At 32.4% G+C, this 115,343-nt stretch carries 117 protein-coding genes (2 of these 117 running past the window's edge); 62 read left to right on the top strand and 55 right to left on the bottom strand.

Features of this window, described 5'->3' with window-relative positions; all coding sequences use genetic code 11:
• Together Q0828_RS01460 and Q0828_RS01455 are read left to right on the top strand one after the other, a co-directional pair.
• Nucleotides 1-315, top strand: partial view of a histidine kinase gene (locus Q0828_RS01460; RefSeq protein ID WP_298417075.1) — the 3' portion only. 798 nt of this gene lie to the left of the window's left edge; 315 of the gene's 1,113 nt are visible here — the last part of the coding sequence; its start codon lies off the left edge, out of view; the stop codon is at nucleotides 313-315.
• An 86-nt stretch (nucleotides 316-401) separates the two neighbouring features.
• Nucleotides 402-1,154, top strand: a complete 753-nt coding sequence (locus tag Q0828_RS01455) for a LytTR family DNA-binding domain-containing protein (RefSeq protein WP_298417073.1) — start codon at nucleotides 402-404, stop codon at nucleotides 1,152-1,154.
• 67 nt (nucleotides 1,155-1,221) lie between these two features.
• Here Q0828_RS01455 and Q0828_RS01450 read toward each other — a convergent pair whose 3' ends face one another.
• The 5 genes from Q0828_RS01450 to ahcY all read right to left on the bottom strand — a co-directional run bounded on the left by Q0828_RS01450 (nucleotide 1,222) and on the right by ahcY (nucleotide 5,151).
• Nucleotides 1,222-1,431 carry a hypothetical protein gene (locus tag Q0828_RS01450; RefSeq protein WP_298417070.1) on the bottom strand — a complete coding sequence of 70 codons (210 nt, stop codon included), beginning with the start codon at nucleotides 1,429-1,431 and terminating at the stop codon, nucleotides 1,222-1,224.
• A gap of 30 nt (nucleotides 1,432-1,461) precedes the next feature.
• A complete protein-coding gene (locus Q0828_RS01445) occupies nucleotides 1,462-1,620 on the bottom strand; it encodes a hypothetical protein (RefSeq protein ID WP_298417069.1) in 159 nt (52 codons plus the stop codon).
• 118 nt (nucleotides 1,621-1,738) lie between these two features.
• The gene (locus Q0828_RS01440; RefSeq protein ID WP_298417067.1) at nucleotides 1,739-1,933 is read right to left on the bottom strand and encodes a hypothetical protein; all 195 of its coding nucleotides are present in this window, start codon (nucleotides 1,931-1,933) and stop codon (nucleotides 1,739-1,741) included.
• A 77-nt stretch (nucleotides 1,934-2,010) separates the two neighbouring features.
• A complete protein-coding gene (locus tag Q0828_RS01435) occupies nucleotides 2,011-3,696 on the bottom strand; it encodes a helix-turn-helix domain-containing protein (protein WP_298417065.1) in 1,686 nt (561 codons plus the stop codon).
• A 138-nt stretch (nucleotides 3,697-3,834) separates the two neighbouring features.
• A complete protein-coding gene (gene ahcY, locus Q0828_RS01430) occupies nucleotides 3,835-5,151 on the bottom strand; it encodes an adenosylhomocysteinase (protein WP_298417063.1) in 1,317 nt (438 codons plus the stop codon).
• 136 nt (nucleotides 5,152-5,287) lie between these two features.
• Here ahcY and Q0828_RS01425 point away from each other — a divergent pair, with 136 nt between their 5' ends.
• Genes Q0828_RS01425 through Q0828_RS01400 form a run of 6 tightly spaced genes read left to right on the top strand, consistent with a single transcriptional unit; the run spans nucleotide 5,288 to nucleotide 9,722 of the window.
• Complete coding sequence (locus Q0828_RS01425; protein ID WP_298417061.1) at nucleotides 5,288-5,926, top strand: 4'-phosphopantetheinyl transferase superfamily protein; 639 nt, start codon at nucleotides 5,288-5,290, stop codon at nucleotides 5,924-5,926.
• 16 nt (nucleotides 5,927-5,942) lie between these two features.
• Nucleotides 5,943-6,662 carry a geranylgeranylglyceryl/heptaprenylglyceryl phosphate synthase gene (locus Q0828_RS01420; RefSeq protein WP_298417059.1) on the top strand — a complete coding sequence of 240 codons (720 nt, stop codon included), beginning with the start codon at nucleotides 5,943-5,945 and terminating at the stop codon, nucleotides 6,660-6,662.
• A 55-nt stretch (nucleotides 6,663-6,717) separates the two neighbouring features.
• On the top strand, nucleotides 6,718-6,978 hold the full coding sequence (locus Q0828_RS01415) for a YkoF family thiamine/hydroxymethylpyrimidine-binding protein (protein WP_298417057.1): 261 nt from the start codon (nucleotides 6,718-6,720) through the stop codon (nucleotides 6,976-6,978).
• On the top strand, nucleotides 6,962-7,666 hold the full coding sequence (gene pnuC / locus Q0828_RS01410; protein ID WP_298417054.1) for a nicotinamide riboside transporter PnuC: 705 nt from the start codon (nucleotides 6,962-6,964) through the stop codon (nucleotides 7,664-7,666). The genes Q0828_RS01415 and pnuC overlap by 17 nt, the downstream gene beginning before the upstream one ends.
• Complete coding sequence (locus tag Q0828_RS01405) at nucleotides 7,621-8,178, top strand: ATP-binding protein (RefSeq protein WP_298417052.1); 558 nt, start codon at nucleotides 7,621-7,623, stop codon at nucleotides 8,176-8,178. Before pnuC ends, Q0828_RS01405 begins: the two co-directional genes overlap by 46 nt.
• Complete coding sequence (locus tag Q0828_RS01400) at nucleotides 8,175-9,722, top strand: DUF4301 family protein (protein ID WP_298417050.1); 1,548 nt, start codon at nucleotides 8,175-8,177, stop codon at nucleotides 9,720-9,722. The genes Q0828_RS01405 and Q0828_RS01400 overlap by 4 nt, the downstream gene beginning before the upstream one ends.
• A gap of 81 nt (nucleotides 9,723-9,803) precedes the next feature.
• Here Q0828_RS01400 and Q0828_RS01395 read toward each other — a convergent pair whose 3' ends face one another.
• Entirely contained in the window at nucleotides 9,804-10,001 is a 198-nt protein-coding gene (locus Q0828_RS01395; protein WP_298417049.1) for a hypothetical protein, read from the bottom strand.
• A 203-nt stretch (nucleotides 10,002-10,204) separates the two neighbouring features.
• Complete coding sequence (locus tag Q0828_RS01390; protein ID WP_298417048.1) at nucleotides 10,205-10,447, bottom strand: hypothetical protein; 243 nt, start codon at nucleotides 10,445-10,447, stop codon at nucleotides 10,205-10,207.
• 411 nt (nucleotides 10,448-10,858) lie between these two features.
• Between Q0828_RS01390 and Q0828_RS01385 the strand changes: the two genes are divergently transcribed.
• A complete protein-coding gene (locus Q0828_RS01385; protein ID WP_298417046.1) occupies nucleotides 10,859-13,246 on the top strand; it encodes a TonB-dependent receptor in 2,388 nt (795 codons plus the stop codon).
• Nucleotides 13,247-13,338: 92 nt separating this feature from the next.
• Here Q0828_RS01385 and Q0828_RS01380 read toward each other — a convergent pair whose 3' ends face one another.
• On the bottom strand, nucleotides 13,339-13,782 hold the full coding sequence (locus Q0828_RS01380) for a hypothetical protein (RefSeq protein WP_298417044.1): 444 nt from the start codon (nucleotides 13,780-13,782) through the stop codon (nucleotides 13,339-13,341).
• 279 nt (nucleotides 13,783-14,061) lie between these two features.
• On the opposite strand from Q0828_RS01380, the gene greA reads away from it, so the two are divergent.
• A complete protein-coding gene (gene greA / locus Q0828_RS01375; protein ID WP_298417042.1) occupies nucleotides 14,062-14,538 on the top strand; it encodes a transcription elongation factor GreA in 477 nt (158 codons plus the stop codon).
• A gap of 111 nt (nucleotides 14,539-14,649) precedes the next feature.
• The gene (locus Q0828_RS01370) at nucleotides 14,650-15,039 is read left to right on the top strand and encodes an HIT family protein (protein ID WP_298417039.1); all 390 of its coding nucleotides are present in this window, start codon (nucleotides 14,650-14,652) and stop codon (nucleotides 15,037-15,039) included.
• Between the two features lie 122 nt (nucleotides 15,040-15,161).
• On the opposite strand, the gene Q0828_RS01365 is transcribed toward Q0828_RS01370, so the two are convergent.
• Nucleotides 15,162-16,340 carry a HAMP domain-containing sensor histidine kinase gene (locus tag Q0828_RS01365; RefSeq protein WP_298417038.1) on the bottom strand — a complete coding sequence of 393 codons (1,179 nt, stop codon included), beginning with the start codon at nucleotides 16,338-16,340 and terminating at the stop codon, nucleotides 15,162-15,164.
• A 399-nt stretch (nucleotides 16,341-16,739) separates the two neighbouring features.
• Between Q0828_RS01365 and Q0828_RS01360 the strand changes: the two genes are divergently transcribed.
• On the top strand, nucleotides 16,740-17,600 hold the full coding sequence (locus tag Q0828_RS01360) for a flavin reductase family protein (protein ID WP_298417037.1): 861 nt from the start codon (nucleotides 16,740-16,742) through the stop codon (nucleotides 17,598-17,600).
• 5 nt (nucleotides 17,601-17,605) lie between these two features.
• Nucleotides 17,606-17,983: a DUF3127 domain-containing protein gene (locus Q0828_RS01355; RefSeq protein ID WP_298417035.1), complete on the top strand. Its 378-nt coding sequence runs from the start codon at nucleotides 17,606-17,608 to the stop codon at nucleotides 17,981-17,983.
• Between the two features lie 53 nt (nucleotides 17,984-18,036).
• On the opposite strand, the gene Q0828_RS01350 is transcribed toward Q0828_RS01355, so the two are convergent.
• Nucleotides 18,037-19,515 carry a S41 family peptidase gene (locus Q0828_RS01350; RefSeq protein WP_298417033.1) on the bottom strand — a complete coding sequence of 493 codons (1,479 nt, stop codon included), beginning with the start codon at nucleotides 19,513-19,515 and terminating at the stop codon, nucleotides 18,037-18,039.
• Between the two features lie 269 nt (nucleotides 19,516-19,784).
• Between Q0828_RS01350 and Q0828_RS01345 the strand changes: the two genes are divergently transcribed.
• Nucleotides 19,785-21,161, top strand: coding sequence for a TIGR00366 family protein (locus Q0828_RS01345; protein WP_298417031.1), 1,377 nt, complete (start codon nucleotides 19,785-19,787; stop codon nucleotides 21,159-21,161).
• Nucleotides 21,162-21,351: 190 nt separating this feature from the next.
• The gene (aat, locus tag Q0828_RS01340; protein WP_298417029.1) at nucleotides 21,352-21,993 is read left to right on the top strand and encodes a leucyl/phenylalanyl-tRNA--protein transferase; all 642 of its coding nucleotides are present in this window, start codon (nucleotides 21,352-21,354) and stop codon (nucleotides 21,991-21,993) included.
• A gap of 100 nt (nucleotides 21,994-22,093) precedes the next feature.
• On the opposite strand, the gene Q0828_RS01335 is transcribed toward aat, so the two are convergent.
• Genes Q0828_RS01335 through Q0828_RS01325 form a run of 3 tightly spaced genes read right to left on the bottom strand, consistent with a single transcriptional unit; the run spans nucleotide 22,094 to nucleotide 23,923 of the window.
• Entirely contained in the window at nucleotides 22,094-22,780 is a 687-nt protein-coding gene (locus tag Q0828_RS01335) for a DUF2490 domain-containing protein (protein ID WP_298417027.1), read from the bottom strand.
• Entirely contained in the window at nucleotides 22,761-23,345 is a 585-nt protein-coding gene (locus Q0828_RS01330; protein ID WP_298417025.1) for a hypothetical protein, read from the bottom strand. The genes Q0828_RS01335 and Q0828_RS01330 overlap by 20 nt, the downstream gene beginning before the upstream one ends.
• Nucleotides 23,342-23,923 (bottom strand): DNA-3-methyladenine glycosylase I, encoded by a 582-nt coding sequence (locus Q0828_RS01325; protein ID WP_298417023.1) that lies wholly within the window; start codon nucleotides 23,921-23,923, stop codon nucleotides 23,342-23,344. Before Q0828_RS01325 ends, Q0828_RS01330 begins: the two co-directional genes overlap by 4 nt.
• Nucleotides 23,924-24,080: 157 nt before the next feature.
• Between Q0828_RS01325 and Q0828_RS01320 the strand changes: the two genes are divergently transcribed.
• On the top strand, nucleotides 24,081-24,692 hold the full coding sequence (locus Q0828_RS01320; RefSeq protein WP_298417022.1) for a thioredoxin family protein: 612 nt from the start codon (nucleotides 24,081-24,083) through the stop codon (nucleotides 24,690-24,692).
• 130 nt (nucleotides 24,693-24,822) lie between these two features.
• Here the strand turns inward: Q0828_RS01320 and truB are convergent, their stop codons facing one another.
• The 6 genes from truB to Q0828_RS01290 all read right to left on the bottom strand — a co-directional run bounded on the left by truB (nucleotide 24,823) and on the right by Q0828_RS01290 (nucleotide 28,938).
• Nucleotides 24,823-25,527: a tRNA pseudouridine(55) synthase TruB gene (gene truB / locus Q0828_RS01315; RefSeq protein ID WP_298417020.1), complete on the bottom strand. Its 705-nt coding sequence runs from the start codon at nucleotides 25,525-25,527 to the stop codon at nucleotides 24,823-24,825.
• Complete coding sequence (locus tag Q0828_RS01310) at nucleotides 25,528-26,325, bottom strand: undecaprenyl-diphosphate phosphatase (RefSeq protein WP_298417019.1); 798 nt, start codon at nucleotides 26,323-26,325, stop codon at nucleotides 25,528-25,530. It abuts the gene before it with no gap.
• Nucleotides 26,326-26,328: 3 nt separating this feature from the next.
• The gene (locus Q0828_RS01305) at nucleotides 26,329-26,610 is read right to left on the bottom strand and encodes a DUF3098 domain-containing protein (RefSeq protein WP_298417018.1); all 282 of its coding nucleotides are present in this window, start codon (nucleotides 26,608-26,610) and stop codon (nucleotides 26,329-26,331) included.
• Between the two features lie 53 nt (nucleotides 26,611-26,663).
• Nucleotides 26,664-27,023: a hypothetical protein gene (locus Q0828_RS01300; protein WP_298417016.1), complete on the bottom strand. Its 360-nt coding sequence runs from the start codon at nucleotides 27,021-27,023 to the stop codon at nucleotides 26,664-26,666.
• A gap of 360 nt (nucleotides 27,024-27,383) precedes the next feature.
• Complete coding sequence (locus Q0828_RS01295) at nucleotides 27,384-28,262, bottom strand: permease-like cell division protein FtsX (protein WP_298417014.1); 879 nt, start codon at nucleotides 28,260-28,262, stop codon at nucleotides 27,384-27,386.
• Nucleotides 28,263-28,443: 181 nt separating this feature from the next.
• Nucleotides 28,444-28,938 carry a hypothetical protein gene (locus Q0828_RS01290; RefSeq protein ID WP_298417012.1) on the bottom strand — a complete coding sequence of 165 codons (495 nt, stop codon included), beginning with the start codon at nucleotides 28,936-28,938 and terminating at the stop codon, nucleotides 28,444-28,446.
• Nucleotides 28,939-29,117: 179 nt separating this feature from the next.
• Here Q0828_RS01290 and Q0828_RS01285 point away from each other — a divergent pair, with 179 nt between their 5' ends.
• From Q0828_RS01285 to Q0828_RS01265, 5 genes are all read left to right on the top strand, one after another.
• Entirely contained in the window at nucleotides 29,118-32,036 is a 2,919-nt protein-coding gene (locus tag Q0828_RS01285; protein WP_298417011.1) for a class I tRNA ligase family protein, read from the top strand.
• Nucleotides 32,037-32,179: 143 nt separating this feature from the next.
• A complete protein-coding gene (locus Q0828_RS01280; protein ID WP_298417010.1) occupies nucleotides 32,180-32,686 on the top strand; it encodes a hypothetical protein in 507 nt (168 codons plus the stop codon).
• Between the two features lie 9 nt (nucleotides 32,687-32,695).
• Nucleotides 32,696-32,920 (top strand): helix-turn-helix transcriptional regulator, encoded by a 225-nt coding sequence (locus Q0828_RS01275; RefSeq protein ID WP_298417008.1) that lies wholly within the window; start codon nucleotides 32,696-32,698, stop codon nucleotides 32,918-32,920.
• Nucleotides 32,917-34,572 carry a DNA mismatch repair protein MutS gene (locus tag Q0828_RS01270; RefSeq protein WP_298417006.1) on the top strand — a complete coding sequence of 552 codons (1,656 nt, stop codon included), beginning with the start codon at nucleotides 32,917-32,919 and terminating at the stop codon, nucleotides 34,570-34,572. Before Q0828_RS01275 ends, Q0828_RS01270 begins: the two co-directional genes overlap by 4 nt.
• Nucleotides 34,573-34,754: 182 nt before the next feature.
• A complete protein-coding gene (locus Q0828_RS01265) occupies nucleotides 34,755-35,450 on the top strand; it encodes a zinc metallopeptidase (RefSeq protein ID WP_298417004.1) in 696 nt (231 codons plus the stop codon).
• 127 nt (nucleotides 35,451-35,577) lie between these two features.
• Here Q0828_RS01265 and Q0828_RS01260 read toward each other — a convergent pair whose 3' ends face one another.
• Nucleotides 35,578-36,048 carry an Lrp/AsnC ligand binding domain-containing protein gene (locus Q0828_RS01260; protein ID WP_298417002.1) on the bottom strand — a complete coding sequence of 157 codons (471 nt, stop codon included), beginning with the start codon at nucleotides 36,046-36,048 and terminating at the stop codon, nucleotides 35,578-35,580.
• A 227-nt stretch (nucleotides 36,049-36,275) separates the two neighbouring features.
• A complete protein-coding gene (locus tag Q0828_RS01255) occupies nucleotides 36,276-37,640 on the bottom strand; it encodes a saccharopine dehydrogenase C-terminal domain-containing protein (RefSeq protein WP_298417001.1) in 1,365 nt (454 codons plus the stop codon).
• An 89-nt stretch (nucleotides 37,641-37,729) separates the two neighbouring features.
• On the opposite strand from Q0828_RS01255, the gene Q0828_RS01250 reads away from it, so the two are divergent.
• Together Q0828_RS01250 and pckA are read left to right on the top strand one after the other, a co-directional pair.
• Entirely contained in the window at nucleotides 37,730-38,128 is a 399-nt protein-coding gene (locus tag Q0828_RS01250) for a DUF423 domain-containing protein (protein ID WP_298417000.1), read from the top strand.
• Nucleotides 38,129-38,196: 68 nt separating this feature from the next.
• On the top strand, nucleotides 38,197-39,795 hold the full coding sequence (gene pckA, locus Q0828_RS01245; RefSeq protein WP_298416999.1) for a phosphoenolpyruvate carboxykinase (ATP): 1,599 nt from the start codon (nucleotides 38,197-38,199) through the stop codon (nucleotides 39,793-39,795).
• Between the two features lie 193 nt (nucleotides 39,796-39,988).
• On the opposite strand, the gene Q0828_RS01240 is transcribed toward pckA, so the two are convergent.
• Nucleotides 39,989-40,735: a uroporphyrinogen-III synthase gene (locus Q0828_RS01240; protein ID WP_298416998.1), complete on the bottom strand. Its 747-nt coding sequence runs from the start codon at nucleotides 40,733-40,735 to the stop codon at nucleotides 39,989-39,991.
• A 24-nt stretch (nucleotides 40,736-40,759) separates the two neighbouring features.
• A complete protein-coding gene (locus tag Q0828_RS24500) occupies nucleotides 40,760-41,419 on the bottom strand; it encodes a DUF4271 domain-containing protein (protein WP_366523558.1) in 660 nt (219 codons plus the stop codon).
• Between the two features lie 110 nt (nucleotides 41,420-41,529).
• Here Q0828_RS24500 and Q0828_RS01235 point away from each other — a divergent pair, with 110 nt between their 5' ends.
• From Q0828_RS01235 to Q0828_RS01225, 3 genes are read left to right on the top strand one after another with little or no spacing between them, the layout of a single operon-like run.
• Nucleotides 41,530-42,264 carry a polyprenol monophosphomannose synthase gene (locus tag Q0828_RS01235; protein ID WP_298416997.1) on the top strand — a complete coding sequence of 245 codons (735 nt, stop codon included), beginning with the start codon at nucleotides 41,530-41,532 and terminating at the stop codon, nucleotides 42,262-42,264.
• Entirely contained in the window at nucleotides 42,257-43,591 is a 1,335-nt protein-coding gene (locus tag Q0828_RS01230) for a dihydroorotase (RefSeq protein WP_298416996.1), read from the top strand. The genes Q0828_RS01235 and Q0828_RS01230 overlap by 8 nt, the downstream gene beginning before the upstream one ends.
• Nucleotides 43,588-44,049: a DUF4296 domain-containing protein gene (locus tag Q0828_RS01225; RefSeq protein ID WP_298416995.1), complete on the top strand. Its 462-nt coding sequence runs from the start codon at nucleotides 43,588-43,590 to the stop codon at nucleotides 44,047-44,049. The genes Q0828_RS01230 and Q0828_RS01225 overlap by 4 nt, the downstream gene beginning before the upstream one ends.
• Before the next feature lie 10 nt (nucleotides 44,050-44,059).
• Here Q0828_RS01225 and Q0828_RS01220 read toward each other — a convergent pair whose 3' ends face one another.
• Nucleotides 44,060-45,658 (bottom strand): hypothetical protein, encoded by a 1,599-nt coding sequence (locus Q0828_RS01220; protein WP_298416994.1) that lies wholly within the window; start codon nucleotides 45,656-45,658, stop codon nucleotides 44,060-44,062.
• Nucleotides 45,659-45,744: 86 nt separating this feature from the next.
• Nucleotides 45,745-46,749, bottom strand: coding sequence for an NAD-dependent epimerase/dehydratase family protein (locus Q0828_RS01215; RefSeq protein ID WP_298416992.1), 1,005 nt, complete (start codon nucleotides 46,747-46,749; stop codon nucleotides 45,745-45,747).
• 65 nt (nucleotides 46,750-46,814) lie between these two features.
• Here Q0828_RS01215 and tyrS point away from each other — a divergent pair, with 65 nt between their 5' ends.
• Complete coding sequence (gene tyrS, locus Q0828_RS01210; RefSeq protein ID WP_298416990.1) at nucleotides 46,815-48,113, top strand: tyrosine--tRNA ligase; 1,299 nt, start codon at nucleotides 46,815-46,817, stop codon at nucleotides 48,111-48,113.
• A gap of 138 nt (nucleotides 48,114-48,251) precedes the next feature.
• On the opposite strand, the gene Q0828_RS01205 is transcribed toward tyrS, so the two are convergent.
• From Q0828_RS01205 to Q0828_RS01185, 5 genes are all read right to left on the bottom strand, one after another.
• On the bottom strand, nucleotides 48,252-49,868 hold the full coding sequence (locus Q0828_RS01205; protein ID WP_298416988.1) for a glutamate synthase-related protein: 1,617 nt from the start codon (nucleotides 49,866-49,868) through the stop codon (nucleotides 48,252-48,254).
• 111 nt (nucleotides 49,869-49,979) lie between these two features.
• On the bottom strand, nucleotides 49,980-50,957 hold the full coding sequence (locus Q0828_RS01200; RefSeq protein ID WP_298416986.1) for an acyl transferase: 978 nt from the start codon (nucleotides 50,955-50,957) through the stop codon (nucleotides 49,980-49,982).
• Nucleotides 50,958-51,051: 94 nt separating this feature from the next.
• Nucleotides 51,052-52,686, bottom strand: coding sequence for a T9SS type A sorting domain-containing protein (locus Q0828_RS01195; RefSeq protein WP_298416984.1), 1,635 nt, complete (start codon nucleotides 52,684-52,686; stop codon nucleotides 51,052-51,054).
• A 195-nt stretch (nucleotides 52,687-52,881) separates the two neighbouring features.
• Complete coding sequence (locus tag Q0828_RS01190; RefSeq protein WP_298416982.1) at nucleotides 52,882-54,078, bottom strand: multidrug transporter; 1,197 nt, start codon at nucleotides 54,076-54,078, stop codon at nucleotides 52,882-52,884.
• A gap of 44 nt (nucleotides 54,079-54,122) precedes the next feature.
• A complete protein-coding gene (locus Q0828_RS01185) occupies nucleotides 54,123-56,960 on the bottom strand; it encodes a TonB-dependent receptor (RefSeq protein ID WP_298416980.1) in 2,838 nt (945 codons plus the stop codon).
• Between the two features lie 224 nt (nucleotides 56,961-57,184).
• Here Q0828_RS01185 and Q0828_RS01180 point away from each other — a divergent pair, with 224 nt between their 5' ends.
• Both Q0828_RS01180 and Q0828_RS01175 read left to right on the top strand, forming a co-directional pair.
• Nucleotides 57,185-57,868: a response regulator transcription factor gene (locus Q0828_RS01180; RefSeq protein ID WP_298416978.1), complete on the top strand. Its 684-nt coding sequence runs from the start codon at nucleotides 57,185-57,187 to the stop codon at nucleotides 57,866-57,868.
• Nucleotides 57,869-57,871: 3 nt separating this feature from the next.
• On the top strand, nucleotides 57,872-58,915 hold the full coding sequence (locus Q0828_RS01175) for an ATP-binding protein (RefSeq protein ID WP_298416976.1): 1,044 nt from the start codon (nucleotides 57,872-57,874) through the stop codon (nucleotides 58,913-58,915).
• Here Q0828_RS01175 and Q0828_RS01170 read toward each other — a convergent pair.
• Entirely contained in the window at nucleotides 58,889-59,950 is a 1,062-nt protein-coding gene (locus tag Q0828_RS01170) for a glycosyltransferase (protein ID WP_298416975.1), read from the bottom strand. The genes Q0828_RS01175 and Q0828_RS01170 overlap by 27 nt on opposite strands.
• Nucleotides 59,951-60,021: 71 nt before the next feature.
• On the opposite strand from Q0828_RS01170, the gene trmB reads away from it, so the two are divergent.
• Genes trmB through Q0828_RS01155 form a run of 3 tightly spaced genes read left to right on the top strand, consistent with a single transcriptional unit; the run spans nucleotide 60,022 to nucleotide 61,670 of the window.
• On the top strand, nucleotides 60,022-60,696 hold the full coding sequence (gene trmB, locus Q0828_RS01165; RefSeq protein ID WP_298416973.1) for a tRNA (guanosine(46)-N7)-methyltransferase TrmB: 675 nt from the start codon (nucleotides 60,022-60,024) through the stop codon (nucleotides 60,694-60,696).
• On the top strand, nucleotides 60,696-61,328 hold the full coding sequence (locus Q0828_RS01160) for a lysine transporter LysE (RefSeq protein ID WP_298416972.1): 633 nt from the start codon (nucleotides 60,696-60,698) through the stop codon (nucleotides 61,326-61,328). Before trmB ends, Q0828_RS01160 begins: the two co-directional genes overlap by 1 nt.
• A 9-nt stretch (nucleotides 61,329-61,337) precedes the next feature.
• Nucleotides 61,338-61,670 carry an MGMT family protein gene (locus tag Q0828_RS01155; RefSeq protein ID WP_298416971.1) on the top strand — a complete coding sequence of 111 codons (333 nt, stop codon included), beginning with the start codon at nucleotides 61,338-61,340 and terminating at the stop codon, nucleotides 61,668-61,670.
• A 74-nt stretch (nucleotides 61,671-61,744) separates the two neighbouring features.
• Here the strand turns inward: Q0828_RS01155 and Q0828_RS01150 are convergent, their stop codons facing one another.
• From Q0828_RS01150 to Q0828_RS01125, 6 genes are all read right to left on the bottom strand, one after another.
• On the bottom strand, nucleotides 61,745-62,002 hold the full coding sequence (locus tag Q0828_RS01150; protein ID WP_298416969.1) for a hypothetical protein: 258 nt from the start codon (nucleotides 62,000-62,002) through the stop codon (nucleotides 61,745-61,747).
• Between the two features lie 132 nt (nucleotides 62,003-62,134).
• Nucleotides 62,135-62,395 carry a hypothetical protein gene (locus Q0828_RS01145; RefSeq protein WP_298416968.1) on the bottom strand — a complete coding sequence of 87 codons (261 nt, stop codon included), beginning with the start codon at nucleotides 62,393-62,395 and terminating at the stop codon, nucleotides 62,135-62,137.
• Between the two features lie 139 nt (nucleotides 62,396-62,534).
• Entirely contained in the window at nucleotides 62,535-62,804 is a 270-nt protein-coding gene (locus tag Q0828_RS01140; RefSeq protein WP_298416966.1) for a hypothetical protein, read from the bottom strand.
• A gap of 165 nt (nucleotides 62,805-62,969) precedes the next feature.
• Nucleotides 62,970-63,224 carry a hypothetical protein gene (locus tag Q0828_RS01135; protein WP_298416964.1) on the bottom strand — a complete coding sequence of 85 codons (255 nt, stop codon included), beginning with the start codon at nucleotides 63,222-63,224 and terminating at the stop codon, nucleotides 62,970-62,972.
• A gap of 92 nt (nucleotides 63,225-63,316) precedes the next feature.
• Nucleotides 63,317-65,059: a helix-turn-helix domain-containing protein gene (locus Q0828_RS01130; protein WP_298416962.1), complete on the bottom strand. Its 1,743-nt coding sequence runs from the start codon at nucleotides 65,057-65,059 to the stop codon at nucleotides 63,317-63,319.
• 102 nt (nucleotides 65,060-65,161) lie between these two features.
• Nucleotides 65,162-66,934 (bottom strand): tetratricopeptide repeat protein, encoded by a 1,773-nt coding sequence (locus tag Q0828_RS01125; RefSeq protein ID WP_298416961.1) that lies wholly within the window; start codon nucleotides 66,932-66,934, stop codon nucleotides 65,162-65,164.
• Between the two features lie 291 nt (nucleotides 66,935-67,225).
• Between Q0828_RS01125 and Q0828_RS01120 the strand changes: the two genes are divergently transcribed.
• The 4 genes from Q0828_RS01120 to Q0828_RS01105 all read left to right on the top strand — a co-directional run bounded on the left by Q0828_RS01120 (nucleotide 67,226) and on the right by Q0828_RS01105 (nucleotide 70,310).
• The gene (locus Q0828_RS01120) at nucleotides 67,226-68,353 is read left to right on the top strand and encodes an Mrp/NBP35 family ATP-binding protein (RefSeq protein WP_298416960.1); all 1,128 of its coding nucleotides are present in this window, start codon (nucleotides 67,226-67,228) and stop codon (nucleotides 68,351-68,353) included.
• A 19-nt stretch (nucleotides 68,354-68,372) separates the two neighbouring features.
• Nucleotides 68,373-68,612, top strand: coding sequence for a NifU family protein (locus Q0828_RS01115; protein WP_298416959.1), 240 nt, complete (start codon nucleotides 68,373-68,375; stop codon nucleotides 68,610-68,612).
• Between the two features lie 68 nt (nucleotides 68,613-68,680).
• Entirely contained in the window at nucleotides 68,681-69,736 is a 1,056-nt protein-coding gene (locus Q0828_RS01110) for an NAD(P)/FAD-dependent oxidoreductase (RefSeq protein WP_298416958.1), read from the top strand.
• Nucleotides 69,737-69,974: 238 nt separating this feature from the next.
• Complete coding sequence (locus Q0828_RS01105; RefSeq protein ID WP_298416956.1) at nucleotides 69,975-70,310, top strand: 2Fe-2S iron-sulfur cluster-binding protein; 336 nt, start codon at nucleotides 69,975-69,977, stop codon at nucleotides 70,308-70,310.
• On the opposite strand, the gene Q0828_RS01100 is transcribed toward Q0828_RS01105, so the two are convergent.
• Nucleotides 70,307-70,843, bottom strand: a complete 537-nt coding sequence (locus tag Q0828_RS01100; RefSeq protein WP_298416954.1) for a hypothetical protein — start codon at nucleotides 70,841-70,843, stop codon at nucleotides 70,307-70,309. The two genes, Q0828_RS01105 and Q0828_RS01100, sit on opposite strands and share 4 nt — an antisense overlap.
• Nucleotides 70,836-71,078 (bottom strand): helix-turn-helix transcriptional regulator, encoded by a 243-nt coding sequence (locus Q0828_RS01095; protein ID WP_298416952.1) that lies wholly within the window; start codon nucleotides 71,076-71,078, stop codon nucleotides 70,836-70,838. The genes Q0828_RS01100 and Q0828_RS01095 overlap by 8 nt, the downstream gene beginning before the upstream one ends.
• Before the next feature lie 60 nt (nucleotides 71,079-71,138).
• Here Q0828_RS01095 and Q0828_RS01090 point away from each other — a divergent pair, with 60 nt between their 5' ends.
• Nucleotides 71,139-71,324, top strand: a complete 186-nt coding sequence (locus Q0828_RS01090) for a SymE family type I addiction module toxin (protein ID WP_298416950.1) — start codon at nucleotides 71,139-71,141, stop codon at nucleotides 71,322-71,324.
• 215 nt (nucleotides 71,325-71,539) lie between these two features.
• On the opposite strand, the gene Q0828_RS01085 is transcribed toward Q0828_RS01090, so the two are convergent.
• Nucleotides 71,540-71,941 carry a hypothetical protein gene (locus tag Q0828_RS01085; RefSeq protein ID WP_298416948.1) on the bottom strand — a complete coding sequence of 134 codons (402 nt, stop codon included), beginning with the start codon at nucleotides 71,939-71,941 and terminating at the stop codon, nucleotides 71,540-71,542.
• A 117-nt stretch (nucleotides 71,942-72,058) separates the two neighbouring features.
• Nucleotides 72,059-72,955, bottom strand: a complete 897-nt coding sequence (locus tag Q0828_RS01080) for a metallophosphoesterase (protein ID WP_298416946.1) — start codon at nucleotides 72,953-72,955, stop codon at nucleotides 72,059-72,061.
• A gap of 186 nt (nucleotides 72,956-73,141) precedes the next feature.
• Between Q0828_RS01080 and Q0828_RS01075 the strand changes: the two genes are divergently transcribed.
• Nucleotides 73,142-73,351 (top strand): hypothetical protein, encoded by a 210-nt coding sequence (locus Q0828_RS01075; protein ID WP_298416944.1) that lies wholly within the window; start codon nucleotides 73,142-73,144, stop codon nucleotides 73,349-73,351.
• Between the two features lie 244 nt (nucleotides 73,352-73,595).
• Nucleotides 73,596-75,971, top strand: a complete 2,376-nt coding sequence (locus Q0828_RS01070; RefSeq protein WP_298416942.1) for a GAF domain-containing protein — start codon at nucleotides 73,596-73,598, stop codon at nucleotides 75,969-75,971.
• Nucleotides 75,972-75,985: 14 nt separating this feature from the next.
• On the opposite strand, the gene Q0828_RS01065 is transcribed toward Q0828_RS01070, so the two are convergent.
• A complete protein-coding gene (locus Q0828_RS01065; RefSeq protein ID WP_298416941.1) occupies nucleotides 75,986-77,227 on the bottom strand; it encodes a Pycsar system effector family protein in 1,242 nt (413 codons plus the stop codon).
• Between the two features lie 303 nt (nucleotides 77,228-77,530).
• Between Q0828_RS01065 and Q0828_RS01060 the strand changes: the two genes are divergently transcribed.
• From Q0828_RS01060 to Q0828_RS01030, 7 genes are all read left to right on the top strand, one after another.
• Complete coding sequence (locus tag Q0828_RS01060; RefSeq protein ID WP_298416939.1) at nucleotides 77,531-77,788, top strand: glutaredoxin family protein; 258 nt, start codon at nucleotides 77,531-77,533, stop codon at nucleotides 77,786-77,788.
• Nucleotides 77,785-78,039, top strand: a complete 255-nt coding sequence (locus Q0828_RS01055) for a peptide methionine sulfoxide reductase (protein ID WP_298416937.1) — start codon at nucleotides 77,785-77,787, stop codon at nucleotides 78,037-78,039. Before Q0828_RS01060 ends, Q0828_RS01055 begins: the two co-directional genes overlap by 4 nt.
• Nucleotides 78,040-78,086: 47 nt before the next feature.
• Nucleotides 78,087-81,776, top strand: a complete 3,690-nt coding sequence (locus Q0828_RS01050; RefSeq protein WP_298416935.1) for a metallophosphoesterase — start codon at nucleotides 78,087-78,089, stop codon at nucleotides 81,774-81,776.
• 22 nt (nucleotides 81,777-81,798) lie between these two features.
• The gene (locus Q0828_RS01045; RefSeq protein WP_298416933.1) at nucleotides 81,799-82,515 is read left to right on the top strand and encodes a DUF6090 family protein; all 717 of its coding nucleotides are present in this window, start codon (nucleotides 81,799-81,801) and stop codon (nucleotides 82,513-82,515) included.
• Between the two features lie 148 nt (nucleotides 82,516-82,663).
• Nucleotides 82,664-84,073 (top strand): alpha/beta fold hydrolase, encoded by a 1,410-nt coding sequence (locus Q0828_RS01040; protein ID WP_298416931.1) that lies wholly within the window; start codon nucleotides 82,664-82,666, stop codon nucleotides 84,071-84,073.
• Between the two features lie 88 nt (nucleotides 84,074-84,161).
• Entirely contained in the window at nucleotides 84,162-85,223 is a 1,062-nt protein-coding gene (locus Q0828_RS01035) for a histidine kinase (RefSeq protein WP_298416930.1), read from the top strand.
• A gap of 3 nt (nucleotides 85,224-85,226) precedes the next feature.
• On the top strand, nucleotides 85,227-85,949 hold the full coding sequence (locus Q0828_RS01030) for a LytTR family DNA-binding domain-containing protein (protein ID WP_298416928.1): 723 nt from the start codon (nucleotides 85,227-85,229) through the stop codon (nucleotides 85,947-85,949).
• A gap of 73 nt (nucleotides 85,950-86,022) precedes the next feature.
• On the opposite strand, the gene rluF is transcribed toward Q0828_RS01030, so the two are convergent.
• From rluF to Q0828_RS01015, 3 genes are all read right to left on the bottom strand, one after another.
• Nucleotides 86,023-86,757, bottom strand: a complete 735-nt coding sequence (rluF, locus tag Q0828_RS01025) for a 23S rRNA pseudouridine(2604) synthase RluF (RefSeq protein ID WP_298416926.1) — start codon at nucleotides 86,755-86,757, stop codon at nucleotides 86,023-86,025.
• A gap of 176 nt (nucleotides 86,758-86,933) precedes the next feature.
• On the bottom strand, nucleotides 86,934-87,572 hold the full coding sequence (locus Q0828_RS01020) for a glycoside hydrolase family 25 protein (RefSeq protein WP_298416925.1): 639 nt from the start codon (nucleotides 87,570-87,572) through the stop codon (nucleotides 86,934-86,936).
• A 64-nt stretch (nucleotides 87,573-87,636) separates the two neighbouring features.
• Nucleotides 87,637-88,494: a hypothetical protein gene (locus Q0828_RS01015; protein ID WP_298416923.1), complete on the bottom strand. Its 858-nt coding sequence runs from the start codon at nucleotides 88,492-88,494 to the stop codon at nucleotides 87,637-87,639.
• Between the two features lie 165 nt (nucleotides 88,495-88,659).
• Here Q0828_RS01015 and Q0828_RS01010 point away from each other — a divergent pair, with 165 nt between their 5' ends.
• From Q0828_RS01010 to Q0828_RS00985, 6 genes are all read left to right on the top strand, one after another.
• Complete coding sequence (locus tag Q0828_RS01010) at nucleotides 88,660-89,871, top strand: NAD(P)/FAD-dependent oxidoreductase (RefSeq protein WP_298416921.1); 1,212 nt, start codon at nucleotides 88,660-88,662, stop codon at nucleotides 89,869-89,871.
• Nucleotides 89,872-90,006: 135 nt separating this feature from the next.
• Nucleotides 90,007-91,089, top strand: coding sequence for a diphosphomevalonate decarboxylase (locus tag Q0828_RS01005; protein WP_298416919.1), 1,083 nt, complete (start codon nucleotides 90,007-90,009; stop codon nucleotides 91,087-91,089).
• 36 nt (nucleotides 91,090-91,125) lie between these two features.
• Nucleotides 91,126-92,055 (top strand): mevalonate kinase, encoded by a 930-nt coding sequence (locus Q0828_RS01000; RefSeq protein WP_298416918.1) that lies wholly within the window; start codon nucleotides 91,126-91,128, stop codon nucleotides 92,053-92,055.
• A gap of 13 nt (nucleotides 92,056-92,068) precedes the next feature.
• Entirely contained in the window at nucleotides 92,069-92,983 is a 915-nt protein-coding gene (locus Q0828_RS00995) for a geranylgeranylglycerol-phosphate geranylgeranyltransferase (RefSeq protein ID WP_298416917.1), read from the top strand.
• Nucleotides 92,984-93,075: 92 nt separating this feature from the next.
• Entirely contained in the window at nucleotides 93,076-94,032 is a 957-nt protein-coding gene (locus tag Q0828_RS00990) for a carbon-nitrogen hydrolase family protein (RefSeq protein WP_298416915.1), read from the top strand.
• 118 nt (nucleotides 94,033-94,150) lie between these two features.
• Complete coding sequence (locus Q0828_RS00985) at nucleotides 94,151-95,050, top strand: pseudouridine synthase (RefSeq protein ID WP_298416913.1); 900 nt, start codon at nucleotides 94,151-94,153, stop codon at nucleotides 95,048-95,050.
• A 37-nt stretch (nucleotides 95,051-95,087) separates the two neighbouring features.
• On the opposite strand, the gene Q0828_RS00980 is transcribed toward Q0828_RS00985, so the two are convergent.
• On the bottom strand, nucleotides 95,088-95,852 hold the full coding sequence (locus tag Q0828_RS00980; RefSeq protein ID WP_298416912.1) for a hypothetical protein: 765 nt from the start codon (nucleotides 95,850-95,852) through the stop codon (nucleotides 95,088-95,090).
• 387 nt (nucleotides 95,853-96,239) lie between these two features.
• Between Q0828_RS00980 and Q0828_RS00975 the strand changes: the two genes are divergently transcribed.
• From Q0828_RS00975 to Q0828_RS00965, 3 genes are read left to right on the top strand one after another with little or no spacing between them, the layout of a single operon-like run.
• Nucleotides 96,240-96,413, top strand: coding sequence for a hypothetical protein (locus tag Q0828_RS00975; protein WP_298416911.1), 174 nt, complete (start codon nucleotides 96,240-96,242; stop codon nucleotides 96,411-96,413).
• Nucleotides 96,414-96,444: 31 nt separating this feature from the next.
• Nucleotides 96,445-98,397, top strand: coding sequence for an ATP-binding protein (locus Q0828_RS00970; protein ID WP_298416909.1), 1,953 nt, complete (start codon nucleotides 96,445-96,447; stop codon nucleotides 98,395-98,397).
• A gap of 6 nt (nucleotides 98,398-98,403) precedes the next feature.
• Nucleotides 98,404-99,069 carry a response regulator gene (locus Q0828_RS00965; RefSeq protein ID WP_298416908.1) on the top strand — a complete coding sequence of 222 codons (666 nt, stop codon included), beginning with the start codon at nucleotides 98,404-98,406 and terminating at the stop codon, nucleotides 99,067-99,069.
• A gap of 90 nt (nucleotides 99,070-99,159) precedes the next feature.
• On the opposite strand, the gene Q0828_RS00960 is transcribed toward Q0828_RS00965, so the two are convergent.
• Nucleotides 99,160-99,885 carry a hypothetical protein gene (locus Q0828_RS00960; protein WP_298416906.1) on the bottom strand — a complete coding sequence of 242 codons (726 nt, stop codon included), beginning with the start codon at nucleotides 99,883-99,885 and terminating at the stop codon, nucleotides 99,160-99,162.
• A gap of 218 nt (nucleotides 99,886-100,103) precedes the next feature.
• Here Q0828_RS00960 and Q0828_RS00955 point away from each other — a divergent pair, with 218 nt between their 5' ends.
• Complete coding sequence (locus tag Q0828_RS00955; protein WP_298416904.1) at nucleotides 100,104-100,283, top strand: hypothetical protein; 180 nt, start codon at nucleotides 100,104-100,106, stop codon at nucleotides 100,281-100,283.
• Here the strand turns inward: Q0828_RS00955 and Q0828_RS00950 are convergent.
• From Q0828_RS00950 to Q0828_RS00925, 6 genes are all read right to left on the bottom strand, one after another.
• Nucleotides 100,280-101,689, bottom strand: a complete 1,410-nt coding sequence (locus Q0828_RS00950; RefSeq protein ID WP_298416903.1) for a mannosyltransferase — start codon at nucleotides 101,687-101,689, stop codon at nucleotides 100,280-100,282. The two genes, Q0828_RS00955 and Q0828_RS00950, sit on opposite strands and share 4 nt — an antisense overlap.
• A complete protein-coding gene (locus tag Q0828_RS00945) occupies nucleotides 101,686-103,191 on the bottom strand; it encodes a cellulose synthase family protein (RefSeq protein WP_298416902.1) in 1,506 nt (501 codons plus the stop codon). The genes Q0828_RS00950 and Q0828_RS00945 overlap by 4 nt, the downstream gene beginning before the upstream one ends.
• Nucleotides 103,192-103,878, bottom strand: a complete 687-nt coding sequence (locus tag Q0828_RS00940) for a glycosyltransferase family 2 protein (RefSeq protein ID WP_298416901.1) — start codon at nucleotides 103,876-103,878, stop codon at nucleotides 103,192-103,194.
• A 91-nt stretch (nucleotides 103,879-103,969) separates the two neighbouring features.
• The gene (locus Q0828_RS00935) at nucleotides 103,970-104,446 is read right to left on the bottom strand and encodes a hypothetical protein (protein ID WP_298416900.1); all 477 of its coding nucleotides are present in this window, start codon (nucleotides 104,444-104,446) and stop codon (nucleotides 103,970-103,972) included.
• A 94-nt stretch (nucleotides 104,447-104,540) separates the two neighbouring features.
• The gene (locus Q0828_RS00930; protein ID WP_298416899.1) at nucleotides 104,541-106,394 is read right to left on the bottom strand and encodes a 4Fe-4S dicluster domain-containing protein; all 1,854 of its coding nucleotides are present in this window, start codon (nucleotides 106,392-106,394) and stop codon (nucleotides 104,541-104,543) included.
• Between the two features lie 24 nt (nucleotides 106,395-106,418).
• Nucleotides 106,419-107,765, bottom strand: coding sequence for an FAD/NAD(P)-binding oxidoreductase (locus tag Q0828_RS00925; RefSeq protein WP_298416897.1), 1,347 nt, complete (start codon nucleotides 107,763-107,765; stop codon nucleotides 106,419-106,421).
• A gap of 279 nt (nucleotides 107,766-108,044) precedes the next feature.
• On the opposite strand from Q0828_RS00925, the gene Q0828_RS00920 reads away from it, so the two are divergent.
• From Q0828_RS00920 to Q0828_RS00895, 6 genes are all read left to right on the top strand, one after another.
• On the top strand, nucleotides 108,045-108,764 hold the full coding sequence (locus Q0828_RS00920) for a DUF547 domain-containing protein (protein WP_298416895.1): 720 nt from the start codon (nucleotides 108,045-108,047) through the stop codon (nucleotides 108,762-108,764).
• Nucleotides 108,765-108,826: 62 nt separating this feature from the next.
• Complete coding sequence (locus tag Q0828_RS00915) at nucleotides 108,827-109,750, top strand: hypothetical protein (protein ID WP_298416893.1); 924 nt, start codon at nucleotides 108,827-108,829, stop codon at nucleotides 109,748-109,750.
• Between the two features lie 36 nt (nucleotides 109,751-109,786).
• Nucleotides 109,787-110,791, top strand: coding sequence for a glycoside hydrolase (locus Q0828_RS00910; protein ID WP_298416892.1), 1,005 nt, complete (start codon nucleotides 109,787-109,789; stop codon nucleotides 110,789-110,791).
• Between the two features lie 10 nt (nucleotides 110,792-110,801).
• Nucleotides 110,802-111,557, top strand: coding sequence for a hypothetical protein (locus tag Q0828_RS00905; protein ID WP_298416891.1), 756 nt, complete (start codon nucleotides 110,802-110,804; stop codon nucleotides 111,555-111,557).
• 14 nt (nucleotides 111,558-111,571) lie between these two features.
• Nucleotides 111,572-112,336 (top strand): hypothetical protein, encoded by a 765-nt coding sequence (locus Q0828_RS00900; RefSeq protein WP_298416890.1) that lies wholly within the window; start codon nucleotides 111,572-111,574, stop codon nucleotides 112,334-112,336.
• A 2-nt stretch (nucleotides 112,337-112,338) separates the two neighbouring features.
• On the top strand, nucleotides 112,339-113,601 hold the full coding sequence (locus tag Q0828_RS00895) for an outer membrane protein assembly factor (RefSeq protein WP_298416889.1): 1,263 nt from the start codon (nucleotides 112,339-112,341) through the stop codon (nucleotides 113,599-113,601).
• Nucleotides 113,602-113,678: 77 nt separating this feature from the next.
• Here Q0828_RS00895 and Q0828_RS00890 read toward each other — a convergent pair whose 3' ends face one another.
• Complete coding sequence (locus tag Q0828_RS00890; RefSeq protein WP_298416887.1) at nucleotides 113,679-114,608, bottom strand: T9SS type A sorting domain-containing protein; 930 nt, start codon at nucleotides 114,606-114,608, stop codon at nucleotides 113,679-113,681.
• A gap of 133 nt (nucleotides 114,609-114,741) precedes the next feature.
• Nucleotides 114,742-115,343: the 3' portion of an NAD-dependent epimerase/dehydratase family protein gene (locus Q0828_RS00885; protein ID WP_298416886.1), read on the bottom strand. It continues 400 nt past the right edge of the window; the window shows 602 of its 1,002 coding nt (coding positions 401-1,002); its start codon lies off the right edge, out of view; it ends in the stop codon at nucleotides 114,742-114,744.

Raw genomic sequence — 115,343 nt, 5'->3', positions numbered from 1 at the left:
ATTCCAACCTTATCAATTCAGATGTTAGTGGAAAATGCTTTGAAGCATAATTACTATTCAAAAGAACAACCTATTACGATTGATATTTTCACAAAAGATAATACATTAATTGTTCAAAATAATATGCGGAAGCGTTTGGATTCGCAAGCATCAACACAATTAGGATTGGTAAATATTAAAAAAAGATATGCGTTTTACACAAAAACCAAAGTATTGATAGAAGAAAGCGAAACACAATTTAAAGTAAAAATGCCATTATTGTCAAGTGATTTGATTAGCGAACAAAAAGAAAGCACAGAAACTGTAAGCGTATGAAATAAACCATAATTATTAGTTGATACTTGTTAAAATGGCTACTGGTGAATTCCATCTGACTAAATTCATAAAATAAAAACAAATAAATGAAAGCGTTAATTATAGAAGATGAAGATATAGCTTCAAGGCGATTGCGAAATTTGATTGAAGAATTGGCGCCCGATTGTGAAATTTTGGCGCAACTTTCTTCTGTAGAAAGCGGCCATAAATGGTTTAAAAAAAATGATTTGCCCGATTTAATTTTTTTAGATATTCAATTAAACGATGGATATGGTTTTGATATTATAGATCGATTAGAAAAACATCCGCCAATTATTTTTACAACTGCATATAATGAATATGCTATTAGAGGTTTTAAGTATAATGGATTGGATTATTTATTGAAACCTATTGACAAAGCCGAACTCAAAAAAGCATTAAATAAATATACCGAAACGATAGACAATCGCCAGCAAAACACAACCGATATTGATACGTTGCGTCATTTATTCAAAAAAGAATACAAACGTCGTTTTATGGTAAAAGTGGGCAATCAGTTTAAAACCTATAAGGTGGAAGATATTGCTTATTTTATGGCAGATGAAGGTGTCATTTTTTTATATACAAACAATGGACAAAAATGTCCAATAGAATATACCATTGATCAATTGGAAGAAATTTTAGATCCAATTCACTTCTTTAGAATCAACAGGAAATATATGGTTTCAGTAAACGCAGTTCAGGAAATTCATAGTTATTTCAACAGTCGATTGTTGTTAAAATTACATCCTTCACAAGAAGAACAAATCATTGTTTCACGCGAACGTACTACCAATTTTAAAAAGTGGTTAGATATGTGAAATTTGAACCATTATCAAAATATGCACTTTGATAATGGCTCTATATAAAATCACAAAGAATTATATACTAATGATCGCATACACGAACAGTGTTTTCGCAACCTACCGTAAAGCAATCCCACCAAGTTGCAGGAACAGGACAGTCTGTATAACATGTGTTATAATACTTATTGGTTAACTCACAAGTACGTCCAGAAACACCACCAATTACAGTGTTCGTTTCTAAGTTAGATATGTTTTTTTTGTTTAAACTAAGTTTAATTTTAGATTTTTTCATGATTGTAAAAGTTTATTATTATTAATTTTCTTAACATCCGACATTAGACCATCTTTTGTCAGCACTCGGAGCCCAACATGCACAATCTGTATGCGGTAAGGAAATCCATCCTAATCCACCTTTCAATTTATTTAAGTTAGAAACTACTGTTTTGTGTAATTTGGTTTTTGTTACGTTCTTTTTTTTCATAATTGTTAAAGTTTACATTAATTAATACCATGAAATTAGAATGTAATTTTACCGTAAACAATTTATGTAAACTTCGTTTTATAAAATGGAGGTCTCGTTTTATGAGTTAAAATTATTCTCAAATATCATCTGCAGCATTGTTTGCTTTCAAGCTGTCAGGACGTGTAGTTAGTGTATGTAAGCATAATGGATACTTAGTACAGCAAGCAGATTCTTCGCTTAAAATTAGCTTTCCTCCGTTGATAGAATTTAGATTTGCGACATTCGTTTTTGTAAACTTTAGAGAAACTGACGTTAATTTCTTTTTTTTCATGATCGATATTTTTTATAATAGATTTCTTTCGAAGATAGAAAATACAAAGGGTTGAAAGAAAAACAGCTACGTTCATTTTATGAAATAGCGGCTAGGTTTTTTATAAAAAATGAAGGATAAATCCCTGTTTGTTTCTTGAATGCTCTTGAAAATGCACCTTCACTTTTAAAACCTAATTCTTTAGCAATAGCTTTGACGCTATATGAACGTAAAACTTTGTCATTTTTCAATCTATGCAATACATAATTGATGCGTAATGCAGTGATGTAATTTTTAAAAGAGACACCTTTTTGTTCATTCACAACTTGTGATAAATAGGTTGTATTTGTGTTTAATTTTTTTGCAACAGAAACTAAACTTGTATTTGGCTTTAGAAACGAGTTCGATTTTTCTAGTTTCTCAAGACCTTCCAATATTTTTGAAATCTTTTTGTCTGAAATCTGATATTTATTCGTTGACTCTATAGCAATTGTTGAAGTTTCCTTTTCTGCAAGCTGTTTTAATAGTTCATCAAATTTTCTCTTGTTAGAACGTTGTTGTTGTTTGTAAGCTAAAAATAAGCTAATTAGCGCCACCAATAAACCTATAGATATGAACAGTAATGAAGTGTTTTGCCTTTCTTTTTGGTTCGATGTAAGTTGTAAGGTAGAAATTTTATCTTCAAGTGTTTTTTTATCGTATTTCTTTAAAATAGTATATCGGATTGTTTCTTGAATGGTGTCAGTATATGAAAATTCATGCGCCAAGCGATAGTTTTCCAATGCTTTTTCTGTATCGCCAATTTGTTCATAACTATTTGCTAATAAAGAAAGAACTTCTCTGAATTTAAAATCGTCAAAATCAATTTCTTTTTGCAATACTTTTATAGCTTCAAAGGATTGTATTGCTTCCAAAAACATTTCTTTTTCGTAGTACGATTTCCCGCGAAAGCGGTATATAGGATATAAACTTCGTTTTTTACCTAATAAAGTAACTAAGCTGTCTGCTTGTTGTAAAACGGCTAATGCCTCATCATATTCCTTTCTTTTATAATCTACAATTCCTTTTAATGAAAAATAATAACTCAATGCATCGGTGTCGTCTGTTTCAACACTAATTTTTTTGAGTTCTGGTAAATAATTAGCAGCTGCATTTACATCAAAATAAGTATATGCAGAGCAAAGCCCAATTAATGTATTTAGATAGAGTGTATGATAATTTTTCTTTTCTAATATTGGTGTGATAATCTCTTTATTTTTTAAAAATAATTCTGTTGCTCCTTGATGATCGTTAATAGTGTTTTTGATCATGCCAATACTGTGATTTGAATAAATTTGATAACGTATGTTTTTTGTTTTTCGAGCTAAAGAATCTAATTTCAAATAATACACAATAGCATCATTGTATTTTCCGAAAGTGAAATAGGTTTTTCCTTTATGGCTCAATGCTTTTGTTAACAATGAATCGTTTTTCTGATGCGTTGCATACGCTATACAATAATCAATGTATTGTAGAGAAGCGTCCATATTGCCAAAATAATTTTCGGAAGAAGCTTTTAATAAAAATGCCAGATGTTTTTCCAATTCATTATCTTCTTTTTTTGCTTTTGAAAGTAATGCTTCAGCATAAATTTTTGCAGATTTAGGATTGGTATACTCTAAGTTTTTATACTGTTTTTTTAAAGTTATATACGATTTTTGAAGTAAAGAGTCGTGTTCTTGCGCAATAACACTACTAAAAAAACATAGAATAAATAAGCAAGAAAGGTGGCAGCGGAAATTCATGAGGTATAACAAATTTTAAGAATAAAAAGCTCTACTCAACAGTTACTTAAATAAAATTTCTGTTACCCAAGATAATAAAAAAGAAAACCCTTTGTCATGTGACAAAGGGTTTCTATAAGAATATTTTAAATTCAGATTTTAGTATCTGTAGTATTCTGGCTTGAAAGGTCCTTCAACCGTTACACCAATGTACTCAGCTTGTTCAGTAGAAAGTTCTTCTAACTCAACTCCAATTTTAGCTAAGTGTAAGCGTGCTACTTTTTCATCTAAGTGTTTAGGTAACATGTATACTTCATTTTTATAATTGTCAGCATGTTTCCAAAGCTCGATTTGAGCTAATGTTTGGTTTGTAAATGAGTTACTCATTACAAAACTTGGATGACCAGTTGCACAACCTAAGTTTACTAAACGTCCTTCAGCTAATAAGATGATGTCTTTTCCGTTTACAGTATACTTATCAACTTGTGGTTTAATCTCTACTTTCGTGTTTCCATGGTTGTCATTTAACCAAGCAACAGCGATTTCGTTATCAAAGTGTCCAATATTACAAACAATCGTTTTGTCTTTCATAGCTTCAAAATGCTTTCCAGTAACGATATCTTTGTTTCCAGTTGTCGTAATTACAATATCAGCTTTACTAACAACATTTTCTAATTTTTTTACTTCAAAACCGTCCATTGCAGCTTGTAAAGCACAAATTGGATCAATTTCAGTAACTGTTACGATACTTCCGGCACCTTTAAAAGAAGCCGCAGTTCCTTTTCCAACATCTCCATATCCACAAACAACAACTCTTTTTCCTGCTAACATTACGTCAGTTGCACGACGAATAGCATCAACAGCACTTTCTCTACATCCGTATTTGTTATCAAATTTAGATTTCGTTACAGAGTCATTAATGTTGATAGCTGGCATTGGTAATGTACCATTCTTCATTCTTTCGTATAATCTGTGAACTCCTGTAGTAGTTTCTTCAGATAATCCATTGATTCCGTCAACTAATTCTGGGTAACGATCTAAAACCATATTTGTTAAATCTCCACCATCATCTAAAATCATGTTTAATGGTTTGCGATCTTCTCCAAAAAATAAAGTTTGCTCAATACACCAGTCAAACTCTTCTTCGTTCATTCCTTTCCAAGCATATACTGGAATTCCAGCATCAGCTATAGCAGCAGCAGCTTGATCTTGTGTTGAGAAAATGTTACAAGAACTCCAAGTAACTTCTGCTCCAAGTGCTTTTAAAGTTTCGATTAAAACTGCTGTTTGAATTGTCATGTGTAAACATCCTGCAATTCTAGCACCTTTTAATGGCTGTTCGTCTTTATATTCTTCACGAAGACTCATTAATCCTGGCATTTCTGCTTCGGCTAACTCAATCTCTTTTCTTCCCCATGCTGCCAAAGAAATATCTTTAACTTTATACGCTACGTAAGGAACTGATTTTGTGCTCATACTTTTTCTTTTTTTATAATTTGAATAAATATGGGTTGTAACCCAAAATATTTTTAAATTCGCTCTATAACTTTATAATGCTTTCTATGCGTTAAAAGTTTGCGAGTGCAAAGGTACTAAATAACTTTTTAATATAATGGCTCTTTACAAAACTATAACAGTAAATAAACATACTAAAGTGCTGATTTGGAAGATAGAAGAGTCTTTTGAAGAATTAAATAAGACTGTTACATTAACAAATCATTGTCAAGAACGACTTAATGGAATGCGTTCTGAAATTCATCAACGTGGATTTCTAAGTGTACGCCATTTATTAGCTGAGTTTGGATATACAGATTTTGATTTATATTATGACGAAACAGGAAAGCCACATTTAAAAGATGGAAAACATATTTCTATCACACATTCGTTTCAATTTTCGGCAATTATTGTAAGTGATACAATTCCTGTGGGAATTGATATTGAAAAACAACGCGATAAAATTTTACGTATCGCACATAAATTCACGCCATTACAAGAATATAATACCATAGCCAATCATGAAGCGTTGGTGCGTAAAGTAACGATTGTTTGGGGCGGAAAAGAATCGATTTACAAAGTATTTGCAGAAAAAGGACTAAGCTTTTTAAAGCATATAGATATTGATGATTTCGCTATGGAAGCTTCCCAAACAAAAGGAAAAGTGTATTATGGAAAAGAAACAGCAACCTATTCACTAGATTTTTTAGAATTTGAAGGATTTACCTGTGTATACGCTTTAGAAGAAAATCGTTAAACCGAACGTATTGAAAATGATCTACAACGAAATGCTTCAAGCAAAAAAAGACAAGCAAAAATTAGTAGCTGTCTTAATTGATCCTGATAAAATTGAAATTTCACATATTCCTGAATTCTTCATAAAAGTTCACAAATCGATCATTACACATGTATTTGTTGGTGGAAGTACGGATGAAGGAAAAAAGATAGAAACAGTCACAAAAACAATCAAGCAACATACACATTTGCCTGTATTGATTTTCCCAGGAAGTCATGAACAAATAACAGCAGCAGCAGACGGAATCTTATTTTTGTCATTACTATCTGGACGAAATCCTGAATATTTAATCGAACAACAAATTCTATCAGTTTCAAAACTAATAGATTCTAAGTTAGAAATCATTCCAACGGGTTATATTTTAATAGATGGCGGTGTAGAAACAGCTGTACAACGTGTGAGTAAAACAAAACCAATTTCACAAGAAGAAAAAACAGTAATTTTGCATACAACATTGGCTGGAGAATTTTCTGGAAAAAAACTCATTTATTTAGAAGCTGGAAGTGGCGCTAAAAAAATGGTCAAGCCAGAAATTATAAAACAAGTAGCAAAAAAACTACAAATTCCACTCATCGTTGGTGGTGGAATCCGATCAAAAACACAACTAAATGAAGCTTTCCAAGCTGGTGCAGATTTGGTTGTCATTGGAACTGCTTTTGAAGAAAATGAAGCCTTTTTATTAGAACTGAAAAAATAAATAACAAAAAGAGGTCTGAGGCACTCGAAGACCAATAAAAGAGTAAGTCAAAAAAATGAACATATCAGTAGAATTAACCTTAACACCTTTACAAGATGATTTTGAAACACCTATTATCAATTTCATCAAAAAACTCAGAGCTTCTGAATATACCGTGTTGGAAAATCCATTAAGTACACAAATCTATGGAGATTACGACGGTATTATGAAATTATTGACTTCCGAAGTAAAAATGGCATTTGAAAAGGAAAACAACATTCTACTGACGATGAAAATTGTAAAATCTGACAGAAGTAATTATGAGCCAACTTTTTGATTTTTTACTAGAGCCATATAGAGAAGCTACTTGGTTTGCTATTTTTTTAGAATTTTCTGCAGCAGTTTTTGGAATTGCAAGTGTCTGGTTTGCCAAAAAAGAAAAAATTTGGGTATATCCAACAGGAATTATTAGTACGCTTATTTACATATATATATGCTATGAATTTGTATTGTATGGAGATATGATTATCAATGTATATTACTCTATTATGAGTGTTTATGGTTGGTATATGTGGACACGAATTCGAGAAGATGTTAAGCTTGAAGTTTCACGAACTAATTTCTGGGAGAAGATAAAAACCATGCTCATCTTTATGTTTACAGCGGTTTTCACCTATGTAATTTATGTACAATACGATGTTATTGACAAACATTTAGATGTACAAGAAACTATTGATTTAGTCTTTTCAAGTTTTGGTTCCTTAGCAGAAATAAAAAAGATAACACCATATCTCGATACATTTACAACTGGTATTTTCTTTGCAGGAATGTGGTTAATGGCAAATAAAAAGATAGAAAACTGGATGTTTTGGATTTTTGGAAACATCATTTCAGTTCCACTATATTTTGTAAAAGGACTTGGGTTTACGGCAATACAATTCACAATTTTCTTAATTTTAGCCATCTTTGGATACATCGCATGGAGAAAAACCTTGAAAAACAAAGCAAAAGAAGCTTCAAAATAGTTGTTTTTGGGCCTGAATCTACAGGGAAAACAACGCTGGCAAAGCAACTTTCAGCACATTACAATGCTTCGTATGTGCCTGAATATGCGCGAATCTACGCGGAAGCGAAACATAAAAAAGGAGAAAAACTAACCGCAAAAGATGTGATGCCTATTGCGGAAGGACAGTTGCAATTGGAAAAGGTAGCTGCGCAAAACCGTTTGTTAATTTGTGATACGGATATCCTAGAAACGATTACATATGCTCGTATTTATTATCCTGAATATGATCTTAAAAACTTAGAAAAATATGTGTCAAAAAACACTGCCGATTTCTATTTTTTAACCTATATTGATGTGCCTTGGAAAGCTGATGGGATTCGAGATTTACCAAACGAACGAGAACGTGCATTTTCAGAATTTCAAGCAACCTTAAAAATATATAACCAACCACATATATTGCTCATGGGGAATCCTACAAATCGACTTAACCAAGCCATTACAGCAATAGACAAATTATTAGCAAACCATTGAAATTTTCAGACAAACATAGCAGGCAAATTGAAGAAAAAGGGTTAACCTTAACACAAGTTGAAGAACAACTAGACAAGTTTGATAGAAAGATTCCATATACAGATATCACTGAACATGCAAGTATTGATAGAGGAATTACAAAGCTTGATAAAGCTGCTGAAATAAAATATATAGACACTTACGAAAAAGAACATCATGCACTAGAAGTGCTCAAATTTACACCAGCTTCTGGAGCAGCCACACGTATGTTCAAATTTCTATACAAATTCTTAGATAATTACAATCCTAAAAAAGATTCGATAAACTCTTATGTAAATAAAGAAAGAGAGCCTGATGTTCGATTATTCTTTATAGGATTTGAAAAATTGCCTTTTTTCGATGATGTATTGAAATTTATGAATAAAACAGAAATTGATCGCATCAAAGATTCTGATGCATTCAATTATGAGTTTGTTCGTACATTATTAGCAGAAAAAGGACTGAATTATGGGAATTATCCAAAAGGATTGTTGCCTTTCCATAGATATAAGAATCATTTGTCAACGCCTTTTCAAGAGCATTTATTTGAAGCAGCTAGTTATGCTTGTCAGAATGGGAAATCAAAACTTCATTTTACCATATCAAAACAACATTACAATAAATTTATCCAAAAAGAACAAGAAATAATACATCATATTGAAGAAAAAACGAATTGTAAATTTGAAATTTCATATTCCTATCAATCTGAAAAAACAGATACGATTGCGGTTGATCTGAAAAATAGAGCAATTTTAGATTCCAATGGAAATCTAGTATTTCGCCCTGGTGGACACGGTGCTTTGATAGAAAACTTAAATGCAATTGATGCAGACTTAATTTTTATAAAGAATATAGACAATGTTGTTGTGAATACTTACGCAGAAGAGATTTCGCGTAATAAAAAAATCTTGGGAGGAAAACTCATTGAGTTGCAACAAAAAGCATTCAAGTTTATGGAAATGCTACATAATGGTGTTTCTGATGAAGAACTCAATACTGTTCTACACTTTCTTTTTGAAGAGTTAAATGTACAGATAAGCGAGGAATTTGAGAAATTTTCTAGAAAATATCAAATAGAATATCTCATAGAAAAACTAAACAAACCAATTCGCGTATGTGGAATGGTGAAAAATGAAGGTGAACCCGGCGGTGGACCATTTTGGGTAAAACATGAAAATGGTTCGGTTTCGTTACAAATTGTAGAATCTGCACAGATTGATAAAAAGAACGATTACCATCAAAGTATCTTAAAAAAATCAACACATTTCAATCCTGTTGATATTGTTTGTGGTGTAAAAGATTATCAAGGAAACAAATACGATCTAACACAGTTTGTTGATAAAAAATCATATTTCGTTGCTTCAAAATCGAAAAGTGGTAAGAAAATAAAAGCCTTAGAACTACCTGGCTTGTGGAATGGAGCTATGGCGTTTTGGAATACAGTTTTTGTAGAAGTTCCGTTGGTCACATTCAATCCTGTAAAAACTATCAACGATTTACTAAAACCTACACATCAAATAAAGTAGTTTTTATTTCTACGTAAGTGAAAATGTAATACCGAGAACAACTTAGACCAATAATCGTTCTCGATATTAACATGTTACAATTTAAACAGTACAAGGACTTCCGTCAGGATTTTGTCCGTTTCCAATAGTATGCCCACAACGGTGATATGCCGTAACTTCACATAAAGGAAATGTTACACAAAAAGTAGTTGCTCCTCCAATGATTGCATTTTCATTTGCAAGCTTTGAAATTTTTGCCGTTTTTAAAGACAATTTCTTGCCTAAATTCTGTTTTTTCATAATAATGATTTTAAAATGTTAAAGCATAAATGAACTACATTTAAATAGATTATAAAAAACATATAAACCGTAATTCGATAATTAGAGGACAAAAATTGAACTGTTTATCTAGTCCATTCCAACAAAAAAACGTACTCTAAAAAATGAAGCTGTTGCATCAAATTTTAATGTACGTTTTAATTTGTTTACGGTACTTTTTTAGATTAAAACTTACATGGAGTTCCGTCAGGATTTTGTCCATTTCCAATTGTATGTGTACAATATAGAGCTTCGGTTAATTTAATAGGTTCCGTTACTGTTTGACACGTATTTACATTAGAAATAATACATGGATTCTCTGTGAATCTTACGGCAGCCGTTCCTCCAAAAATTGCATTCACATTTGATAAATTAGAAATTCGAGTAGTTTTTAATGATAGTTTCTTGTGAAAATTTAGTTTTCTCATAATTAAAAGTATTTTGGTTATATACTAAAAATACTGATTTTCAGGATATAAAAATGTTAAAAAGAAATATTTACTTACGGTATGTGCGTAATTTCACTAAAGTTATATTTGAGATAAAAGAATCAATAAATGTGTAATAATTGTTAAAAAAAACAATGTAGAATTCAAAAAACTGAATTACTTTTGCGGCATCTCAAAGGGGTGCAATTTGAATTATATTCAAAACGCTGAGATTATACCCAATGAACCTGGGCAGGTAATGCTGCCAAGGGAGGAACTGAACTTTGAAAATGTGAAAACATATAAAAAGGGTTAGTATGCCGACAGTCATAGTCTGTCAATTTTTTAATCATTATTATTTTAATCAAAGAATAATTACCCCTTTTATTCGTCGCTAAATTTATAGTACGAATGAAAAACTTATTCGCTTTTTTATGCCTTTTTGTACTCTCAGTCAGTATACAGGCGCAGAATTTTACATTATCAGGAACCATTTCAGATGAATCAGGGCAAGTATTGCCAGGTGCTACTGTATTGGTAAAAGGAACAACCAATGGTACCGTTTCTGATGTTGAAGGAAAGTATGCTTTAAAGCTTTCCAATGGAACATACACAATAGTAGTAAGTATGCTTTCCAAACCTATTGAAAAAACAGTGACAATTACAAAAGACACTGTTTTAAACTTTACTCTTGGTGCAGAAAATGAAGCTTTAGACGCTGTATTAATTTCTGCAGTTCGTGTAAATGCCGATTCTCCAATTACCTATTCCAACTTGGAAAAAGAGGAAATTGAAAAACGAAATCTTGGACAAGACATTCCAGTTTTAATGAACTTTATGCCTTCTGTGGTAACAACTACAGATGCTGGAGCAGGAGTTGGGTACACAGGTATTCGTGTGCGTGGTAGTGATGCTACACGTGTAAATGTAACAATTAATGGAATTCCGTTTAATGATGCAGAAAGTCAAGGAACCTTTTGGGTTAATTTACCAGACATGGCTTCATCTACGGAGAGTATTCAGTTGCAACGAGGAGTTGGAACATCTACAAACGGATCTGGAGCTTTTGGAGCAAGTTTAAGTTTATTAACGGATGCAACCTCTGAAAAAGCAAATGGAGAAATTTCAAATACATTTGGAAGCTTCAATACAAGAAAACACACCGTAAAATTTAGTACAGGAAAGCTAAATGAAAATTTCGAATTAGCAGGTCGTTTATCTAAAATTAAATCTGACGGATACATTGATCGAGCAAGTTCTGACTTAAGCTCATACTTTTTACAAGCTTCATTTGTAGATGAAAACACGTTGATAAAAGCATTGGCTTTTGGAGGACATGAAATTACATACCAAGCTTGGAACGGAATTGATGAAACAACATTACGTGAAAACAGAACTTTCAACCCTTCTGGTCAATACACAGATGAGAATGGTAATGTACGTTTCCATGACAATGAAGTAGATAACTACAGACAAGATCATTACCAATTTCACTGGAATCAAAAACTTTCAGATAGTTGGACAACAAATTTGGGTTTGAACTACACGCGAGGAAGAGGTTTCTTTGAGCAATACAAAGAAGACGAACCTTTTGATGAATATGGTTTTGAAGAAATTGTAATCAATGGAACTACTATTAATGAAACTGATTTAATTCGTAGACGTTGGTTAGACAATGATTTCTATGTAGTAAATGCAAATGCAAATTACAAAAAAGGAAATCTTGATATGGATTTTGGAGCATTCTTAGGAATCTATGATGGTGATCATTTTGGAGAAGTAATCTGGGCACGTTTTGCTAGCGATAGTGAAATTAGAGATCGTTACTATGATGGAAATGCAAAGAAAAATGAACTAAGTTTCTTCACAAAAGCAACAATTCGCTTAAATGATAAAGTAAGTTTATTTGGTGATTTGCAATTGCGTACAATAAGCTATAAAACAACAGGAGTTAACTCGGATTTAGATCTGTTCAATATTGATGAAGATTTTACATTCTTCAATCCGAAAGCAGGGATTAACTATAAAGTCAATGCAAACAATAGTTTATATTTCTCGTATGCAAGAGCAAACAGAGAGCCAAACCGAAGCGATTTTGAAAACAACAATAATGTAAAACCAGAACAACTAGATGATTTTGAATTAGGTTGGCGTTGGAAAGGTGAAAACTTTACGGTAAATACAAACGCATACTACATGTTATACAATGATCAATTGGTATTAACAGGTGCGTTGGATGATACAGGAACGCCTTTGCGTACCAATAGCGGTAAAAGTTACCGTTTAGGTTTGGAAATTGATGCTTCTATAAAATTAAGTGAAGAATTCACTGTACGTCCAAATGTAGCAATTAGTACAAATAAAAATAAAGACTTTGTAACATCAAAAGATGGAGGTTTGGTAAGCTTAGGAAATACAAATATTTCTTTCTCACCTGATTTTGTAGCAGGAAATATTTTCACTTATACACCATCTGAAAGCTTTCAAGTTTCCTTGTTATCTAAATTTGTAGGAGAACAATACATGGGTAATATTGACTCAGATGTATCAAAATTAGATAGTTATTTCATCAATGATTTAAACCTTACATATGAAATCAAGGTAAATAAAATCTTTGAATCGATTACATTTTCTGGTTTAATCAATAATGTTTTTGGTGTAGAATATGTATCAAATGGATATTTCTTTACATTCGATGATACTTGGTCAAACCCAGGAACAACTACAACTATTGAAGGAGCTGGGTTTTATCCACAAGCTACTAGAAACTTCTTGTTAGGAATGACATTAAAATTCTAACAATAAATCTACCATAGTATAAAAAAAAGCGACTTCAAAAGAGTCGCTTTTTTAATACTATTGTCTCGTACTGAAGCCTCAATACTATTTCTCTAATTATTTGAAATTGTCAATACGTCACCAGATTTAGAAATACGATAATTAATCATTGGATAATTTTCGCCACCTTCTATCGGATTCAATAATTGCCCGTTTGCTAAACTATATTCGTAATCTTCACAAGAACATTTAGCCAAAACACCTTCAATAGACATTTGTGAGCAGTTGTTCGGAATATGATTAGGACAACTTGCTTCCCAAGCTAAAAACTGATCTCCGGATAAGTTAAATACAAAAAAACCACGAACACCACCACCATTTCCAATAAAAGCAGAACCTCCAGCAAAACGTAAATTATCATACAAAGGAAATCCTAAATCAATTTGAAATTGAACCAAAGCATTAGGTATGTATGGATTATTATTCATTCCACCATCATCAGAGTTGCATGAAAATAATATTACAACTGTACAACATAAAATCAAGAAACGTTTCATCTATTTATATTAAATTATATTTTTAATTAAGTCGTTTAAAAATCCAAAAATTAGCATTTGCATTCTTATTTTTATACAATATTAAGCGAGTATAAAATTTACGTCTCGCAAGTTACATAAAATCATTTTTTAAAAATCACATTCACGACCACTTTAAATATTTTCTTATATTTGTATAACAAATCCCGTAATTAATGGGATTTTTTTGCGTTATAAAATCCATGTTAGTGAATATATTACGCAAAACAGATCTATGAATAGATAGAAAACGAAGAAATTATGAGTAAAGTATCTTATTATACACCAGAAGGACTAAAAAAGTTAAGAGACGAATTAGATCATTTAAAAAATGTTGAAAGATTAAAAGCTTCACAAGCTATTGCTGAAGCAAGAGATAAAGGGGATTTAAGTGAAAATGCAGAATATGATGCCGCCAAAGAAGCGCAAGGATTATTAGAGATGCGTATTTCAAAAATGGAAACGGTACTATCAACGGCAAGAATCATTGATGAAAGTCAATTAGATACATCTAAGGTGTTAGTGCTTTCTACGGTACGCATGAAAAATACAACTAATGGAATGGAAGTAAGCTATACGTTAGTTGCAGAAAGTGAAGCTAACTTAGCCGCGGGGAAAATTTCAGTAACGTCTCCAATAGGAAAAGGCTTGCTGGGGAAATCTGTTGGTGAAATTGCTGAGGTAAAAGTGCCAAACGGAACCATGAACTTTGAAGTACTAGAAATTACCAGAGGTTAGTCGTAAATCAAAATACAATCATAAAAAATCCTTTTTCACATGTTAAAAAAGGATTTTTTTGTATTTATACAAAGAACTTTTTTATCTTAGAACCACATAAAATTACTGCCCATGCCTTCGATCTTCACTAAAATAATCAACGGAGAAATTCCATCATACAAAATCACAGAAGATGAAAACTATTTTGCGTTTTTAGATATCAATCCAAATAGTGTTGGACATACATTGTGTATTCCAAAACAGGAAGTTGATAAAATCTTTGATTTGCCAGAAGAAACATATATGGGATTAATGCGTTTTTCGCGAAAAGTTGCAATTGCTATAGAAAAATCAATTCCATGTCAACGTGTTGGTATGACTGTAATTGGACTAGAAGTTCCTCATACTCATGTGCATTTAATTCCATTGCAGAATATGCAAAGTATGGATTTTAGAAATAGTCAGAAATTAACTCCTGAAGAATTTCAAGAAGTCGCTGATAAAATTAGAGCTGCATTGTAACTTCGGCACCGCTCAGTTTACAAGTTTTGCATATTTATTTTTAAGGTTCGATGAAAAAGATTGAGGTAGTTCATATTAGAATATCTATGAAAAGTGTATAATTTGTAGTTTTAAACATCAAACTACACAACTGTTTTCAACGAAATTTGCATGGTAGTTCCTTTTCCTAGCTCTGATTTTAGCACTTTCACTTTACCATTATGATAATTCTCAACAATACGCTTTGCTAGTGATAAACCTAATCCCCAACCGCGTTTTTTACTCGTAAATCCTGGCTGGAAAACCTTTTTGAAATTTCGTTTCGGAATCCCTTTTCCGTTATCAGTAATTAGAATCTTTACATATGTATCTGCAGGAATAATTTCTAATTTTAGATCACCTTTTCCTTTCATTGCATCTATGGCATTTTTAACCATATTTTCAATCGTCCAGCTATATAATTGTGCATTAATTTCACTATAAATAGGAGTCTCAGGAGCTTCTATTGTAAAGTTAATAAGCTTAGAAGAGCGTGTTAGTAAATAATTATAGGAGTCTTTAGTTTCTTGTACAATATCCAAACGTTTCAAAGTTGGAATAGAACCAATCTTAGAAAAGCGCTCTGTAATTGTTTGTAGACGATCAATATCTTTCTCAATCTCCATGATATATTCAGGATCGACATTTTCGGTCTTCAAAATTTCGGTCCAACCAACTAATGAGGATAATGGAGTTCCAATTTGATGGGCGGTTTCTTTTGCCATTCCTGCCCATAACTTGTTCTGTTCAGAAGCTTTTGTAGCACTAAAAAAGAAATACGCAACAGCCGCAAACAACAAAATAATTAGCAGTAAAGCTAGTGGATAATATTTGAGTTTGTTCAGTGTTTCTGAGTTTCCGTAGTAAACAGTTCCTGTTTGGATATATTTTTTCAAACCTTTATCATAATACTTAAGAATGATAGGTTGATTCTCTTTTGAAAGTTTAAGAATCGTTTTATCAATATAAGCAGCATCTTTTATCTTTATACTATCAATATTTATAGCATCAATTTCTCCCTTAATTGTTTTGGTAATGATAGGGTTTGTATATTCTTGGGCTTTTGTAATGATGTTTAAAGGAAGATTACTTATTTCTACATCAATATCTTGACCAGAGCTTATCTCAGCGATAGCTTCTGCCCAAATTTCCATTTTAATTCGTTCATCTTTTTTGAATTCTTGAAAAAAGATATAGGTATTCCATAAAATTCCTGAAACAATCGCAAAAGACGTTAGAATAAGAATCCAACGGATAAAAACAGGTTTATTTTTAAAAATCATAAAAACATTTTGAAAGTACTAATATAAACGAAAAGAAGGAGTTTTATTGTTTGATTAGTAATATGTAGAAAGATCATCTAAGATTAGCGGAATGAAAGTTACTTAAGATATTATCTTAAGCTTCTCCATTTTTGCAGATTAATCTGTAGTTAACTCCACCCAAAATATTAAAGTGCTCAGTTTTTGTCAATTTTTTAATGTCATCAGTTTGTGAAAAATGTTTTTAATCATAATTAAAAAAGTTCATAGTTGATAATTCTTCAATAATAATTATAAAGTATAATTAAGTAGTATTTAGCTTCCTTAGAAAGTAAGTAATGACGCATTTATGTCAAAAATAAATATAGTTGCTTCCTCCGCTTTTTTACACTAATTTTGTGCCACTCAAAAACATTGAAAATGGTATCAATTGATCCAAAAGAAATTCCAACAGCCAAACTTCATGGCTATCTGCTAGGAGCAGTTGCACCAAGACCAATAGCATTTGCAAGTACTGTTGATGCAGAAGGAAATCCAAACCTATCTCCGTATAGTTTTTTCAATGTATTTAGTGCCAATCCGCCAATTATGATTTTCTCGCCTGCGCGAAGAGTTCGTAACAATACAACAAAACATACGCTTGAAAACGCAATGGCGACCAAAGAAGTGGTAATTAATGTAGTAAATCATGCTATCGTACAACAAATGTCGCTGAGTAGTACGGAATATGCCGAAGGTGTAAACGAGTTTGAAAAGGCTGGGTTGACAATGTTGCCTTCTGACATAGTAAAACCGTTTCGCGTAGCTGAATCTCCTGTACAATTTGAATGCAAAGTGAATGAAGTTGTACATTTAGGAAATGAAGGTGGCGCAGGAAACTTAATCATCTGTGAAGTTGTTAAACTACACATTAATGAAGACGTTTTAAACGATCGTGGAACTATTGATCATTATAAAATTGATTTAGTTGCCCGCGCAGGAGGAAGTTATTACAGTAGAGCACGTGATGGTTTTTTTGAAATTCCAAAGCCAATTGCTACCTTGGGAATTGGTGTTGACCAAATTCCAGAACATATTCGTATGAGTAAAGTTCTAACAGGAAACGATCTTGGAATTTTAGGAAATGTAGAGCAATTACCTACGGAAACGGAAATACAAGAATTTAAAAAGACAACTGAAATTACAATTTCAGAAAACAAAGAAACAAATCATAAAACAGCACAAGAGTTTTTAACAAAAGGAGATGTGAAAACTGCTTGGAAAATATTATTAGTAAAATAAATAACATGGAAGTACAAGGAAAAATAAAAATGATTGGAGAAACTCAGACGTTTGGGAACAATGGGTTTAGAAAGCGTGAAGTTGTGGTAACAACAGAAGAACAATATCCACAACACATTATGGTGGAATTTGTACAAGACAAAACAGATTTATTAAACAATTTTCAAGTTGGACAACCTGTAAAAATTAGCATCAACTTACGTGGTAGAGAATGGGTTAATCCACAAGGAGAAACTAAATATTTCAACTCTATTCAAGGTTGGAGAATTGAAGGAGCTCAGCAAGAAGCGCCTGCAGCAGGAATGCCTCCAGTGCCACCAGCAGATGCATTTGAACCAGCAAATGATTTCAAAGAAGAAGATCACGACGATTTACCTTTTTAGAAATTATAACATATAAAAAAACCTCTTGAATCGTATTCAAGAGGTTTTTTTATTTAATACGATTTTAGTTTTTGAATAGCAACATGTAGTTGTGTATCCTTATGATTTAAAAAATCGTGATACGTTTGTACAACTCTAATATCTGGTTTAACTCCATCTCCGTATTGTTGATCTGACAACTGTTTTACATCTTGCTCTAAATCTACGATGGAAAAAGTTAGCTCTAATTTAGAATTTGGTAATTGATACGTTACAGGAATATGGCCTGTATGTCCATAATATCCACCCAAGGTTTCTTCGCCAATTAGAATTGTATTTTCATCACTCTTTAGTAGACTCGCAAACAAAGAACCAGCCGAAGCTACAAAAGGATCAATTAGCACTATTATATTTCCATAAAAAGCATTTTTAGTTGGATTCCAAACTTTATTAAAAGTAGTGTTTTGATAATACTTTCCAGCTTTTAAAATTGAATGTTCTTCTTCTAATTCCTCCGCTAATTCTTGAATATCATCATCTATATAATATTCTTTATTTGGAATTTTTTGGAATAATGTAAAAGCACTTGTATTTTCTCTAAATGTTCTTTTTGTTAAATATGAATACAAAAGCAGGTCATTAGGATCATTTCCGCCGCCATTTCCACGAATATCTACAATTAAATTTGGGGTGTTTTGCGTTTGTAAGCTGTTAAAAACAGAATCTAAAAACTTTGTGTATTTCTGATGACCTTCAGATTTTGGTCCACCAAGAGCAAAGGTTGTTATTTCCAAAATTCCAGTATGAATACTATCCACATATGTATAGCTGTAGTCTTTACTTTTTCGTTCTTCATAAGTTTTTGAAAATCGATTTTTATAATTTCTGTAAAAAGCACTATATGCAACACTACGAATATTAGCGTCTTGAGTGTTCTCCGTATTCTTCAACTTATATTTTAGATTAAAACTATTTTGTTCTCCGAATGCCAAGTATATATAAAACGGCAGCCAATCGGTTTCAATATTCGCATACTTTCCTGTAGTATTAAAACCATCTGTACTTACATACCTTGCAACACGTTTCGAAAATTCATCCACAGGAATGTTATTAACGCTAATGATTTCGCTGCCAAGAGGAATTCCTTTATAATCTATATTTGTATAGAGTTTATCATCAATATATTTTAATGGTATTGGAAAGAATATTTTTTGTTTACTTAGTTCCTTGTCTAAAGAGTCAGGATAGTGTAAATTATTATGACAACTACCTGTATAATCGATCACATTCCACAATGTATTATAAAAATTTCGATACGAAAATTTCTTCGTAATACGTTTTCTATTGGAAGAAAAAACGCTGTCTATTTCTGTTTTGGTGTGATACTTGTAAAGTCCAGAATTAGCATTTCTATAAATATTGCTAAAGAGCTCATAATCTTCCAACATTTCTTTTTGAGTAAGTATATCAGATTGATTGTTCGCAGCTTCTTCATTCTCTGATGCACAGGAAACCAATAAAAGAATAATTGAGAAAAGTATTAGGTGTTTCATAACGTCAAATTTTATACATACAAAATTGATGTTTAAAAATCAGATACTTGGTTAAGCGTTGGTTAAAGAGCGGTTAATGTGAATTGAGCTTAAAAATAAAACTTAATAGTTAAAGTGCTTAAGGGTAGTGGTTTATGGTTTTTTAAGTTAATTGAGAGTTAATGTTGAGAGTCTAAAATGAAATGCAATTTTTTTGTATCAAAACTAAGCACATTTAGTGAAGACGAAAAGAAAGCATAATTTCGTAAATTCACCACAAAAACCAATCAATGCAAATCACCAAAGCCATCGAAACGCTCTTTAAGCGTTATTTACCTTCACCTTTTACGATCGCTGTTTTATTGACATTGCTAACAATTGTATTAGCAACATTTTTTACAATACCAGAAACATCAACTACAGGAGCACATTTTGTACAAGTATTATCGTATTGGGAAGATGGAATTTGGAATTCAGGCTTACTCGTTTTTGCTTATCAAATGATGTTGATTTTGGTTTTAGGACATGTATTAGTATTAAGTAAACCCGTCAATAAAATTATTTTAAAAATCACAAAATCGGTTACAAATACTACGAATGCAGTGATTTTAGTAAGTGTAACAACAATGTTAGTTGCTTTTTTTAATTGGGGATTGGGTTTAATTTTTGGAGCTATTTTAGCAAGAAAAGTTGGAGAACATGCTCAGAAACACCAAATTCCAATTAATTATCCGTTAGTTGGTGCTGCAGGTTATGTTGGATTAATGGTTTGGCATGGCGGAATCAGTGGTTCGGCGCCTTCAAAAGCTGCTGAATTAGGACATTTAAAAGGATTGATGAGTGGAATGTTAGATGCGAATGTAATGGCGCAAATTCCAGAAATGATTCAGTCTACACAGACTATATTCAGTTGGTGGAATTTACTCTTATTTGGTGTTCTATTAATAATCATTCCTTTGGTATTAAGTATAATTTCAAAAAAAACAAAAGCTACCGAACTCAATTTGCCAAACTATGAATTTGAAACAATAAAGAAAGAAACACTAGCCGGAGCAGAAAAACTCGATTACTCTTTTTGGTTCGCAATTCCGTTTGGAATTTTAGTACTATTTGTATTTTTCATTCAATACGGAAATAGATTAGATTCGCTTTCGCCAAACATGCTCAACTTTCTAATGTTAGGTTTAGCAATCATTTTACACGGGAATTTCAAAAGTTTTTTAAACGCTGTAGAAGAAGCCATCAAAGGAACTTCGGGAATTTTAATACAATTTCCACTCTATTTCGGAATTATGGGAATTATGAAAAGCTCTGGAATGGTCGGAATGATTTCTGATTCATTCGTATCAGTTGCAACGATTACAACCTTACCAATTTATACTTTTTTTAGTGCAGGATTGGTAAATATATTTGTGCCAAGCGGCGGCGGACAATGGGCAATACAAGGTCCAATTGTTATTGAATCCGCTTTAAAATTGGGGGTTCCATTACCAAAAGCAATTATGGCATTGGCGTATGGAGATCAAATTACAAATATGTTACAACCATTTTGGGCATTACCACTTTTAGGAATTACACGATTAAAAGCAAAAGAGATATTACCATACACCATTATTTTAATGTTAATAGGCTCTTGCGTGTATATTTTAGGCTTATTAATAATATAAAAAAAGTCCCGAAAACGGGACTTAATATTGTGGTTTTAGGCTTTAACCTTAACGTACTAATTCAAAAAGCAAATGATGAAATAAATTTTTTAGAAATGTTAAGATTATCACAAAATTGGTGAAAAATTACTAAAAATCAAAGATTTATGTGTGCTTTTCTAAAAGATAGTACCCAATTTAAAAACAAAACATGTACATTTTAACAGAAGAACTGATATTTCCACCTGTAGAAGAAACTTCTCCTGAAGGCTTTTTGGCGATTGGCGGCGATTTGTCTCCTGAACGATTAATATTAGCATATAAAAGTGGAATTTTTCCTTGGTTCAGTGATGATGAACCCATTGTTTGGTGGTCTCCTGATCCGAGAATGGTATTGTTTCCAGAGGATTTAAAAGTATCTAAAAGCATGAAGCAATTACTGCGAAAAAATGCTTTTAAAGTTACGTACAATCAAGCTTTTTCAGAAGTAATTGATGCTTGCGCCAAAATGTATAGGCCGGGACAAGATGATACTTGGATTACCGAAGAAATGAAAGAAGCGTACATCGAGTTATATAAACTAAAATATGCAGTTTCTGTAGAGGTTTGGCAAGATGAAAAACTCGTTGGTGGTATTTACGGAATTGATTTAGGACATATATTTTGCGGTGAAAGTATGTTTAGCAAAGTCAGTAACGCAAGTAAATACGGTTTTATTCATTTGGTAGAACAATTGAAAAAAAATGGTTACCAACTCATCGATTGCCAAATGTATACAGATCATTTGGCAAGTTTAGGTGCATATGAAATTCCGCGAGAAGTATTTTTGTCGTATTTGGAGAATGGAGATTAAAAAAATGAAAAATTCATAGATTCAAACGTTGTGTTAATCTTCAAATTCAGTATTATATAGTTTTAAAAATATAATAGCTAAAAGCAGAGTGATTTACTTTTTATATCTTCAAAATTACAGAAGTTAATATAAACAAAATTTCATTAGTGTCATTCGTATAATCTTCAAAACGGTATTCCAGACCAGTTTGAAACTTTAGGTTTTTTGTCCATTGCCAACCAATTTGTGTTGTAAAACGTTGATCAATTTGTGGAATATCTGGTTTTGCAACACTTAGTAATGATTCAAAATTGGTAACTAAATAAGGTTCACCAACATCCAACTTTTCTCCTTGTAAAGGAAAATCGATTGTAAATCTATAGCGAAAACGATGTATGGTTTTGTTTGTTGTAATACGTTGTTCAGATCGTAATCTATGTCCAAATCTTACAATATTTGGTCGATATGCATAATTATATTGTTGTGTTAAGCGAAGTTCATTGCTTTTGTCTTCAAAATTTTCACGAAAACGATACATAATTCCTGCACTTATACTATGATTTGAATTAAAACTATAAGTTGAAAAGTGAATAAATTCAAACTGTCGCATGGTGAACTCAAATTCATCATCTCGATAGATATAATTTCTCGCTTTTGTTGCGAAATTCACTTTATAAGCATCATTTACAGTATGATTTACGGCAAAAAGTGGTTCGAAAAAAGTGGTAAAATCGTTTTGCGAATTGGCTGAATATGAACAGAGAATTATCGCGAAAGCAACAAAAAATCTAATATAAGATGTGATCATACGAGCTTTGAATAATAGTTCTTACCTGTTTAAAGTTGCCATCTTTATTAAATGTAATTTCAATAAAAAAACGTTTCTTGTCTTTCTTCACTTCGGCAATGATTTCATAAGAGAAGTTTTCTTTGGTATTCCCTGAAAAAGCATCTTTAAGTACTTTTTTGGGCTTTGAATTTTCGTTCTGATATTGTCGCTGAATTTTTTTCAATCGAAAAGATGAATATGCGTTATACATATGTTTTTTAATCTTTTCCAGTGTTTTTGGTTTGATGCTTTTTGCTTTAATGGTAATTTCAACATCTTCTAAAATTCCTTGTTTACTAAACTCAATACTATATTTTCTTCCTTTGTATTTAAGCTTTATTTCGTAACTCGATTTTAAACTATCTTGCTCTCTATAATACTTTACTTTTTTAATCTTTTTAGGTAGGTTGTTTTCTAAAAACTCTATAGCGTTTTGAGGGAAATTAGTCTTTTGAATGCGTTCTTCTTTTTCGTGTTTAAACGAATTTTGCGCACTACAAAACAGTGAACAACCCAATAATAGTATTACAAAAAATGATCTCATAATTTCTGAACTTCTTTATAACGAAAACAATCTATCGTATGATCGTTTACCATTCCTGTGGCTTGCATGTGTGCGTAAATAACGGTAGAGCCAACAAATTTAAAACCTCTCTTTTTTAAATCTTTACTCAATGCATCTGACAATTCTGTAGTTGCAGGAACATCTTGCCTATTTGCAAATACATTTTGAATTTGTTTTCCATCGGTAAATTTCCAGATATAGTCTGAAAAACTTCCAAATTCTTCTTGAATCTTCATAAATGCTTGTGCGTTGGTAATGGTCGCTTTTATCTTTAGTTTATTTCGAATAATACCAGCATCTTGTAATAAACTATTGTACTTTTCGTCGTCGTAGTTGGCAATCTTTTTATAATCAAAATTATCAAATGCTTTTCTAAAATTTTCACGCTTTCGCAGAATTGTAATCCAACTTAAACCAGCTTGAAACGTCTCTAAAATTAAGAATTCAAACAAAGTGTCATCATCTCGTACAGGAACGCCCCATTCTTCATCGTGATATGCTACATATAAAGGATCGTCTCCGCACCACGTACATCTTTTTTTATCTAAAAATTCCATAATTTTCTGAGTAAAATAATTTCATGACAAACATCATAAAATGTCTTTGATTCGTTTTGTAAATTTACAACGTTAAATATTGAGAACAAAGAATTCAAAATTCACTTTCGTAAGTTTTTTAGAAAATAGCGACTGATTTTGAGTAAAACGATAGCAAATGACAACTACAGATACACAGATAAAAAATATAATAGACGAAAGTCTACAGAAAGCAATTTCATACCCTGAATATAGAACTTTAGTGCAAAATTTAGTAGCCGAAGGAAAATCGACAGGTGAGTTACAAACCGAAGCATTATCAAATTATTCAATGTTGAATGACAAGCGTATGAAGCGTTTGGACAAAACAACGAAGTTAACAGAAGAAGCTGTTGCTGAAATTACAGCGTATAATGGTAATGTTACTTGGTTGGTATTGACAGAAAGTTGGTGTGGTGATGCTGCACAAACAATGCCAGTGATTCATAAAGTTGCAGAGTTGAATGAAAACATTACCCTAAAAGTTGTAATGAGAGACGAAAATGAAGCGTTGATGAATGAGTTTTTAACCAATGGAGGAAAGTCAATTCCGAAATTAATTGCAATTGATAATGCTTCTGGAAATGTTTTAGGAGATTGGGGACCAAGACCTTCAAAAGCAACAAAGTTGGTAAATGATTATAAAGCTGTACATGGTAAGTTAACACCTGAATTTAAACAAGATTTACAGGTTTGGTATAATAAAGATAAAGGACAGAACACAGTAAGCGATTTGTTGAAATTGGTATAATTAGATTAGAAAATAAAAGATTAAAGGATTGAACTGTTATAAAATGGTTTGATCCTTTTTTGTTGCTAGAGAGTTTAAAAACTATAGATTTTTGTTTACGTAAGACATACAAACTCTCAATACTAACGTCTCAATTCTCACTACTCACTCGAAGACTATCACCGAAAGCTTCAGGAGAAATGCCATCTTTTACATCAAAATCACCAATTTTTGTACGACGTAATGTGGATAAATGCGCACCAGAACTCAATGCTTTTCCAAAGTCGTGTGCTAAAGAACGAATATAAGTTCCTTTGCTACAAACCACTCTAAAATCAATTTCAGGAAGTGCAATTCGGGTAATTTCAAATTCGTTAATTGTTATTTTTCTAGATGGAACTTCTACTTCTTCGCCAGCACGAGCCAATTCGTACAATCGTTTTCCATCTTTTTTTAAAGCTGAAAATATCGGAGGAACTTGATCAATTTCACCTAAAAACTGTTTTGTGGCTTCTTGGATCATTTCATCCGTAATGTGAACTGTTGGAAATGTTTCATTAATTTCACTTTCCAAATCGTACGAAGCTGTTGTGCCGCCAACTGTAATTGTTCCTGTATATTCTTTAACCTGACCTTGAAATTGAGATATTTTCTTTGTGTTTTTTCCAACACAAATGACTAATAATCCAGTAGCTAACGGATCTAAAGTTCCTGCATGTCCAACCTTTAACTTCTTAACTTTAAAAGTAGATTTTAATGCCCATTTTACTTTATTAACTGCTTGGAATGAAGTCCAGTTCAAAGGTTTGTCAATCAGTAGCGTTTGTCCAGCTTGGTATTCTTCGAGCGTTTTCATTTAGAAATAAGTATCATATCCTACATATCCAATTGCGATCAATCCGACAACCAAACAGTATATTGAGAAATAACTTAGCTTGCTTTTCTTTACCAAATTTATCATCCATGTACAGGCAAATAATCCGGCAATAAATGCAGCTATAAATCCAGCAGAAAGTGGAACAATTTGAGAACTTTCTAGTGCAAGCTCTCCACTAAAAATATCTTTTCCAATTTTACCAAAAATCAACGGGACTACCATTAAAAACGAAAAACGAGCTGCTTTTGTTTTGTCATTTCCGAGTAAAACAGATGTTGAAATTGTAGCTCCAGAACGTGAAATTCCAGGCAACATGGCTATTGCTTGTGCAATTCCAATAATGGCAGCATTGGAATAACTAACGTCTTTTTTTGTATTTTTTGCTTTATCGGCTAAATACAATAATATCGCAGTAATTATAAGCATGAAGCCAACTAGTAGAATATTTCCTTTAAATAAAGCTTTCAATTGATCTTCTAATAAAACACCAACTAAAGCAGCTGGAATCATCGAAATGATGATTTTTAAAGCAAATTTGAAATCGTCATTCCATTTAAATTGAAGTATTCCTTTAAGTAACTCTAAAATATCCTTTCTGAAAATTACAATGGTACTTAATGCAGTTGCAAAGTGTACAACAACTGTAAAAAGTAAATCTTCTTTGAGTTCAACACCTAAAATAGCTTTTCCTAATTCAATGTGTCCGCTAGAAGAAACGGGAAGAAATTCTGTTAATCCTTGAATAATGCCAAGGATAATTGCATTAATTACATCCATGAACTAGGAATTCGGATTCAACAATATGGCATATACTTCAATGGTAAAACCAGCAATTACCAGCATTGGTGCTAAGTGAATTCGTTGTGCATTGTAAACAGCTTCATTGAATACATTTGGATCGTCGCTTCCACCACCAGACATTAGGATAAATCCTAAAGCAATCACAGCGAGTCCAATAAACATAAAGAGATAGTTTTTCTTTCCAAAAACAAACCCTTGTTTTGGTTGCGGTGTATGTTGTGGTGTAGATTTTTTGCTACTTTCTGACTTCTTTTTTTTCATGTACGTTCTAATTTACAATTCCCATCCGAATGTAGAAAGTCATAAAAGTATTTTTAAAACTCGCTATACACAATAGTTGTTCCTTTTTCCAATCTAGAAATATGTGGAACAATACCATCTGGACTTACTAATGTCCATCGGTTTGGGCAGTACAAAGTAACGGTTTTATTTAAAACTTTTGAACTTAATTGCGCTAAATTTACGCCTTTTTGTATACCTCTATTGATATAGTAATAATGGCTATCGTTTTCTAATCGAATTTGAATATCATTAGAAGTTCCTTGTTCAATAGAAACTATTTTGCCAGAAATTAGCACACAATCATCCGATTTTACCGAGGTTACTGGCTTGAATGAATATGCTAAAAATACAACTAATGCTATGCCTAAAAATATAAATGTGAGTCGTTTCATCGTTTATAGTTTTTTAAAATTAAACAGTATAATTATCACGTAAATATTTTCATCATAAATTATGGGTTTGGATTTGTTGATGTAAATATAACTCAATATTCTGCTAAATATTTTACAACAAAAGGTTAAAAGCTGTTAATATTTTGATTCAAAGGAAGTTAGATTGCACTCGAGAATACGGGTATTTTCTATTTTCTTTTTTGACTTCTAATGGTTAAAATCATTGCAAAAATCAATAATATACTTGATAAATTTCGCATCCAAAATCCACGATCATATGCTTCGGAAGATACAATGTTGACAATAATTAAAATAACACTGGCAACGATTAAAATAATTGGAAGAATAATTTTTTTCATCTTAATAGTACAATTGATCTGTTCTTAAGTTCAAGAAACGTTGTGTAGCAAAGAAACTACTAATCCAAGTAATCAAAACACCAATCAGGAAGATTCCAGCAAATACAGATCCTATCAAAATTTTATCATTGGCAAGTTGTAATTGTGGCAAGGATTTATTTACATAATACAATACACCAGCCATTCCTGCCAAAGCTAAAATTGCAGCAATAATGCCCATTTTTATACCATTCCAAATAAAAGGCCTACGAATAAAACTCTTTGTAGCACCAACCATTTGCATCGTTTTAATAGTAAAACGTTTTGCATATACAGACAAACGGATAGAACTATTAATCAATAACGCGGCAATAAGTGCAAAGAAGATACAGGTAATCAAAATACCGAGTCCAATACGTTTAATATTAGCATTCAATTTAGAAACAAGTGGTTTGTCAAACGAAACTTCTGAAACAAAATTCTTTTCTGAAATCTCAGCAGCAATCGTTTCTAATTGCTCGGCCGAAACAAACTGTGCATTCATATACACATCTAACGAATTCAATAGCGGATTCTCACCTAAATACTGCACGAAATCTTCTCCGATATCTTCGGTTAAATTAGCCGCAGCTGCTTCTTTCGATACAAAATCTGCAGATTTTGTATATTCCGCTAAAGCTAATGTTTTTTGTAACTGTTTAATCTCAACATCTTTGGCACTATCTTTCAAATACACAGTCAGGGCTATCTTTTCTTTATAATAATCAGCTACTTTCTTAGTATTTAATACCAATAAACCTAAAATCCCAAGTAAAAAAAGTACAAGCGTCGTGCTCAATACAACTGAGAAATACGAAGAAATCAATCGGTTTTTTTGATACTTTTCAAAAGAAGAACTCATAAATAATGCATTAGATATGTAAAACTATAAATTATAAAATTATAAAAGGTGAATTTTAAATTAAAACTTCGACTCTGCTCCATTTTCTTTCGCTATTTTTAGAACAAAGACACTTAAAATAAAAACACAATAAGTTCAATTTAATTGTTCTCTGTCATAAGTTTTTGTGTTTTTAATATACCTAATGGTTGATACGAGTATTTTTAATTTTTTCGTTAAGAAAGCTAATATTCCTTTCTAAGTTTGAAATATCTCGATTAGGTTTCATAGAAGTAGTATAGTCTAATAATTCAAGGAAACGCTGTAATACTTTTTCTAAAAAAGAAAGTTCAAGATCAACATACGTTCCTAACTCTACACTTACATCATTCGATAAATCATAGGAATCTTCATCATTGCAATGTATAAAACATAAGCAAAGTATTCTTTTAGCATCCAAATAATCGAGCTTGTGAAAAATAGGTTCTAGAAATAAAAAATAACCAATGTCAGAAAGGCTTTTGGAAGGAATTGTAGTTATAATAGATTCAAAATATAACCAATCTTCTTCCTGTATTACGTCAATCAAATCAGCAAACTGTTGTCCAAGTTCATTTTCCCATGCAAAATAGAATCCATCACTAAACTCTTGCTCCGTAAAATTAACTAAAGCATTTACTTTCTTAAAAGATTTCATGTCCCTTTTATACGCTGTTTAAATAGGAGTGAGGTTTTTGTGTCACCTAAAAGCAAAGAAACAAAAAACATTCATGACTCCTTTTCTAAATATAAAACTTAACACCTAATAAACAACGAACAAACTTTTGTCTTTCATACAATAACCTTTAAATTTGCGCTTCTTTAAAAACAATCAAAATGAAGTACAATTTCAACGAAATTGAAGCCAAATGGCAAAAATATTGGGCTGAAAACGGAACGTTTCATGCAGAAAGTCAATCAGACAAACCAAAATATTACGTACTCGATATGTTTCCTTATCCATCAGGAGCCGGACTGCATGTTGGTCATCCATTAGGCTATATTGCTTCAGATATTTATGCACGTTACAAGCGTCATCAAGGGTTCAATGTATTGCATCCACAGGGATATGATAGTTTTGGGTTACCAGCAGAACAATATGCAATTCAAACGGGTCAACATCCTGCAATTACCACAAAAACAAATGTAGCTCGTTACCGTGAACAACTAGATAAAATAGGTTTCTCTTTTGATTGGAGTAGAGAAGTACGTACTTCTGATCCTGCGTATTACAAATGGACGCAGTGGATTTTTATCGAACTTTTCAATTCGTGGTATAATGTAGAAAGTGATAAAGCGGAGCATATTGATACATTGATTTCAATATTTGAAGCAGAAGGAAACGCAAACGTAAAAGCAATATGTGATGATGATATTGAGATTTTCGCTGCCGCAGAATGGACTCAGTACGACGCAAAGACAAAACAAGAAATACTATTAAAATATAGATTGACATACTTAGCCGAAACGGAAGTAAATTGGTGTCCAGCTTTAGGAACCGTATTGGCGAATGACGAAATTGTAAACGGAGTTTCTGAACGTGGAGGACATCCAGTAGTGCGTAAAAAAATGACACAATGGAGCATGCGAATTTCTGCATATGCACAACGTTTACTTGATGGTTTAAATACAATTGATTGGCCGCAACCACTAAAAGACTCACAAACCAATTGGATTGGTCGCTCGCAAGGTGCAATGGTGACTTTTAAAGTTGATGGGCATGATGCAAATATTGATGTATTTACAACACGACCTGATACAATTTACGGTGTAAGTTTTATGACGCTTGCGCCAGAACACGATTTAGTAGCAAAAATAATAACAGCTGATCAAAAAGAAGCAGTTGAAACCTATAGAGAAGCAACTTCAAAGCGTAGCGAACGCGAACGTATGGCAGATGTAAAAACCATTTCAGGTGTATTTACAGGCGCATATGCATTACATCCGTTTACAGGTGAAAAAGTGCAAATCTGGATTGGTGATTACGTATTAGCAAGCTACGGAACAGGAGCCGTAATGGCAGTTCCATGTGGAGATCAACGTGATTATGACTTTGCAAAACACTTTGGACTTGAAATTCCAAACATCTTTGAAGGTGTTGATGTTTCTGAAGAAGCACATGCAGACAAAGAAGGAACTAAAATTGCAAACTCTGATTTCTTAAACGGTTTATCATACAAAAAAGCAATGAAAACCGTGATTTACGAAATGGAAAAACGCGGTTTTGGAAAAGGAAAAATAAACTATCGTTTGCGTGATGCTGTATTCTCGCGTCAGCGTTATTGGGGAGAACCATTTCCAGTTTACTACGTAAATGGAATGCCACAAATGATCGATGTACAACATTTACCAATTGCATTGCCAGAAGTTGAAAAATACTTGCCAACCGAAACGGGTGAACCACCATTAGGAAATGCTGAGGTTTGGGCTTGGGACACCAATACAAATACAGTTGTTAGTAATGATAAAATTGACAGCGAAACAATATTTCCACTAGAACTCAACACCATGCCAGGTTGGGCAGGAAGTTCTTGGTACTTCTTCCGTTACATGGAAAAAACATTACGTGAAGACAACTTTGCAAGTGAAGAAGCTTTAAAATACTGGGAAAGTGTAGACTTATATATTGGTGGAAACGAACATGCAACAGGACACTTATTATATGCTCGTTTTTGGGTAAAGTTCTTAAAAGACAGAGGTTTTGTCGGTGTTGATGAACCGTTTAAAAAACTCATCAACCAAGGAATGATTTTAGGAACTAGTGCTTTTGTTTATGAAATAACTTCTGAAGATAAAGGTAATCCAAATGTTTTTATTTCGGCTCAAATTTTCCATAAGTCTGATACTGAAAGTGATCACTTTGAGAAAAGGGATGATTTACTTAAAGCTAAAGGGTTTACTAGTGAAGAAATAAAAAATGTAAAATTCAGATCAATTCATACAGATGTTTCATTAGTAAATGCTTCTGATGAATTAGACATGGAAGGTTTTAAAAATTGGCGTGCTGATTTTAAAGATGCAGAGTTTATCTGTGAAAAAGATGGAACATTTAAAGTTTCTCGCGAAGTCGAAAAAATGTCGAAATCAAAATACAATGTCGTAAATCCTGATGAAATCTGTGAAGAATACGGAGCCGATAGTTTGCGTTTGTTTGAAATGTTCCTTGGACCTTTAGAACAAGCGAAACCTTGGAATACTGCTGGAATTTCAGGAGTATTTGGATTCTTAAAGAAATTATGGAAATTGTATATTGGTGAAGAAGGTGCATCGAAAATTACAGATGCTGCACCAACGAAAGACAACTTAAAAACACTACACAAAACGATTAAAAAGGTGCAGGAAGACATTGAAAACTTCTCGTTCAATACGTCGGTAAGTACCTTTATGATTTGTGTAAACGAATTGACAGCACAAAAATGTGCAAGCAAAGAAATCCTAGCACCATTAACGATCTTAATTTCACCGTACGCGCCGCATATTGCTGAAGAATTGTGGGAGCGTTTAGGAAATGCGGAATCTATCGCAACAGCGAAATTCCCAACATTTGAACCAAAACATTTGGTAGAAAGTTCAAAGGAATATCCTGTGTCATTCAATGGAAAAATGCGTTTCAAAAAAGAATTGCCATTAGATTTATCAAAAGAAGAAATCGAAAAAATAATCTTAGAAGACGAACGTACACAAGCACAATTAAACGGAAGAACTCCTAAAAAAGTGATTGTAGTTCCTGGGAAAATTATAAATATAGTAGGATAAACGTATCTTCATATATATAAAACCTCGCTTATTTGGCGAGGTTTTTTTATATCATAACTGAAATAGAAATTAATGATAAACATTAATTAATTATTCTTTTTCATTAACTATACTGAAAATAAATTATATTTGAGAAAAAAGAAATGAAGCATAAGTTACCGTTTGTGATTGGAATAAGTAGTTTGCTATTGTATAAATTATTATACTACTTTACAGGAAACATATACTTAGCCTTGTCCGTGTTTATTGTTCCAATTTCTATGTTGGTTTTAAATATATTTTTACGAAAAAAACTTCGTTATAAATCGTGGTTTTTATCGAAATACAATAGCTTTCTGGAAAAAGAAATTTCAACATTTGAATCCGATATACCAAAAGAACTACTCTTTCAAAAAGTGTTAGAAGTCTCCGTTTCATCTTCATTTAACGAGCTAGATTCAAACGTAGAAACATCTGAACTACTAATTGGGACAACTCCAAATTTTTGGACTTGGGGCGAAAATATGTATATCGAAATCAAAGAAAAGGATAGTGAAACTTCAGTTGTAAAAATAACAAGTGTCACAATTTATGGAAGTTATTCGTGGAATAGGAATCGTGCAAACTACCAACACTTTTACAAGTCTTTTCAGCAATCATTAACCATATAAACGAATCGTATGGCTATCGTTGTACACTTAGATGTAATGCTCGCAAAGCGAAAAATGCAGCTCAAAGAACTTTCTGAAATAGTAGGGATTTCTGTAGTAAACTTATCAATACTCAAAAAAAGTAAAGGAAAAGCAATTCGTTTTTCTACACTAAACGCAATATGCATGGCACTAGATTGTCAGCCTGGTGATATTTTGGAATGTGTATCAGACGAAAAACATACACAACAATGAGTTGGATTCTTGGAACTGTATCGATACTGATTTTTATCTTTCTATTCAATAATTATTCGAAGAAGAAAAAGAAAGAAAAACTAAAAAAGAGCTTGCTTGGAAATTGGGGGAAACCAAAAAAGAAAGAACGTTTTAACTTCGATTTAATCGCAAAATACTTTGTGAACAATACTGATCAAAAAAATGTTTTTCATCGTATTTCTGATAAAACGCAGGCAGATTTAGACTTGCACGAACTTTTTAAATTTATAGATAGAACTTGTTCCAAAGTTGGGCAACAATATTTATACTACAAGTTGCGAACAATTCCGTCACTAAAGGTATTGCTAAAATTTGATACGCTAGTTGAGGTATTTCAAAAAGATGCGTCGCTTCGAATACAAAGTCAATTGTTATTATCTGAATTGCGATTTCACAGTGCCTATGATTTGGAAAACCTGTTAAATGGGTTACAGGTGAAAAAATCTAAAATAGTCTGGTTGGCACATTGTTTAAATATAGGAACGATTCTGTTTTTTTGTTTAGGGTTTTATAATCCTACATTCTTCTTGTGTATTGCGCCAATATATATGGTGAATGTGTATTTACATATAAAAAATAAACGAAATGTAAACTATTACTTAAGCGGTGTAAAACAACTTTCAAAGGCGCTTCGAATCACTAAAAAATTAGAAAGTTATGAAGCGATTAAAAAGCATTATGAAGACTTCTTGTTTATAAAAAAGATTGATGCTATCAAATTGAAAACTGAATTTTTAGGCTTTGAAACCAATTTGTTAACCAATGAATACTTCTTTGCTATTTGGATGGTGATTGAATCGTTTAAGGTGTTTTTAAATATAGAATTCTTAGTATTCAATAGTTTTATTGATGGTATTACGGAAGAAAAAGATAGTATAAAGGCATTATTTGTTCGTATTGGAGAAATTGATGCAGCAATAGCAACAGCTTCTCTTAAGTCAGGTGAGCTGCAAACCTGTACTCCAGAATTTGCTACAACAAAAACAATGGAAGTTTCCGAAATTATGCACCCTTTAGTGGATAAATGTGTTGCCAATGATTTACATATAATAGACAAAAGCGTATTAATTACAGGTTCTAACATGTCTGGTAAAACGACTTTTATTCGTACTGTTGGAATCAATAGTTTGCTGGCGCAGACACTCCATATATGCTTTGCGAAAACTTACAAAGCGCCATTTCTAAAACTATACTCTTCTATTCGTATTTCAGATGACTTGCTAAAAAAAACAAGCTATTATTTGGAAGAAGTGCAAACTATGAAAACCTTACTAGATGCTTCAATAAATGAAATTCCTTGTTTATTTATTTTGGATGAATTGTTTAAAGGAACAAATACAATTGAACGGATTTCAGGCGGAAAAGGAATATTATCATATCTAAATGAAAACCAGAATATTGTATTTGTGTCTACACATGATATAGAACTTACCGAAATGTTACAAATAACGGGTTATGAATTATTCCACTTTAGTGAAACCATTGCAAATGAAACATTAGTTTTTGATCATAAAATAAAATCGGGAAGATTAACAACGCAAAATGCAATTAGAATTTTAGAATTGTATGACTATCCTAAAGAAATCATAACAGACGCTAGAGATACACAGGAAAAATACTTTAGTAAGTAAAATAGTTAGCGAATACTAAGTGTCGTAGAAATCAAATTAGTCCAATAATACTATTCAAAAGGTAGTTTTTTGCTAAAAAGACACGCAATTCATCGCAAAAACTGACAAAACTTCATGTAAATACAAACCTCGCTTATTTGGCGAGGTTTTTGTATTTTAGGAGATATACAAAATAGAATATTATGTTTTCAAGTGGATATATGCTCCTAGCGGGCGCAATAATGTTGGTAAGTATGTTTGTAAGTAACAAGCTTAAAAGTAAGTTTGCATATTACTCTAAACTTCACTTACGTAATGGAATGAGTGGTGCAGAAATAGCGGAAAAAATGCTTGCAGATCATGGAATACGAGACGTAAAAGTAGTTTCTGTACGCGGAATGTTAACAGATCATTACAATCCTAGGGATAAAACGGTGAACCTTAGTGAAGGTGTATACAACCAGCGAAATGCTGCGGCTGCGGCAGTAGCGGCTCATGAAGTTGGACATGCTGTACAACATGCAAAAGGATACAAATGGTTGCAAATGCGATCGAAAATGGTGCCTATGGTAAGTGTAGCTTCAAAATTTTCACAATGGGTTATCTTTGGAGGAATTGCACTTATGGCAGGTCAAGGAGCTGGATTAGGTCAAAATATTTTAATCATAGGATTAGTTATGTTTGCATTAGGAACTGCGTTTAGTTTTGTAACACTTCCTGTAGAATATGATGCAAGTAACAGAGCGTTACGTTGGTTAAAACACAAAAATATGGTATCACAAGAAGAATTTTTGGGCGCGCAAGATGCTCTCAAATGGGCGGCAAGAACGTATGTTGTAGCTGCACTTGGTTCGTTGGCAACCTTACTATATTTTATGAAATATCTCAACAGGCGCTAAAATAGTAATAAATAAGATTCTGAAATAAGTTCAGAATGACGTTTTAGAATCTTTAAGTGTAACGCCTTGAGTATTATTGAGATTAAATATATTTTAATTGAAAATACTCAGCGAAGCTACCGAAATGTTATACTTTAATCTGACGATCAATTTGTTGATTTAGGGAAATAAAAGTTTCCGTTCGCGAAACTCCTTTAATTGCTTGTATTTTATGGTTTAAAATATGCATAAGATGTTCGTTGTCTTTACACAAAATTTTAATCAGTAGCGACCAATTTCCTGTAGTATAATGACTTTCCATAACTTCTGGAATTTGCTCTAATTCTTTTACGGCTGCAGGATTACGCATGGCTTTATCTAAATACACACCAATAAACGCCATTGTTTTGTAGCCTAAAACTTTCGGATTAATAACAAATTTTGAACCTATGATTAATTTTGCATCTTCTAACTTTCGCAATCGTTGATGAATAGCAGCTCCTGAAATTCCAATCGTTCGCGCAATGCTTAAAATAGGTGTTCGTGCATCTTGCATTAATGCCCGTAAAATTTGTTTGTCAATACCATCAATCTCAATTTGATCATTAATCACTTTCATAAAAATCTATATTTAGAGTATGAAAGTTAAAAATAGCACTTTTTTCTTAAATCTTAAGTAAAAAGGTATTTGGCGGTAAAATTTGATCTTTTTTGACTCAATTTCCTTTTAAATTGAAATTTTTATAAGAATGATAGCTATTATAAATACAAATAGATTTCGATATAAATTTACTGTGTAAATTCACTCAATCTAGCATGTAAGTTTCTATAAATCAAAAGTCGTTTTTACATGTTGGCAGGATCATAGCCAAAATATGGAACTTCTTCTTCTTTAAAAATAACTCCATAATTTTCCAATTCTTTTAAAATAGGTGTATATACTTCTTTTGTAATCGGTAATTGAACGCCTGGTGTTTTAATTTCGCCATTTAAAATTTTCAAGGCAGCAATAGCAACTGGTAAGCCAACAGTTTTTGCCATAGCTGTATATGTTTGATCTTCGCCTAAAATCACCATTTTTGACTCAATTTGATGTTTTTTGCCATCTTTTTCGTAACCGAATTTATGATACATCACAATCATGTCTTTATCTTCTGGCGCAAGTGTCCAACTATCCATTAAGATTTTTTGAAGAATTTGTGCTGGTGTTGCATTCTCTAAACCTACCATTTTAGTTGGGTTAAAAAGATCTAACTCCAATAACTTTTCCCAAAGAGTATCATCTTGGTCAATTTTTAAATTATGACGCATTTTTAACTCTACAGAATCTGTTGGACTATATGGTAAAAACGAATTTACAAAGTCACGATAACTCATCTCTGCAGAATTTTCAATCGTATAGCTGTCATCAGTCATTCCTAAAATGACAAACATTTGCCAAGCTCTAGAATATCCAACTCTACGAATAGTTCCACGATATAAAGTTAAAATATCATCTAAGCCGTATACACTTCTATACTTTAAGGAATCACGATTTGCGTAGGCTTCAAACTTTCCATAGCCTTCAACATTTAAAAATTCGGTTCTACGGAACAAACGATTATATGGAATATACTTATAAGTACCTTCTTGGATAAACTTTGCAGCGCCACCTTGTCCGGCTAACACTACATTTCTAGGGTTCCAAGTAAATTTGTAATTCCATAAGTTAGTGTCACTTTCTGGCGCAACGAGTCCACCAGTAAACGATTCAAACAAAATCATTTTTCCATTATCATCACGGATACGATCTATCACTTCCATAGCACTCATATGATCGATTCCTGGATCTACTCCAATTTCGTTCATAAAAACAAGTCCTTTTTCTTTTACAGCTTCGTCTAGCGCTTGCATTTCTTTGCTGATATAAGAAGCTGTAACCATGTTTTTTCCATAATGGACACAATCTTTTGCAACTTCAATATGGAAACGTGCAGGGAGCATCGAAATTACAATAGCAGCTTTTTCAATAGCGGCTTTTCTATTTTCTTCATTAAACACATCTAAAAAAATTGCAGAAGCATTTGGATGATCTCCAACAAGCTTTTGTGCATTTTCAATGTTTATATCTCCGACAGTTATATGTAAGTTTTCTGTATGACTTTTATCTAAAAAATATTTGATAAGGTAAGAAGCAGATTTTCCTGCACCAATAATTAAAATGTTTCGCATAGTGGCTTTTGTTGCGTATTTTTGTGAAATAACAAATATAACACGAATGTAGCAAAATGTTACATTTATAAAAATATCTATTCATTTTTATGAGAAAAAAGATTTTAGTAACAGGAGCTATTTTGGGATGTTTAGCAGTAATTTTAGGTGCATTTGGTGCGCATGCACTCAAAAAAATATTGACGGTAGATCAAATTGCCTCTTTTGAAACAGGCGTTCGTTATCAAATGTATCATGCATTATTGTTATTATTTATAGGAGTAACACCTTATATTCCATCCAAAATGCAAAAACTATTATTCGTTTTTATTTTATGGGGAACCATTTTATTCTCAGGATCTATATATCTTTTAGCGACTAATAATTCGACAAGTTTTGATTTCACTACGATTGGGTTCATAACTCCCATAGGAGGAACTTTGTTAATAGTCGCGTGGATACTAATGATTGTTAGTTTTTTTAGGTTGAAATCGGATAAAATCACTTAAATATCTGTTATCTATAAAAATATTTATACTTTTGCCCTTTACAAAAAACACAACAAGAGTTAAAAGTTATGACGAATAACACCTTCTCAACGAAAACGATTTCGTTAAATCAATACGGAATCAAAGATGCCAAGGCGCATTATCAACTTTCCTCAGATGAACTTCATGAAGAAACTATTAAAAACGGACAAGGAGTAGAAACTTCTTTTGGAGCTATAACTGTAAATACAGGAGAGTTCACAGGAAGATCGCCAAAAGATCGTTTTATAGTAAAAGACAGTATTACAGAAGACAAAGTTTGGTGGGGAGACATCAACATTCCTTTTGAATCTGCTGCCTTTGATAAGTTGTATGACAAAGTTGTTGCATATTTATCTGAAAAAGAAATTTATGTGCGTGATGCCTATGCTTGTGCAGATGAAAATTACAAATTGAATATCCGAGTGATCAATGAGTATCCTTGGAGTAATATGTTTGCTCATAACATGTTTTTACGTCCAACTCAAGATGAGTTAGCACAATTTGAGGAAGAATGGTTAGTGGTGAATGCACCTGGATTTATGGCAGATCCTGAAGTAGATGGTACGCGTCAACATAACTTCGCTATCTTAAACTTTGAAAAGAAAATTGCATTAATTGGTGGAACAGGATATACAGGAGAAATTAAAAAAGGTATTTTTTCTGCATTAAACTTTATTCTTCCTGTATTTAAAAACACTTTACCAATGCACTGTAGTGCAAATGTTGGTAAAAACGGTGAAACGGCTATTTTCTTTGGTTTATCAGGAACAGGAAAAACAACATTGTCAGCAGATCCAGAACGTAAGTTAATTGGAGATGACGAACACGGTTGGACAAACGAAAATACAGTCTTTAACTTTGAAGGTGGTTGCTATGCAAAAGTGATCGATTTAAGTGAAGAAAAAGAACCAGATATTTATCATGCTATTAAAAAAGGAGCAATTCTTGAAAATGTAGTATTAGATGAAAATAAAAATGTAGATTTTGAAGATACAACGATCACGCAAAATACACGTGTAAGTTATCCTATCTATCATATTGATAATATTCAGGTTCCTTCTATTGGAAGCAATCCTAAAAATATATTTTTCTTAACGGCGGATGCATTTGGTGTGTTACCTCCAATTTCAAAATTAACACCTGGACAAGCTGCTTATCATTTTATTTCTGGATATACGGCTAAAGTTGCAGGAACAGAAGCAGGAATCAATGAGCCTGTACCAAGTTTCTCAGCGTGTTTTGGAGCGCCTTTTATGCCTTTACACCCAACGAAGTATGCAGAAATGTTAAGTGCAAAAATGCAAGAAGCTGGTGTAAACGTTTGGTTGATAAACACTGGTTGGACTGGTGGACCTTACGGAACAGGAAGTCGTATGAAATTGAAATATACACGTGCTATGATTAGTGCTGCGTTACAAGGAGAATTAAACAACGTTGAATTCCATACACATCCAGTTTTTGGATTGTCAATGCCAAAAGATTGTCCAAATGTGCCTAATGAAGTATTAAATCCAATCGATACTTGGGCAGATAAGGAAGCTTACAATGCAAAAGCGGCTGAACTTTCTGGTTCGTTCAAGAAAAACTTTGCACAATTTTCAGCATACGCAAATGACGAAATTATGGCTGGCGGACCAATTGGCTAGTCAGTATAATACTAAACCAACCCAAAATTTCTAAACCAAAAAAAGCCTGAATCATTTGATTCAGGCTTTTTTACTCTATAATCGAGATTTAAAATTGTTCCGAGGCTTGCCTCGTTATGTTATAATGAATTCCTTATATAGGTCTCGTGAACTTGTTCCGAGGTAGTTGATTTTATAAAAATATATAAAGTAATTATTTTTTATTCACTTCGTCAATGTATTTTGCCAATGCCATCGTCATAGATGGAGTTTCTGGCGTTGGCGCTTTAATATCAACTCTCAATCCTGCTTCTGTAGTTGCTTTAATAGTAGAATTACCAAAAACGGCGATACGTGTATCATTTTGCTCAAAGTCTGGGAAATTAGCTAATAATGACTTAATTCCTGAAGGACTAAAGAATACTAAAATGTCATAATACACATTACGTAAATCAGACAAATCACTTACTACAGTTTTGTAAAATACACCACGTTCCCATGAAATATTAATAGAGTTTAAAGCTTCTGGGACTGCAGGCTTTAGTGCATCTGATGATGGTAACAAGAACGATTCGTCTTTGTATTTTTTAATTAAAGGTAGTAATTCTTTAAAAGTACGTTTACCAACATAAATCTTACGTTTTCTGTACACTACATACTTCTGCAAATAGTAAGCAACTGCTTCCGACTGACAGAAATACTTCATGGAGTCAGGAACCTTAAAACGCATTTCTTCTGCTACTCTAAAGAAATGATCAACTGCATTTCTACTTGTTAAGACAATAGCAGTAAACTTTCCTAAGTCTATTTTTTGATGTCTTACGTCGCGAGCGCTTACGCCTTCAACGTGTATAAACGGCCTGAAATCGATTTTCACCTTTTGCTTGTCAATAAGCCTCGAGTAAGGAGAATTCTCAATTTTTGGTTCCGGTTGAGAAACTAAAATAGTTTTTACTTTCATAAACCTGTTTTTTTAAATTTTGCGTTATTTAACTAAAAATTTATACATAACTAAATAAGGGGCAATTTCAAGTGCGCAAAGATACAAAATAAAATAAAACAACTTGCTGATTATCAAATTTTGATAATTTTTTAGTAGAAGAAATAATCCAATGAGATTATATAGAAAAAATGTAAGAATTACTGAGAAAAATATAATCTTATTCCCATTTGTATAGTAAACTAGGACTAAGTTGACTGGAATTAAGATAATTCCAAATAGGTTGCGTATGCTAAGTTTGTGGAAATTGTACGTATTTACGTGCGTTTCTAGGTCTAAAATAACTGCAATTATTTTTTCTAAAATATATTTAATAATGATGAAAAACGTCGTAAAAGTGATAATTTTCACAAAAAGAAAAGGCGCATCGACTAAGGATGGGTGAAAAAATATAATAGCAACATAACTAAAAATAGTGATGGAAATTATCTGAATCAAAAATAGTAATGAACTAAACCAATTTACAACATCATCTTGTTTGCTAATAAATTGATTCTCATACTTGTTTGAAAATAAAAAAACTAAAAATAGCGAAAACTGCTTTCTAAATACAAAGCGAATCAACACCAGTAAACAGAAGGAAATCAAGAATAGCAATGTAAGCCAATCCTTAGAAATAATCGTTCGTTCTATACTTTCAAACATTTGGTAAAATTAGGGAGTATGTTAAATAATACATAAAAAATTATCACAAATCGTGACATTTCTTCGTTAAACGTATAATTTAATTACTTTTGTTTGCCTAAATTATAGAGATGTCAGACGCAATTGTTGTCATACCAACGTATAACGAGATTGAAAATATAGACGCCATTATTGGAGCTGTTTTTGCTCAGGATAAAGCGTTTCATGTTTTGATTGTAGATGACAATTCTCCTGACGGAACACATAAACGTGTCCAAGAATTACAAGAAAAATACCCAACCCAACTTTTTTTAGAAAAACGAAACGCCAAAACTGGCTTAGGAACTGCATATATTCATGGTTTTCGTTGGGCATTGGAACGAAAATACGAGTACATCTTTGAAATGGATGCTGATTTTTCACATAATCCTAATGATTTAATTCGATTGTTTAATGCTTGCGAAGAAGGCGCCGATGTAGCTATTGGTTCACGCTATGTAAAAGGTGTAAACGTAGTGAATTGGCCAATGAATCGTGTGCTGATGTCGTATTTTGCTTCAAAATATGTGCGTTTCATTACAGGAATTCCTATCCATGATACTACTGCCGGATTTATCTGTTATCGCAGAAAAGTATTAGAAGCAATCGGTTTGGATAATATTCGTTTTGTAGGATATGCGTTTCAAATTGAATTAAAATTCAAAGCATGGAAATTAGGCTATAATATCAAAGAAGTATCTGTTATCTTTACAGACCGAACCAAAGGTGTTTCTAAAATGGATAGCTCTATCTTTTCAGAAGCTGTTTTTGGAATCATAAAGATGAAAATAAGAAGTCTATTTACTAAACATAAACACAATGCATAAAATACTCCTAAAAAACGCACAAATTGTGAGTGAAACCGAAATTAAAATAGCAGATATTTTAATTGAAGGTGAACGAATTGCTACTATTGGGACAAATCTTACTGTAGCTGATGCTGAAATAATTGACGCGACAGGAAAGCATGTTTTTCCAGGAGTCATAGATGATCAAGTACATTTTAGAGAGCCAGGTTTAACGCATAAAGCTAACATTCAAACAGAATCGAGAGCGGCAATTGCAGGTGGAATTACGTCATTTATAGAAATGCCAAATACGAATCCGCAAACAACTACGGTTGAAAAAATGCAAGAGAAATTAGACATTGCAAAAGAAACAGCTTTTGCAAACTATTCGTTTATGTTTGGTGGTACAAATGATAATTTAGACGAAATTTTAAAAGTAGACCCAACACAAGTAGCTGGATTGAAATTATTTTTAGGTTCCTCAACAGGAAATATGTTAGTTGATAACGAAGCGGTGTTAGAAAAAATATTTTCAAGTACTGACATGGTAATTTCAGTACATTGTGAAGATGAAGCGACCATTAGAAAAAACTTAGCGGAATACAAAGAGAAATATGGAGATGATATTCCAATGGAGTTTCATCCAATCATACGAAGTGAGGACGCTTGCTATATATCATCGTCACGAGCTATCGCGTTAGCAAAGAAAACTGGCGCGCGTTTGCATGTTTTTCATCTGTCAACAGGAAAAGAAACAGCATTGTTTGACAATTCTGTTCCATTAGAAGAAAAGAAAATTACGGCAGAAGTATGCATTCATCATTTATGGTTTTCGGATGAAGACTATGCTAAAAAAGGAACAAACATTAAGTGGAATCCTGCGGTGAAGAAAGCTTCAGATAGAGCACAATTATGGGAAGCTTTATTAGACGATCGTATTGATGTAATTGCAACCGATCATGCGCCACATACCATAGAAGAAAAAAACAATCCATATACAAAAGCACCTTCTGGCGGACCGTTAGTACAACATGCGTTAAACGCGATGATACAAGCGCACAAAGCAGGAAAAATTTCGTTGGAAAAGATTGTACAGAAAATGTGTCATAATCCAGCGCGTTTATTTCAAGTAAAAGACAGAGGTTTTGTAAAAGAAGGTTATTATGCTGATTTGGTGTTAGTTGATTTAGGAAAATCATACGAAGTTGCTAAAGACAATGTGTTATATAAATGTGGATGGTCTCCGTTTGAAGGAACAACGTTTGACTCTGTAATTACGCATACATTTGTAAATGGAAATTTAGCCTACGCAGATGGGAAAATCTCTGAAAAACGTCAGGTAAAACAATTAGAATTCAACAGATGAAAACATACATAGCTTCTATACTTACGTTACTATTATTGGTTGTATCCTGTAAAGAGGAAGCGGTACCAAAGCCTGATGATTTATTGTCAAAACAACAAATGGCGGATATTTTGTATGATATTACATTGATCAATTCAATGAAAGGTGTTGATAAGAAAAACTTAGAAGCAAGTTTTTTTCATTACGACACATATCTATACAAAAAACATAATGTAGATAGCGCTCAGTTTGCAGAAAGTAATAATTACTATGCGGCATATCCATTAAAATATGACAAGATTTACGACCTTGTAAATACACGATTCCTAAAAGAGCGCCGCGATGTAGAAGCCGAATTGGAAAAAGAAAAAAAGCGTAGAGATTCACTGCAAAAAGCTAAAAAAGAAGAGCAAGAACGTCTTAATAAACGAAAAGATACAGTGCAAAAAAAGAAGCTGAAGGCAGTTAAAAAGAGCTAACTGTTAAGATTTATTGCTTAATTTGTTCAATTACTTTTCTGAAATTTATACTATCGGATGCTCTTGGGCAATTATTGCTAATCACTTTATTGTTAGAACTTAAAATACTATACCTTGGAACTGTATACCATTGAGTAGGCTTTTGCTCTTTGTTAACCATATAGTTTACAATCTTTGATGTTTTTCCGTTCAGAATTAAATACTGCTGCTCTTTATTAACATAGTCTTTTAAACGCTCAACATGTTTCATCCACTCGTTTTTATCTTCATCTACAGCGAAGTAGATAAATTCTATTCCTTTTTGTTTGGAGATTGTATGTCTAAAATCTCTTGATTGTTTTATATCCAAAATGCCTGGTGCAGAGCAGGTTACCCAGAAATCAATTGCTTTAATGTTGTTCCCCCTTTTTTCAAGAATTCTCCTTACAGTAATCGTATCACCATTAAATGTTAATAGTTTTTCGTTTAAAACTTTAGTCGGAATCTCAAAATCATACATGTCAAGATTGGAGGATATTCTATCCATACGTTTTGAAAAAGATGGTTCAGAAAAAGGTACTTCATATTCTTTAATGAGATTTTTAATGATATCAATATCTTGTTTTCCTGTTCCAAAACCGTTTGTGTAATAATCGTTAATCAATCGACCAATCGCATAATTCTCTATAGCTCCGTCAAAATTTTTCTGAATAAAATTCTTTTCGTCTAAAAAGTTTTTTCGTGAATAATCAAGGTATTCATGGTTTACAAAGTAATGACGAATGTATAACACCAGACTACGTTTAAAATAATCGTTATTGATCAATTCAGGATGTTGAAAATCAGCTACTGTAATATTTCCAAAATACGATTTAAAGTCAAATAGCTTCTCTTCAGAAAAGTTGTTCATTGCGTATTCATATACAATAGTATTACTGCTGTTTGTGTAATTTCCTTCGACCAATTGATCCTCAACATTTCTGGGCAACATTAAGTTATACAAGTATTCAAAATGTAATTCAGCTGGAACAAGTTTTTTAAAACTGTCGGATACTTTAGGATGCTCGTATATATAGTTTTCTAAGAAGCCATCTTTCTTTTTGTATGCTAGTTCTAATTCAGTTTGATATTGATTTGGATCTTGTTTATATACAGCCCATTGTTGGCGTAACGGATCGTTCATTTCTAAGAAAAAATTATAATGATCGCTATTTTTTCCTGAAAATTGAATCTTTCCATTTTTTATATTCATAGAAATACGATCGCCCGGTGTTACAAATATCCGTGTAAAGTAGGGAATCGTGTCTTGATTGTCTGAAAACGCCATCAAATCCATGAGTTGCGGTTGCTGTATTTTGAAAAGATCGAGCTTTAATGAATCGGCAAAAACATCTTTTTCTTTTGGTTTTTGATACGATGAAAAGCCAAAATTGGAGAAGTCTAAAATATTTAAATATTCCAAAGCTGCTGCATCATCTGATTTTCCAACGATGGTTACTTTTGAAGTTGTGTCAATTTTTTGAGTTATATCTTCTGTAGGAGTATTATTTGTTTTTGGATCATTTTTACAACTATATAAAAAGATAGATGTAGTTAAGAAACATACAAAATGGTATGGAGTTAATTTCATGGGTTGGTTTTGTGTTAATGAGTTTTCAAACTATTTGCATCATATTTCGTGCCTAACTCTCAAAACCAATATAAAATAAGGTCAAGCTATTTTCTATACCGTTTACTTACACGTTCAATAGTTTCTTCAAGTGGTTTGAATTTGAAATTCAATGCATTTTGAATTTTACTACTATCAAAAAACGATTGCGATTGAATGGACTTTGCAGTTTGCTTGGTTAATTTTCTGTGTTTTCCAGTGAAAAATTGTCGTAACCAGTCCATTCGCCAACCAATTCCTATTAAAAACGAACTAGCTTCTTTTGTTGGTGGTTTTACATCTAAAGCTTTTGCCATTGTTTTGGTAAACTTTTCTAAACTCCAATTTTCGGCAACTAATACAAAACGTTCATTTTTTATGTTACTCTCCATAAGTTGAATCATCACGGTAACTACATCTTGAACGTCTACATAACTTAAAATTCCTTTGGTGTAATACTTTAGTCCTTGGTCAATTTTTCTAAATAACGAACCACTTCCTGTACGCCAGAATCCAGCACCTAAAATAATAGCAGGATTTACAATGACAATGTCTAAACCTTCTTGAGAACCTCGCCAAACCTCCATTTCGGAACCATATTTTGAAATAGCATATACACTATTGTCAACTTCAGGATTCCAGTGTGTTTCTTCCGTAATTGGAATTGTTGGATCTTCATTTTCACCAACAGCAGCTATCGAACTTACAAAACAGAGTTTTTTCACGCCGTGAGCGACACATAAATTTACAATATTAGCAGTTCCCTGAATATTAACTTTTCGCAACATATCAAAATCTTTCGGGTCAAATGAAATCAATGCTGCTGCGTGGTAAACATGTGTTACTTTAGAAAAAGCAGTTTCAAGTGAAGGAACATCGGTTACATCGGCTTGGAGCCATTCAATTTTATCATAAAAATAATCGACATCATCAAAATAATATGTAAAAACATTTTTAACAGCATCTAGCTTATTTTCTGTTCTGTAAATCGCTTTTATACGTTGTTCTGTTTGTACTAAATGTGCCAATAAATGCGCACCAACTAATCCAGTTCCTCCAGTGATTAATATCATGCCACTAAAATAAACTTTTTTCTTTTCACTTTTATATCTTTGCGGAGCTTTAAAAGAATATAAAGATGAACAACAATTTAGTAGAAGAATTACGTTGGAGAGGAATGATACACGATATCATGCCAGGAACAGAAGATCAATTGAGTAAAGAAATGACAACTGCCTATATTGGATTTGATCCAACATCAGACTCTTTACATATTGGGAGTTTGGTTCCTATTATTTTGTTGATGCATTTACATAAAGCAGGACATAAGCCAATTGCATTGGTTGGAGGTGCTACAGGGATGATTGGAGATCCGTCAGGGAAGTCAGATGAGCGTAATTTGCTAACAGAAGAGATTTTAGCTAAAAATGTAGCTGGAATTAAGCGTGTGTTATCTCGCTTTTTAGATTTCAACGGAAGTGAAGATAATGCGCCAATATTGGTAAACAATTACGATTGGATGAAAGATTTTTCTTTTATCAATTTTGCACGTGATGTTGGAAAACGAATTACCGTAAACTATATGATGGCAAAAGATTCTGTAAAGAAACGTTTGACAGGAGAAGGTGTTGGAATGTCGTTTACAGAGTTTACATACCAGTTAATTCAAGGATACGATTTTTACCATTTACATAAAGAACATAATTGTTTGTTACAAATGGGAGGATCTGATCAATGGGGAAATATTACGACGGGAACCGAATTAGTGCGTAGAATGAACGATGAAGCTACAAAAGCATATGCAATGACCTGTCCGTTAATTACCAAAGCAGATGGTTCTAAATTTGGAAAAACGGCTGGTGGAAATGTCTGGTTAGATGCTGATAAAACTTCTGTATACCGTTTTTATCAGTTTTGGTTAAATGCTTCAGATGCTGATGCAGAAAAGTATATTAAAATCTTTACATTTTTAGATAAAGAAATAATTGATGCTTTAATTGCTGAACATGTAGAAGCGCCACATATGCGTATTTTACAAAAACGTTTGGCGGAGGAAGTAACTACGTTAGTACATAGTAAAGAAGATTTAGAAAATGCTCAAAAAGCAACGAATATTCTATTTGGAAAATCAACTACGGAAGATTTTAAGCAATTAGACGAGCAAACGTTGTTAGATGTTTTTGAAGGTGTTCCGCAAGCGGAAATTGAGCGTTCAGATATAGAAGAAGGTATGGATATGATTGCTGCTTTGTCTGCAAAAACTAATTTCTTAGCTTCTAATGGAGATGCACGTAGAGCTTTAAAAGAAAACTCAGTTGCGGTTAACAAAACGAAAGTAAAAGAAGATTATAAAATCACGACTGATGATTTAATCAATGATAAGTTTGTAACTATTCAACGTGGAAGGAAGAAAAATTTCTTGTTGATTGTAAAATAAATCCATTAAAAAACCCTGAATATTGTGTAGTAGGGCAATACTCAGGGTTTGAATCATTAAATAACTAAACTAATTAGAGATGAAATATCTCGTTAATTGAGTCGAATATTATTTGTAAACCTTTCAATATAATTTTATTTACAGATTTATACCTGCATATTGTATCCCAGTAAGTCTGTGCATTTCTAAATTGAGTGTACTTAAATCAGAAAAGTTAAATTTCTTAATATCATCATGTCCACACGATCTGGCAACTACTTTTAACAAATCATTAGAAGCTGAAAAGAAGTTGTATAATTGCTTTGCAGATTGATCAATGATGAGTCGGGCACGTAAATTTTGTTTTTGTGTAGCAATTCCAACAGGACAGTTATTACTTCCACATGCGCGCATTCCTAAACAACCAATGGCTTGTAAAGCTGCGTTTGAAACAGCAATAGCATCTGCGCCAAGCATCATAGCTTTGGCAAAATCTTCTGCTACACGCAAACCTCCTGTAATGACTAAAGTTACCTCTTTTGCGCCAACTTTGTCTAAGTGTTTTCTAGCTCTGGCTAAAGCAGGAATTGTAGGAACATTGATATTGTCTCGTAAAATGTTCGGAGCCGAACCTGTTCCGCCACCGCGACCATCTAAAATAATATAGTCTACACCAACTGCTAAAGCAAAATCAATATCATCTTCAATTCTACTTGCAGCAATTTTAAATCCAATGGGAATTCCGCCTGTTTGTGTGCGTACTTCTTCTGCAAAATCTTTGAAGTCATTTACGGTAAATAAATCAGGAAATGCTGCTGGAGAAATTGCTGATTCTCCTTCTTTAAGTCCTCGAACTTCTGCAATTTCTTTGGTTACTTTACTGCCTGGTAAATGTCCACCTGTTCCTGTTTTTGCTCCTTGTCCACCTTTAAAATGAAATGCTTGTGCTTTTTTTACTTTGTCCCAAGAAAAGCCAAATTTCCCAGAAGCTAATTCATAGAAATAGCGTGAATTACTTGCTTGTTCTTCTGGTAACATTCCTCCTTCACCTGAGCAAATTCCTGTGCCGCTTAATTCAGCTCCTTTTGATAATGCTACTTTGGCTTCTCGAGATAAGGCACCAAAACTCATATCAGATACGAAAATGGGCATTTCTAACTGCAATGGTTTTTTCGCTTTAGCGCCAATAACTACTTGTGTATTTACGTTGTCATGATCTAACAAAGGTCTTTTAGAAAGTTGTGCAGGTAAAAATTGTATGTCTTCCCATTTTGGCAAAGTATTTCTATCAACTCCCATAGAAGAGGAAGGTCCGTGATGTCCGTAGTTTTTTAGTCCGTCTTTGGCTAATGCTTTTATAAAACCTGTATATGGTTCGGTAGCTTCTGGATGTGTATCTGCATATGTGCCAAGATATTCATCACGTTTAAATGGTTGTGGATGTTCAGTTTGAAAGGCTTCAATTTCGGCTTTATCTACTGATAAAGTATCGTTATGTATATGTGTTGTGAATTTGTGTAATTTTTCTTCGTCATTATATTCGCTTACACCTGTATCATATCTGTAATCCCAACCGTGCAGTCCGCAGATGAGGTTATTTCCTTGTATAAAACCATCAGACATTAGTGCGCCACGATGCAAACATCGTCCATAAAGGATAGAGATGTTTTCTTTAAATTTTATAATAACTAAGTCGGTGTTGAGGACTAATGCGTGTGTAGGTTCTTTTTCTTTAAGTTCAGAAATTTTAGCAATTTCTATGAGTGTATTCGACATATTTTTAGAGGTTGATTATTTGGTTTATAACTACCTATGAAGATAGGTTATTATTTTAATAATTATGTCGTAGGAATAGTTGGTTGATTACAAATGGTATTTTCAGTAAGCTTAAAATACCATTAAGTTACAACCTCTTATGTCGGAATGATCAAAACGACCAATGATTTCAAAGGTTCCATTGGTATAAACTTTCCCTAAATCTTGGGTGGCAATAAATGAACAGGAGTTTCTGTTAGCCAAATCGATAACGTTAATTCCGCCAGACTTGCCATTGAGTTGGAGTGTAAGTGCATCTTCAGGATCGCGTGTGTAGAGTTTCATCCAAGGTGGTGTTTCAAAGATGCCGTTTCCTTTGGAATATCCTTGTGATAACAATTCGGTCATGCCATATTCTGAATGTATTTCAGCTACGCCAAAACCTTCACAAAGTAGTTGATGTAATTCTGTACGAATCATTTCTTTTCGTCGTCCTTTCATACCTCCGGTTTCCATAATGGTAGTATGTTTTAGATTGAATTGAGACGTTTCAGTCAAATCTAATAATGCAAAAGAAACACCAATTAAGAGCACTTTCTTTCCTTGTTGATCTAGTTGAATCAGTTTTTCTGAGAGTCCTTTTAAATCATGCAAATAAAAACCACTTTCCTCTTGTTTACTACGTTTAATAAGATCATTTACCATATAGGTTAGGGAAGAGCCAGTGCGTTCTAAATAATTCGGCAATAAAGCTAAAATTACATACTCTTCAACGTTTCCATAAAAATGTGTAAATCCTTTTAGGTAGCTTTTTTCATATAGTAGTAAATCTGTAACATGATGTTTACTAGGCGTGCTTCCTGTAGTTCCTGAGCTTGTAAATGTTTCTTGAATGGTGTTTTTATTGGAGACAATTTCATGCGATTTAAAGAATTCTATCGGAAGAAAAGGAATATCTTCAATACGTTTGATATCGCTTGGATGTTTGTATAGTAAATCGCAAAATGAACGATAGGTACTATTATTTTCAAATTGATGTTTAAAGGTCTGAAATGTCAGTGCTTCAAAATCGGCATCGTTGGATATATTGAAAATAGTGTTGGAATTCATTGGTGTGTTCTGAAAGCACAAAAGTACTTAAAATAATAAAAAAAGCATCTTGAAATTTCAAGATGCTTTTTTGTCTGTTATGTGTTTGGTAAAATTACTTGATCACTAATTTTTTAGTGGCAGATTTACCATTTTCTGTAATTTGAACTACATAGATTCCTGATTGTAAATCAGCAATGTTTAATGTGTTTGTAATTTTAGTATTGATTACTTGCTTTCCGATAATGCTGTATACTTTTACTTCTTTTGTGCTGTTTGTAGCAGAAGCGATTGTTACAGTAGTTCCGTTAGCAGGATTTGGATACATGCTGAATGTTGTAGTTGTTCCAAATTCTTCTGTGCTTAAAGCATCTTCAATATCACTAGCGTATCTTGGGAATACTTGGTATGTTCCGTTGAACTCACCACCTAAACCAATAATGTTAACGTGAGTTCCAGGAATTGTAGTTCCGATAAGATCTTCATCGCCAAAAGCAACTCTACATACAGTAGTATCTGTTCCTCCAACTGTAGTAATTGTATAGTTTGTATTGTCAGTAAACATTGTACCAACATCACCAGCATCAAAAGTACCATCAATAAGTCTAATTAATCTACTTTCGTATGTTTCACCATTTGTTGCTAATTCAGTAACTGTTACATCAATTGGAGAAACTGTATTTCCTGTAGAAGAAGCTCCAGGTACGTTTTCAGAAGGTACAAATTGTAATACACCACTAAATTGAGATAATTGACCTTTTAATCCAATGATTCCGTCTCCGATGTTTAAAGGAGCACTTAATGTTCCGGCTGTATCATCAATTAAGATTCCAGCTGCACCATCTTGAATATATTTTTGATTTCTTGTTCCATCAGTTACAATGTAAGAGATGATAGCTTCACCAGTTAATTCGTAGTAGTCACCAACTGTACCAGCACGTAACTCTGTAATGCTAGCTACTTGCGTTTCACTTCCAATAGAGAAAGAAATCATTTTAGTATCAACTAACATGTTGTTGTCATATAATTCTACAGTAACATCATACATACCTCCATTCATAGTAGGAATTGTATAAGGAGAAGAAACATCTGTATCAGTTGGGTTCATATTTACAGTAACATTTACAAAGCTTCCAGGCATTACAAGGTTCACATTTTGTGTTACGTATTCAACATCTACACTAGTAGTTCCTGGTGCAAATGAAGAAGCTGTTGGAGCTGTAATAGTTACAGATGGTACTGTTGTAACTTGCTCAGTTACTGAGTAGTCATCAATATAAATTACAGACATGTTTCCTGCAGCTGCCCAGTTACTAGAAATGTCATAAAAACGAAGTCCTATGTCAATTGTTCCTGTAGCAGTAGCACTATATTCATATGTAACTTCTTGCCATGCATTTAAATTGTCAGGATCAGAGTATCCTTGGTATCCATCTACAAATAAACGAGCTCTTGCAGCATTGTCAGCTTGATATACCCATACACTTACATCATATGTTTTCCCTGCTTCCACATTAACTGTTTGTCTGAAATCAGTACTTCCTTGTGATTGTGTAGTTACTGTAAACTTAGCAGCATTTGCACCTCCATTTACAATTGTAGTTTCTTGTTCTACAGTTGTTCCCGTTTCACTTGTCCAAGTGTCTAAAACGCCACCTGTCCAGCTTTCAAAATCTCCATTTGTTACAATTTGTCCAAAAGACAAAGAAGAAATTAATAAAGCAATCAGTAATAAGTAATTTTTAGTCATACGTTATATTTTAACTATTTTTAATAATATATGTTACAAATATACAAAAGAAGTCGAATTAGCGAAGTAGACTTACGTATTTGTACGTTGTTTTAACCATTTGATAACAAAAGCGTTAATATAGTATTGGTATAAAAAAAGACACCTTTTACGTAAAGATGTCTTTTTTTAGATATGTTTTTGTAAGTCAGTTTGTTACTGTACTGTCCAACCAGCTCCCCATGTAGCGTAGTCAGTTCCAGTTCCGTTTCCGTCACCAGAAATCCAGTCAGCATCAACAAACATAACTCCTGTATCATTCTTTACTTTTAAAGTAATATCAGTGAATAAGATGTTAGTTACAGTAGTTTCTCCAGCAGTAACTCCAGCTCCTGTAGGACTGTCAGTGCTGTTTCCATCTAAGTCAAATCCTTCTGCATATCCTTCTAAAGAAACGTTTGTAAAAGTAGCTCTTGTTCCAGCTCTTAAACGAATAGCTTCACTACTTGTTCCTGATCCTAAACCTACAATTGTAAGGTTGTTTACTGTTGGAGCAGAGAAGTAGATAGGACTTGAGTTGTTTCCGATATCCGTATTGAAACCATCAGCTTCAATTCCCTTGTCATGATCAGCTCCGTGCTTTACATATGCATTTGTAATTGTTCCCGTATATCCTTCTGTCCAGTCAATAGAATCATCTTGTGCATTTACTACAGAAATGTAGTCAGCATTTACTGTTCCACCAAAGAATTCAAAACCGTCATCTTTTCCTTCAAATACTTGAACATATTCTACAGTTGTTTGGTTTCCAACTCCGTAGAAAGATACTCCATTGTTTTCTGATTGTCCATCAGCAGATCCACCTGAATATTGTACACGTACATAACGTAAAATTCCTGAGTCGTCATTAGCAATAGTTCCTCCGTAAGGTAAACTAGCAATTTCAGAAGTTGCAGTTGCATTTCCAGCAACAGAGTTGATAGGTGCACTACCTAAGATAATTAATCCTCCCCAGTCTCCAGCAGCAGGTGCAGAAGCATTCGATGTAAATACAATTGGGCAATCAGCAGTTCCTTGTGCGTCAATTTTAGCTCCTTGAGAGATAGCTATATATACATCAGATCCAGCAGCTAATGCCTCAATAGTCATACATGGAGGAATTGTTAATGTAGTTCCAGATGCCATGATTAAAGATCCGTTTACAACATAATCGTTGTTTGCGTCTAATGTTAAATCTTCGGTGTATGTTCCTGATAAAAAGATAGTTTGAGTACCTGTATTTCCACCACCAGTTGTCGTGTTGTTAGTAACACTATTATCAGTAATGTTGATGTCAGCAGTGTCATCTGAGGCACATGAAGTTAAAGCTAAAGCTCCTAAAAGTGCAAGTCCAAATATTAAGCGATTTTTCATTGTGTTTTGTGTTTTAATTGTAATTTCTTAATTGTGTTTGTCTGTTAAAATTTGTATTTTAATTGTAATCCTATGTTTCTTCCTCTGTCAAATCCAGAAACACCTTTTCCGTTTGTAGATGTTACTAATACGTCTCCGCCACTAGTTTCACGAACAAACTTGATATCTGGGTTTAAAATGTTCTTTATGCTGAAGTTTACCTCAAAGTTGTCTGTAATTTTATTCTTTAAAATAAAATCTAAAGTTGGTACCGATTTTTCAATGATATTTCCTAATTGTCCAGATCCTAAAGCGTCAATTCTGTCAGCAAAGTATGAGAATACTAAATTCCCTGTTGGTTTGTAGCTTCCAAATGTAGGTGAATAGCTCACATCTGCATTAATGATGAATGGAGAAGCACCTTGTAATTGTTCAGAATTGCTTCTAAAGTTTACACTGTATGTTCCTTGAATTACATCAAATAAATCTTGTTCTGTATGCATGAATGTTGTATTCAAACCTGCAGAAAGTAAAGTTTCCTCTTCTTCATTTTGTAATAAGTTTTTTCTAATTTCAATTTCAACTCCATATACATCTGCTTGTTCTCCAGTTCTGAAATAACGTTGTGTTCCTGTAGCGTCAAAGGCAACTACTCGGTTTACAGGGTCAGAAATTTGTTTTGCGAAAGCAGATACAGAGAAGATTTCTCCTTTTCCAAAGAACCACTCATATTTTAAATCAAGGTTGATTACGTTTGAGTATGATTTGTCACTTACGTTGATGAATGAAGCGTCTGTAGCTCCTAACAAATCTGGGTTACCACCAATTCTGTTCGTTACATCAATGTATACAAAAGGAGCAGTTTCTTTAAATTCAGGTAATGAAACTGTTCTACTTGCAGAGAAACGAAGGTTTTGCTCTTCTGTTAGTGCGTATTTAACATTTAAACTTGGTAAGATGAAGTTTTCGTATGCGCTTCTGCTAGAGTTTCCATTGTTTCCTAAGTTAATTACATCGTATGCAATACTTTGGTCAAATGATTCAAAACGAACTCCTGGAACAATTAACCATTTACCTGTTTTGATTTCAGCATCAGCATATCCAGCAAATAAATCTAAATTACCTTTGTATGTGTTTTCGGCTGATCCAGGTCTGTTAGTGTTGTTTAATCCAGGGAATGTATTGATAACTTTTATTTCATAAATTCCACCTGAAGTTAGGTTTAAATTTGATGGTGTAAATACATTATTTAAGTTGTTAACATCAGCAATGGCAAAGTCAGAATCAACAATGTCATATCCATATCTTATGTTTTCGAAATCACGTTCTTTGCTTCTAGCATTGTATCCTAAGTTTAGCTTAAAGTTTTCATTTGCTTCGTAACTTAGGTTTAAACGTCCGTTAAACTCTGTATCATCAATATCTTGAAAGTAACGTTGGTTGTCATAATCTACGTTACTAAAAAATGTTGGATTTGTAGTAGGATCGTTGTCTAATGCAAATTGATAGTTTTCAATACTGATACGTTTACGATCAGGTTGCTTTGCATATACTACATTGTATCCAGCTGCCCAGTCTACTTCAAATTTCCCTGATTTATGATTACCGATTAACTGGTTTACATATACTTGGTTTTGATCAAACTGTGCATTCATTTGGTAAAAACCTTCATCAGTATTTAAAATAGCATCTCTGTTTCTTCCTTTTCCATCAATACCAAAGTATCCAACTTCATTTGTAGAACTGTTGATGAATAATGAATTGAGTTTTACCTTATTCTTATCATCTATTTTATAATTAAGAGTTCCCATTGCAGTTGTTGTAGTGCTGTATTCAAACTCTTCTGCATCTTGGAAAGCTTTCTTTTCTACTGTTGTAAAGTCTGTTGCTTCACCTCTTCTGTATTCATATCCATTTTCAAAAGAAACTGTACCGAAAACACTTAAGCGAGAATCATTTTCAAAACTCCATGATTTTCCTCCAGAAATTCCGAAACTTACATTGATTGGAGCACTTACGTCTTCTGGATCAACTCCGTGTGATAAAATGACAGCGAACGGATTTTGATTATGTCTTGCATAATCTCCAAAGAATCCAGAACCTTCACTTACTACAAAGTTTTCTCCAATAGCGTTTGTATTTATACTTGTTCCAACGAAAGCATCTAAATATCCTTTTCCTTTATAATCTTTAGAATCAATATTTACATTACCAGCAGCAAAATCTCCGTATTGTTTAGAAGAGAATGCTTTGCTAATAGAAACGTTTTCAATTACATCAGAAGCAAATAAGCTTAATTCAATGTTCTTTTTGTTAATATCGTTTGATGGTAAAGGCAATCCGTTAAAAGTTGTGTTTAAGTAGCGATCTCCCAATCCACGTACATATACGTTACTTGAACCTTCTTGTTTAGAAACACCAGAAATCTTAGTTACGGCGCCAGCAGCATCGCTCACACCTTTTCTAGCCAATTCTTCAGCACCAATACTTTGTCTAATGTCAACGGCTTTCTTTTGTTCTAATAATAAAGACGCTTCTGATACTTTACGTGTTGTAGCTTCAATAACAACAGCATCTAAACTTGCAGCATTTGCACCTAAGATGATATCTACAGTTGTAATTTTTCCAGGATTTACAACTACATTAGGAATTTCTCTTGTTTCGTATCCAACAAAACTAAACACCAATGTATATGTTCCTGGTTCCACGTTTTGAATTTGGTATAAACCATCAAAATCAGAAGTTGTTCCTTTAGTTGTTCCTTTAATAGAAATATTAGCAAACGGTAAGGGATCATTATTAACTTCTTTATCTTGCACTTTTCCGGCAATAGTTCCGTTTTGTGCATATCCTAAAAAGCAAGTGATTAATAGGAGAATCGTAAATGTAATTTTTTGTCTCATCTAGGTTTTTATTTCTCTGGCAAAGAAATGAGAGAGGTGTAAAGATGATGTTACTTGCAAGTTAAAACTTTGTAATATGTATGTTAGCTTAATGTTATCATATTAAATGAGTGTTAACTGCTTTCAATATTTAATTTTATCTTTACTTTTGAAGTGTTGAAACAATGCATAGTTATTGTTTAATAAAAACAAAATCAACTACTTAAATCTAAACACACACACGAATGAAAAAAAAGGATATTAAAATATTACTCGTTGATGATGAGCCAGATATACTAGAAATTGTAGGGTATAATTTATCATCTGAAGGATATCAAATCTCAACAGCAGCGAATGGTGTAGAAGCTATTGCAAAAGCAAAAAAAGTAAAACCACATTTAATCATTATGGATGTAATGATGCCAGAAATGGATGGAATTGAAGCTTGTGAGAATATTAGAAAAGATACAAACCTTGCCAATACGATTATTACATTTTTAACAGCGCGTGGAGAAGATTATTCACAAGTTGCAGGTTTTGACGCTGGCGCAGATGATTATATTACAAAACCAATTAAGCCAAAAGTTTTAGTAAGTAAAGTAAAAGCTTTATTACGTAGACTTAAGAAGGAAGAAGAAAATGCTCAAATTGTTACAGTTGGTAATATTGTAATCAATAGAGAAGAGTATAAAATTGAAAAAGATGGCGAAGAAATTATCTTGCCAAGAAAAGAATTTGAATTATTATCTTTATTAGCATCTCGTCCTGGAAAAGTGTTCAAAAGAGAAGAAATTTTGGATAAAGTTTGGGGTAATGAAGTAATTGTTGGAGGAAGAACCATTGATGTACACATTCGTAAACTGAGAGAGAAAATTGGAGAAAACCACTTTAAAACTGTAAAAGGTGTAGGGTACAAGTATGTACAATAATATATGGCTAGAAAACTCAGAAAATCCTATAAATTCGCCTTACGATCTTCGTTATATATAACTTTATTTACAACGTCGATACTTGTAGCATTACTTTATTTTTTTGGAATCACAAATTTTGTGGTTCCTATATTGTTTATGGCATTATGTTTCACATTTTGCTTCTTTATCATACAATTTAGAGTAGAACGATTTATATATAGACGTGTAAAACGAATTTATGATGATGTAACACTCTTAGATGTTAGCGATTTTCAAAATCATCCAATAACCACGGATATGGCAACGTTGACAAAAGAAATTGAAAAGTTTGCTACAAATAAGAAGTTGGAAATTGAAACCTTAAAGATTCGAGAAAATTATAGGAAAGAGTTTATTGGTAATGTTTCGCATGAGTTAAAAACGCCATTATTTACGGTGCAAGGATATATTTTAACCTTGTTAGATGGTGCAATGAATGATAAAAACATTCGTAAAAAGTATCTAAACAGAGCAGGAAAAGGTGTTGAACGTTTGATCTATATTGTGAAAGATTTAGATATGATTACAAAGCTTGAAGCTGGAGATTTAAACCTTCATGTTGAAGATTTTGATATTATAGAATTGGTGCAAAATGTATTTGATTTGTTAGAAATGAAAGCTGCCAAGAAGCAAATTTCACTAGCTTTTGATATGAATTATGCCAATCCAATTATAGTTTCAGCAGATAAAGAACGGATTCAACAAGTACTTACAAATTTAATTGTAAACTCTATTAAATACGGACGTGAAAATGGTACTACAGAAATAAGTATTGAAAACTTAATTCGGAATAAAGTCATTGTTCGTGTTACCGATAACGGAGAAGGTATTGAGCAAGAAAACATTCCACGACTTTTTGAACGTTTTTATCGTGTAGATAAAAGTCGTGCACGCCATGAAGGTGGTTCTGGTTTAGGACTTTCTATTGTAAAACACATCATTGAAGCACACAACGAAAAAATTTATGTAGAAAGTGAAGCAGATGTTGGTTCAGAATTTTCATTTACTTTGGAAAAGACTGAATAAATCTTCGTAATCTTCTACATAGCTTAAACTGCTCAATCCTTTAAAATCGTTTACTCTAGTTAATTGATCAATAGAAAAATTGTCTTGCGTAGCTGTCGGAACCAATTGTTGTTTTTCCAAACGTTCCGCAAGATATTCTTGTTCAAACTGTCCTGGAGTTGGAATAAAAAAGGCTTTCTTTTCAAGCTTAGCTAAGTCCATTACAGTTGTATATCCCGATCTACTCAATACCATAGCGCTTTCATTAAAAGCTTTTTCGAGTTGTTCACTTTGCATAAAATTATACACTTCACAATTTAAAAACTGAAAGTGTTCTTGCTTAGCTTCAATCTTTCCACGAACAAAAATTACTTTTCCAGAATAGTGTTTTACTTCTTCAAATAATTTTTCCTCCAGCATAGTGCGTTGTGGTTCTGGGCCAGATAAAATAACCATTAAATCATACACCATTGGTAATTCTTGCGAATGCAAACGACTTAGTGGACCAATATATTTTAAAGGTAATGTGTCTCTTTTAAGATGTCCTAATTTTCCAGAAAGATTTGGTTTTTCGGCAACATCAGGAACCCAACATTGATGAAATTTTTTAATAATTAATTGATGGATTTTACTGCTGAGCCAAGTAGTTTTTCCACTTAATACATTGATTTGGTGTGTAATAAAAACAGAAGGTACTTTTTTACTATATACACCTAAACGATTGTCTGAGATAATTCCGCAAAAATCACGTTCTTTCACCAATTTCTTCACAATCTTTCGCTCTTTAGCGATCGCTTTCAGCATTTTAGGAGAATCTTTAATGATTTTAAACTTAAAATTCTTACCTTTTTTTGCATATTCAATTTGATAATCTGGAAGTGTAATCGTTTCTAAGCTTGGAAATTCTTTCTGTAATAATTGTAATGCAATACCATCAGAAGCTAATACAGGAGTGAAATTATGAGCAAGTAACGCACGTATGATAGGAATACAACGTGTGGCATGTCCTAAACCCCAATTTAATGGGGCAACAAGGATAGTTTTGGAATTCTTCATAAAATCAAAGATAAGAATATTAGAAGGTCTGTAAGATTTCCTTAGTTTTGTCAAAATATTAAGAAATTATTGTGGGAAGTAAAAACAAACTCAAACGCTTTAGGGAAAACGATACATTTTCGAATGTAATTCAGCCTACGCGTGAAGAAATTGTAGCAAATGAATTTCCATTTAAAGGAAAATGGAATACAGATTTTTTCAAAAATGATGCGCCAATTGTATTGGAATTGGGCTGTGGAAAAGGAGAATACAGTGTTGCATTAGCAAAAAAGTTTCCAGAAAAGAACTTTATAGGAATCGATATTAAAGGAGCTCGATTTTGGCGTGGTGCAAAAACTGCTACAGAAGATGGAATGAACAATGTTGCCTTTATTAGAACTCAAATTGAGTTGATTGAAGGCTTATTTGAAGAAAATGAAGTATCTGAAATTTGGATTACATTTCCTGATCCACAAATAAAATATAAGCGCACAAAGCATAGAATGACCAATGAAGCTTTCTTGGCGCGCTACAAAAAAGTATTAAATGTAGAAGGAACTGTGCATTTAAAAACAGACAGCGAATTTATGCATGGATATACGCTTGGACTCTTGCATGGTGCAGGACACGAAGTTTTATATGCAAATCATGATGTGTATAAAAATGAAGGAAGTCCAGAAGAAGTAACTGAAATTCAAACATTTTATGAGTCACAATATTTGGAAGTAAATAAACCTATTACTTATATTCACTTCAAAATTAAGTAATGACTGATTTCATTATTCTCTTTTTTATCACTTTTTCGGCTGCACTTTTAGGTGTTGTGCCGCCAGGGTTGATTAATATTACTGCGGCAAAAATAAGCACGCAAAAAGGGAAAATGAACGGAGTTATTTTTTCTGTTGGAGCTGCATTAATTGTAGTCATCCAAGCTTTTATAGCTGTACTAATATCAAAATATCTCTACAAAAACAGAGAAGTTATTGATACCTTGTTAAAAGTTGCGCTAGTTATATTTGGACTGTTGGGAATCTACTTTTTTATTATTGCGAAGAAGAAAAAGGAAAAACGAATCCGAATGGTAAAGGTGAGTAAAAAAGGTAGTTTTTTTAAAGGAATCTTTTTAGCGACACTAAATGTACTACCAATTCCATACTTTGCAGGATTGAATGCTTTATGGAATGTATCGGGCTTAATGGAATTCACCGTTGCATATATAATTGTGTTTGTTTTAGCGGCAGGATTGGGGACATTTGCAATGTTGTATATGTATGTTTTTTACTTTGATAAATCGCAATCAAGTTCAGGGAAATTCTCAAAACATTCAGATTACATTTTAAGTATTTTAATGCTTGTTTTGGTAATTATTACGCTCATTCGTATCTTCTTCAAATCATAAAAACTGCTTATGAAACCTGAAAATCAAAACTTTTTTGAACGTGTATATGAAGTTGCACGCCTAATTCCGTATGGACGTGTCACCAGTTACGGTGCTATTGCTAAATATTTGGGCGCTGCTAGAAGTGCGCGAATGGTTGGTTGGGCAATGAATAGTTCTGGAAAATACGAAGATGTACATGCACATAGAGTGGTAAATAGAAAAGGTCTCTTGACAGGAAAACATCATTTTCAAGGAACAAACTTAATGCAGCAATTATTAGAAAGTGAAGGTGTTGAGGTTATTGATAATCAAATTCAAAATCTTGAAAAATACTTTTGGGATCCTGCTAAAGAATTATAAAAAAAGAAATCTCCCATAAACGCAACGTGTACGTCTCAAGGAGATTCTCAAATTTAAAGAATAACAGGATACTATTACATATCTGCGAGTTCACATTCTGTTAAGACCATGCTACATGTTTGTGTTTGTGCTCTAAATGTTCCACTACCACTATCGTCACTTCCTGCACTACGTGTTGCTCCTGTAGATTTACAGGTGTCTTCAATGTTTGTATTTGTACAAAAGTCAGTGTATTTATCATCATTAAGTGTGTTACCACCTTTTAGTGTTTGTGAATTTTTTAATGATACAATACGTACTTTGTTTAAGCTTAATTTTTTGATCTTTTTCATAATGTACTTGTTTTAATTAAGGGGATTTTTTTTATGACAAACACAACTATCGTGTGTTCACATATATGAAATTTGATATTTAGTATTGTTGATGTTTAAGGAAATTCTTAAACTTAACAAATGAGATTGCTATTAGATATCTGCGAGTTCACATTCTGTAAAAACTGCGCTGCATGTTTGAGTGTGAGGTGGAATGTAGCCAAATGTTTCGCCACCGTCACTTCCTGCACTACGTGTTGCTCCTGTAGATTTACAGGTGTCTTCAATGTTTGTATCTGTACAAAAATCAGTGTATTTGTCATCATTAAGTGTGTTACCACCTTTTAGTATTTGCGAATTTTTTAATGATACAATACTGATTTTGTTTAAGTTTAATTTTTTGATTTTTTTCATAATGTACTTGTTTTAATTAAGGGGAATGTTTTTATGATAAACACATGTCATGCTATTGTGTGTTCATATATATGAAATTTTGATATTTAGTGTTGTTGATGTTTAAGAAAACTCTTAAACTTAACGATTGAGATTGCGATTACATATCTGCAAGTTCACATTCTGTTAGGATCATACTACAGGTATGCGATTGAGGATTTTCAGTACCTGATTTGAATGTTCGACCACCATCACCATTATTTCCTCCACTATATGTATCTCCAGTTGATTCACAATCGATATTTGGATCACAAGATTGTAAACTAATAATAGTTGGCGGATTTGCATTTGTACCACCATTAATTTTTTGTAAATTTCTCAGTGATACAATACGTACTTTGTTTAAGTTTAACTTTTTCATTTTTTTCATAATGCATTTGTTTTAATTAAGGGAATTTTTTTATGCATGAGAAGTTAGGTAGTAAACAACTTTTCATTTTTTTACAAGAAGTAAGAGGTGTTTAAAAAAGAAATCTCCCCAAAACTAAATTGGGTTTTAAGGAGATTCTCAAATTTAAAGAATAACAGGATATTATTACATATCTGCGAGTTCACATTCCGTTAGAATCATACTACAATTTTGTGTATGAGGTTGGGAGTTTGATTTAAAAGTTCTTCCATCATTAGTGTTACCTCCATTGGCGTAAGTGTCACCTGTAGAATAACAATAAGTATCAGGATCACACGATTGACAAGTATAGGTATCTTCTAGACGTGTATCTCCTCCTTTTATCGTATGAATATTTTTTAATGATACAATATTAACTTTGTTTAGGTTTAACTTTTTCATAATATATCTGTTTTAATTAAGGGAATTATTCTGGAGCAAACATATAGTGTTTATAGGGTGTACGCAAGGAAAGTCAGTCGATATTCATGAATTCACGCTGCGTTTTGTGCTTTCTGATTGAGTTTTTTAATAAAATACGAAGGATAGATGCCGTTGATCTTTTTAAACGTTTTTGAAAAGGCTTCTGCTGATTTATAACCTACATCTGAAGCAATAGATTTAATTGTATATGAACGAAATTTGCTGTCTTCTTGCAATCGTTCTGTAGCATAATTAATTCGTAATTCTGAAAGGTATTCCGGAAATTTTTTCTGTCTATAATCATTAATTATGATGGATGCATACGAAGCATTTGTTCCCATTTTTTTAGCAAGCCAAGCTATGGTGCAGTTTTGATTCAAGAAAGCTTCTTGTTGTTCTAGTTTTTGTAATTTTTTAAGTAATTCTTGCGCTTTCTCCTCTGGAATCAATTTTTTACGATCAATCTTTTTAGTTTTTGCTACAGTTTTTAATTTTTTAACGCTAGTAGGGGATTTAGATTTGTTAAGTAATGCTTCAAATCGCTTTTGATTTTGACGTGCTTTGTACTGATAATATCCAAAAAGGAACAAAATGACCAACATTAAAAGAATGATCATAATTTTTGTACTGCTTAACATTTGTTTTTGATCATCCGTTTCTTGCGCTAAATCTTTAATCTGAGTTTCTAGTGTTTTTAAGTCATATTGATTGTAAATTGTATTAATAACATCAGCTTTTTTTCCATCATTTTCTCTATCAACAGCTATAAATTTTTCATAATTTTCTGTAGCGCTTTTATGATCTTTAATAGCATAGTAGGAATTGGCAAGCAATGCATAACATTCTTGTAATTCTACCGAATTTCTTTTTCCTTGGATAATTGCAGAATCTACCTTTTTAAGAATTTCAATAGCTTTTGCGTGTTGTTTCAATCCATTATATACTCTTCCTTTATGTAAATGAATGTATGGAGTCAACTCTACGATCATTAGAGAATCTGAGAGTCTTTCGGAAATTTCTAAATAAGGAATAGCTTCTTTATATTTTTTCTGTAATGAATATACATTTCCAATACCTCCAGAATAAAAGGCTGAATTTACAGGAAATTTATCTTTGCTATAGTTGTAAGCTTCTTTGTAAGTGTATAATGCAGAATCTAATTTTTTAAAAGAGGTGTATGCTTTTCCAACACCCATTAAATTTAGGTTTTTATCTTCAAAGACATCTTCTCCTAGCTTAATTAAAGAATCATATGCCCTATCGTTACTTTTAAATCTTTTTAAAGCGTCTTTTTTATCACCCATATTTAACTTGAGCAAACCTATATTATAATTAATTATTAATTCAGCATGATAATTGTCCGTTAGCTCTGCTTCTTTTACATAATAATGTATAGCATTTTCATAATCTCCTAAATTAAAATAAGCAACTCCTTTATTTCCATATAATGTTCTTAAAATCGCAGCTTCATATTTATTAGTTTCTGCAATGTCTATAGACTTAGAAACCTGAATTAATGCTTCTTTAGAAAAACCTGTATTTACTAAAATTCTATAATAGTAATTATAAGCTCTAGCTTGTTCTAGATGATCTTTTTCTCTTAAGCCATTTAGTAATAAAACATCTACATAAAGCTTAGCATCAGCATATGTTTTAGTCTTATAAATGTGAGGTCGTATAATAGCATGTAATTCTTTATTTGATTTTCCTTTTAATGAATCAGGAATTTTAAAAGATGCATCTAATTGAGCAAAAGAAACAGTACAAAAGAAAAGAAATAATAGTGTAAAGGGGAAACGTAAGGTTTTTTTCATATGCATAATAAATAACAAGTGTGAATATAATACATTTTTCAATTAGTGATATTTTGAAAAATAAAAATCAAGAATCATTCTATTTAACTACAAAAAATATGCCTAGCTACAAGTGTTTTTAAGTATTGAGTTCTCAATGTTCAAAGTTTGGGCTTTTTGATTCAGTTTTTTGATAAAGTAAGAAGGATAAATTCCATTGATCTTTTTAAACGATTTTGAAAAGGCTTCGGGCGACTTATATCCTACATCGGAAGCGATAGATTTAATTGTGTATGAGCGAAATTTACTGTCTTCTTGTAGGCGTTCAGTAGCATAATTAATTCGTAATTCAGCAAGATATTCTGGAAATTTTTTCTGTCTATAATCATTAATTATGATGGATGCATACGAAGCATTTGTCCCCATTTTTTTAGCAAGCCGAGCAATGGTGCAATTTTGATCTAAAAAGATTTCTTGTTCCTCTAATTTTTGTAGTTTTTGTAATAATTCTTGCGCTTTCTCTTCTGGAATTAATTTTTTACGATCAATTTTAGGAGTCTTTATTTTTGGTACAACTACTTTTTCTTCCTCTTTATAATCATCTAACCTTTTTAACAAGGCTTCAAATTTTCTTTTATTACCTCGAGCTCTGTGTCTAAAAAATAAAATAGATAATAAAATAACAATACTCAATAGTACGATGATAATTTTTGTGTTGGATAATGTTACTTCTTTATGTTCAATTTCTTTTTCTAATGATTTTAAATCATACCGCTCGTAAATGGAGTTAACCAAATCAGATTTCTTACTATCATTATCGTCATCTAGTCTAATAAATTTTTGAAAATTTTCCTTTGCTTTTTTGTAATCACCTAGCGCATCATATGAATTCGCTAATAAAACATAGCTTTCCTGTAAGTCATACTCATCTCCTTTGTCATTATCATTGATAAGAGTATCTAATTTATTAAGATAGAAAAGAGCTTCCTTATGCTTTTCTAAGCCATTATATGCTCTTCCTTTGTGTAAATGAATGTATGGGATTAGATCTTTCTGTTGTAAAGAGTCTGCTATCTTTTGAGCGTTGTTCAAATATTCAAGCGCCTCAGTGTTCTTTTTTTGTAATGAATACACATTTCCAATACCGGCAACAACATAACTTAGTTTTCTAGGAAGTGTGTCTTTAGCTAAATTATAAGCTTCTCTATATACAATCATAGCGGAATCTAACTGATTAAAATCGGTGTAGTTAGTTCCTAATGCGCTGAGGTTTTCAATTTTTTGTACTAAATAATCAATTTTATTTACTTTGGTAAGAGAATCATACGCATTAAGGTTATTCTTCAATATTTTAATAGAACCTTTTTTATCTCCTAAATCTAGCTTTATTAATGCAATGTTATATTTAATAGATAATTGGGCGTTTTTATCTTTCAAAGCTTTAACAACTGCTAATTCCTTCAAGTAAAATTTCAAACATTCATCATAATCTCTTAACTTAAAAAGAGAATTTCCTTTACGTCTGTATAATAATTTCAAAATATTACCATGATACTTATTTTCTTCTGCAATGGCAATAGATTTCGTGATTTCAGCAAGTGCTTTTTTGTATTCACCTGTGTTGTAATAGATTTGACTTAAATAGTTATAAGCTCTAGCCTTTTCTAATTCATTATTCTCTCTTAAAGCATTGGTGAGTAATACATCCGCATAAATTTTAGCTTCTTTATATTTTTTCTGTCTAAAAACAAGAGGAAGTAAAATAGCATTAAGTTCTTGGTAAGACTTTGATTTGAGCGAATCGGGAATTTTAAAAGATGCTTCTAATTGAGCAAAAGAAATCGTAAAAATGAATAGAAATAAAAATGTCAGAGGAAATCGTAAAGTTTTTTTCATAAGCACACAAAAATAGTAAGAAGAACTGATATGGTTATTAAATTTTGATTGTAAAAAATGATGCTAGTTTGGCATCAAAATATATGCCTTAATTCATTCTTGAACACAGAAAATCATCAAAGACCACTGAATTCAAATAACAATTCGACAAAAAATTTTATAAAAAAACGAGTCATAACCAGATTATATTGTACAATCAATCATTTCAATACAACAGCTTCTAATTCTTAACATTTCGCAGTATATTTGCAATTTAGAATCAATTTATATTATTGATAAAAATAAAACTCCGTGAAAATAGAAAAGAAAGATATACAAGCAGCATTAAGTACAATTACAGTTCCAGGTGAAGGAGCCAATATGGTAGCCAGCGGAGCAGTTCGAAATATAATGACTTTTGCAGATGAAATTGTAGTTGACATTGTTATCACAAACCCTGCAATGCAAGCGCGTAAAAAAGTAGAAGCTGAAATCATTTCGGTATTGCGTGAAAAAGTATACGCAGATGCCAAAGTGAAAGTAAATATAAAAGTTGAGGCACCGGAAAAACCACAAATAAAAGGAAAACAATTGCCAAATATTAAAAATATTGTTGCTGTTGCTTCTGGAAAAGGAGGTGTTGGAAAATCTACCGTAACGGCAAATATTGCAGTTACCTTAGCAAAAATGGGCTTTAAAGTTGGTATCTTAGATGCTGATATTTACGGACCTTCCATGCCAATAATGTTTGATGTAGAAGGAGAAAAACCATTAGCTGTAAAAGTTGACAATGTTTCTAAAATGAAACCTGTAGAAAGTTATGGTGTAAAAATTCTTTCCATAGGATTCTTTACAAAACCAAATCAGGCAGTAGTTTGGCGTGGACCTATGGCGAGCAAAGCATTAAATCAAATGATTTTCGATGCTGCTTGGGGCGATTTAGATTTTCTTTTATTAGATCTTCCTCCAGGAACAGGAGATATTCACCTAAGTATCATGCAATCATTACCACTAACGGGAGCAGTTGTGGTAAGTACACCGCAAAATGTAGCTTTGGCAGATGCTAAAAAAGGTGTGGCAATGTTCCAGCAGGAAAGTATTAACGTTCCTGTATTGGGAATTATAGAAAATATGGCGTACTTTACTCCTGAGGAGTTACCTGAGAATAAATATTACATCTTTGGAAAAGAAGGTGCCAAAAACCTAGCAGAAGACATTGATGTACCATTTTTAGGTGAAATTCCATTAGTGCAAAGTATTCGTGAAGCGGGTGATGTTGGACGACCTGCTGCAATGCAAACAGCAACACTCATTGAAGCTGCTTTTGAAGAATTGACAAGAAATGTGGTACAAGAAGTAGTAAACAGAAACGAAAGTTTGCCAGCAACGGAAGTTATCAAAATAACAACAATGGCTGGATGTTCAGCAGTAAAAAAATAAACACTTAAATAAATATAAGATGACAAGTGAAGAAATAAAAGACAACGTTGAAAAGGCACTCGATGAAATTCGCCCTTTTCTTCAAAGCGATGGTGGCGATATCAGACTCGTTGGCATTGAAAATGATACGTTGGTAAAAGTTCAGTTAGAAGGAGCTTGCGTCGGATGTAGTGTAAATCAAATGACGCTTAAATCAGGTGTTGAAATGACGATCAAAAAGCACGTACCACAAATAGAAAAGGTAATCAGCGTTGAATAGCTGACAAATGTCATAAAAAGACAATTGCGTACATAGTATTTTTGTATCAGATTATATTAAGAGAAAAAATGATAAAGACCGATATACTTATTATTGGAGCCGGTCCTACAGGACTGTTTACTGTTTTTGAAGCAGGATTATTAAAATTAAAATGTCACTTAATAGACGCATTGCCACAACCAGGTGGGCAATGTTCTGAAATATATCCAAAAAAACCAATCTATGATATTCCAGGATATCCAGAAGTATTAGCAGGTGATTTGGTAGACAATTTAATGAAGCAAATAGAGCCGTTTGAACCTACATTTACTTTAGGTGAGCGCGCAGAAACAATTGAAAAATTAGACGATGGAAGTTTCATCGTAACTACAAATAGAGGAACAAAACATCATGCGCCAATTGTTGCCATTGCTGGCGGATTGGGAAGTTTTGAGCCAAGAAAACCACCTATTCAAGACTTAGCGAACTACGAAGATAAAGGTGTTGAATACATTATTCGTGATCCGGAAATCTATCGTAATAAAAAAGTGGTCATTGCTGGAGGAGGAGATTCTGCATTAGATTGGAGTATCTTTTTAACAGATGTAGCTTCGGAAGTAACTTTGGTACATAGACGTACGGAATTCCGTGGTGCGTTAGATTCTGTTGAAAAAGTACAAGAATTGAAAAATCTTGGAAAAATCAATTTGATTACTCCTGCGGAAATCACAGGAATTCATGGTGAAAATCATGTAACTGGAGTTGAGGTAACGAAAAAAGGAGAAGAGTCATATACGTTAGAAACGGATCATTTTATTCCATTATTCGGATTGGCGCCAAAATTAGGTCCAATTGGAGATTGGGGATTAGAAATTGAGAAAAACGCTATCAAAGTTGATAATACATTGGATTATCAAACAAACATTCCAGGAATCTATGCTATTGGAGATGTAAATACGTATCCAGGGAAGTTAAAGTTGATTCTTTGCGGATTTCATGAAGCTACCTTAATGTGTCAAAGCGCGTATCAACGTATATTTCCAGATAAAAAATATGTAATGAAATATACAACCGTAAGCGGAATTGATGGTTTTGACGGAACACGTAAAGAAGCACCAAAAGCAGTTGTAAAAGCCATAAACTAATTTCGACACAAAATTCTTTCAGAATTTCACTCAATTGCCTAAGTTTGAGTTCGAAAACGTCATTGCGAGGGGCGAAATAAAAATCGTGGTAATATATAAGAAAAACGTTAGTTCGAGTGAATTTTTGTCATATCGAGCGCAGTCGAGATAGATAAGAAATTGTACTTCGGTAAACTCAGCAGAACTATCGAGAACAGCTTTGAAACAACAATCGTAAATCATAAAATCGTACATCAAAATGTCACAAGTAGACATCAACATAAAAATAAAAGATCGAGAAGGCATTACTCATGAAATTGTAGCGCCAACTGATATGGCAATGAACTTAATGGAAGTGGTGCGTTCGTACGAGCTAGCTGAAGAAGGAACCATTGGTATATGTGGTGGAATGGCAATGTGTGCTTCTTGTCAATGTTATGTACATTCTGACCATGAGTTACCAGAAATGAGCGTTGACGAAGATATGATGCTTGCTGAAGCGTTTCATGTGGAAGACAATAGTCGTTTAGGTTGTCAAATTCAAATGACACCAGAACTAGATGGTTTGGAAGTGGAATTGGCGCCTGAGAGTTAGAGATCTTTTTTAACTTTATCTGTTTTTAAATCTTCTCTCATCTCCTTAACTACTACTTTGATTAATTCATCAAAAGGATTATTTTTTTTCAACTTGTTTCCAGCTTCAAAAAATTTTGAAGTTATTTCAGTTCGCATTTCTTTAGGAATTCCTCTGTTATCTGATATAGAGAAATACATATATGAGTTATCAAAGACAAATTGAAACTCTGCTCGTATTTTTTTTAATTTATCGAGCATGTTTTCAGATAGAAAGGGTTGATTTTTTAAGTAGTAATTTATAAAAGTTTCAATTTCTTTAAGAAACTCATCTTTTTGATCTTCATTTGAAGAAATATGATAGCGACCAACTAACGTCATTATTCGGTAAGATTTATCTAAAATTTCACGATAAACTTCAATCTTTTCTTTAAAAATACCACTATAAGCTATTTTGTATTCTTCAATAGAACGATCAATGCGTTTTTTTATAAATAGATAGAATAAGATATTTAGAATTACGGTTAATATTGCTGGTAGGATAATTTCAATCATTATTGTTTTCTTTTAAATTATTCAAAAGTTCACTTAAATCAACTTCAAGTCCATTAGCAATTTTTAATAAAGTCAATAAACGCGGATTCGTTTTACCATTTTCAACCATGTACAATTGAGTTCTGCTAATTCCGCATTGAAAAGCAAAAGGTTTTTGATCTAAACCTTTTAGTTCTCTCAAAGTACGAATATGATCGCCTAATTTTTTGAGGTATTTTTCTTCTTTTGTGTTCACTATAGCGAATTTCGATAAAATTTTCATATCTTGTGTTCGTTATAGCGAACATATTTAATAATGAGAAATACAAGAAAACTCAAAATACATTCTAAATTTAGAGAAAGAGAATACGATAGAATCTTAATTCCAACAATACGATTGGAAGGAAAATGGCTTGAAAACTTAGGTTTTACTAGAGGAAATGAAGTGATTGTTCATCAACAAAAAAATAAATTAGTGATTACAGTAAATAAAGACAAATAATAGTTTCGTCATGCTGAACCATGTGCTAAACTTGATTGAGTATTGATTCAGCATCACACAAAAAACTAAAAAACGGATAATGCGACACTGAATCAAGTTCAGTGTGACGCTTACAAAGAAAAATCTAAGAAGTCCAATAATCTAAGCTAATCTAGATAATTCATCAACAAACACTCAAAACGAAGCGATCCAAAGATCAACAGCTAAAAAGTTTTCTACTCTCTAACATATTCACTTATTAAACAATCATTACAATCGCCTATTAAAATCAGTTTGCCATCTCTAAATTCTACAATATTTCTGAACTCAAAATCGGTAATAATCATTTCACGAGTTTCATTATAAATTGAAGATTCGCGGACTTCAATAGTATACGTAGCTTGCGTATCCAATTCATCATTAAAATAATATTTAATAACATCGGAAGTAATTTCAAGTCGTTGTGTATAACCCGTAGATGCTGGAGTTAATATAGAACCGTCAATGCCACCTGAAGATAAAGTCCAACTCCAATTTCCAATAATTTTACTACTTGTTGAAATATTGGTAGCATCATCATCGTTTGAACAGCTTATAAAAGAGATGCTTACTAAAAATAAGAAGAGATATTTTTTCATGGTATTGATTTTAATACTTTAAAGATACAAACAAAGAATAAAAGTTGCGTTCATAATTATTATAACTAGTAATTTTAAATGTAAAGGTGTTTCTTATAAACCAGAAACTAAAATCTATTACCTAGATTGATATTCACTTAACTTTCTAGGGCCTTCTAGTACTTCACGCTCAATTTTTAAAATGCCATCATCAGTAGTTGCAGTATACCACTTAATTAACGAAATGGCGTCGTTTTCAATTTCAATTCCTGTAATACTTCGCGGATGCACACAACTTCCATCATTAAAAAAAGAAATCTCATCTGGATTTGGAAATCGTGGACGATGAGTATGACCAACAACTGTAATTAAATTATCATTATCAATAATCCACTTTTTAATTCTTCGTTCTACTTTAATTAAGTTCTTATAATTTTTTGCAGGACTCGTCGGATCGGCAATACCGAGTATTTGCAATGGTTTCCATAATGCACGCACCATAAAACGACTCCATTTCCAAAAAATATAATTCCACCAATCGGCTTGATGTCCATGTGTTAAAAAAATTTCTTGCTGCGTTTCTGTATGTCTCAACACAATACCTTCATGGTATTTCAAATCGGTAAACAATGGTTTGTCTGTTCCAGTTTTTGGATCAAAATAGGTTGATAAATGTTTTTGCACATACTTTTCATTTCGATATACCATATCATGGTTTCCCCAAATCAAATACAACCGGTTATCTTCATGAAAATTTTTTAATAATAGATACACATTTTTATGCGCTGCAAAAATGGATTTAAAATTAGAATTCTCCCAGAGTTCATCACCATCACCGAGTTCACAATAGGTAAAACCTTTTTTATAATACTGTTTTAACGCATGAAAATAAATGTTTCTATTATTGGCAAAATCATCTGCAAAACTATTATCTCCACGATGACAATCGCTAAATAGCACAATTTTAGAATTGCGGTCAAACGGAATTTGAAGCGCTTGTTGATACGCTCTTGTCAAACGAGTTTTTGAAGACATGTACTAGATTTATAGGCTAAATATCGTAAAAAAGTAATAATTGGAACTACAGAAATCTTTAAAAGAAATACGAAATAAGATTTTAATTTCTCATTCGTCACAAAACCGAAGCGTCCGTCACATTTATTTCTAATACCATACGAATTTATCTAGATTGTTCACATTAACCAATTAAAATATATTAAAATGAAAAAAAAGAAATTTAGAAAGTTAACGTTAAACAGAGCTGCAATATCAAGTCTTTCTCACGTGAGTGGAGGCGTTGGAGCAGGAGATAGTGTTTTGAATCAATTATCAGGATGTGTTGGTGATCCAGTATGTCAAGCACATCCGCCAAAAGAGTTAAGTATTTGGTCATGTGAAAATCAGTGCTGGACTTGGTTTACATGTCCTTAATAAGACCTCACTTTATAGATTTATTACTAAGCGGACTTCGGTTCGCTTTTTTTGTTGAAAAATGTGAGGCACAAAAAAGCTAATAAATCGTGTCGTTTTTGTAACATAAAGTCATTATAAACGTCTAAATAACAGTAGTATTATTAAAAATATATAAAGATTTGATTCTTAGCGGTACTGTAAGTTGTTTTAACAGCTTTAAAGCTAGGGATTTCGTATCTTTGTAGACTAAATGATTTCGATTATGGGGCAAAAAAATGAAATTCAAGACTTAAACTTACCTTTACAACTTGTTATCAGTTTTGATCAAGTGATATCTTTCTATGATAAATATATAGAAGATAAAAGTCATCCGTATCATAAATCCGCTATTGAAATTACTCAGTATTTAGACAATTATCCAGAACTTCGTGAAGGGTTTACTGATTTTTCTAAACTTGAAAAATACAAACCACAAATTGATTTGGTTTTAGAAGGATTGTTTCCTGAAATACTAACAGATAATGAAATCAAAGTAGCAACGGTTCCATTTTCTTTTCAATCTTTCAAATACTCTAATCGACTCAAGAAAATTTTAGAAAATGCTGATGATTCTTATGATTTTACAGCAAGAAATTTAGATGAAAAAGAAATGTATTTACATGCATGTGTGATGATTTTATCAGTGTGTTATGGATACAATATTGACTTAAAACGTCCTTTCTATTTTGATATTCCTGATAAAAACTTAGGTATAACTAAACATTATAGAGTTGCTTTTAATGGTGATTTTTGCCAAGTAATTCCGACTGAAAATGCTCCTAAAATCACAGATGAGGATGTGAAGTTATTATTAGATAACTTTGATAATATTGACGTTTGGAAAGAAAAATTCCCAAGAGATAGTTATATCTTCAAAGGATTCGGAATCATGAATTTATTCGATATTACTTTTGATGAAACACTTTCTTCCATTCGAACAAATTTATTGCGTAGTGATGACAATTTAATTTCAGATGTGCGTCAAAATTTAAGCGAATTTTTTAACATAAAAGACTTAAAGCTAGGTTATTCGGTGTTTGTAAATGCAACGGGTGACGATGGGCATATAACACGAATAAAGCAAGCAGATAGCCTGATTTTTAAAGAAGAAAAAGAAATAGCATGTTCTCGATTCTTCTGTAGTAGCATCGTTGAAAAGATTTTTTGTAAACAAGAAACACTTGCAATATCTGATATAGATGCATATGGTGATGAGAATGGGAATAATAATTTTTTCACACGTTTAAAAAATGAAGGAATAAAGAGTATAATTCTAATTCCTATAAAGGCAAAACGAAGTAATGATTTAGCAATTTTAGAAATTGCTTCACCAAGAGCATATGAGCTCAACTCGGTAAATCAGCAGAAACTACGAGATATCATTCCTGTATTTGAATCAGCTGTAACACGCTCGGCAGAAGATTATCAAAACATATTAGAAGCTACTATTCAAGAACATTATACCTCTATTCATTCTGCAGTGAAATGGCGTTTTTATGAAGCCGCAGAAAAGTATCAATCTGCTTTAGCAGAAAATGCAGAAAATCCTATTGTGGATGATATTGTTTTTGAAGAAGTATATCCATTATTTGGACAAAGTGATATAAAAGGTTCTTCTATTGCTAGAAATACTGCAATTCGTGAAGACTTAACTATTCAATTGGAATTGGCAATTACAGTATTAAAAGGTGCACTTGAAAAAGCAAACCTACCAATTTATGAAGAGTTAACATTCAGAATAGAAGAATATCTAAATCATACCAAAGAAGGATTAAATGCAGGTGATGAATTAGGTATTTTAGAATTTTTAAAGAAAGATATTTATCCAGTATTCAGACATTTAAAAGAATCAGATACAGACATTGCTTTACTTGTTGATACGTATATGAATCGTTTAGATGAAAATCTAAAAGTAGTGTACGAAAAGCGAAAAGCCTATGAAAATAGCGTTACAATTTTAAACAATAAACTGGCTAATTATATAGATAAAAAACAAGAAGAAGCTCAAGAAATGTTTCCTCACTATTTTGAACGTTATAAAACGGATGGTGTTGAGTATAATATGTATATAGGACAATCGTTGGTAAAAGATAAATCGTTTCACACACTTTACCTGTACAATTTGCGTTTATGGCAATTGCAGAATACTTATGAAATGGAGCAAGTAGCGCATAATACACGAAAGCAAATGGATCACGATTTGCAAGTTGCTTCCTTAATATTAGTACACAGCAATCCATTAGCGATTAAATTCCGAATGGACGAAAAACAGTTTGATGTTGATGGTGCGTATAATATTCGATATGAGATTATTAAAAAACGTATTGACAAAGCAAATATTAAAAATACAAGAGAGCGTTTAACAGTTCCTGGGAAAATTGCCATTGTATATTCGCAAGATAAAGACGCGCGCGAATACATTAAGTATATAAAATACATGCAATCTAAAAACTACTTTGGAAAACTTGAAAAGCTTGAATTGGAAGACTTACAAGGTGTTTCAGGTTTGCGAGCTCTACGTGTAGAAGTTATATATCAAGAAGATTTCAATGAAAAATCATCGTTGACAATTGATGAATTAATGGAAGAACTCAAATAGAGTTCTTCTTTTTTTTAGACTAATAATGCCATTGCTGTTTCGTGTACTTTTCTTCCGGCATTAGGATCTCTTAAGTAAAAAGCAATAACAAATGACAGTACACTTACGACAATACCAATCATAAAAACAGTATATGTAGTTCGTAATAAACTATATTTTCTATTCAAAACGAGTCCTAAAAAGTATAAATCTTTGGTAAGTGATCCGTATAAATAATCGCGATCTTGCATCATTTCATTCATTCCCCATTCAAACTCATCTAACTTCATTTTGTGGAAATTTCCAAAAAACAATAAGTTCACCTTTTTATTGGCAACATCTTCTTTGCTAAATTTTCCTTGTGTTACATTCGGACGTGTAGCCAAAATAGAAAGTACCATTGACACAACAGTAAAGATGGTAAAAATGATTGTTGGGTAAATTAAATAATCATTCGAAGGATTATCAAGCTTAGAAACTAAGTTCGAAAGCACCATAGAAATAATAATGGCATTTACCGATAAAAGTATATTTGCTTTAGTGTCTGCAATATCACTTAGCGTGATGTGATTTCGTAACGCCACACGAAACATCGTTTCAATTCCACGTTCAGGTAACTCTACTTTATTCTTTTTAAAAGTAAGTTCATCTTTCTTCTGTTTTAATTTAGCACTGTCTTGTAAAAGCTTTTTTTGAGATTTAAGCAGTTGTGCTAAATTTTTTCCTTTTTGTTTTTCCCATTTAGAAGTCGCAAAAGAAGTGTAAAATGAATGCATATTAGTTAAAAACCCTATATTTTCACTCAGCCATTCTTCTTCTGTAAGTGTTCTATTTTTGGTAAGTTCCCATTCTTTACGAAGTAATTCTGTTAAATCACTAAAATTTTTACTTCCAATATGAGAGCAATCAGCATCACAAATTATTTTTTCAAGGAGTGTTGTTGGTGTACTTCCCATTTTAGTAGCCAAAATCAATTGATTCACTACAGTTATATCTTCTTCAGAAACGTTCTGTTTTTGCAAAAAATCGGAAGCAATGGAAGCACCATAATTTTCATGATTTTCAATTCCTTTTGTATAGCCAGTATCATGAAACCAAGCAGCAACCAATAATTGTTTTGCTTCCGTCTCATTAACCCCCAAACCATCAATAAGTTCTTGTGTTTTCTGTACAACACGTTTTGTATGTGATACATTATGATAAACGAATTTGTTGTCTAAATTTTTATTTAGAAAATCAACAACAAATTTTTCAACTTCAATGATAAGGGTTTCCATATTGGTTTCTTTAATTTTGAATAAACTGCCTCAGGGTAAGCCCATAAAGCATGTGTAAGTAATTCATGTAAAATATCGAGACAAGTCTCGGAGCATTTTAAATCTCGATTATTGAGTAAAAATACTAAACTTTAATTAATGTTAAATAAACAAGACTAAAACGTAAGGATTAGTCAGATATTTTAATGAACCTTTCATAAGGTTTTGTTAAACATATTCTTGTAAATTTCGCTTAGTATAAAACTCGTATTGGATATATTATCTTAAGTGTAATTTTTAAGCTTAAAAAGAGACTATTATGGCATGAAACAAATTCCTGAAATAAAATTATATGGCACGGAAACCTGTCATAAAACGAACTATTACAAAGCACTGTTAGAAGGAAAGAAACTTCCGTATCAATTTTTAGATGTAAAGGCAAATGAAACACATGCAGAAGAACTTCGGAATTTATATGAAAATAGAAAACTGAACTTCCCAACAATAACCATAGGAAGTAAAAAACTTCGAAACCCAAGAGAAGAAGAATTAGGCAAATGGTTGCAGAAGCTTATCAAATGACATTACTAAAACGAATTCAACAATTACCACTAGGGTACTCAGAAGTATATTATCAAAATATAAAATATGGTGTTGTTAAAAGTGAATTTAATCAAGGGAAAAGTTATAAAATCTATGCATCAGCATTAGGAGGAAACGACTTTATAAGTCTTAATTACTATTGTACACGCCAACATGAAATACTAAAACCTTGCGAAATGCCGCAACAAAAAGTGATTCACTTTCTAGAAAACTACACAATCAGATGTTAACATTTCAAAAATGAATCATTATATTTAAACTGATAAAACTACAACCAATGATAAAATCTTTACAATCAGTAGGAATAATAGTTCTTTTACTTTGTTTCAGTGCCTGCGCGACTTTCAAAGCACAATATGCAGCACAAACAAATACAGATTCTTTTCCTAAAAATAAAGAAATAAAACACTCTTTCTATTTAATTGGTGATGGAGGAAACTCCCCGTTAGGTAAAACGGCAATTGCTTTAGAAATGTTTGAAAAAGAACTAAAAAAAGCATCAAAAAATAGTACGGCTATCTTTTTGGGGGATAACATTTATCCAGCAGGATTACCTAAAAAAAATCATGATGATCGAGCGTTTGCAGAACATCAGTTAGAAGTACAAACAGGAATTGTAAAGGATTTTAAAGGAGAAACAATATTTATTCCTGGAAATCATGATTGGTATAGTGATGGTTTAGAAGGATTAAAGCGTCAAGAAAAATATGTAGAAAAAATACTTGGAAAAAATACTTTCTTACCAGAAAATGGTTGTCCTATAGAGAAAATTCATATCAGTAAAGACATTGAATTAATTCTAATAGATAGCGAATGGTACATCACCAATTGGGATCATCATCCAACCATGAATGACGATTGTGAGCTGAAAACAAGAAACCGATTCTTTGATGAGTTTACAAGTTTGGTGAAAAAAGCAAGAGGGAAAACAACAATCGTTGCATTGCATCATCCAATGTATACAAATGGTTCACATGGCGGGCAATATACTTTTAAGAGTCATATGTCGCCAGTTCCAGTATTAGGATCATTAAAAAACGTAATAAGAAGTACTAGTGGTGTTGCCAATGTGGATTTAACTAACAAGCGTTACAACGAATTCAAAAAACGAATTGTAACCATTGCACAACAAAATGATAAAGTAATCTTTGTATCTGGACATGAACACAGTTTACAATACATTGTAGAAGACAATTTACGCCAAATAATAAGTGGTTCAGGAGCTAAAAAATCTGGAACTCGTAATGTTGGCGGAGGACAATTTTCATACGGAACACAAGGGTATGCACGATTAGATGTATTCAAAGATGGTTCATCATACGTACGTTTTTATTCAGCAGAGGAAAACAAAGTAGTTTTTGAAACAGAAGTATTACCTGCCAGAACAAAAATGACAAAAGTGAATTATCCGTCTGAATTTCCAAAAGAAAAATCGGCCTCTATCTATACGGAAGAAGAAACATCAATATCTGGATTTGGTAAATTTCTTTGGGGAGATCGCTATCGAAAACAATACAATACCAAAGTAACAGTGCCAACTGTAAATATAGATACACTCTTTGGAGGATTAACACCAGTTAGAAAAGGAGGAGGAAATCAATCAAAATCATTACGATTAAAAGACAAAAACGGAACACAATATGTAATGCGTGCACTTCGTAAACAAGCATTGCAATACTTACAATCTGTGCTATTCAAAGACCAATACATAGAAGGGCAATTTGACGATACAGCAACGGAAGATTTAATCTTAGATGTATTCACGGGAGCGCATCCATACGCACCTTTTGCTATTGGAACATTGGCAGATGCTGTTGGCGTATATCATACAAATCCAGTATTATACTATGTGCCAAAACAAAATGGATTAGGTCAATACAATGATGAATTTGGGGGCGAATTATACATGATAGAAGAGCATACTTCTGAAGGTCACAGCAATCTAGCGAGTTTTGGTTTTCAAGATAAATTGATCAGTACAGAGGATATGATGGATAAAATTCACAAAGATGAAGACATTGTTGTGGATGAAGCTTCATACATACGTGCCAGACTATTTGATATGCTAATTGGTGATTGGGACAGACACCAAGACCAATGGCGTTGGATAGAGTTTAAAGAAAATGGTAAAAAAGTTTATCGTCCAATGCCGCGCGATCGCGATCAAGCATTTTCTATAATGTCTGATGGGTTCTTACTAGGAACAGCTGTAAGAATAATACCTACAGCGCGATTATTACGTAAATACGATGATGATTTAGTAGATGTGAAAGGTGTAAATGTAGAACCATATCCGTTAGATATGGAACTCATTCAACAAGCTGATAAAACTGTTTGGGATACGCAAGTAAAACTCATTCAAGATGGATTAACTGATGATATAATTGAAAAAGCATTCTTAGAATTTCCAAAAGAAGTACGTGATGCAGCGGTTGAAGAGATCAAACAAAAACTAAAAGCCAGACGTGCAAATCTTCAAAAAATATCAGACAGATATTATGTGTTAGTAAACAAATATGCAGTTGTAAAAGGAACGAACAAAGACGATTGGTTTGATATTGAACGTTTGCCAAATGGAGAAACGAAAGTAACAGCATATCGTATCAAAAAAGGAAATAAAGGTGATAAATTTCATGAACGTGTCTATAAAAATGCTGAAACAAAAGAAATTTGGATCTATGGTTTAGACGATGATGACAAGTTTCATGTATTTGGTGATGGAAAATGCATAACAAGAATTCGATTAATTGGTGGGCAAAACAAAGACGTATACGATATTCAAAATGGTAAAAAAGTAAAAATCTATGACTACAAATCGAAGGAAAGTGAATTTGTAACCAACAAAGGAAGCAAGAAATTAACGGATGATTACGAAACAAATGTATACGATTACAAAAAACTAAAAAACAATACCAACCAATTAATTCCAACAATAGGCTCTAATCCTGATGATGGTTTCAAAATAGGTGTCTCAAATACCTATACAAACTATGGCTTTGAACGAAATCCATTTACTTCAAAACACACCATTTCGGCAGCGTATTACTTTGCAACAAATGGTTTTGATGTAGGATACACAGGAGAATTTGCCAATGTAGTAGGAAACTTTAACCTACAATTAAAAGCACAATTCAATAGTCCAAACTATGCAGTTAACTTCTTTGGTTTTGGAAATGAAACACCGAATGCTGAAGCAGATGATGACGATGGAATTGATGCTGATTTAGATTTCAATAGAGTGAAAATAAGAACTGCTAAAATTGCTCCTTCTTTAGTTTGGCGTGGACAATTAGGTGGAAGTTTTGCCGCAGGAATATTCTATGAAAGCAATGAAGTAGAACGCACATTAAACAGGTTTTTAGACTTAAACTTACCAGCAAATTCAAGTGTGTTTGATAAGCAAGATTTCTATGGTGTTGATGCAAAGTATCACTTTAAAAATGTAGACAATGAAGCATTTCCAACGATGGGAATGGAAGTGAGTTTGGAAACAGGATACAAAAACAATGTTAGTACTTCCAAAGGTTTTGGATATGTAATTCCAGAATTTGGAATAAACCATAAACTAATTTCAAGTGGACAATTAGTATTAGCAACAAAACTAAGAGGACATCTAAACCTAGGAGATGGATTCGAATTCTATCAAGGAGCAACCTTAGGAGCTAATACAGGATTACGAGGTTATAGAAATGAACGATTTACAGGAAAACGTGCTTTTGTGCAAACAACAGATATTCGCTTAAACCTAAGACGTATAAAAACAGGTGTGTTGCCACTCAATATTGGTGTTTTTGGAGGATTTGACTATGGTAGAGTTTGGGTAGAAAATGATGCTTCTAGAAAATGGAATACATCACTTGGAGGTGGAATTTGGCTTAGCGGCGCAAATATGCTAACCGCACGTTTCTCACTATTCAGTTCTGATGATGGTGGACGTTTTGCATTTGGTGTAGGATTCGGGTTTTAATCAATAAACAAGTTGATTTTATATGAAACTATTCAGAAATCTTAGAGAAAAACTATTGAAAGAAAAGAAATTTACAAACTATATTGTATATGCCGTAGGTGAAATCATCTTGGTTGTAATTGGAATTTTGATTGCCGTTTCTCTTAATAACTGGAATGAAAATCGTAAAAAAGAACAACAACTTTTCAATATCTACACTATTATAGAAGATGATTTGCAAAATGATTTAGAGGAAATAAATGAAGTACAACAGTACTATAAAAAAATAGATCCATTATATTCTAAAATACTAAACGATTCTTTAACTAAATCTGATTATAAAACAAATCCACGATTGCGTTTTCTAACCATTGGTTTTCCTGAAATTACGTTCAATACACGTGGTTTTGATCAACTAACAAATTTCAACACAGATGGTTTTCAAGACAATCTACCATCTCAAATTATAGAATTCTATACAGAACGCTTACGCGAAATAAAAATAGATGATGACTTACGAGCTAATGATTTTCAGGATAACTACACACACTATAAGAAGAACTATATATGGTGGTCAGATTTAATTACAATGAAAAATAGTGAAGAATTCATAAACTATACATTAAATGATCCTGATTACAAAAATAGAGTAGCAAGCTCATACTTTATATCGTTTTCTGTCTTCTTACCCGAATTAGAAATATTTGAAGAAAGAGCAACAACTATTTTAGAGGAAATTAAAAAACGGAAAGGAGAATGAGGTTTTAAATACTAAGTGTAAAAATGGTTCTTGCCAAAACCCAAAACCAACAAACCGTTCGCCATATTCAAATTTCCGCTTATCATAATTTCATTGTCAGAAGATGTATTCCGTACTACTTTTACATCGTAATCAAAAAACAACAGACATGCAATCATTTACAATATTCAAAATCGTATTCAAACTAGCGTTCTTTTTAGCAACGGTAGTAGCTTCAGCGCAAAACATCTCAGGAACTTGGAAAGGAGCTTTAAATGTACAAGGAACGGAACTTCCTTTGGCATTTAACATTACGGAAAGTGACGGAGCATATAAAGCAACGTTAGACAGTCCAGATCAAGGAGCGTTCGGAATTCCAATTGACAAAACTACATTTGAAAACAATCAATTGACAATAACACAAAGCCAAATGGGAATGGAATACACTGCAACGTTTACTGATGGTGTATTTAAAGGAACATTTAAACAATCAGGAAGAGTATTTCCTTTAGATCTGAAAAAAGGAGAAAAAGAGGTGAAAAAGGAAAAAAAGCCAAAACCACAAGAACCTAAAAAACCATATCCATATGCTTCTGAAGAAGTAAGCTTTGAAAATGCTAAAGCAGGAAACATAAAACTTGCAGGAACATTAACATTACCAGAAAATGTGAAAAATCCACCAGTTGTGATTCTCATAAGTGGTTCAGGTCCGCAAAATCGTAATGAAGAATTACTAGGTCACAAACCATTTTTAGTATTAGCAGATCATTTAACAAGAAATGGAATTGCTGTATTACGTTATGATGACAGAGGAACAGCAAAATCAGAAGGTGATTTTGGAACAGCAACATCATTTGACTTTGCAACAGATGTAGAAGCTGCAATAGCATACTTGCAAACAAGAAAAGATGTTGTAGATACCAACAAAATTGGTTTAGTTGGACATAGTGAAGGTGGACTTATTGCGCCAATTGTTGCTACAAACAATACCAATGTAGCATTTTGTGTATTACTTGCAGGACCAGGAGTTGATGGAAAAGAAGTCTTATTAACACAATCAAAAAGAGCTGCCGAATTAGAAGGTTATCCAAAAGTTGATATAGAAAACTCACAAGAAGTATCCGCGAAAGTATTTGAAATTAGCACAAACTATAAAGGCGAAACTTCAAAAGAAGAAATCATAAAACTATTCAAAGAATTACGTACTAAAATGACTTTTGAAAAAGCAAAAGCAGAACTTACTGATGAAGCAATTGTTGCACAGGCAGAAATGATCACATCTCCGTGGATGCAAGCGTTTCTTGGGTACGATCCGCAAACATCACTACAAAAAGTAACATGCCCTGTATTGGCGGTGAACGGTGAAAAAGATTTTCAAGTATTACCAGAATTAAATCTCAATGCTATTGAAAAAGGACTAAAAAACAGTAAAGATGTAACTATCAAACAATTTAAAGACTTAAATCACTTATTTCAAACGTCAAAAACGGGCGCACTTAGTGAATACGCAACGATAGAAGAGACATTTGCTCCAGTTGCATTAGAATACATTTCTAACTGGATTAACAAAAGATTTTAATAATCAATCAAAAGAAAATGCACTTTTTTGACATTGCATCAAATTTGTCAAAAAGTGCATTTCAAATTTTACAAGTATTTTTAGGCTCATGGCAATTTCAACCAAACTCAATACATATCTATTCTGGACACTACAAATTATAGGTTGGGGATTTATAACATCTGCAAACGTTTGGTCAAAAATGTATTTTATACCCGAAGAAAAAAGCAAACACATTTATTTTTTCTTTGAAGGACTCTATTTTATCGTTTTAGGAATTGTACTCACAACACTACTAAGAAGCTATTTAAAACGAATTGATTTTGTTGCCAATCAAAACCAAAAAAATTACATAAAAGTATTCGTAGCATATGCATTAGTATCGTGGCTTTTTACCATATTATTAATTGTAGGGTCTAGTTATACCTTTTCATATATCAATGAAAGACCTCTAGATATTTCAGCGTTAGAAATATTTTCAACAGCACTAAATATTGCAATTTTTATATTCTTTTGGTTAATTTTTTATATTGTAACCAAATCATTAGCGCGTTTGCGAAAAAATAAAATAGATCGCTTACAACTAGAAACGGAACTAAAAGATTCACAATTAAACACACTAAAAGGACAGCTCAATCCGCACTTTATGTTTAATAGCTTAAACAACATTCGAGGGTTGATGCTAGAAGATGTTGACAAAGCACGAGATATGCTTACGCGGCTTTCCGAAATGTTGCGATATTCGTTAAATATGAACAAAGTGGATGCTATTCGTATTTCGGAAGAACTGGAAATCGTAGACAATTATATAGCACTGTCAAAAATACAATTGGAAGACCGTTTAGTGTATGAACAAGATGTGAAAACAGCACTCACACAAATTAAAATTCCACCAATGGTATTGCAAATGTTGGTAGAAAACGCAATAAAACATGGGGTTTCCAATCAGAAAAATGGTGGAAAAATAACCTTAATTGTTACTGATAATGATGAAAAAATTATTCTACAAGTAAACAATACAGGAACTTTAAAAACAGAAACAGATTCTACCCGAATAGGATTAAATAACATCAAAAAACGCTTGGAATTACTCTATGGAAATGAAGCAAGTTTCACACTAAAAGAAGTTGGAAACGAAGTGCAAGCCATTATTCAAATACCTGTATCGTAAATTATGGAAAATATCACAGCAGTTATTGTAGAAGATTCTCGCTTGGCGCGAAATGAATTAAAAGAACTCCTAAAAAAACACCCACAAATTGAATTACTTGGCGAAGCCGAAAATGTAGACAAAGCCTATGATTTAATTAATGAAGTACAACCAAAAATATTATTTCTAGACATCAATATGCCTGAAAAAAATGGTTTTGAATTGTTAGAAATGTTAGAAAATGTACCACTTACAATTTTTACAACTGCATATGATGAATATGCTATAAAATCCTTTGAATACAATGCGTTTGATTACTTGCTAAAACCCATCAATCAAGATCGATTTTCTAAAACGATAGAAAAAGTAATTGTAACCATTGAAAAAGAAACATCAGATGAAAAACCATTTGAGTTGCATCGTCAAATCTTTATCAAAGATGGAGAAAACTGTTGGTTGATTAAAATTTCGGAAATTGCAGTCTTTGAAATTGTTGGAAACTACACACGTGTATATTTTGAAGATCACAAACCATTAATCTACAAATCACTTAATCAAATAGAAGCCAAACTTCCTGAAGCTACTTTTTTTAGAGCCAATCGACAACAGATCATCAATCTAAATCATATAGAAAAAGTGGTTCCTTGGTTCAATGGAAAACTAAAAGCAGTTATGAAAGACTCTGAGCAAGAAATAGAAGTTTCTCGCAGGCAATCCTATAAATTTAAAGACGTATTTGGGTTTTAAAAAAATGTATAGTACCCGTTATTTCGAACTTGATTCGGAATCCCATCAAACTAAGTATAAGTAGTATTACAATTTATTCACGATGCGTTTTGGAAGAAGCGCTTGTCAAATCATTAATCCCTTGTAATTCTTCTTCAGTTAAATGACGCCATTTTCCAACAGGAACATCCAAGGAAACATTCATGATACGTGTACGTTTCAGTTTTACCACTCTATAATCTAAATACTCACACATTCTACGAATTTGACGATTCAAGCCTTGTGTTAAGATAATTTTGAAGGTATACTTTGTAAGTTGTTCTACTTTACACTTTCGCGTAAGCGTTCCCAAAATAGGAATTCCATCGCCCATTTTCTGGATAAAATCATTCGTAATAGGACGATTCACAGTTACCTCATACTCTTTCTCATGATTATTACGCGCACGAAGAATCTTATTCACAATATCACCATCACTAGTAAGGAAAATCAAACCTTCACTGGGTTTGTCTAAACGACCAATAGGGAAAATTCGAGAAGGATAATTGATATATTCAATAATATTATCTTTCTCAACTTTAGTGTCAGTTGTACACACAATTCCGACAGGCTTATTAAACGCTAAATACACAGGTTTTTCTTTCGGATCAGAAATCAATTCGCCATCTACGCGTACTTCATCTCCTGGTGCAATTTTAGTTCCCATAGCAGGAACTACGCCATTAATAGTAACGCGTCGTTGTTCAATTAATTTATCAGCAGCTCTGCGCGAACAGTAACCAGCTTCACTTAAAAACTTATTGATTCTTGTCAATTGTATATCACTCATCTAATAATCCTTTCAAAATGCAAAGCTAAGGAAAATAAAAATGTTGATCTTAAATATAAGCATAATCGTGGTGAGTTCTTTTTTTGTAGTGTAATAAGATTTTCTCGTTAAGAATTTTTGAATCCTTGGAAAAAAATGAGAAAAAATTATAGTATTAGCTTTTTAGCTAAAAACATCTAACTAGAAACTATACTTTGCGAAATAAATTGTTTCATCGCATGCACATTTCCATTAAAATAATCCTCATCAACAGCGGTTCCATTTATATTTCCACTATCACTATATTGCCAAATAGTCCAATCTGACCATTGCCCTGGAATTGTAGGAGCAGGTTTTGTTGTGTAATTAGCAATCCATAGTGGAAACTTTGTCAATCGGGCATCATTTAAATAAGCATTTCCAGTATTTACATCTGTATAAATCATAGGTGTACGACCGTATTTTTGCTCTATTAAATTTAAGAATGATAACAAATCTTCAATAATTTGATTCTTATCAGTTGTTTTTACACTTGCTTCTTCAAAATCAACAATTGGAGGCAAAGCATCTGATGGAAAATCATTTCCTACAACATTAAAAAAGTTATCTGCTTGTGATTGTGGAGCATCATTTGTATAATAAAAATGATACGTTCCTCTAATAAAACCTTTCTTAGGAATCGTTTCCCAATTATGTGCAAAATCTGGATCTTGAATGGTAATTCCTCCTGTAGCTTTACAAACTACAAAGGATAAGTCGGTATTATTGGTGTCAATAGAATCAATTAAACTTCCTTGATTATAAGAAATATCAATTCCTTTTGCTTGTGTAGACATGGTAGTAGTTTTGGTTAATAACACCAAGGTACAGAAAAATATAGCGAGAATAAAAAATTAGCAATTAATCAAGTGTAAATACGTATAAATTTCCACCACTTCCATGTGACTTTTCATCTGTAATATACACTGAATTGTTATCTCTAAAACAAACTCCTTCTTTCTGAGATTCATGTCCTAAATCGAATTTTTTCATCTTCCCGTTCATAAAATTATCTCCCTTAAAATCTGTAAACTGCCAAATGGCTGAATGTGATAATAAAACAACTTTCTTTCCATCTGGACTAATATCTGCTGAGGTAACCCAACAACTCATTTCATCACAAGTATGAAATGTAGTTACAAGTCTTGCTTTGTGTTTCCCGGCAGTTGCTGGAATTTTATAAACATCAGTAATGCCATAATTTTTTTTGACTCTACTTTTGGTAAACAAGTATAAATATCCATTATAGTGAAAAAATGATTCCACATCAAAATACCTGTTTTTCTTCTTTGGAGGAAACTTTTTCTGATTCGGAAATGAAAACTTAATCACTTTGGGTTCAATATTTTTTTTGTGATCTAAATTGTTTACTGAAAATACATAAACTTTTAAATTTTTTCGATCATTTGCATTATTTCCAAAATCACCTACATATAAATTTCCTTTGTTGTCAGTGGTTAAATCTTCCCAATCTCTATTCTTTCCATCGATATAAAGAGTAGATTGAATCTTTCCTTTTGTATTCAATGCAAATACTTTTGGATCGTTTCCACTATCATTAATCATCCATAACAACTCAGAATTTGGAAAATGTTCAACTCCAGAAACTTCTTTCAAATCACTAGATAGTTTTTTAACATAGCTCAATTGACCGTAATTCACAGTGCAATTCGTAAAAAAGAATAAAATGGTTAAATATCTTAGAAATTGAAGTCGCATAAAATAGGTGTTTGGTCAAAAGTAAAGTTTTCAACATAAAACATAAAATTTTCATACTCAATTAAGAAGAGTTTAAGACTTAAAAAAAATATAAATGCTAAATGTTGAATTTTAAATTAAAAAGTATTTCTTTACAAGAAGAATTTTTAATCACTTATTTGTTCAATGAAACCAATAGATGTACTTATAATTGGCGGCGGCGCAGCAGGATTTTTCACAGCAATTAATATTGCAGAAAAACATCCTTCATCATCTGTGGTCATTCTCGAAAGAGGAAAAGAATTTTTAACCAAAGTTCGTATTTCCGGTGGCGGACGTTGCAATGTAACACATGCATGTTTTGATCCAAAAGAACTTGTGCAATACTATCCCAGAGGAGAAAAAGAACTCTTAGGCCCTTTTCATCAATTTTGTTGTGGAGATACAATGGGCTGGTTTGAAGAACGTGGTGTAGAACTCAAAATCGAAGATGATGGTAGAATTTTTCCAGTGACCAATTCTTCGCAAACAATTATTGATTGTTTTTTACATCAAGCGGAAATATACAAAGTGGATTTTCGAAAAAACCATGCAGTCAAAAAGATATCAAAAGTGAACGATTTATGGCAAGTTGAAACAAGTCAAGGAATGTTGGAAGCAACAAATATTGTCTTAACTACTGGAAGTAATCCAAAAATGTGGAAGGAACTAGAAACTCTTGAACATAACATTATTCCTGCGGTTCCTTCATTATTTACCTTTAATATCAAAGATGCACGTATCAAAGATTTACTCGGAATTGCCACACAAGCTAGTGTGCAAGTAGTAGATGCAAAATTGGAATCTAACGGACCATTACTCATTACACATTGGGGAATGAGTGGACCAGGAATCTTAAAACTTTCAGCTTGGGGCGCACGAATTTTAGCAGATAAAAACTATAACTTTCAAATAAAAGTTAATTGGTTAGATGAAGTTCCAAAAGAAGATTGTTTAGTAAATATCAAAGATCTTAAAATTGAATTAGCCAAAAAAACAGTTCAAAAAAACAATCCATTTGGACTGCCAAAACGCTTATGGCATCGAATTATTCAAGCGGCGGGAATCAAAGATGATACACGTTGGGCAGATATAAACAAACAACAAACGGAGCAATTAGCTAGCCAGCTTACAGAGGCAATTTTTAATGTTAAAGGAAAAAGTACCTTCAAAGAAGAATTTGTAACTGCTGGAGGAATTGATCTTAAAGAAGTAAATTTCAAAACCTTCGAAAGTCGTAAACAGAAAAACTTATATTTTGCAGGTGAAATTCTAAATATTGATGCCATTACTGGCGGATTTAACTTTCAAAATGCTTGGACAGGAAGTTATATAATTGCAAACAGTATTGAGATGTAAAAATTAAGAAGTTAGATTGTTGGTGCTTAAGTAGGTTAGGATCTATGAAATTAGTACATCACTACACTTTTACATTGATACATTAAAATCCTTCAATCAAATAATCTTATCTTTGCCTAAATTTTAAAATTGTCTATGGAAATAGCAACATTTCTACCCAAAACATATACAAAAAGTATTAAAAGCGGAAGTGTCACTTGGAAATCGCCAAGTAATATTGCGCTTATCAAATATTGGGGGAAAAAAGAAGATCAAATTCCACAAAATCCTTCCATAAGTTTTACACTAGATGCCTGCGCAACTACAACTACATTAACGTATAAAAAACGAGAAACGCAAGCAGACGATTTCTCTTTTGAGTTATATTTTGAAGGAAAACAAAAGGATGATTTTAAACCGAAAATTAACACATTCTTACACAGAATTGAAAAATATCTTCCATTCTTAAAAGAATATAATTTTACAATTGAAACATCAAATTCGTTTCCACATAGTAGCGGAATTGCTTCTTCAGCCTCAGGAATGAGTGCGTTGGCTTTATGTTTAATGAGTGTAGAGAAAAAACTCAATCCAACGATGACAGATGAAGAATTCAGTACAAAAGCTTCGTTTCTAGCACGCTTAGGTTCTGGAAGCGCAAGTAGAAGTATCGAAGGAGATTTAATTGTTTGGGGACAACATGAAGATACGGTTGGAAGTAACGATTTATATGCAGTGAAATATCCGTACAAAGTACATGATGTATTCAGAAAATTTCACGACACAATTCTGTTAGTTGACAAAGGTGAAAAACAAGTTAGTAGTACAGTTGGACATAATTTAATGCATAATCACCCGTTTGCTGAACAACGTTTTGCACAAGCGCATGAAAACTTAACCAAAATCCAATCGGTTTTAGCAGATGGAGATTTGGACGAGTTTATTGCTATTGTTGAAAGTGAAGCATTAACGCTTCATGCCATGATGATGACTTCAATGCCGTATTTCATTTTAATGAAACCTAATACACTGGAAATCATCAATCGTATCTGGAAATTTCGTCAAGAATCGGGAACACATATTTGCTTTACGTTAGATGCTGGAGCAAATGTTCATATATTATATCCTGAAAATGAAAAAGATAAAATATATCCATTCATTCAGGAAGAATTGGTGAAATTTTGCCAAAATGGGCATCACATTTGCGATAGAATAGGTTTTGGAGCAAAAAAAGCGTAATTTTACATATATAAAAAGCCTCAAATTGAAGTGAACATGAACGGACCACTTTTTTATTCAAAAATTTTACTCTTTGGAGAATATGGAATTATCAAAGATTCCAAAGGACTCTCTATTCCTTATAATTTTTACAAAGGAGCATTGAAAATTGATGAAAATCCTTCTCAGGAAGCGATCGCATCTAACCAAAGTTTAGCGAGATTTGCAGATCATTTAGAGGCACTGGACAACGATCTTGTAACGTTTGATGTTGAAATTTTAAAGGATGATTTATCGAAAGGCATGTACTTTGATTCTTCAATTCCGCAAGGATATGGAGTTGGGAGCTCAGGTGCTTTAGTGGCTTCTATTTATGATAAATATGCGCATGATAAGATCACTGTTTTAGAAAATCTTACCAGAGAAAAATTACTAAAGCTAAAAGCAATTTTTGGAGCAATGGAATCGTTCTTCCATGGGAAGAGTTCAGGTTTAGATCCATTGAACAGTTATTTAAGTTTACCAATTCTGATCAATTCGAAAGACAATATTGAACCAACAGGAATTCCTTCTCAAAATGAAGTAGGAAATGGAGCTGTATTTTTATTAGATAGCGGAATTATTGGTGAAACAGCGCCAATGGTAAATATTTTTATGGAAAATATGAAGCAAGAAGGTTTCCGTAAAATGCTAAAAGATCAATTTATAAAACATACAGATTCGTGTGTAGAAGATTTCTTAAAAGGAGATGTGAAATCGCTATTTGGAAACCTAAAATCATTGTCTAAAGTCGTTTTTAATAACTTCAAGCCGATGATTCCTCAGCAATTTCATTCACTTTGGAAACAAGGAATTGAAACAAACGATTACTACTTAAAACTTTGTGGTTCTGGTGGTGGTGGATACATTCTTGGATTCACACAAAATATAGACAAAACAAAAGAAACACTAAAAGATTACAAACTTGAAGTAGTCTATAACTTCTAAAGTTTAGACACACATGTTATCTAGAAAACATAAGCTATTTTATTATAAACTCTTCAGCTTGTTTTCCGTTGTAAGAGGCTATAACATTCTTATCATCGTAATAGCACAATATTTGGCAGCTAAGTTTATACTAGCTCCCAAAAAAGGTTTTTTAGAAGTTGTTTGCGACGGACATTTATTTGCATTAATCTTTGCGTCAGCAGTAGCAATTGCTGCAGGATATATTATCAATAACTTTTATGATGCTGAAAAAGATTTAATCAACAGACCTAAGAAGTCAATGTTAGATCGTTTGGTAAGTCAGCGTACAAAAATTGCGACATATTTTACCTTAAACTTTATTTCTGTTGCGATTGCAAGTCTTGTCTCAATGAATGCTTTTATTTTCTTTTCAGCATACATTTTCGGAATATGGTTTTATTCACATAAGATGAAAAAGATTCCGTTTTTAGGAAATCTTACATCTGCAATGTTAGCAATTACGCCTTTTTTTGCTGTTTTTATCTACTATGGAAACTTAAACAGTGTCATTTTTGTACATGCAACATTTTTATTTTTATTAATTCTAATTCGTGAATTCATTAAAGATTTAGAAAACATCAAAGGTGATTTGGCACAAGATTATAAAACAATCCCTATTATTTATGGCGAAAAAGTATCAAAAGGACTTATTACGTTATCTGTTATTATTGCAATTTTAGTAACAATCTTTTTGATTTCTCAATATGATTTAGGGTACATGCGTTTTTACTTTTACGGAAGTATTATGCTATTAATTATCTCAATTTTAATATTATACAGAGCCACTTCAAAATTACACTATTTATTACTTCATAACATTTTAAAATTCGCTATTGTGGCAGGTGTTTTCAGTATTCCATTATTAAATATTGACGCCATTCTAAATAAAATCACAACAGTTTTGTGATAAATGCATGTTAAAAAATCAAAAAATGTTAAAGCAAATTTGACATGTGTTTTTCTTCTTGAAAATTGGTAATTTGTAGCAAAAATAAAGCTATGTCATCTTCACATGAATTAAAAGTCGCGTTAGCGCAAATTGCTCCAGTCTGGTTAGATAAATCAAAAACGTTAGACAAAATAAAACAGCAAATTATTGATGCAAGTAAAGAAAACTGTGAACTTATTGTTTTTGGAGAAGCATTATTACCAGGATATCCGTTTTGGGTTGCCAATACAAACGGAGCTGCATTTAACTCTACTACACAAAAAGAAATTCATAGTCATTATGTACAAAACTCAATACAGGTTGAAAAAGGCGATTTAGACGAAATCTGCAATCTGGCCAAAGAATATAACATTGCTATTTATTTAGGTTTGATGGAACGTGCGGTAGATCGTGGAGGACATAGTATTTACTGTTCTTTAGCATATATAAATCAGCATGGAAGTATTGAATCTATGCATAGGAAACTCATGCCAACTTATGAAGAACGTCTTACGTGGGCAAGTGGTGATGGAAACGGTTTAAAAGTACATCCACTTAAAGATTTTACCGTTGGTGGACTCAACTGTTGGGAAAACTGGATGCCTTTACCAAGAGCAGCTTTATATGGAATGGGCGAAAACTTGCACATTGCAGTTTGGCCAGGAAGTGAAGTCAATACTAAAGATATTACTCGATTTATAGCGCGAGAATCACGCTCGTATGTGATTTCTGTATCTAGTTTGATGCGTAAAAATGATATTCCTGACAATATTCCAAATGTAGACGAAATTAGAAATAATGTTCCTGATGAATTGGCAAATGGTGGTTCGTGCATTGCAAGCCCAGATGGCGAATGGTTAATTCCACCTGTTTTGCACAAAGAAGGTTTAATAATTGCAACGCTAGACTTTAATAAAGTATTAGAAGAACGACAAAACTTTGATGCTGTTGGGCATTATTCTCGCCCTGATGTTACTCAATTAACGGTAAACAGAGTACGTCAAAGTACGATTAAAATCAATGATTAGGTTATAAATTGATTTTGAATACATTACCTTTTCTATGATGATAAAACGAATAATTGAATCAAGATTCGGTTATCGAAAATTAAAAAGTATCTTTGCAAAAATTTTATAGCATATTATAATGGCAAAAGAACGACACGGGAAGAGCAAAGTGAAGTCAGGCAGTAAAGATCATGGAGGAAAAAAGCCTTTCAATAAAAAGAAGTCTTCTGAAGGGAATAAATCTTTTGAAGGTAAGAAGCCTTTCGATGGAAAAAAGCCAAATTACAGAAAGAAGTCAACAGCACCAAAAGCGAAATCATCAGGGAATCCAAATGAAATTCGTTTAAATAAATACATCGCAAACTCAGGTATTTGTTCACGTCGTGAAGCAGATATGCATATTTCTATTGGAAGTGTTACTGTGAATGGAAAAGTAATTACTGAAATGGGTTACAAAGTACAAATGAGTGATGAAGTTCGTTTTGATGGACGTATTATTAATCCTGAAAAAATAGAATATGTTTTACTAAACAAGCCAAAAGGTTTCTTGGTAACAACAAAAGATGAAAAGGATCGTAAAACTGTGATGGATTTAGTCGCGACAGCAACAAAATCTAGAATTGTACCTGTTGGTCGTTTAGAACGTCAATCTACTGGTTTGTTGTTATTTACTAATGATGGAGAATTGGCAAGAAAACTAACAGATCCACACCAAAGAATTCGTAAAATATATCATGTAGAATTGGATAGAAATATAAGTCAAGCAGATTTTAATAAAATAAAAGATGGTGTAAATATTCGTGGAGATGTACATGAAGTTGATGAAATTTCTTGGATACAAGGAGCTTCAAAGCGTGAAGTTGGAATTAAAGTAACTTCAGGAAGTAATGGGTTGGTAAAAGCAATTTTTGAGCATTTATCGTATACTGTTGCTCGTTTAGATAGAGTTCTTTTTGCAGGACTAACAAAAAAAGATTTACCAAGAAGTAATTGGCGACATTTAACAGCTCAGGAAATTATAAATTTAAAAAACTTATAAAAAGAAAGCCTCTCATTTTTGGGAGGTTTTTTTTATTTTAATACGATTCACAAATATATTTTCTAATCATATATGGTGTAATTTTCTTCAATGTTTTTCCAGTTTCTGGATGCAATCCATAGGATGTAAAATATTCCAATTCTCCACTTGTAGATTTCTGATACCATAGATTTTCATTTCCATTTGGTTTAAAAAAAGCATAATCACAATCAGGATTTACTTTTATAAAATTCTTTATCCGCTCATGTTTATATAATTTCAAATTGCCCATACCATATTTATTAACATCAAATGGCACTTCTACATAATGATAGTGATCCCAAACCATCCATCGTTGCCTATCAATCATATACAAACCAAAATAAAGCAGAAAAATTAGTGAACAAAAAATAAGAGTTACTTTATTTTTGTGAATCACAATTTTTAATTTTTCACTAATAGAAGTTGGTTCGGACTTCATTCTTTTTGAAGTCTTGATTGGGTTTTCAAGCTTCTGTTCTGTGACGGAAAACTCTTCTTTTATCGTTCTGTTTTGGATAATAAATTCTTCATAATTTTTATGGCCTAAATAGCAACATAAGCAGTTGGCTACAGTACTTTTTAACTCTAAAGCATCATCTTCTTGCAATGCTAAATTATACTTATTCCGTAAGCTTTTTTCATGATATTGAAAACGGCATTCTTCCAACATATAGTCAGAAATTTTTTTCGCTAAAGCTGTAACAGACATATTTACTCCTGTCGCAGCTTTCGCTTCTTCTTTGGCTTTTTTAAAAGCACTTAATACTAATTTTTTATGCATGACTTGTAGTTTTAGGTTTCCCTTTTCACAAAGCGTCAATTAGAATTACATAAGAAAAAGTGTAGGGAAATAACTTTCCCTAAACTTTCCCAAACTCTTCCCTAAACCTTCCATTCATTCCAACAATTCCTCAGTTAATTTGCTTCAGAAATATTTCACAAACTGAAATGTAAATCAACTTGATCTCCTGCATTTATACTCGGTTTATTCTTGAGGTAAGAAGCAATAGGATGGCTCCTGGAAGTAGCTACACTATTTGTTATTGTCTCTACACTTCCTAAAACACAAGAAATCGGCGCCTTTTCTATTTCGATGTGTTGCTGCACATAAATCAATCTGAGTATTCCTCGGACAGCAACACTTATGTCCAATTTTAATTCTAACAAAATGAAAAAATTCAGCTTAATAATACTTACGGTTTTCCTCAATTTGGCATTATTTTCTTGCACACCAAATTCAATTGCAGAGGACGAAATTCAATATGAACAACAAGCCACAGAAGGTGATGACGGAGAAGTGTCTGATGGAGGAGATCCCCCGACTAAAGGCAATGGAGGATAAAATGTAATTATATTTTTACTATTTTTGAAGGATGAAGCTACTATCAGTAACATCCTTCTTTTTATATGTATTAGCAGTTCTGTTAATAACTTCTTGTGAAGTTAAAAAATCTAAAGAAATAGTATACTCTCCTTTAATCATCCAAAATGAAAATATGGCAGCGGTTTGCTTAGCTGAGAAAAATTATGAAGCGTCTCTAATGTATCGATATATTGCATTAGGAGAAGCACTAAAAATTAAAGACTCAGTTTCTATACAATATGCTTATTCCAGCTTATATCATATTCATAATTTACAAAAAAGGTATGACTCTGCTTTTATGTACTTAGACAAATGGTATACGTTTTCTGAGAAAATGAAAGATAGTATTGCAATGGGTAATGCTCTTCGAAAGAAAGCCTATACTTACAATCAAATAAGTGAATTAGATAGTGCACAAATCAATTATTCAAAAGCTAAAGATATTTTTTTAGAAGTTAATGATACGTTGATAGCTGGAAGTATATTATTAGATATTGCTTATTTACAGAAGAAAGTAGGTAATTTTAGTACAAGTATGGATGCTGCACAGGAAGGTTTAGAATATTCTAGAAGATCCAGAAATGGAAAACTTCTCAGTGGTTTGAATCATATTATTTCTGTTGTGTTAAAAGAAAATGGAGAATATGAAAAAGCATTAGAAAAAAATAAAAAAACAATAGCAATAGCATTAGATACTACATATGAAAAGAAGGCCACCAAAGATGATATTAAAATTTATAGAAATACATATGCTAATATTTTAACACTGCAGAAACAGTTTACTAAGGCAATTAATATTTACGAAAATTTATTAGTACAGGAAAAAAATAGCATCGAAATTGCCCGTATTCAAGGTAATCTAGCTAACGCCTTGCTATTAAAGGAAGGTTTTAATTTAAGGTCGGATTCATTACTGAAAAAAGCATTAGCTACTGTAGAACAAAAGAATAACTTATCTTTACAGTTAAGTATGAATTTAAAATTGGCTGATTTATATAGTAAAAAAGATCAGCGTATTTCGTTAATGTATATTAACAAAGCAATAGAAAAAGCAAAAGAGCTAAGGAACGTATCATCAATTTATGAAGTTATGGAAGTAAAATTCCAAACACAGGATGTTGTAAGTGTAGATTTTAAGGATGAATTTTTTGAGGTAAAACAAGACCTAGAAACAAAACAAAGAGGGTTAAATATTTTATATAATAATAATAAATTTGATTTTGATTTATTAAATAAAGAAAAAATTCAAGCAGAACGAGAGGAGTTTAAAATCAGTAAAGTTGCTTCAAAAAGACAAATTTTGATTTTAGCTTTATTATTGATTTTAGTTGTTTTACTTGTTGCAATTTACTTCTTTTACCAAAAAATAAAACGTCGTCATAAAATTGAAAAAGTAAAAACAGTTCATACTACAGAAGCACGTATTTCTACAAAAGTACATGACGAGCTTGCTAATGATGTATATAAACTTATGACGCAACTTGAAACTTCTGAACCTAATAGAGAAATGGTGTTGGATAAATTAGATTCTATTTATAACAATGCGCGTGATATTTCTAAGCAAATTCAAAATGTAGATACTGGAAAAGGATTTGCCGACGAACTCAATAATTTGTTCCGAAGTTACCAATCTGATGATGTAAATGTTTTATTAAAACGGTACGAAACAGAAATTTGGAAAGATATTTCTTCACATGTAAAAACAACTATATATCGTGTATTACAAGAATTGTTAACGAATATGAAAAAGCATAGCGATGCAGCGTTGGTAGTAGTTTCCATAGAAAAAAACAATAAAAAACTATTTATCCAATATATTGATAATGGGAAAGGATTTTCTGAAGGAATTTCAAAAAATGGACTCCAAAATGCGGAAAACCGTATTCACGCAATCCAAGGATCGCTTACTTTTGATACAGAACTTCACAAAGGTTGTAAGTTCAGTATTAACGTTCCAGTATGATAACCTATGTTTGAAAAAGTATTAATTGCAGAAGATATGGACGACATCAATGCAGGTGTCCTCATGGCACTTTCCGAATTGGAAATTGCTACAATAGATCAAGCTCAGTATTGTGATGATGCTGATTTGAAAGCAAAGAAAGCGCGTAAAGATGATGCGCCTTATGAATTGTTAATCACAGATTTATCTTTTAAAAAAGATCATAGAGAACAAAAGTTAAATTCTGGTGAGGAATTACTCGTAAAATTGAAAAATGATCAGCCAGATATTAAAGTCATTGTGTATTCTGTTGAAGATAAACTACAGCAAGTGCGTAGACTTTTTAATACGTATAAAATTGATGCATATGTATGCAAAGGACGAAAGAGCTTAAAAGAATTAGTAAAAGCAATCAAAGTGGTTTCTAATGGTAAAACACATCTTTCTCCAGAGGTAAAAATGGCACTAAGCAACAAAAAAGACATGGAAATTGATGATTATGATATTGGTTTACTAAGATTACTTGCCAAAGGAATGAATCAAGATGAAATTTCTGAAGATTTAAAAGGAAGAAGTATTTCTCCTAATAGTTTAAGTTCTATTGAAAAACGTGTGAGTAAGCTCAAAATTTATTTTAAAGCAAACAATGCCGTTCACTTAATAGCAAATGCAAAAGACTTAGGTCTTATTTAATATACAGACTCAAAACGCTCTATTTACTAAAAAACCGCTGTACTAGTTTTTGAAACTGTATAGCGGTTTTTTATTGATATTTATTTTATACTAAATAGAACTAATATAAGTGATCAGTTTAGCAAAGTCTTCTTGTCTTTTGAGTTTTAATTTTTCAGACTTGATATATTTTTTAATTTCGTCTGCTTTTTCAGGAAATAGTTTTATAACAGCTTTCTTTTTAGCTACTACTTCAACAGGTTTATCTCCGTTTTTCACAATATAATAGCGATCATATTGTGTAAATTTTGCAGCTCTATCAGCTTGATTTGCCGTTAATGCTTTTTCATTTGGTGAAAACTTGCATTTTTTGCGAAGTAACAAAGACACTTCTTTTTGATCGCTTAATACTAAGAAATATCCTTGTTTCTCATATCCGTTTTCATCGTTGTATGCGTATACTTTTAACGTTTTATTGCCAAATACAACTTTTGAATTAGTCACTTTCATTAAAGCCTCTGTTTCTTGCCCTTCTTCTTCAGGCAATAATTCAATTTCATCTGTATATGTATTTAGTCGCATCAATATATTTCCAAATGATTTGTCGCCAACAAAAAATGTAGCTACTTTATATTTTTCATTTAAATATGGGCTTCCTTTTACATTGTCCCAATCAATTTGATAAGGATCTTTTTCTTTTGCGTTTAAAAATTTTCGGAGTTCATCATAAATTTGAGAAGTACTTTCAAACTCTCTTGGAGCACCGCTCATTTGAGCAAATAATGACGCGCCATATAAAAATAAAAAAGCGATAGGTAACAAACGTAATGTTTTCATAGTAAGTTAATGTATTGGTTATGAACATAAAAATACTGAAAAAAAATGAGATTATTTCTCAAATAATAATTTAAGCAGCTTTTAGAGCATAATGGAAATACGATAAACTTGTTATCTTAATTATAACCTTTAATTCGATAATCAACGGAATGAATCTTTTTTTGAATGATTTCTTCAAAGTAATTTAGGTTCAACATTAACAAAAAAAATAGATTATTATGTTAAAAAACATCTTAAACATTACTGGAGTAAAGACATTAGAAAAGCAAACGCAAAAATCAATTTCTGGTGGAAAACGACAAGAGCCTGAGTTAAATTACAAATGTTATTGTAAAGGAAAATTAGTTACAATGACTGAAGACAAAGAAGCTTGTGACTGGGTTTGTAGCTTTTATTAAATCAATAGGTGAGAAGAGGCATTTGCCTCTTTTCTTTTTTTGAAAAATAATTCCCAAAGTAAAAAACTGTACACTATAATATATTCAAAAGCCACAAAACCTAAGTTCTCGGCATATCCTTCATTTCGATATGCTGTATAACTAAAAATCATCATAAATGACCAAACAATTGTAAATCGATAGTTTGTAAATACACTCAAAATAAGTAATGTTGCCAAATACCAAGGATGCATTGTTGTCGTTGTAAAAAAGTAAAAAGAAAGCCCAAAAAGTAATGCTGTAATTGTTTTTTGAAAATCTTTATTATTCCGAAATAAACTAATTCCTGTAATAAAAACTAAGACAATAATCGGTGTCACTCTCCCAATATCTTTAATCATATTCCAGCCTACAATTTTATAACCAATCCAACGGGCGATGTAATATATACTTGCATTGAATTCGAAATTCTGAAACCATAAACCTACAGTAGCTTGATAGTTTTCAATGAATTGTTTGGAGATAAATGGTATAAATAACAGCGCGATTGTACCAATGACAATTCCGTAAAAAGCAATTAGTTTTAAGATGCCTTTCCAGATTGTAGGAAATGTATTTTTAGAAATTTCAGAAGCTTTATACTTGGTAAACCATTGAAATAGTATTGGTAAAAAAATCAACGGAATTAATTTTACAGAAACTGATAAAGCCAATAAAACAGCCGCCCATTTCCAAGAACTTTTGTGTAATAAATATAAACTCCAAACTAAAAAGAAGATCATCACACCTTCAAAATGAAGGTTTCCTGTGAGTTCAATAATAATAAATGGATTTAAAATATAAAGCCAAATATTTTTGATAGGAATCCCTAAACGTTCTAATAGTTTTTTTCCAAAGTATAAAGTTCCTATATCTGCTAAAATGATGATTATTCGTAAAACAAATACAGAGCCTATAATACTTTTTCCAGAAATGAATCCAGCAATAGCAAAACACAATTGATTGATTGGTGGATAATTGGTATAGTGCGAAGCACTCAAATCTCCCATTCCGTTAAATAATTCTTGTGCTTCCGCAATTGGAGCCGTTCCAGACGCCATTAAATCATTTGGTAAGTATAAATACGGATTCCAGCCAGCAATGAGCATTCTTCCATCCCAAATGAAGCGATAGAAATCTTGTGATAAGTTTGGAATATTTCCCATAAAAACCAATCTCAACACAATGGCAATTCCCGTAAGGAAAACAACATTAGATTTTTCTAATCGGATCAATCCAAAAAAACTTAAGAAAGCAATTCCGTATAATGAAATTAAAATCGTGACATCGGTCCGCACTAACGGATAGCCAATGTAATAATATACAAAGGCGCTGATAAGCACAAGTACGATGGAGAGTTTATGATATTTCTCTACGAAAGCGATCACACTTTGGAACGAATCGAGTTAAAAAATACAAAAGCAAAACCTAAGAATAACATTAAGTGAAATGGGAATAATCCAAAATCATTTAACGGATACGCGCTATACATTCCAAATAAGAAATACACCATTAATAAGGCTTCAATAACTGTATTTGCTGAGATTTTCTTTTTGATGTATTTGTTGTTTTTCCAAGAATCTTTCAAGTTTTTGATGTTGAATTTTGGCGTGCGCACAAATTCACTTCTTTTTCCCATATGACCTTCTAATACGGCAACAGAGTTGTGTACAGAGAATCCCATCGCGACCGAGAAAAAGGTAAAAAACATTTTTATATAATCAACAAAATTTAAGAAACCGCCACCTTGTACACGTTTATATGGAAACCAAAAACAGATGAAAAATATAACAGTACTGATGATAAAGAAACTCGAAATTGTAAAGTAAATTTCTAAATGCCCGTATGTATTTTTAATGTATAACATTGGAATACTTAATACGCCAACAATCAGTACATTTAAAAACATAGTACTGTTGAGTAAGTGTAAAATTCCGTGAATTTTTGTTTTGAAAGAGATGTTTTTTGAAAAAATAACACGTTTTACCATTTTGCGGAAATTTTCTGCACCACCTTTGTTCCATCGAAATTGTTGCGAACGTGCAGCACTAATAACTACAGGTAATTCGGCAGGTGTTTCTACATCTTCTAAGTATTTGAATTTCCAATTTTTTAACTGTGCACGGTAACTTAAATCTAAATCTTCAGTTAAAGTATCGCCTTCCCAGTTTCCTGCATCAATAATGCAGGTTTTTCGCCATATTCCAGCGGTTCCATTAAAGTTGATAAAATGACCTTTGGAATTTCGTCCAACTTGTTCTAGTGTAAAATGTGCGTCAAGCGCGAATGCCTGAATTTTAGTTAATAATGAATAATCACGGTTAATATGTCCCCAACGTGTTTGTACCACGCCAATTTCTTCATTTTTGAAATAGGGAATCGTTTGTTTGAGCCAATCTTTTTTCGGTAAGAAATCTGCATCGAATATGGCAATGAAATCGCCTTTTGCGTCAATTAAACCTTCTTTTAAGGCACCAGCTTTGAAACCAGTTCTATCTTCACGGCGAATATGCGAAATGTCAAGTCCTTTTGCTTTAATTTCTTCAATTTTTTCAGCAGTAGAAATTACAGATTCATCCGTAGAATCATCTAATACTTGAATTTCAAGTTTATCTTTTGGATAGTCAATTTCGGCAATATTATCGAGTAAGCGTTCCATAACATACAACTCGTTGTATACAGGAAGTTGAATTGTTACATACGGAACTTCAGTTGGATTGTTTAAGTCGAACCTCGGACATGTATCTTTTTTCTTTTTTGCTTTAAGGTAATTGATCAATAGGTTCAATTGTGCCAAGCTGTACATTAAAATCAGTATCAGCGCAATTGCATATATTGCCATTACAAAAAAAGACAACGCTAGTTTAAAAAATTCTGCATCAAATCCCATCTATTTAAAACTATATTTAAAAATCCAACCTAAAATTTTTACGCCAGCAAATATAGTACCTTTTACGGTTCCTGAAACTTTTGAGACGCCAATTCTCTTTTTATATTTTACAGGAACTTCTACATACGATAGTTTCTGTTTCAATGCTTTGAGTTGCATTTCTACGGTCCAGCCATAGGTTTTGTCTTCCATGTTTAAGTCTAAAAGCTTTGTGTACTTGATTGCTCTAAAAGGACCTAAGTCTGTAAATTTTGCTCCAAAAAATAATTTCATTAAAAACGTAGCTAACCAGTTTCCGAATACTTGTTGCGGTGTCATAGAACCATCTTCGCGTAATGCTTTTACTCTGGAACCAATCACAAAATCGATATCATCTTGAATAATTGGTGCTACTATTTTTGTTAATTCTTCTGGATAATCTGAATAATCGCCATCTAAAAAGACTAAAATATCAGGTTTTACATCTTGATTAGAAATGTATTCCATTCCTTTTAAACATGCATAGCCATAGCCTTTTTGATGTTCTTTTAAAACCGTTGCACCAGCCGCTTTAGCATTGATTTCTGTGTTATCAGTTGAATTATTGCTGATTACAATAACTTCATTTACAGTTTTGGGGATTTCCTGTATAACATTTGCAATAGAATCCTCTTCATTGTATGCAGGAATGATGACTTTTATAATCATATATTTTTATTTCGCTTTTGGCTAGTTAGCCGTTGGCTTTTGGATTTTTATGTGTTTATTAGTGTGCGTTTTCAATAAAACCTTTCAATTATCATTGTAAATCCCAAACGCTATTTTCTTTTTTAAAGCTTTTCAAATCAGTCCACTCGCCAATTTTTTGACCGTTTTTATATTTTTCGGCTCGAACGAGTTTTTCATTTTCATATCGTAAACAATATCCGTTTTTCTGATTGTTTTTGAGTTGGCATTTATGATTTACTTTTTCATTTTCATCATAAAAAAGCCACCATTTACTCTTTACACCATTTACATAATGTCCTTCGCGTTGTTTTGTTTTATTTTCGCGATAAAAGTACCAATATTTGTTTGGTTTCCCATTTTTAAAACGTCCTTCTTTTTGAACTACTCCATTTGAATAATAAAATTTCCAGTATTTTGTTTTCAGTCCTTTTTTTATCCAACCTTCTTCTTTGAGTTGCCCATTATCATAATAGGTTTTTTGATATTCTTTTTGTGCGCTTATGCTGAATGTTACACAGAAACATATAATGATAAATAGATATTTCATGATTTCTTTTTTCTGTTATGTGTTTATAGGTTTAATAGTTTATGTCTTTAATAAATAGTGAAAATCTCAATACTCAATGCTGATTTCTCATTACTTATTTATTATTCTCAAGCATTTCAAATAAATCCATATCATTTCCTAAAATTACTTCAGGAACTTCATGACGTGTTGCACCATCATCACTTCCATTTTCTAACTTTAAAACACCTCTAGGACAAACTGCGCTACAAACACCACAGCCAACACATGACGAACGTACAATGTTTTGTCCTTTTTGCGCATAAGCTCTTACATCAATTCCTTGCTCACAATAGGTAGAGCAGTTTCCACATGAAATACATTGTCCTCCATTAGTCGTAATTCTGAACTTAGACTTAAAACGTTGTACAATTCCCATATAAGCGGCTAATGGACAACCAAAACGACACCAAGTTCTGTTTCCTAAAATTGGATAGAAACCCGTTCCAATAACACCTGCAAAGATAGAACCGATTAAGAAACCATACCATTCGTTAATTTTATATGCGTTGATTCCGAATAAAGTACTATCTCCAACTGCCGTAGGATTATATATAATATTATAAGTATTGTAACCCACAACAATTGTCATGATAATTGCAAAAACTAAGATTGGATAAATCAACCAACGTTCTATCTTCCATGCTATTAAACGCTTGTCAGATAGTTGACGATATGGATCTCCTAATGTTTCAGCTAATCCTCCACAACCACAAACCCATGAACAATACCAACGCTTTCCATAGAAATATACTAAAGTTGGTACAACAATTATAGAAAGAATGAATCCCCAAAAGAACATGAATTTCCCTAAATGTCCTGCATTTAAGTAATTCTTTACATTCCAGTCGGTTAAGAAATTATAATCTAATGGCCAAGCATTTTTTAAATCGACACCTGGTAAATCAAATAATGGTAATATTTCTACTAATAAGAAAGCAAAGATGATTTGGAAAAATAATACACTTGCAGTTCTAACCACTTGATATTGATTGTGACGATATTTGATAAACATGCGAATTCCCATCACAATCATAGATACACAATACAAGATTCCGTATAAAAACCATTGTGAAGCCGAACCATTTTTAATGAATGCGCTTTTTAGTGGATCGACAATATTTGTCCAATTGGCAATAATATATGGGTGAAAGTATAATAATACATAAAATGCTACTAAGAATCCAAAGACAGCAATTCCTACCCAACCACGATTAGTTGCATTGTGTAAATAAATGCCATTGTTTTTAATACCTGGAATTGGTTTTAAAAACAATCCGGCAATGATAAATATGAGTGATCCAATAATTCCTAAACCAAATGTTAAGAATAAAAATAGTGCTTTGTTGTTTGCAATGATTCCTGTGGCTGCACGTTCGGTAATATCAAAACGTGAGTATTTATTATCGTACAATAAAAACTCTCCAGCCTGACTGCGATTGATTTCAGAAATTTTATTGTTTAAATCGTTTTTGAAAGCATCAACAGAATCATATGTTTTTCCAGGACTGTACATCCAATTGGTAGCATTATCAAGTAATGTAACTTTAGCTTCTGGTAAGACTTGTTGTAAAAGTTCTTTCGTATAAACCACTTTCCCACTTTGTGAAGCTGAAGTAATAATTTTAGTCGTTTCTGTATTGGAAACCCCAGTTTCTTCAGCAACTGCTTCCGCAACACGTTGATTGTGTTTGTCAAACAATGCTTTAACATCGTTCATAAAAGAAAACTGACTATTATATGTGTTGTCTAAAACACCATTTTCCTTAGCAACAGCAGCAAAAGTTTCGGTAACTCTCGCTTTTTTTCCACTGAATGATTGTTGAATAGATGTTTCAGTTAAGGTATAATTACCCATGAATAGCGTTGCAATAAATAACAACACTGATGCAATAAATATATAGAGTCCTGCAATTCGTATGAATTTCATAATATGTTTTTTAAAATATGGTGATTAGTAACTGAAAATTCGTCTCCAACTTTTCTTTTTCAGTTGAACGTTGGTATTATTTTCTTGATTAAACTGAGCTACAATATCTTTTTCGTGAAGCTTGTAGAATTCAGGATCAAAATTGGCATCTGCTAAATGTTCTAAAACATATTCAACCGAACGTTCTTCATTGAGCCATGTGTCAAAACTGTGATGACGCATACGAATTCCAAACGTGTTGATTCCTAAAAATTTGTTAGATTCTTTGTGATAAGCGATTGTAATGCAGATATGTTTTTTAGGATGTTTCCAATGAAAATGCTTTTCATATTTAGGTCGTCCTCTTTCACCAAAAACCCAACCATATGTTTGATATTCGATGTCTAAAAATTTCGCTGAGTTGAACCAATGTCCAGGATTATAATCTCTAGGATTTCCACACAACGTTTGTGCTAATGTTTCTCCCATCATGCGTCCTGTATACCAAACAGCTTCAATTGGTCTGCGTTGTCCAATTGGTTCATGTTGTTCAGCACAATCGCCAATTGCATAAATATCTTTAACGTTTGTTTCTAATCTTCGATTCACTTTGACACCGCGTCCGAGTTCAATATTTGAATCTTTTAAGAAGTCAACATTTGGAGATACTCCAGCTGTTAATCCAACAACTGTACATGGAATTTCTTCACCAGTTTCTTTAATGATAATCGACTTTACTTTTCCGTTTTCGTCTGCTTTTATTTCTTGTAAATTCACGCCTAAGCGTAAATCAATATGATGTTCTTTTATATGTTTATTAATCATTTCTGATTCGCCAGCAGGCAACACACCATTCCAAAAACTATTTTCACGAACTAAAAAAGTAACAGGAATATCTCTACTTTGAAGCATTTCAGCCAATTCAATTCCAATCAAACCACCACCAACAATTACAGCGCGTTTACATACTTCTTTATTTGGCGCATATTTTTCCAAGTTTTCTAAATCTTGTCGATGATACATGCCCATAACTCCATCTAAATCTTGTCCTGGCCATCCAAATTTGTTAGGTTTTGATCCTGTAGCAATGATCAATTTGTCATATTTCAAGGTTTCTCCACTTGTAAAAACCAATTCTTTAGTAGAATCTTTTACTTGTTCAACGTATCCTTTTTTAAGTTCGATACGATTCTTTTTCCAAAACCAATTTTCATACGGTTGTGTATGTTCAAATTTCATATGTCCCATATATACATACATCAAAGCTGTACGTGAGAAGAAATACTCCGTTTCAGCTGAAATGATAGTAATTCTTTTATCGGAAAGTTTTCGGATATGTCTGGCAGCTGTAACGCCAGAAATTCCATTACCTATAATTACAATGTGTTCCATGAGAATGTGATTGGTTTTATAATTCTTGTCCGTGCAAGAATTGGTTTGTGTCGGAAGTTCTGTCGATAGTAAAGTTAAGAACTTATATCGGGACATTGAATTTAGAATAATTATAAATTATTTTTTTTTGTAAGGATTTTGAGAAAATAACAACCCGTTTTACGCTTGATAATCAATTATATAAATGAGTTTAATTTTTTTTTAAAAGTTTGTAAGTTCCAAATCTTTTTGCGGACTTACCCAGCATTACAAATTGAAATTAAATTGAAAATGATTGCTATGAAACATATAACTATTACACTCATTACTGTATTTATGACCACTTTTGGTTTTGCACAAAATACAGATACTTTCTTTAAAGCTTCGGATGCTTTTTTCAAAGCGCATGTAAAGGATGGAAAGGTAAATTATAAAGCTATTAAAAAGAATACTGCCGAATTAGACAAAATCTTAGCTTCTACAAATAATATTACGGTAAATAAAAGTGAGGCAAATACGTATCAAGCATTTTGGATAAACATTTATAACTTATCTGTTATTAAGGGAATTGTGAAAAATTACCCTGTAAAATCTCCTTTAGATGTTAAAGGTTTTTTCGATAAGACAAAACACAATGTTGGAGGTAAAAAAATTACCCTAAATGATATAGAACATAAGTTGTTACGCGGACAATTTAATAGCGATCCACGTTTTCACTTTGTATTGGTATGCGCAGGCTTAGGTTGTCCCCCAATTATTGCCGAAGCCTACATGCCAAATACACTTGATAAACAGTTAGATAGGCAAACAAAAATTGCTTTAAATAATGACGAATTTATCAAAGTAAATACTCGTAAAAAACGTGTGCAACTTTCTGAAATTATGAAATGGTATAAAGAAGATTTTAGACAAAATGGTAATGAAATCGACTTTATCAATAAATATAGAGAAGAAAAAATAGCTGCAAAATCTAAAATCAGTTACTATCCATACAACTGGAAATTGAATCAAACTAAATAACATCTCGACGTTGCTCGATGTGACAAATTATAAAACTAATTACACTATTAAATTACACTAAAATGAAAAAGAACAATCTAATTTTAACAATGCTTGCCTTATTATTTGTAAGCTTCTCTTTTGCACAAGATCAAGATGATGAAACAACGGATGAAAAGAGTAATATTCAGGAATATACACCTTCGAAACTTTTGAAAAAAGGACAATGGGATATTAAATTCTTCAATAGTATTTATACACAAACAGAACGTACAGACGAAAGAAGTAATTCTGTAACCATTCCAAGAGAAACATTTTTTACAAATACAACGGAGATTTATACAGGTATTAGTGATAATAGAAGAATTAACATTGGATTTATCTTTCAAGTACGATCAAATACATTTGGTGGCGCAGGCGCTTTAGATGTTTTTAAATTTAAAGATAACGGGCAAGCAAGAAGCGGATTAACAACAATAGCTCCTTCTATTCGTGTGCAACCTTTCAAAAATATTTCGAACTTCTCATTTACGAGTTCTGTTTACTTGCCAATATTTAAGGACAAAGCAAACGCTCCATATTTAGATAAAAGAAGTGTGTTTTGGGAAACAAAATTTTTCTACGATAAAACATTCGGACAAGACAAATGGCAGGTATTTACACAAGCTGATTTCGGATTCAACTTTGGAGAAAAAGGCAAAGATGCAAATCCAACAGATTCTAACGTGGGTGAGCGTTTTGCAAACAATAGTTTATTTTTGCCTTTAGCAGCATTTTTAAGTTATTTTCCATCAGCAGAATCAACGGTATACGTTAATGCAAAACAAGCATTCTTAATTGATTTAGGAAACGATTTTGCGCAAAACTCTACATCAGTAGGAGTTGGAACTAAATATCAGTTAAACGATGTATTAAACGTGGAAGCTTCTTTTGATAAATTTGTAAGAGGTAATAATTTCCAAGGATTAGGACAAACTTTTAGTATAGGTTTAAGAGCACTTTTTTAATAAATATAGTACATTAGGAGTCTAAAAAATTCATCAATGAAATTTAGACTCCTTTGTATATTTATTGGTTTGTTGCAATTTTCATGCACAAGTCAAGTCCAAAAAATGAATGGTGTAAGCTTTGTAGCGGCTCCACAAGCAATAGATCAAACAAATATTGAACCTGTAATTAAGTTAAACGCAAATTACGCTGCAATAATGCCTTTTGGTTTTCTTAAAAAGTTAACGGCAACCGAAGTTATTCACAATACAGACCGACAATGGTTTGGTGAAACTCGAAAAGGAGCGAAGCAGTATGCTGAACTTTTGAAAAAAAACAATATTAAAATCATGATCAAGCCACAAATCTGGGTTTGGAATGGTGAGTTTACAGGTTTCATTGCAATGGAAAATGAGGAAGATTGGAAACAGTTTGAAGCATCATATGAAAGTTTCATCTTAGAATATGCAAGTTTAGCTCAAGAAATCAACGCAGAAGTACTTTGTATTGGAACCGAATTGCACAAGTTTGTAGCCGCACGACCAGAATTTTGGAAACAGTTTATTACCAAAGTTAAAAAAGTATACAAAGGAAAGTTGACCTACGCAGAAAATTGGGATTCTTTTGATAAAGTTCCGTTTTGGAAACAACTTGATTTTATAGGAGTTGATGCGTATTTTCCACTAAGTGATGAAAAAATGCCTTCTTTACAAAGTTTGCAAAAAGGTTGGAAACCACATAAGGAAAAGATTGAAGCATTGACAAAAAAGCTAGATCGAAAAGTGATTTTTACTGAATATGGATACCGCAGTATGGATTACACAGGAAAAGAACCTTGGGATTCTAGCAGAAAAGGAAAAACGCTCAATTTAGAAGCGCAAGAAATTGCTTTGCAAGCTATGTATGATGCGTTTTGGAAAGAAGAATGGTTTGCTGGCGGATTCATTTGGAAATGGTTTCACAACTATGAAAAATCAGGAGGTACTAAGAATACACAATTTACACCACAAAATAAACCTGCAGAAGAAATTGTTCGGCAGCATTATAAATTACATCAATAAGAAAAAAGTCATGAATGCCATAAAAACAATTGTATACATAATATCATTTTTTACAATTGTCTCCTGCGTATCTGATGATGTTACTACAGATATCAATGTTATAAATGCTACTACATTATCTGAAGTAATTGAAAATCGTACTATTGAAACAGGCGCTGTCATTGCTTGTGCCGCAAGTGATGCAAGTAATTCAGCAATTGTTAATGTGTATTATTATTTAGAAGCTGGCGCAACAAATATTCAGTTTTTTGAAACAAATACAGCAGCTATTGATAAAGATGATTTTTCCAATTATAGAAAATTAGATATTAATTCAGAACCACTTTTTGAAGGATTTATACAACAATTCAAACGACCTTTTGGACAAGAACAATGGGTAATTGTTGCATACGAGTTGGATGGGGAAGTGAAAATTTCTAATCCGATTCGAACGAAAAATATAACGAAAGCTACAGTTTGGTCTGAAGAAGTTGAGATTAGTCAGCAAGATTCCAAAATGCCAAAATTTACTTGGGAACACAACGCAAATGGAGACAATGCTATTTATTTTCAAGTAGTTTCTACGGTTGATAATGGATTGCTTTCAGGAACGTATACCTATGAGAATCAATTTCAATATTACAATACATCTAATGTAGTTTTAAACATTACTCCCGAAAATCCTTTGACACTCACTATTGGCAATTCGTATCAGTTTTTAGTGATGGATGTTAGCGAAGATAATTGGGTAAATACAGTATTTCAGAGTATCTTTATAGTTGAATAGCTATGAAAAATATTATGAATTTAAGAAAAATATCCCTTTGTATATTTTCCGTCTGTATTTTAATATTGGGAACTTCCTCTTGTAGTAATGACGATCAAGTTTTTGAATTAGATACTTATGGAATACTATCAAATCAACTAAACAATCTTGCCATAGAAGAAGGTGGCGTACTTGCCTATGCTTATTCTGATGCAACTACAAATCATGAAGATGTATATCTTATGTATTACGTAGAAGATGATGCATTTAATATAAAGTTCTACGAAACGGAATCACTTGATGTTGATGAAAATGAATATTCAAATTACCAACAAGTAATCTATCAGAGGCAATCGGTTTTCAATGGTTTTTTTCAACAAGTTGTAGAATTTAATGCTACAGAAAAATGGATGATTATTACATACAGACTAAACAATGTAACGAAAATTTCGAATCCAATTCGAATCAAACACGAACAACAACCGACAATTTGGGAAAGTGATGGTATTACGATTGATCAACAAGTTTCAGGATCGCCAGCATTTACTTGGGATGTGAATCCAACGAATTCCAATGCAGTATATTTTCAAATAGTAAGTCAAGCCGGAAATGTGCTTTCTGCAACGCATACAAATGAGAATCAATTTCAGTATTATGATACTTCCAATGTTGGTTTAGATATTACAGAGGGAACACCACCAGCGCTCACACAAGGTGAATATTATTACATTAATTTATTAGACATAGGTCAAGACAACTGGATAAATAGACTTCTTGTTGTAGGTTTTGAAGCCGAATAATCATGAAAAAAATACTCCTATTAATTGCGTTTCTTTCTTTAGCTTTTCAAGGAATTGCTCAAGAAAAAGAAGTCTACGATATAAAATTTCAAGGGCATAAAAAAAATAAAATTGGCTTCTTAAAAAAATATGTAAGTGTCCGGAAAGGAGATAAACTAGATTCACTTCAACTAGAACAAGATGTAGTATTGCTAAAACGTTTGGCAGGAGTTTCGCATGCGTATTATCAAGTATTTTATTCGCATGACAACTTGTATAATGTGTTTTTTAACATAGAAGAAAACTTTACATTGATTCCAAATGTGAATGTTTGGACTACGACAAATGAACAATTGGCTTATAAAATTGGATTGTACGATTATAATTTTTTAGGTCGAAATATCGCTTTTGGCGGATTTTATCAAAATAACGGATTTGACTCTTATGGAATCAATTTACGCGCGCCAAATTTATTTACACGGAACTTTGGAATTGCGTTAAATCATCAAAATTGGACAAGTGAAGAACCATTGTATTTTGATCAAGGTTCGGCTAATTATAAGTATAGTAATACGTCGTTTGAAATATTGGCATTGTATCAAATCAACTTTAAAAATCGATTGCAATTTGGGATTAATATTTTCAAGGAAGAGTATGATTATCTCAGTGGAGTTACATCTAACGCCATTCCGCAAAGTTTATCTTTAGACAAGCAAATGTTGAAATTTGTGTATGAATATGATAACCTAAACTATTATTATCAATACATTGAAGGAATTAAAAACACCTTGTATTTACAATACGTAACGACAGAAAATGACTTTCAAGATAACTTCCTGATAGGTTGGAGTGATTTTATGTACTTCAAGCGTATTGGTGAAAAAGGAAACTGGGCAAACCGTTTACGATTTGGAGTTGCTTCAAACAATGCTAGTCCGTTTGCACCTTTCTCTGTAGATAATAATTTGAATGTTCGCGGAGTAGGAAACATCATTGATCGTGGAACAGCGAGCTTGGTGTTAAATACTGAATATCGATATACATTGTATGAAAAAGGTTGGTTTATTTTACAAGGAAATGGATTTGTAGATGCTGGAACTTGGAGAAATCCAGGAGGAACTTTTAGTGATTTTACCAACAGTGAAAACTTCAGAATCTACCCAGGAGTTGGTTTGCGTTTTATTCACAAACGAATTTTTAATGCAATTTTTAGAATAGACTATGGTTACGGAGTGACTAAAAATGCAAGTAATGGAATCGTTTTTGGAATTGGCCAGTACTTTTAAAAATATAAACTAAAAAAACACTTCCTATTTCTAAGAAGTGTTTTTTTTATTAAAACTTGGTGTTTTAGTAATCTTAACTACTTTATAATAAGTTTCTTTACAATAGATTTATTACTGTTTGCTTCAAGTATTTTTACGATATATATACCTGTAGTTAGTGAAGAAACATCCACTGTGTTGTTCGTAATCGTACTATTTATTACTTCTTTTCCAAGCATATTGTGTATACTTATAGAAGCTTTACTAGTAGTTAGTCCTTTAATAGTTAACTGACTATTGTCAATTACTGGATTTGGATAAAGTGCAAAATCTTTACTAGAAGTATTAGCAGATACCGATAAAGTATTAGCACTAGTAAAGTTCTCAGCTACAATAAGATTATCTATAGTAATTGTTTCATCTGACGTAGAATTAGATTGTCTGAATGAAAAATTAGTTACTGCAATTCCAGTGCCTGTAGATCCAGCTATATTTGTATCTGTTTCATCTGAAGCATCAACCCAAAGTTGTGCTTGACCAGCTGTTTCATCATATTTAACAGTTATTCTATATGTTGTGTCGTATGACATATCAGTTGCCCAAACTGCTTCTGCAGTAGAACTACTAGTAGAGATTCCTACTCTAAAATCTCCTGATCCAATTGGTGATACAATATCAACACGTGCTAAAAAGGTAAATCCATTATCTTTAAAATGTGCAAAATATTCATAATCAGTTCCTGCGATTGCAGCGCCAAGGTCAGCAATTGTTAAGTCAAAACTAGCGTATTTTGCAGTTGCAGCACTAGTAAAAGGTATACTTACATCTTCTCTAGAACCACCTCCATGTGTCAATGAAATTTTATTAGAAGATACTTGTATCGCAGTAGCTCCTGCACCAGAATGAGCTGCCCAAGTTCCATTTCCTACAAGGTTTCCGTCAGCATAAGTAAAATCTTCGTTCACTAAAATTTGCCCGAAAGAAATAGAAGTGATAAAGATAAATAGTAAAAGAGTAATTTTTTTCATATTGAATATTGTTAAGGGATTTTGGGCAAAAATAAAGAAAATGTTGAGTAATCAATATTAACAGAAACTTACTGAATAGTGAACAAGATGTTAAGTTTAACGTTTTACTTAAATAATGAAGTCAGTATAGGGGTTATTTTTTAGAAAGTTCTTCATTTTTAATTTTTGAGATAAGTTCTTGTCTCACTTGTTCTGTGATTCCATATTTGGGTACTTTCCAACCAAGAGAATTGTAATATGAAATAGTACTTTCTATGCTTTCTTTAAAGTCAGTGAGTTTTATCTTGAGATCTTTCTTTAGTTTTTGCGTGCTATATGTAAAATGATCTCCATCTTCCCATAATGGCATATCTGTCCATTGTTTGATATTATTTCGATACAAAAAATCGGGTGCTGCGTTTATTTTATTAGGAGATTTGTTGAGTAATTTTTCTGTATGCTCAACAATCTGTTTTATAGAAGTTTTTGGAGTTGTCATCATATTATAAATACCTGTAAACGGTGTTTCTATGGAAGCAATAATAGTATTTACAAGATCATTTACATACGTTATAGAAAATACCCGTTCCCCACGATCAGGTAGTAATAATGTTTGATTGTGCTGTACTTGATATAACCAATAATAAAAACGATCTGTATGATCATAAGCACCATACACAAGCGCAGGACGAAGCATAATATAGTCTTCTGTGAAATTCATTAAAATACGTTCACATTCGGCTTTACGGTTTCCAT

It is taken from the genome of uncultured Kordia sp. (genome assembly GCF_947496985.1).
Lineage (GTDB): Bacteria > Bacteroidota > Bacteroidia > Flavobacteriales > Flavobacteriaceae > Kordia.
The sequence above is the reverse complement of the archived record's forward strand: the minus strand, read 5'-3'. Positions and strand labels throughout refer to the sequence as shown.

Coding starts and splice junctions, on each gene's coding strand:
- Q0828_RS01030 (WP_298416928.1), top strand. CDS start 85,227: ATGGAAAATATCACAGCAGTTATTGTAGAAGATTCTCGCTTGGCGCGA.
- greA (WP_298417042.1), top strand. CDS start 14,062: ATGAGTAAAGTATCTTATTATACACCAGAAGGACTAAAAAAGTTAAGA.
- Q0828_RS00965 (WP_298416908.1), top strand. CDS start 98,404: ATGTTTGAAAAAGTATTAATTGCAGAAGATATGGACGACATCAATGCA.
- Q0828_RS01320 (WP_298417022.1), top strand. CDS start 24,081: ATGACAACTACAGATACACAGATAAAAAATATAATAGACGAAAGTCTA.
- Q0828_RS00945 (WP_298416902.1), bottom strand. CDS start 103,191: ATGGGATTTGATGCAGAATTTTTTAAACTAGCGTTGTCTTTTTTTGTA.
- Q0828_RS24500 (WP_366523558.1), bottom strand. CDS start 41,419: ATGTTTGAAAGTATAGAACGAACGATTATTTCTAAGGATTGGCTTACA.
- Q0828_RS01435 (WP_298417065.1), bottom strand. CDS start 3,696: ATGAATTTCCGCTGCCACCTTTCTTGCTTATTTATTCTATGTTTTTTT.
- Q0828_RS01200 (WP_298416986.1), bottom strand. CDS start 50,957: ATGAATTCCAACACTATTTTCAATATATCCAACGATGCCGATTTTGAA.
- Q0828_RS01050 (WP_298416935.1), top strand. CDS start 78,087: ATGATAAAATCTTTACAATCAGTAGGAATAATAGTTCTTTTACTTTGT.
- Q0828_RS01455 (WP_298417073.1), top strand. CDS start 402: ATGAAAGCGTTAATTATAGAAGATGAAGATATAGCTTCAAGGCGATTG.
- Q0828_RS01230 (WP_298416996.1), top strand. CDS start 42,257: ATGCATAAAATACTCCTAAAAAACGCACAAATTGTGAGTGAAACCGAA.
- Q0828_RS01065 (WP_298416941.1), bottom strand. CDS start 77,227: ATGGAAACCCTTATCATTGAAGTTGAAAAATTTGTTGTTGATTTTCTA.
- truB (WP_298417020.1), bottom strand. CDS start 25,527: ATGAAAACGCTCGAAGAATACCAAGCTGGACAAACGCTACTGATTGAC.
- Q0828_RS01090 (WP_298416950.1), top strand. CDS start 71,139: ATGAGAAATACAAGAAAACTCAAAATACATTCTAAATTTAGAGAAAGA.
- Q0828_RS01420 (WP_298417059.1), top strand. CDS start 5,943: ATGATCTACAACGAAATGCTTCAAGCAAAAAAAGACAAGCAAAAATTA.
- Q0828_RS01015 (WP_298416923.1), bottom strand. CDS start 88,494: ATGCGACTTCAATTTCTAAGATATTTAACCATTTTATTCTTTTTTACG.
- Q0828_RS01185 (WP_298416980.1), bottom strand. CDS start 56,960: ATGAGACAAAAAATTACATTTACGATTCTCCTATTAATCACTTGCTTT.
- Q0828_RS01170 (WP_298416975.1), bottom strand. CDS start 59,950: ATGAAGAATTCCAAAACTATCCTTGTTGCCCCATTAAATTGGGGTTTA.
- Q0828_RS01105 (WP_298416956.1), top strand. CDS start 69,975: ATGTCACAAGTAGACATCAACATAAAAATAAAAGATCGAGAAGGCATT.
- Q0828_RS00920 (WP_298416895.1), top strand. CDS start 108,045: ATGAAACATATAACTATTACACTCATTACTGTATTTATGACCACTTTT.
- Q0828_RS01235 (WP_298416997.1), top strand. CDS start 41,530: ATGTCAGACGCAATTGTTGTCATACCAACGTATAACGAGATTGAAAAT.
- Q0828_RS01160 (WP_298416972.1), top strand. CDS start 60,696: ATGACTGATTTCATTATTCTCTTTTTTATCACTTTTTCGGCTGCACTT.
- ahcY (WP_298417063.1), bottom strand. CDS start 5,151: ATGAGCACAAAATCAGTTCCTTACGTAGCGTATAAAGTTAAAGATATT.
- pnuC (WP_298417054.1), top strand. CDS start 6,962: ATGAGCCAACTTTTTGATTTTTTACTAGAGCCATATAGAGAAGCTACT.
- Q0828_RS01135 (WP_298416964.1), bottom strand. CDS start 63,224: ATGAAAAAGTTAAACCTAAACAAAGTTAATATTGTATCATTAAAAAAT.
- Q0828_RS01250 (WP_298417000.1), top strand. CDS start 37,730: ATGAGAAAAAAGATTTTAGTAACAGGAGCTATTTTGGGATGTTTAGCA.
- Q0828_RS00960 (WP_298416906.1), bottom strand. CDS start 99,885: ATGAAAACATTACGTTTGTTACCTATCGCTTTTTTATTTTTATATGGC.
- Q0828_RS01275 (WP_298417008.1), top strand. CDS start 32,696: ATGGCTATCGTTGTACACTTAGATGTAATGCTCGCAAAGCGAAAAATG.
- Q0828_RS00975 (WP_298416911.1), top strand. CDS start 96,240: ATGAAAAAATTCAGCTTAATAATACTTACGGTTTTCCTCAATTTGGCA.
- Q0828_RS01115 (WP_298416959.1), top strand. CDS start 68,373: ATGACAAGTGAAGAAATAAAAGACAACGTTGAAAAGGCACTCGATGAA.
- Q0828_RS01445 (WP_298417069.1), bottom strand. CDS start 1,620: ATGAAAAAAAAGAACGTAACAAAAACCAAATTACACAAAACAGTAGTT.
- Q0828_RS01260 (WP_298417002.1), bottom strand. CDS start 36,048: ATGAAAGTGATTAATGATCAAATTGAGATTGATGGTATTGACAAACAA.
- Q0828_RS01175 (WP_298416976.1), top strand. CDS start 57,872: ATGGCTAGAAAACTCAGAAAATCCTATAAATTCGCCTTACGATCTTCG.
- Q0828_RS00925 (WP_298416897.1), bottom strand. CDS start 107,765: ATGGAACACATTGTAATTATAGGTAATGGAATTTCTGGCGTTACAGCT.
- Q0828_RS01085 (WP_298416948.1), bottom strand. CDS start 71,941: ATGAAAAAATATCTCTTCTTATTTTTAGTAAGCATCTCTTTTATAAGC.
- Q0828_RS01195 (WP_298416984.1), bottom strand. CDS start 52,686: ATGACTAAAAATTACTTATTACTGATTGCTTTATTAATTTCTTCTTTG.
- tyrS (WP_298416990.1), top strand. CDS start 46,815: ATGAACAACAATTTAGTAGAAGAATTACGTTGGAGAGGAATGATACAC.
- Q0828_RS00905 (WP_298416891.1), top strand. CDS start 110,802: ATGAATGCCATAAAAACAATTGTATACATAATATCATTTTTTACAATT.
- Q0828_RS00995 (WP_298416917.1), top strand. CDS start 92,069: ATGTTATCTAGAAAACATAAGCTATTTTATTATAAACTCTTCAGCTTG.
- Q0828_RS00940 (WP_298416901.1), bottom strand. CDS start 103,878: ATGATTATAAAAGTCATCATTCCTGCATACAATGAAGAGGATTCTATT.
- Q0828_RS01180 (WP_298416978.1), top strand. CDS start 57,185: ATGAAAAAAAAGGATATTAAAATATTACTCGTTGATGATGAGCCAGAT.
- Q0828_RS01000 (WP_298416918.1), top strand. CDS start 91,126: ATGAACGGACCACTTTTTTATTCAAAAATTTTACTCTTTGGAGAATAT.
- Q0828_RS01415 (WP_298417057.1), top strand. CDS start 6,718: ATGAACATATCAGTAGAATTAACCTTAACACCTTTACAAGATGATTTT.
- Q0828_RS01140 (WP_298416966.1), bottom strand. CDS start 62,804: ATGAAAAAAATGAAAAAGTTAAACTTAAACAAAGTACGTATTGTATCA.
- Q0828_RS01060 (WP_298416939.1), top strand. CDS start 77,531: ATGAAACAAATTCCTGAAATAAAATTATATGGCACGGAAACCTGTCAT.
- aat (WP_298417029.1), top strand. CDS start 21,352: ATGTACATTTTAACAGAAGAACTGATATTTCCACCTGTAGAAGAAACT.
- Q0828_RS01380 (WP_298417044.1), bottom strand. CDS start 13,782: ATGAAACGTTTCTTGATTTTATGTTGTACAGTTGTAATATTATTTTCA.
- Q0828_RS01355 (WP_298417035.1), top strand. CDS start 17,606: ATGGAAGTACAAGGAAAAATAAAAATGATTGGAGAAACTCAGACGTTT.
- Q0828_RS01440 (WP_298417067.1), bottom strand. CDS start 1,933: ATGAAAAAAAAGAAATTAACGTCAGTTTCTCTAAAGTTTACAAAAACG.
- Q0828_RS01270 (WP_298417006.1), top strand. CDS start 32,917: ATGAGTTGGATTCTTGGAACTGTATCGATACTGATTTTTATCTTTCTA.
- Q0828_RS01365 (WP_298417038.1), bottom strand. CDS start 16,340: ATGATTTTTAAAAATAAACCTGTTTTTATCCGTTGGATTCTTATTCTA.
- Q0828_RS00910 (WP_298416892.1), top strand. CDS start 109,787: ATGAAATTTAGACTCCTTTGTATATTTATTGGTTTGTTGCAATTTTCA.
- Q0828_RS01070 (WP_298416942.1), top strand. CDS start 73,596: ATGGGGCAAAAAAATGAAATTCAAGACTTAAACTTACCTTTACAACTT.
- Q0828_RS01255 (WP_298417001.1), bottom strand. CDS start 37,640: ATGCGAAACATTTTAATTATTGGTGCAGGAAAATCTGCTTCTTACCTT.
- Q0828_RS01345 (WP_298417031.1), top strand. CDS start 19,785: ATGCAAATCACCAAAGCCATCGAAACGCTCTTTAAGCGTTATTTACCT.
- Q0828_RS01205 (WP_298416988.1), bottom strand. CDS start 49,868: ATGTCGAATACACTCATAGAAATTGCTAAAATTTCTGAACTTAAAGAA.
- Q0828_RS00980 (WP_298416912.1), bottom strand. CDS start 95,852: ATGCATAAAAAATTAGTATTAAGTGCTTTTAAAAAAGCCAAAGAAGAA.
- Q0828_RS01150 (WP_298416969.1), bottom strand. CDS start 62,002: ATGAAAAAGATCAAAAAATTAAGCTTAAACAAAGTACGTATTGTATCA.
- Q0828_RS01110 (WP_298416958.1), top strand. CDS start 68,681: ATGATAAAGACCGATATACTTATTATTGGAGCCGGTCCTACAGGACTG.
- Q0828_RS01225 (WP_298416995.1), top strand. CDS start 43,588: ATGAAAACATACATAGCTTCTATACTTACGTTACTATTATTGGTTGTA.
- Q0828_RS01390 (WP_298417048.1), bottom strand. CDS start 10,447: ATGAGAAAACTAAATTTTCACAAGAAACTATCATTAAAAACTACTCGA.
- Q0828_RS00890 (WP_298416887.1), bottom strand. CDS start 114,608: ATGAAAAAAATTACTCTTTTACTATTTATCTTTATCACTTCTATTTCT.
- Q0828_RS01190 (WP_298416982.1), bottom strand. CDS start 54,078: ATGAAAAATCGCTTAATATTTGGACTTGCACTTTTAGGAGCTTTAGCT.
- Q0828_RS01425 (WP_298417061.1), top strand. CDS start 5,288: ATGGCTCTTTACAAAACTATAACAGTAAATAAACATACTAAAGTGCTG.
- Q0828_RS01035 (WP_298416930.1), top strand. CDS start 84,162: ATGGCAATTTCAACCAAACTCAATACATATCTATTCTGGACACTACAA.
- Q0828_RS01350 (WP_298417033.1), bottom strand. CDS start 19,515: ATGAAACACCTAATACTTTTCTCAATTATTCTTTTATTGGTTTCCTGT.
- Q0828_RS01265 (WP_298417004.1), top strand. CDS start 34,755: ATGTTTTCAAGTGGATATATGCTCCTAGCGGGCGCAATAATGTTGGTA.
- Q0828_RS00985 (WP_298416913.1), top strand. CDS start 94,151: ATGGCAAAAGAACGACACGGGAAGAGCAAAGTGAAGTCAGGCAGTAAA.
- Q0828_RS01285 (WP_298417011.1), top strand. CDS start 29,118: ATGAAGTACAATTTCAACGAAATTGAAGCCAAATGGCAAAAATATTGG.
- Q0828_RS01385 (WP_298417046.1), top strand. CDS start 10,859: ATGAAAAACTTATTCGCTTTTTTATGCCTTTTTGTACTCTCAGTCAGT.
- Q0828_RS01310 (WP_298417019.1), bottom strand. CDS start 26,325: ATGGATGTAATTAATGCAATTATCCTTGGCATTATTCAAGGATTAACA.
- Q0828_RS01155 (WP_298416971.1), top strand. CDS start 61,338: ATGAAACCTGAAAATCAAAACTTTTTTGAACGTGTATATGAAGTTGCA.
- Q0828_RS01020 (WP_298416925.1), bottom strand. CDS start 87,572: ATGTCTACACAAGCAAAAGGAATTGATATTTCTTATAATCAAGGAAGT.
- Q0828_RS01045 (WP_298416933.1), top strand. CDS start 81,799: ATGAAACTATTCAGAAATCTTAGAGAAAAACTATTGAAAGAAAAGAAA.
- Q0828_RS00930 (WP_298416899.1), bottom strand. CDS start 106,394: ATGAAATTCATACGAATTGCAGGACTCTATATATTTATTGCATCAGTG.
- Q0828_RS01080 (WP_298416946.1), bottom strand. CDS start 72,955: ATGTCTTCAAAAACTCGTTTGACAAGAGCGTATCAACAAGCGCTTCAA.
- Q0828_RS01290 (WP_298417012.1), bottom strand. CDS start 28,938: ATGAAATCTTTTAAGAAAGTAAATGCTTTAGTTAATTTTACGGAGCAA.
- Q0828_RS01055 (WP_298416937.1), top strand. CDS start 77,785: ATGACATTACTAAAACGAATTCAACAATTACCACTAGGGTACTCAGAA.
- Q0828_RS00990 (WP_298416915.1), top strand. CDS start 93,076: ATGTCATCTTCACATGAATTAAAAGTCGCGTTAGCGCAAATTGCTCCA.
- Q0828_RS01040 (WP_298416931.1), top strand. CDS start 82,664: ATGCAATCATTTACAATATTCAAAATCGTATTCAAACTAGCGTTCTTT.
- Q0828_RS01325 (WP_298417023.1), bottom strand. CDS start 23,923: ATGGAATTTTTAGATAAAAAAAGATGTACGTGGTGCGGAGACGATCCT.
- Q0828_RS01395 (WP_298417049.1), bottom strand. CDS start 10,001: ATGAAAAAACAGAATTTAGGCAAGAAATTGTCTTTAAAAACGGCAAAA.
- Q0828_RS01240 (WP_298416998.1), bottom strand. CDS start 40,735: ATGAAAGTAAAAACTATTTTAGTTTCTCAACCGGAACCAAAAATTGAG.
- Q0828_RS01405 (WP_298417052.1), top strand. CDS start 7,621: ATGGAGAAAAACCTTGAAAAACAAAGCAAAAGAAGCTTCAAAATAGTT.
- Q0828_RS01145 (WP_298416968.1), bottom strand. CDS start 62,395: ATGAAAAAAATCAAAAAATTAAACTTAAACAAAATCAGTATTGTATCA.
- Q0828_RS01335 (WP_298417027.1), bottom strand. CDS start 22,780: ATGATCACATCTTATATTAGATTTTTTGTTGCTTTCGCGATAATTCTC.
- Q0828_RS01300 (WP_298417016.1), bottom strand. CDS start 27,023: ATGAAACGACTCACATTTATATTTTTAGGCATAGCATTAGTTGTATTT.
- Q0828_RS01125 (WP_298416961.1), bottom strand. CDS start 66,934: ATGAAAAAAACTTTACGATTTCCTCTGACATTTTTATTTCTATTCATT.
- Q0828_RS01330 (WP_298417025.1), bottom strand. CDS start 23,345: ATGAGATCATTTTTTGTAATACTATTATTGGGTTGTTCACTGTTTTGT.
- Q0828_RS00895 (WP_298416889.1), top strand. CDS start 112,339: ATGAAAAAAATACTCCTATTAATTGCGTTTCTTTCTTTAGCTTTTCAA.
- Q0828_RS01295 (WP_298417014.1), bottom strand. CDS start 28,262: ATGAGTTCTTCTTTTGAAAAGTATCAAAAAAACCGATTGATTTCTTCG.
- pckA (WP_298416999.1), top strand. CDS start 38,197: ATGACGAATAACACCTTCTCAACGAAAACGATTTCGTTAAATCAATAC.
- Q0828_RS01075 (WP_298416944.1), top strand. CDS start 73,142: ATGAAAAAAAAGAAATTTAGAAAGTTAACGTTAAACAGAGCTGCAATA.
- Q0828_RS01220 (WP_298416994.1), bottom strand. CDS start 45,658: ATGAAATTAACTCCATACCATTTTGTATGTTTCTTAACTACATCTATC.
- Q0828_RS01360 (WP_298417037.1), top strand. CDS start 16,740: ATGGTATCAATTGATCCAAAAGAAATTCCAACAGCCAAACTTCATGGC.
- Q0828_RS01305 (WP_298417018.1), bottom strand. CDS start 26,610: ATGAAAAAAAAGAAGTCAGAAAGTAGCAAAAAATCTACACCACAACAT.
- Q0828_RS01280 (WP_298417010.1), top strand. CDS start 32,180: ATGAAGCATAAGTTACCGTTTGTGATTGGAATAAGTAGTTTGCTATTG.
- Q0828_RS00915 (WP_298416893.1), top strand. CDS start 108,827: ATGAAAAAGAACAATCTAATTTTAACAATGCTTGCCTTATTATTTGTA.
- Q0828_RS00900 (WP_298416890.1), top strand. CDS start 111,572: ATGAATTTAAGAAAAATATCCCTTTGTATATTTTCCGTCTGTATTTTA.
- Q0828_RS01100 (WP_298416954.1), bottom strand. CDS start 70,843: ATGATTGAAATTATCCTACCAGCAATATTAACCGTAATTCTAAATATC.
- Q0828_RS01450 (WP_298417070.1), bottom strand. CDS start 1,431: ATGAAAAAATCTAAAATTAAACTTAGTTTAAACAAAAAAAACATATCT.
- Q0828_RS00935 (WP_298416900.1), bottom strand. CDS start 104,446: ATGAAATATCTATTTATCATTATATGTTTCTGTGTAACATTCAGCATA.
- Q0828_RS01130 (WP_298416962.1), bottom strand. CDS start 65,059: ATGAAAAAAACCTTACGTTTCCCCTTTACACTATTATTTCTTTTCTTT.
- Q0828_RS01010 (WP_298416921.1), top strand. CDS start 88,660: ATGAAACCAATAGATGTACTTATAATTGGCGGCGGCGCAGCAGGATTT.
- Q0828_RS01370 (WP_298417039.1), top strand. CDS start 14,650: ATGCCTTCGATCTTCACTAAAATAATCAACGGAGAAATTCCATCATAC.
- rluF (WP_298416926.1), bottom strand. CDS start 86,757: ATGAGTGATATACAATTGACAAGAATCAATAAGTTTTTAAGTGAAGCT.
- Q0828_RS01005 (WP_298416919.1), top strand. CDS start 90,007: ATGGAAATAGCAACATTTCTACCCAAAACATATACAAAAAGTATTAAA.
- Q0828_RS01215 (WP_298416992.1), bottom strand. CDS start 46,749: ATGATATTAATCACTGGAGGAACTGGATTAGTTGGTGCGCATTTATTG.
- Q0828_RS00970 (WP_298416909.1), top strand. CDS start 96,445: ATGAAGCTACTATCAGTAACATCCTTCTTTTTATATGTATTAGCAGTT.
- Q0828_RS00955 (WP_298416904.1), top strand. CDS start 100,104: ATGTTAAAAAACATCTTAAACATTACTGGAGTAAAGACATTAGAAAAG.